This is a genomic window from Micromonospora sp. NPDC049060, assembly GCF_040649055.1.
GTDB lineage: Bacteria > Actinomycetota > Actinomycetes > Mycobacteriales > Micromonosporaceae > Micromonospora > Micromonospora reichwaldensis.
Genome location: NZ_JBEZEV010000006.1, coordinates 1 through 113,232 on the forward strand (window position 1 = coordinate 1; position 113,232 = coordinate 113,232).

At 73.4% G+C, this 113,232-nt stretch carries 103 protein-coding genes, 2 tRNA genes, 2 pseudogenes and 1 riboswitch (1 of these 108 only partly in view); of the genes and pseudogenes, 47 read left to right on the plus strand and 60 right to left on the minus strand.

Annotation, left to right across the window (positions count from 1 at the left end; all coding sequences use genetic code 11):
• A partial coding sequence (locus tag AB0B83_RS04560; RefSeq protein WP_357576973.1) for a hypothetical protein occupies positions 1–2,408 on the plus strand: 2,408 nt, incomplete at its 5' end.
• A gap of 63 nt (positions 2,409–2,471) precedes the next feature.
• Here the strand turns inward: AB0B83_RS04560 and AB0B83_RS04565 are convergent.
• Complete coding sequence (locus AB0B83_RS04565; RefSeq protein ID WP_357576974.1) at positions 2,472–3,590, minus strand: VCBS repeat-containing protein; 1,119 nt, start codon at positions 3,588–3,590, stop codon at positions 2,472–2,474.
• Positions 3,591–4,013: 423 nt separating this feature from the next.
• On the opposite strand from AB0B83_RS04565, the gene AB0B83_RS04570 reads away from it, so the two are divergent.
• Both AB0B83_RS04570 and AB0B83_RS04575 read left to right on the plus strand, forming a co-directional pair.
• Positions 4,014–6,662, plus strand: a complete 2,649-nt coding sequence (locus AB0B83_RS04570; protein WP_357576975.1) for a LuxR C-terminal-related transcriptional regulator — start codon at positions 4,014–4,016, stop codon at positions 6,660–6,662.
• A 628-nt stretch (positions 6,663–7,290) separates the two neighbouring features.
• Positions 7,291–9,132, plus strand: coding sequence for an NHL domain-containing thioredoxin family protein (locus AB0B83_RS04575; RefSeq protein WP_357576976.1), 1,842 nt, complete (start codon positions 7,291–7,293; stop codon positions 9,130–9,132).
• 2 nt (positions 9,133–9,134) lie between these two features.
• Here AB0B83_RS04575 and AB0B83_RS04580 read toward each other — a convergent pair whose 3' ends face one another.
• The 3 genes from AB0B83_RS04580 to AB0B83_RS04590 are packed head-to-tail and all read right to left on the minus strand — an operon-like array spanning position 9,135 to position 11,339.
• On the minus strand, positions 9,135–9,884 hold the full coding sequence (locus AB0B83_RS04580) for a 5-oxoprolinase subunit PxpA (RefSeq protein ID WP_357576977.1): 750 nt from the start codon (positions 9,882–9,884) through the stop codon (positions 9,135–9,137).
• Positions 9,868–10,725 (minus strand): biotin-dependent carboxyltransferase family protein, encoded by an 858-nt coding sequence (locus AB0B83_RS04585; RefSeq protein ID WP_357576978.1) that lies wholly within the window; start codon positions 10,723–10,725, stop codon positions 9,868–9,870. The genes AB0B83_RS04580 and AB0B83_RS04585 overlap by 17 nt, the downstream gene beginning before the upstream one ends.
• Entirely contained in the window at positions 10,722–11,339 is a 618-nt protein-coding gene (locus tag AB0B83_RS04590; protein ID WP_357576979.1) for an allophanate hydrolase subunit 1, read from the minus strand. Before AB0B83_RS04590 ends, AB0B83_RS04585 begins: the two co-directional genes overlap by 4 nt.
• A 107-nt stretch (positions 11,340–11,446) precedes the next feature.
• Between AB0B83_RS04590 and AB0B83_RS04595 the strand changes: the two genes are divergently transcribed.
• A complete protein-coding gene (locus AB0B83_RS04595) occupies positions 11,447–12,124 on the plus strand; it encodes a hemolysin III family protein (RefSeq protein WP_151456780.1) in 678 nt (225 codons plus the stop codon).
• A gap of 68 nt (positions 12,125–12,192) precedes the next feature.
• Here the strand turns inward: AB0B83_RS04595 and AB0B83_RS04600 are convergent, their stop codons facing one another.
• Positions 12,193–12,474, minus strand: coding sequence for a DUF6458 family protein (locus AB0B83_RS04600; RefSeq protein ID WP_357576980.1), 282 nt, complete (start codon positions 12,472–12,474; stop codon positions 12,193–12,195).
• A 115-nt stretch (positions 12,475–12,589) separates the two neighbouring features.
• Between AB0B83_RS04600 and AB0B83_RS04605 the strand changes: the two genes are divergently transcribed.
• Complete coding sequence (locus tag AB0B83_RS04605; RefSeq protein ID WP_357576981.1) at positions 12,590–13,129, plus strand: histidine phosphatase family protein; 540 nt, start codon at positions 12,590–12,592, stop codon at positions 13,127–13,129.
• Positions 13,130–13,287: 158 nt separating this feature from the next.
• On the opposite strand, the gene AB0B83_RS04610 is transcribed toward AB0B83_RS04605, so the two are convergent.
• From AB0B83_RS04610 to AB0B83_RS04625, 4 genes are all read right to left on the minus strand, one after another.
• Positions 13,288–13,557 carry a DUF6458 family protein gene (locus AB0B83_RS04610; RefSeq protein ID WP_013730795.1) on the minus strand — a complete coding sequence of 90 codons (270 nt, stop codon included), beginning with the start codon at positions 13,555–13,557 and terminating at the stop codon, positions 13,288–13,290.
• Positions 13,558–14,394: 837 nt separating this feature from the next.
• On the minus strand, positions 14,395–16,251 hold the full coding sequence (locus tag AB0B83_RS04615; protein ID WP_357576982.1) for an acyl-CoA dehydrogenase: 1,857 nt from the start codon (positions 16,249–16,251) through the stop codon (positions 14,395–14,397).
• Between the two features lie 151 nt (positions 16,252–16,402).
• Positions 16,403–17,530: a PP2C family protein-serine/threonine phosphatase gene (locus AB0B83_RS04620; RefSeq protein WP_357576983.1), complete on the minus strand. Its 1,128-nt coding sequence runs from the start codon at positions 17,528–17,530 to the stop codon at positions 16,403–16,405.
• Between the two features lie 100 nt (positions 17,531–17,630).
• Entirely contained in the window at positions 17,631–18,272 is a 642-nt protein-coding gene (locus AB0B83_RS04625) for a septal ring lytic transglycosylase RlpA family protein (RefSeq protein ID WP_357576984.1), read from the minus strand.
• Between the two features lie 231 nt (positions 18,273–18,503).
• On the opposite strand from AB0B83_RS04625, the gene AB0B83_RS04630 reads away from it, so the two are divergent.
• Entirely contained in the window at positions 18,504–19,055 is a 552-nt protein-coding gene (locus AB0B83_RS04630; RefSeq protein WP_357576985.1) for a phosphoribosyltransferase family protein, read from the plus strand.
• Between the two features lie 33 nt (positions 19,056–19,088).
• Positions 19,089–20,285, plus strand: a complete 1,197-nt coding sequence (locus AB0B83_RS04635; RefSeq protein ID WP_357576986.1) for a hypothetical protein — start codon at positions 19,089–19,091, stop codon at positions 20,283–20,285.
• Here the strand turns inward: AB0B83_RS04635 and AB0B83_RS04640 are convergent.
• Positions 20,273–20,809, minus strand: a complete 537-nt coding sequence (locus AB0B83_RS04640; RefSeq protein ID WP_357576987.1) for an alpha/beta hydrolase — start codon at positions 20,807–20,809, stop codon at positions 20,273–20,275. The two genes, AB0B83_RS04635 and AB0B83_RS04640, sit on opposite strands and share 13 nt — an antisense overlap.
• Before the next feature lie 104 nt (positions 20,810–20,913).
• Here AB0B83_RS04640 and AB0B83_RS04645 point away from each other — a divergent pair, with 104 nt between their 5' ends.
• Positions 20,914–21,345, plus strand: coding sequence for an ASCH domain-containing protein (locus tag AB0B83_RS04645; RefSeq protein WP_357576988.1), 432 nt, complete (start codon positions 20,914–20,916; stop codon positions 21,343–21,345).
• Between the two features lie 61 nt (positions 21,346–21,406).
• Here the strand turns inward: AB0B83_RS04645 and AB0B83_RS04650 are convergent, their stop codons facing one another.
• Complete coding sequence (locus tag AB0B83_RS04650) at positions 21,407–22,288, minus strand: LLM class flavin-dependent oxidoreductase (protein WP_357576989.1); 882 nt, start codon at positions 22,286–22,288, stop codon at positions 21,407–21,409.
• 106 nt (positions 22,289–22,394) lie between these two features.
• Between AB0B83_RS04650 and AB0B83_RS04655 the strand changes: the two genes are divergently transcribed.
• Both AB0B83_RS04655 and AB0B83_RS04660 read left to right on the plus strand, forming a co-directional pair.
• Complete coding sequence (locus AB0B83_RS04655) at positions 22,395–22,715, plus strand: helix-turn-helix transcriptional regulator (RefSeq protein ID WP_357577070.1); 321 nt, start codon at positions 22,395–22,397, stop codon at positions 22,713–22,715.
• A 70-nt stretch (positions 22,716–22,785) separates the two neighbouring features.
• Positions 22,786–23,883, plus strand: coding sequence for a hypothetical protein (locus AB0B83_RS04660; RefSeq protein WP_357576990.1), 1,098 nt, complete (start codon positions 22,786–22,788; stop codon positions 23,881–23,883).
• Between the two features lie 210 nt (positions 23,884–24,093).
• On the opposite strand, the gene AB0B83_RS04665 is transcribed toward AB0B83_RS04660, so the two are convergent.
• Entirely contained in the window at positions 24,094–24,873 is a 780-nt protein-coding gene (locus AB0B83_RS04665; RefSeq protein WP_357576991.1) for a DUF4253 domain-containing protein, read from the minus strand.
• Positions 24,874–25,128: 255 nt separating this feature from the next.
• Here AB0B83_RS04665 and AB0B83_RS04670 point away from each other — a divergent pair, with 255 nt between their 5' ends.
• A complete protein-coding gene (locus AB0B83_RS04670; protein WP_357576992.1) occupies positions 25,129–25,644 on the plus strand; it encodes an aminoglycoside adenylyltransferase in 516 nt (171 codons plus the stop codon).
• A 146-nt stretch (positions 25,645–25,790) separates the two neighbouring features.
• Here the strand turns inward: AB0B83_RS04670 and AB0B83_RS04675 are convergent, their stop codons facing one another.
• The 4 genes from AB0B83_RS04675 to AB0B83_RS04690 all read right to left on the minus strand — a co-directional run bounded on the left by AB0B83_RS04675 (position 25,791) and on the right by AB0B83_RS04690 (position 28,363).
• Positions 25,791–26,525, minus strand: coding sequence for a methyltransferase domain-containing protein (locus AB0B83_RS04675; RefSeq protein ID WP_357576993.1), 735 nt, complete (start codon positions 26,523–26,525; stop codon positions 25,791–25,793).
• A gap of 471 nt (positions 26,526–26,996) precedes the next feature.
• The gene (locus AB0B83_RS04680; RefSeq protein ID WP_357576994.1) at positions 26,997–27,152 is read right to left on the minus strand and encodes a hypothetical protein; all 156 of its coding nucleotides are present in this window, start codon (positions 27,150–27,152) and stop codon (positions 26,997–26,999) included.
• 179 nt (positions 27,153–27,331) lie between these two features.
• Positions 27,332–27,628, minus strand: coding sequence for a hypothetical protein (locus tag AB0B83_RS04685; protein ID WP_357576995.1), 297 nt, complete (start codon positions 27,626–27,628; stop codon positions 27,332–27,334).
• A 661-nt stretch (positions 27,629–28,289) separates the two neighbouring features.
• Positions 28,290–28,363, minus strand: a tRNA-Gly gene (locus AB0B83_RS04690).
• 337 nt (positions 28,364–28,700) lie between these two features.
• Between AB0B83_RS04690 and AB0B83_RS04695 the strand changes: the two genes are divergently transcribed.
• Positions 28,701–29,687 (plus strand): zinc metalloprotease, encoded by a 987-nt coding sequence (locus AB0B83_RS04695; RefSeq protein WP_357576996.1) that lies wholly within the window; start codon positions 28,701–28,703, stop codon positions 29,685–29,687.
• 140 nt (positions 29,688–29,827) lie between these two features.
• Here the strand turns inward: AB0B83_RS04695 and AB0B83_RS04700 are convergent, their stop codons facing one another.
• The gene (locus AB0B83_RS04700; protein ID WP_132235313.1) at positions 29,828–30,379 is read right to left on the minus strand and encodes a pyridoxamine 5'-phosphate oxidase family protein; all 552 of its coding nucleotides are present in this window, start codon (positions 30,377–30,379) and stop codon (positions 29,828–29,830) included.
• Positions 30,380–30,457: 78 nt separating this feature from the next.
• On the opposite strand from AB0B83_RS04700, the gene dcd reads away from it, so the two are divergent.
• On the plus strand, positions 30,458–31,036 hold the full coding sequence (gene dcd / locus AB0B83_RS04705; RefSeq protein WP_357576997.1) for a dCTP deaminase: 579 nt from the start codon (positions 30,458–30,460) through the stop codon (positions 31,034–31,036).
• A gap of 54 nt (positions 31,037–31,090) precedes the next feature.
• Here dcd and AB0B83_RS04710 read toward each other — a convergent pair whose 3' ends face one another.
• Complete coding sequence (locus AB0B83_RS04710) at positions 31,091–32,131, minus strand: NlpC/P60 family protein (protein ID WP_357576998.1); 1,041 nt, start codon at positions 32,129–32,131, stop codon at positions 31,091–31,093.
• A gap of 12 nt (positions 32,132–32,143) precedes the next feature.
• A riboswitch (cyclic di-AMP (ydaO/yuaA leader) is annotated at positions 32,144–32,277 on the minus strand.
• Between the two features lie 238 nt (positions 32,278–32,515).
• Here AB0B83_RS04710 and AB0B83_RS04715 point away from each other — a divergent pair.
• A complete protein-coding gene (locus tag AB0B83_RS04715) occupies positions 32,516–34,540 on the plus strand; it encodes a peptidoglycan recognition family protein (protein ID WP_357576999.1) in 2,025 nt (674 codons plus the stop codon).
• A 64-nt stretch (positions 34,541–34,604) separates the two neighbouring features.
• Here the strand turns inward: AB0B83_RS04715 and AB0B83_RS04720 are convergent, their stop codons facing one another.
• From AB0B83_RS04720 to AB0B83_RS04730, 3 genes are all read right to left on the minus strand, one after another.
• Positions 34,605–35,603 (minus strand): NlpC/P60 family protein, encoded by a 999-nt coding sequence (locus tag AB0B83_RS04720; RefSeq protein ID WP_357577000.1) that lies wholly within the window; start codon positions 35,601–35,603, stop codon positions 34,605–34,607.
• Between the two features lie 144 nt (positions 35,604–35,747).
• Positions 35,748–36,791, minus strand: coding sequence for a hemolysin family protein (locus AB0B83_RS04725; protein WP_357577001.1), 1,044 nt, complete (start codon positions 36,789–36,791; stop codon positions 35,748–35,750).
• Positions 36,784–38,097, minus strand: a complete 1,314-nt coding sequence (locus AB0B83_RS04730; protein WP_357577071.1) for a hemolysin family protein — start codon at positions 38,095–38,097, stop codon at positions 36,784–36,786. Before AB0B83_RS04730 ends, AB0B83_RS04725 begins: the two co-directional genes overlap by 8 nt.
• A 122-nt stretch (positions 38,098–38,219) precedes the next feature.
• On the opposite strand from AB0B83_RS04730, the gene AB0B83_RS04735 reads away from it, so the two are divergent.
• Positions 38,220–38,897: a GPP34 family phosphoprotein gene (locus AB0B83_RS04735; protein WP_357577002.1), complete on the plus strand. Its 678-nt coding sequence runs from the start codon at positions 38,220–38,222 to the stop codon at positions 38,895–38,897.
• Positions 38,898–38,956: 59 nt separating this feature from the next.
• On the opposite strand, the gene AB0B83_RS04740 is transcribed toward AB0B83_RS04735, so the two are convergent.
• Together AB0B83_RS04740 and AB0B83_RS04745 are read right to left on the minus strand one after the other, a co-directional pair.
• A complete protein-coding gene (locus tag AB0B83_RS04740; RefSeq protein WP_357577003.1) occupies positions 38,957–41,176 on the minus strand; it encodes a (Fe-S)-binding protein in 2,220 nt (739 codons plus the stop codon).
• A gap of 407 nt (positions 41,177–41,583) precedes the next feature.
• On the minus strand, positions 41,584–41,847 hold the full coding sequence (locus AB0B83_RS04745) for a cell division protein CrgA (protein WP_151454344.1): 264 nt from the start codon (positions 41,845–41,847) through the stop codon (positions 41,584–41,586).
• A 227-nt stretch (positions 41,848–42,074) separates the two neighbouring features.
• On the opposite strand from AB0B83_RS04745, the gene AB0B83_RS04750 reads away from it, so the two are divergent.
• The 4 genes from AB0B83_RS04750 to AB0B83_RS04765 all read left to right on the plus strand — a co-directional run bounded on the left by AB0B83_RS04750 (position 42,075) and on the right by AB0B83_RS04765 (position 46,072).
• Complete coding sequence (locus AB0B83_RS04750; RefSeq protein WP_151454343.1) at positions 42,075–42,881, plus strand: DUF881 domain-containing protein; 807 nt, start codon at positions 42,075–42,077, stop codon at positions 42,879–42,881.
• Between the two features lie 680 nt (positions 42,882–43,561).
• Entirely contained in the window at positions 43,562–45,124 is a 1,563-nt protein-coding gene (locus AB0B83_RS04755) for a class E sortase (RefSeq protein WP_357577004.1), read from the plus strand.
• A gap of 2 nt (positions 45,125–45,126) precedes the next feature.
• The gene (locus AB0B83_RS04760; protein WP_151455324.1) at positions 45,127–45,414 is read left to right on the plus strand and encodes a hypothetical protein; all 288 of its coding nucleotides are present in this window, start codon (positions 45,127–45,129) and stop codon (positions 45,412–45,414) included.
• A gap of 7 nt (positions 45,415–45,421) precedes the next feature.
• Positions 45,422–46,072 (plus strand): aminodeoxychorismate/anthranilate synthase component II, encoded by a 651-nt coding sequence (locus AB0B83_RS04765; RefSeq protein WP_357577005.1) that lies wholly within the window; start codon positions 45,422–45,424, stop codon positions 46,070–46,072.
• A gap of 21 nt (positions 46,073–46,093) precedes the next feature.
• On the opposite strand, the gene AB0B83_RS04770 is transcribed toward AB0B83_RS04765, so the two are convergent.
• The 9 genes from AB0B83_RS04770 to AB0B83_RS04810 form a co-directional block, all read right to left on the minus strand.
• Entirely contained in the window at positions 46,094–46,438 is a 345-nt protein-coding gene (locus AB0B83_RS04770; RefSeq protein WP_357577006.1) for a hypothetical protein, read from the minus strand.
• 91 nt (positions 46,439–46,529) lie between these two features.
• The gene (locus AB0B83_RS04775) at positions 46,530–47,393 is read right to left on the minus strand and encodes an ElyC/SanA/YdcF family protein (RefSeq protein ID WP_357577007.1); all 864 of its coding nucleotides are present in this window, start codon (positions 47,391–47,393) and stop codon (positions 46,530–46,532) included.
• A gap of 8 nt (positions 47,394–47,401) precedes the next feature.
• Complete coding sequence (gene pknB / locus AB0B83_RS04780; protein WP_357577008.1) at positions 47,402–49,210, minus strand: Stk1 family PASTA domain-containing Ser/Thr kinase; 1,809 nt, start codon at positions 49,208–49,210, stop codon at positions 47,402–47,404.
• Positions 49,207–50,625, minus strand: a complete 1,419-nt coding sequence (locus tag AB0B83_RS04785; RefSeq protein ID WP_357577009.1) for a protein kinase — start codon at positions 50,623–50,625, stop codon at positions 49,207–49,209. Before AB0B83_RS04785 ends, pknB begins: the two co-directional genes overlap by 4 nt.
• 1 nt (position 50,626) lies before the next feature.
• Entirely contained in the window at positions 50,627–52,132 is a 1,506-nt protein-coding gene (locus AB0B83_RS04790; RefSeq protein WP_357577010.1) for a penicillin-binding transpeptidase domain-containing protein, read from the minus strand.
• A complete protein-coding gene (locus AB0B83_RS04795; RefSeq protein ID WP_357577072.1) occupies positions 52,129–53,511 on the minus strand; it encodes an FtsW/RodA/SpoVE family cell cycle protein in 1,383 nt (460 codons plus the stop codon). Before AB0B83_RS04795 ends, AB0B83_RS04790 begins: the two co-directional genes overlap by 4 nt.
• Before the next feature lie 136 nt (positions 53,512–53,647).
• Positions 53,648–55,090, minus strand: coding sequence for a PP2C family serine/threonine-protein phosphatase (locus AB0B83_RS04800; protein WP_357577011.1), 1,443 nt, complete (start codon positions 55,088–55,090; stop codon positions 53,648–53,650).
• Positions 55,087–55,572, minus strand: a complete 486-nt coding sequence (locus AB0B83_RS04805) for an FHA domain-containing protein (RefSeq protein ID WP_121397334.1) — start codon at positions 55,570–55,572, stop codon at positions 55,087–55,089. The genes AB0B83_RS04800 and AB0B83_RS04805 overlap by 4 nt, the downstream gene beginning before the upstream one ends.
• Before the next feature lie 6 nt (positions 55,573–55,578).
• Positions 55,579–56,367, minus strand: coding sequence for a DUF3662 and FHA domain-containing protein (locus tag AB0B83_RS04810; RefSeq protein ID WP_088996759.1), 789 nt, complete (start codon positions 56,365–56,367; stop codon positions 55,579–55,581).
• 226 nt (positions 56,368–56,593) lie between these two features.
• Between AB0B83_RS04810 and AB0B83_RS04815 the strand changes: the two genes are divergently transcribed.
• The 3 genes from AB0B83_RS04815 (at position 56,594) to AB0B83_RS04825 (ending at position 58,664) form a co-directional block, all read left to right on the plus strand.
• Positions 56,594–56,679 (plus strand) — tRNA-Leu (locus AB0B83_RS04815).
• A gap of 66 nt (positions 56,680–56,745) precedes the next feature.
• The gene (locus AB0B83_RS04820) at positions 56,746–57,861 is read left to right on the plus strand and encodes an NAD-dependent epimerase/dehydratase family protein (protein WP_207914176.1); all 1,116 of its coding nucleotides are present in this window, start codon (positions 56,746–56,748) and stop codon (positions 57,859–57,861) included.
• Positions 57,858–58,664 (plus strand): WecB/TagA/CpsF family glycosyltransferase, encoded by an 807-nt coding sequence (locus AB0B83_RS04825; protein WP_357577012.1) that lies wholly within the window; start codon positions 57,858–57,860, stop codon positions 58,662–58,664. Before AB0B83_RS04820 ends, AB0B83_RS04825 begins: the two co-directional genes overlap by 4 nt.
• A 136-nt stretch (positions 58,665–58,800) precedes the next feature.
• On the opposite strand, the gene AB0B83_RS04830 is transcribed toward AB0B83_RS04825, so the two are convergent.
• Positions 58,801–60,483, minus strand: coding sequence for a peptidase (locus tag AB0B83_RS04830; protein WP_357577013.1), 1,683 nt, complete (start codon positions 60,481–60,483; stop codon positions 58,801–58,803).
• A gap of 121 nt (positions 60,484–60,604) precedes the next feature.
• Positions 60,605–62,464, minus strand: coding sequence for a S8 family serine peptidase (locus tag AB0B83_RS04835; RefSeq protein ID WP_357577014.1), 1,860 nt, complete (start codon positions 62,462–62,464; stop codon positions 60,605–60,607).
• A 217-nt stretch (positions 62,465–62,681) separates the two neighbouring features.
• On the opposite strand from AB0B83_RS04835, the gene AB0B83_RS04840 reads away from it, so the two are divergent.
• Positions 62,682–63,281, plus strand: a complete 600-nt coding sequence (locus tag AB0B83_RS04840) for a hypothetical protein (protein ID WP_357577015.1) — start codon at positions 62,682–62,684, stop codon at positions 63,279–63,281.
• Here AB0B83_RS04840 and AB0B83_RS04845 read toward each other — a convergent pair.
• From AB0B83_RS04845 to AB0B83_RS04855, 3 genes are all read right to left on the minus strand, one after another.
• Complete coding sequence (locus tag AB0B83_RS04845; RefSeq protein ID WP_357577016.1) at positions 63,249–63,656, minus strand: hypothetical protein; 408 nt, start codon at positions 63,654–63,656, stop codon at positions 63,249–63,251. The genes AB0B83_RS04840 and AB0B83_RS04845 overlap by 33 nt on opposite strands.
• A 200-nt stretch (positions 63,657–63,856) precedes the next feature.
• Entirely contained in the window at positions 63,857–64,078 is a 222-nt protein-coding gene (locus AB0B83_RS04850; protein WP_132235357.1) for a DUF397 domain-containing protein, read from the minus strand.
• Complete coding sequence (locus tag AB0B83_RS04855; RefSeq protein WP_357577017.1) at positions 64,048–64,929, minus strand: helix-turn-helix transcriptional regulator; 882 nt, start codon at positions 64,927–64,929, stop codon at positions 64,048–64,050. The genes AB0B83_RS04850 and AB0B83_RS04855 overlap by 31 nt, the downstream gene beginning before the upstream one ends.
• A gap of 626 nt (positions 64,930–65,555) precedes the next feature.
• Between AB0B83_RS04855 and AB0B83_RS04860 the strand changes: the two genes are divergently transcribed.
• Both AB0B83_RS04860 and AB0B83_RS04865 read left to right on the plus strand, forming a co-directional pair.
• On the plus strand, positions 65,556–65,843 hold the full coding sequence (locus tag AB0B83_RS04860; RefSeq protein ID WP_132235361.1) for a hypothetical protein: 288 nt from the start codon (positions 65,556–65,558) through the stop codon (positions 65,841–65,843).
• Positions 65,844–65,943: 100 nt separating this feature from the next.
• Positions 65,944–66,396: a hypothetical protein gene (locus AB0B83_RS04865; protein ID WP_357577018.1), complete on the plus strand. Its 453-nt coding sequence runs from the start codon at positions 65,944–65,946 to the stop codon at positions 66,394–66,396.
• 83 nt (positions 66,397–66,479) lie between these two features.
• On the opposite strand, the gene AB0B83_RS04870 is transcribed toward AB0B83_RS04865, so the two are convergent.
• Both AB0B83_RS04870 and AB0B83_RS04875 read right to left on the minus strand, forming a co-directional pair.
• Complete coding sequence (locus AB0B83_RS04870) at positions 66,480–67,271, minus strand: PASTA domain-containing protein (protein ID WP_357577019.1); 792 nt, start codon at positions 67,269–67,271, stop codon at positions 66,480–66,482.
• 179 nt (positions 67,272–67,450) lie between these two features.
• Positions 67,451–68,125, minus strand: coding sequence for a PASTA domain-containing protein (locus tag AB0B83_RS04875; protein ID WP_357577020.1), 675 nt, complete (start codon positions 68,123–68,125; stop codon positions 67,451–67,453).
• A gap of 124 nt (positions 68,126–68,249) precedes the next feature.
• On the opposite strand from AB0B83_RS04875, the pseudogene AB0B83_RS04880 reads away from it, so the two are divergent.
• A pseudogene (locus AB0B83_RS04880) lies at positions 68,250–69,167 on the plus strand (hypothetical protein); the annotation flags it as partial.
• Between the two features lie 693 nt (positions 69,168–69,860).
• Here the strand turns inward: AB0B83_RS04880 and AB0B83_RS04885 are convergent.
• Together AB0B83_RS04885 and AB0B83_RS04890 are read right to left on the minus strand one after the other, a co-directional pair.
• Positions 69,861–71,339, minus strand: coding sequence for a glutamate--cysteine ligase (locus tag AB0B83_RS04885; protein ID WP_357577021.1), 1,479 nt, complete (start codon positions 71,337–71,339; stop codon positions 69,861–69,863).
• Positions 71,340–71,646: 307 nt separating this feature from the next.
• Positions 71,647–72,228 (minus strand): YceI family protein, encoded by a 582-nt coding sequence (locus AB0B83_RS04890; protein ID WP_311410011.1) that lies wholly within the window; start codon positions 72,226–72,228, stop codon positions 71,647–71,649.
• 103 nt (positions 72,229–72,331) lie between these two features.
• Between AB0B83_RS04890 and AB0B83_RS04895 the strand changes: the two genes are divergently transcribed.
• Positions 72,332–72,841 (plus strand): MarR family transcriptional regulator, encoded by a 510-nt coding sequence (locus AB0B83_RS04895; RefSeq protein WP_357577022.1) that lies wholly within the window; start codon positions 72,332–72,334, stop codon positions 72,839–72,841.
• Between the two features lie 302 nt (positions 72,842–73,143).
• On the opposite strand, the pseudogene AB0B83_RS04900 reads toward AB0B83_RS04895, so the two are convergent.
• The 3 genes and pseudogenes from AB0B83_RS04900 to AB0B83_RS04910 form a co-directional block, all read right to left on the minus strand.
• Positions 73,144–75,726: pseudogene (locus tag AB0B83_RS04900) on the minus strand (helix-turn-helix domain-containing protein); the annotation flags it as partial.
• 151 nt (positions 75,727–75,877) lie between these two features.
• Positions 75,878–77,032, minus strand: coding sequence for an acyl-CoA dehydrogenase family protein (locus AB0B83_RS04905; protein ID WP_132235377.1), 1,155 nt, complete (start codon positions 77,030–77,032; stop codon positions 75,878–75,880).
• Positions 77,033–77,192: 160 nt separating this feature from the next.
• A complete protein-coding gene (locus AB0B83_RS04910; protein ID WP_357577023.1) occupies positions 77,193–78,725 on the minus strand; it encodes an acyl-CoA carboxylase subunit beta in 1,533 nt (510 codons plus the stop codon).
• A gap of 207 nt (positions 78,726–78,932) precedes the next feature.
• On the opposite strand from AB0B83_RS04910, the gene AB0B83_RS04915 reads away from it, so the two are divergent.
• Positions 78,933–79,493, plus strand: coding sequence for a snapalysin family zinc-dependent metalloprotease (locus AB0B83_RS04915; RefSeq protein ID WP_357577024.1), 561 nt, complete (start codon positions 78,933–78,935; stop codon positions 79,491–79,493).
• Between the two features lie 75 nt (positions 79,494–79,568).
• Here the strand turns inward: AB0B83_RS04915 and AB0B83_RS04920 are convergent, their stop codons facing one another.
• The 3 genes from AB0B83_RS04920 to AB0B83_RS04930 form a co-directional block, all read right to left on the minus strand.
• Positions 79,569–80,480 (minus strand): hydroxymethylglutaryl-CoA lyase, encoded by a 912-nt coding sequence (locus AB0B83_RS04920; RefSeq protein WP_357577073.1) that lies wholly within the window; start codon positions 80,478–80,480, stop codon positions 79,569–79,571.
• Positions 80,481–80,656: 176 nt separating this feature from the next.
• The gene (locus AB0B83_RS04925; RefSeq protein WP_357577025.1) at positions 80,657–81,994 is read right to left on the minus strand and encodes a biotin carboxylase N-terminal domain-containing protein; all 1,338 of its coding nucleotides are present in this window, start codon (positions 81,992–81,994) and stop codon (positions 80,657–80,659) included.
• A 78-nt stretch (positions 81,995–82,072) separates the two neighbouring features.
• On the minus strand, positions 82,073–82,696 hold the full coding sequence (locus AB0B83_RS04930; protein WP_357577026.1) for a TetR/AcrR family transcriptional regulator: 624 nt from the start codon (positions 82,694–82,696) through the stop codon (positions 82,073–82,075).
• A gap of 133 nt (positions 82,697–82,829) precedes the next feature.
• Here AB0B83_RS04930 and AB0B83_RS04935 point away from each other — a divergent pair, with 133 nt between their 5' ends.
• Positions 82,830–84,092 carry an MFS transporter gene (locus tag AB0B83_RS04935; protein ID WP_357577027.1) on the plus strand — a complete coding sequence of 421 codons (1,263 nt, stop codon included), beginning with the start codon at positions 82,830–82,832 and terminating at the stop codon, positions 84,090–84,092.
• Here the strand turns inward: AB0B83_RS04935 and AB0B83_RS04940 are convergent.
• Positions 83,986–84,552 carry a VanZ family protein gene (locus tag AB0B83_RS04940; RefSeq protein WP_357577028.1) on the minus strand — a complete coding sequence of 189 codons (567 nt, stop codon included), beginning with the start codon at positions 84,550–84,552 and terminating at the stop codon, positions 83,986–83,988. The two genes, AB0B83_RS04935 and AB0B83_RS04940, sit on opposite strands and share 107 nt — an antisense overlap.
• Before the next feature lie 9 nt (positions 84,553–84,561).
• A complete protein-coding gene (locus AB0B83_RS04945) occupies positions 84,562–85,764 on the minus strand; it encodes an FAD-dependent oxidoreductase (RefSeq protein WP_357577029.1) in 1,203 nt (400 codons plus the stop codon).
• A 101-nt stretch (positions 85,765–85,865) separates the two neighbouring features.
• Here AB0B83_RS04945 and AB0B83_RS04950 point away from each other — a divergent pair, with 101 nt between their 5' ends.
• From AB0B83_RS04950 to AB0B83_RS04960, 3 genes are all read left to right on the plus strand, one after another.
• On the plus strand, positions 85,866–86,450 hold the full coding sequence (locus AB0B83_RS04950; protein WP_357577030.1) for a TetR family transcriptional regulator: 585 nt from the start codon (positions 85,866–85,868) through the stop codon (positions 86,448–86,450).
• Positions 86,451–86,530: 80 nt separating this feature from the next.
• Positions 86,531–87,076, plus strand: a complete 546-nt coding sequence (locus tag AB0B83_RS04955) for a SigE family RNA polymerase sigma factor (RefSeq protein ID WP_357577031.1) — start codon at positions 86,531–86,533, stop codon at positions 87,074–87,076.
• Positions 87,073–88,254 carry a hypothetical protein gene (locus AB0B83_RS04960; RefSeq protein ID WP_357577032.1) on the plus strand — a complete coding sequence of 394 codons (1,182 nt, stop codon included), beginning with the start codon at positions 87,073–87,075 and terminating at the stop codon, positions 88,252–88,254. Before AB0B83_RS04955 ends, AB0B83_RS04960 begins: the two co-directional genes overlap by 4 nt.
• 69 nt (positions 88,255–88,323) lie before the next feature.
• On the opposite strand, the gene AB0B83_RS04965 is transcribed toward AB0B83_RS04960, so the two are convergent.
• Positions 88,324–89,226: a sulfurtransferase gene (locus tag AB0B83_RS04965; RefSeq protein WP_357577033.1), complete on the minus strand. Its 903-nt coding sequence runs from the start codon at positions 89,224–89,226 to the stop codon at positions 88,324–88,326.
• 114 nt (positions 89,227–89,340) lie between these two features.
• On the opposite strand from AB0B83_RS04965, the gene AB0B83_RS04970 reads away from it, so the two are divergent.
• Together AB0B83_RS04970 and AB0B83_RS04975 are read left to right on the plus strand one after the other, a co-directional pair.
• Positions 89,341–89,868, plus strand: coding sequence for a SigE family RNA polymerase sigma factor (locus tag AB0B83_RS04970; protein WP_357577034.1), 528 nt, complete (start codon positions 89,341–89,343; stop codon positions 89,866–89,868).
• Positions 89,861–91,108 (plus strand): hypothetical protein, encoded by a 1,248-nt coding sequence (locus AB0B83_RS04975; RefSeq protein ID WP_357577035.1) that lies wholly within the window; start codon positions 89,861–89,863, stop codon positions 91,106–91,108. Before AB0B83_RS04970 ends, AB0B83_RS04975 begins: the two co-directional genes overlap by 8 nt.
• 97 nt (positions 91,109–91,205) lie before the next feature.
• Here AB0B83_RS04975 and AB0B83_RS04980 read toward each other — a convergent pair whose 3' ends face one another.
• Positions 91,206–91,652, minus strand: a complete 447-nt coding sequence (locus tag AB0B83_RS04980) for a hypothetical protein (RefSeq protein ID WP_357577036.1) — start codon at positions 91,650–91,652, stop codon at positions 91,206–91,208.
• 3 nt (positions 91,653–91,655) lie between these two features.
• Positions 91,656–92,423 (minus strand): SGNH/GDSL hydrolase family protein, encoded by a 768-nt coding sequence (locus tag AB0B83_RS04985; protein ID WP_357577037.1) that lies wholly within the window; start codon positions 92,421–92,423, stop codon positions 91,656–91,658.
• Between the two features lie 437 nt (positions 92,424–92,860).
• Here AB0B83_RS04985 and AB0B83_RS04990 point away from each other — a divergent pair, with 437 nt between their 5' ends.
• From AB0B83_RS04990 to AB0B83_RS05020, 7 genes are all read left to right on the plus strand, one after another.
• Positions 92,861–93,232, plus strand: coding sequence for a hypothetical protein (locus AB0B83_RS04990; RefSeq protein WP_357577038.1), 372 nt, complete (start codon positions 92,861–92,863; stop codon positions 93,230–93,232).
• Complete coding sequence (locus AB0B83_RS04995; RefSeq protein WP_357577039.1) at positions 93,229–93,732, plus strand: roadblock/LC7 domain-containing protein; 504 nt, start codon at positions 93,229–93,231, stop codon at positions 93,730–93,732. Before AB0B83_RS04990 ends, AB0B83_RS04995 begins: the two co-directional genes overlap by 4 nt.
• Before the next feature lie 225 nt (positions 93,733–93,957).
• Positions 93,958–95,727 (plus strand): proline--tRNA ligase, encoded by a 1,770-nt coding sequence (locus AB0B83_RS05000; RefSeq protein WP_357577040.1) that lies wholly within the window; start codon positions 93,958–93,960, stop codon positions 95,725–95,727.
• A gap of 56 nt (positions 95,728–95,783) precedes the next feature.
• Complete coding sequence (locus AB0B83_RS05005; protein WP_132235410.1) at positions 95,784–96,209, plus strand: CBS domain-containing protein; 426 nt, start codon at positions 95,784–95,786, stop codon at positions 96,207–96,209.
• A gap of 73 nt (positions 96,210–96,282) precedes the next feature.
• Positions 96,283–96,711 carry a SufE family protein gene (locus AB0B83_RS05010; RefSeq protein WP_357577041.1) on the plus strand — a complete coding sequence of 143 codons (429 nt, stop codon included), beginning with the start codon at positions 96,283–96,285 and terminating at the stop codon, positions 96,709–96,711.
• A gap of 105 nt (positions 96,712–96,816) precedes the next feature.
• Positions 96,817–98,202 (plus strand): transposase, encoded by a 1,386-nt coding sequence (locus AB0B83_RS05015; RefSeq protein ID WP_357577042.1) that lies wholly within the window; start codon positions 96,817–96,819, stop codon positions 98,200–98,202.
• 35 nt (positions 98,203–98,237) lie between these two features.
• Complete coding sequence (locus AB0B83_RS05020; protein WP_357577043.1) at positions 98,238–98,873, plus strand: DsbA family oxidoreductase; 636 nt, start codon at positions 98,238–98,240, stop codon at positions 98,871–98,873.
• 138 nt (positions 98,874–99,011) lie between these two features.
• Here the strand turns inward: AB0B83_RS05020 and AB0B83_RS05025 are convergent, their stop codons facing one another.
• A complete protein-coding gene (locus AB0B83_RS05025; RefSeq protein ID WP_357577074.1) occupies positions 99,012–99,560 on the minus strand; it encodes a YbaK/EbsC family protein in 549 nt (182 codons plus the stop codon).
• 151 nt (positions 99,561–99,711) lie between these two features.
• Between AB0B83_RS05025 and AB0B83_RS05030 the strand changes: the two genes are divergently transcribed.
• Positions 99,712–99,912, plus strand: a complete 201-nt coding sequence (locus tag AB0B83_RS05030; protein ID WP_357577044.1) for a hypothetical protein — start codon at positions 99,712–99,714, stop codon at positions 99,910–99,912.
• Between the two features lie 87 nt (positions 99,913–99,999).
• Here the strand turns inward: AB0B83_RS05030 and AB0B83_RS05035 are convergent, their stop codons facing one another.
• The 4 genes from AB0B83_RS05035 to AB0B83_RS05050 form a co-directional block, all read right to left on the minus strand.
• The gene (locus tag AB0B83_RS05035; RefSeq protein WP_132235413.1) at positions 100,000–100,194 is read right to left on the minus strand and encodes a hypothetical protein; all 195 of its coding nucleotides are present in this window, start codon (positions 100,192–100,194) and stop codon (positions 100,000–100,002) included.
• A gap of 37 nt (positions 100,195–100,231) precedes the next feature.
• A complete protein-coding gene (locus tag AB0B83_RS05040) occupies positions 100,232–101,008 on the minus strand; it encodes an NAD(P)H-binding protein (protein WP_357577045.1) in 777 nt (258 codons plus the stop codon).
• Positions 101,009–101,135: 127 nt separating this feature from the next.
• Positions 101,136–101,774, minus strand: coding sequence for a GAP family protein (locus tag AB0B83_RS05045; RefSeq protein ID WP_357577046.1), 639 nt, complete (start codon positions 101,772–101,774; stop codon positions 101,136–101,138).
• A 91-nt stretch (positions 101,775–101,865) separates the two neighbouring features.
• Positions 101,866–103,260, minus strand: coding sequence for an MFS transporter (locus AB0B83_RS05050; RefSeq protein ID WP_357577047.1), 1,395 nt, complete (start codon positions 103,258–103,260; stop codon positions 101,866–101,868).
• Positions 103,261–103,570: 310 nt separating this feature from the next.
• On the opposite strand from AB0B83_RS05050, the gene AB0B83_RS05055 reads away from it, so the two are divergent.
• Positions 103,571–108,001, plus strand: coding sequence for a cation-translocating P-type ATPase (locus AB0B83_RS05055; RefSeq protein WP_357577048.1), 4,431 nt, complete (start codon positions 103,571–103,573; stop codon positions 107,999–108,001).
• Positions 108,002–108,092: 91 nt separating this feature from the next.
• Complete coding sequence (locus AB0B83_RS05060; protein ID WP_357577049.1) at positions 108,093–108,896, plus strand: MBL fold metallo-hydrolase; 804 nt, start codon at positions 108,093–108,095, stop codon at positions 108,894–108,896.
• A 131-nt stretch (positions 108,897–109,027) separates the two neighbouring features.
• On the opposite strand, the gene AB0B83_RS05065 is transcribed toward AB0B83_RS05060, so the two are convergent.
• The gene (locus AB0B83_RS05065) at positions 109,028–109,447 is read right to left on the minus strand and encodes a CBS domain-containing protein (RefSeq protein WP_357577050.1); all 420 of its coding nucleotides are present in this window, start codon (positions 109,445–109,447) and stop codon (positions 109,028–109,030) included.
• A 147-nt stretch (positions 109,448–109,594) separates the two neighbouring features.
• Complete coding sequence (locus AB0B83_RS05070; protein ID WP_357577051.1) at positions 109,595–110,581, minus strand: L-threonylcarbamoyladenylate synthase; 987 nt, start codon at positions 110,579–110,581, stop codon at positions 109,595–109,597.
• Between the two features lie 108 nt (positions 110,582–110,689).
• On the opposite strand from AB0B83_RS05070, the gene AB0B83_RS05075 reads away from it, so the two are divergent.
• The 3 genes from AB0B83_RS05075 to AB0B83_RS05085 are packed head-to-tail and all read left to right on the plus strand — an operon-like array spanning position 110,690 to position 112,654.
• Positions 110,690–111,232, plus strand: coding sequence for a DapH/DapD/GlmU-related protein (locus AB0B83_RS05075; protein ID WP_357577052.1), 543 nt, complete (start codon positions 110,690–110,692; stop codon positions 111,230–111,232).
• A 31-nt stretch (positions 111,233–111,263) separates the two neighbouring features.
• Positions 111,264–112,019, plus strand: a complete 756-nt coding sequence (locus AB0B83_RS05080; RefSeq protein WP_357577053.1) for an HAD family hydrolase — start codon at positions 111,264–111,266, stop codon at positions 112,017–112,019.
• The gene (locus AB0B83_RS05085; protein ID WP_357577054.1) at positions 112,016–112,654 is read left to right on the plus strand and encodes an SAM-dependent methyltransferase; all 639 of its coding nucleotides are present in this window, start codon (positions 112,016–112,018) and stop codon (positions 112,652–112,654) included. The genes AB0B83_RS05080 and AB0B83_RS05085 overlap by 4 nt, the downstream gene beginning before the upstream one ends.
• 78 nt (positions 112,655–112,732) lie before the next feature.
• Here AB0B83_RS05085 and AB0B83_RS05090 read toward each other — a convergent pair whose 3' ends face one another.
• Positions 112,733–113,232, minus strand: the 3' portion of a protein-coding gene (locus AB0B83_RS05090) for an AraC family transcriptional regulator (protein WP_357577055.1). The gene runs 370 nt beyond the window's last position; 500 of the gene's 870 nt are visible here — the last part of the coding sequence; its start codon lies off the right edge, out of view; its stop codon occupies positions 112,733–112,735.

Here is a 113,232-nt window from a genome sequence, read left to right on the forward strand (position 1 = left end):
GGGCGCAGCCCGAGCCCGCCGCCCGCGGCGCCGCCCGGGTCCCGCAGCCCGCACCGGCGGCCGCACCCACCCCCCAGCCCTGGCCCGCCCAGGACGACCCCAACCGCTCCGGCGGCTGGGCCGGCGACCAGCAGCAGGACGAGCAGCCCCGGCCCGGCGGCTGGGCCGGTGGCGCCGCCCCGGACGACCGGCCCGCGCAGGGCGACTGGGCCGCGCAGCAGAACGACGCCGACCGCCCCGGCGACGGCCAGCAGCAGGACGACCCGAACCGCTCCGGCGGCTGGCAGCAGGACGACCCGAACCGCTCCGGCGCCTGGCCCGGCGGCCAGCAGCAGGCCGAGCAGCCCGCCTGGGGATCCGGCGAGCAGGCGTCCCCCGCCTGGGCGCAGCCCGAGCCCGCCGCCCGCGGCGCCGCCCGGGTCCCGCAGCCCGCACCCACCCCCCAGCCCTGGCCCGCCCAGGACGACCCCAACCGCTCCGGTGGCTGGAACTCCGAGTCCCCTCAGGACCCCGCCAACGGCTGGAACCCCGGACAGCAGCAGGACGACCCCAACCGCTCCGGCGGCTGGGCCGGCACCGAGCAGCAGCAGGGCGAGCAGCCTCCGGGTGGCGCCTGGGCCGCCTCCCGCGACGACGCGCCCCGGGACGACCAGCCCCAGGGCGGCGAGTGGCCGGCCCGGGACGAGCGCTCCGCACGGGGTGCCGCGTCCGTGCCCTCGCAGTCCGACGACCGGGACGCGAACGGCTGGGGCGCCCCGCAGCCCACCTCCACCCCGCCCGGCCGCGCCTCCGTCCCGGCACCCGGCGACGGCGGGCCGAAGCCGTGGGCTCCCGCTGCCGAGAACCCGCCGCAGTGGGCCGGCAACGCCGCCGAGCGCCCGGCCGTACCGGACGTCGAGCCGTGGTCGGCGGACGAGGTGTGGGGCCGCGCGGAGGCGGGCGAGCCCGCCCCGGGCCGGGCCGGCAACGGCTGGGAGCCGGAGCGGGCCGAGGAACCCCCGATCTACCAGCCCGCACCAGGGCCCGGCATCTCGCCGGCCAACGCCGTGCCGCTGCCGCCGCAGGAGCAGCGGGTGCCCGGCGCCAGCCTGGCCTCCGCCCCGCCCGTCGACTACGCGCCGCCGGCCCAGTTCGCCCCCGAGCAGCCCGGCCGGGACGGCGGCCTGCCGGCGTACGAGCAGGAGCAGCCGGGTTGGGCCCAGGCCGGCTCCCGGCACGACGAGCCGCAGTCGCCCGCCGGTCCGGTGGTCCCCGCGCCGCGCACCTCGCCGGAGGTGGGCGGGCGGGCGGCCGTACCCTCGTCGGAGGGCGCCGAACCGGCCGCCGGCAGCGTGTCGGCGAGCGCCTCGGTGCCGCTGGCCAGCCGGGTGCTGCCGCCGACCGACCAGGCCCTGCGACCGGGCGGTGCGCCCGCGCCGCAGCCCCGGGTGTACGGCCGACCGGCCCGCCCTGAGCCGGCGGACGAGCCGGAGCAGGAGGACCCGCGCGGACACCGGCCGGACCACGCGCCGGCGCCCAGCTTCGACCAGGGGCCGGATCCGCGCTTCGAGCAGGGACCGGACCCGCGCTTCGAGCAGGGACCGGACCCGCGCTTCGAGCAGGGACCGGACCCGCGCTTCGGCCAGGGTCAGGACAACCGGTTCGACCAGGGCACCGAGAACCGGTTCGACCAGGGCCACGAGGGCCGCTTCGACGACCGGGACCGGGCACCGAGCGGAACCGCCGTCTTCGGCGCGGTCGCCCCGATGGCGCCCGCCTCGCCGGCCGCGCCTCCGGCCTTCCCGCCGGGCGTACCGTCCTTCGTCGACCCGCCGGCCAGCGACCGGCCGGTCAACGGGGTCCGGCCGCACGACAGCGCCGACCGGCCCGCCGACCCCTTCGGTACGCCGAACGCCGCCGGCGCGGCACCCGGCTACGGGCCCGCCCCGACCGCCGCGCCCACGTCGGGCGGCGCGTTCCCGTCGGCGTTCCCGCCGCCCCCGCAGCAGCCCGGCCCGTGGGACCAGGGCGGCCCGGAGCAGGAGCCGAACCGCTTCGACTCGTTCAAGCCGATCGCGGAGCCGAAGGCCGAGCCGGCCCCCACGCCCAAGGTCCGCAACGGCCGGGTGCTCGCCGCGGTGCTCGTCGCGGCGGTGCTCATCCTGGCGGTGCCGCTGGGGCTGCTCATGCTGCTCGGCAAGGTCGGCGGCGACGACCCGGCCCCGGCGTTCGACCCGGCGGTCGGCAGCTGCGTCAAGAAGTCGGGCGAGGCCGGGGCAGCGGCGGCGGAGTGCGGCGAGGCGGGCGCCTTCACCGTGGTCTCCAAGGTGGACGCCAAGGACAAGTGCGCCGACCCGACCCAGCCGCACGTGGAGCTCAAGGGCGGCGGGACGAACCGCGTGCTCTGCCTCAAGCCGGCGGGCCAGTAGCAGACGAAACGACGGCGGGGCCACGGTCTCCCGTGGCCCCGCCGTCGTTTGCACCGCCGAGGATCAGTCGTACGGGAGCGGACTGGTCAAGGGGCCACCCCAACCCGTCCCGGTGGAGAGGTAGAAGGTGGTCTGCTCCTCAAGGGCCGCGTGGTCGGCTCGCCCGTCTCCGTTGAGGTCCGCCCACCCGTTCGCGCCGACGTAGCTGTAGTTCGTGGACGGGTGCGAATAGGTGGCACCGAAACTGCTGCCGTTCGACACCGTGCAGACGCCGCGATCGTTGTTGATGCGGCAGAAGTCGAGGCGACCGTCACCGTTGAAGTCGGCCCATCCTCGGGTGACCCAGTACCCGACATCCATGGCAGGCGAAGTGATGGTCGACCCGAAGTTGGTGCCCGTCGAGAGCGTGCACTGGACCGAATTCGAGAGATTTCCGACGACCCGGCAGTAGTCGACGCGCCCGTCGCCGTTGAAGTCGACCCAGTCGCGGCTGTCGTCCCATCCACCGTCCAGCGTGGTGGATGTGAAGGTGGTGCCGAACCCGGCGCCCGTGGAAAGCGTGCACTGAAGTTTGCTGGTACCGACGACGCGGCAGTAGTCAGCGCGGCCGTCCCCGTTGACATCCACCCAGTCCCGACCGGCGTCCCAGCCCGCGTCGAGGTTGCCCGAGGTGTAGGTGGCACCGAACCCGTTACCCGTGGAGACCGTGCACTGCACCTTCTGGCTCCAGGTCCCAATCACCCGACAGAAGTCGGCACGCCCGTCCGCGTTGAAGTCGACCCAGGCCTGACCTGCGGTCCAGCCCGGGTCGAGCCCGCCCGACGTATGCGTCGACCCGACAGACGTTCCGTTCGACAGGGTGCAGGACAGGGACTTGCTTCCGGACCCGACCACACGGCAGTAGTCGGTACGACCATCGCCGTTGAAGTCGACCCAGGCCCGCCCCTCCTTGTAACCGGGGTCCTCGTTGAACCCCGTGATCCGCTGGCCGAGGCCGGTGCCCGTGGAGAGCACACACCTCAGACCCGGACCTCCTAGATCGCAGTAATCGGTCTTCCCGTCGGCGTTGAAGTCGACCCAGGCCTTGCCGTATTGAACGTTGGTGGCTGGCGACTTGGCGTGCACGACGGCTGGCGGCGTAACGGTAATTGAACCGATGAGGAGAGCGGCGGCAAGCAGCACACGAGCCCCCCATCTTCTGAGGTTTCGGTCGTACAGCATTTGTGAACAACCCACTTTCTGGCGCTGCGGAGATTGCGGCTACAAATGATTCTTTTCGCCAATCAGCGGAATTCACACGCTCCGACTGGCGTCAGCACTGATGATGTCCCGACCTCTCGCCCGCACGCCTGAGTAGTGAATACTCAGATAAATGTGCCCCAGGTCACACAAGGCCCGCAGGGCAGGGCTGTGGACGGGCAGCGGTGTCCGGCAGCCGGGGGCATCGCGAATGGGCGGGACGGCTACCCGTCTGGGCAGGGCGAGTCGACTGGACGTGCCGGCACCCGGGCCTGGCGCTCGATCTAGGAGGCCTGCCAGCCGGATATCCTGGCAGACCGGCCTCGTGACCCCGGTGCTGCGAACACCCGCCCAACAGGAGTTCCCGTGCCCGACGCGATGATCAGCTCGACCGCTCAGATCGGACGGCGGTGGCCACTGGTGGGCCGCGACCCCGACATCGACCGGACGATCGATCGGCTGTTGGCGCCCGAGGGGCGCGCAGTGCTGGTCACGGGGCCTACCGGAGTGGGCAAGAGCCGGGTCCTGGAGGCCGTCCTGCACCGTTGCGTGGCCAAGGGCCACCATGTGCTGCCAGCCAACGGAACCATGACGGACCAGGGTGCTCCGCTCGGCGTGGCCCGTCACCTGGCTCCGCAGGTGGAGCCGCTTGACACCGCGCCGGCAGGAGCCCTGCACCGGCTCATCGAGAGCCTTCCTCGGCCGACCGGCCAGCACCTGGTGGTTCTCGCCGTCGACAACGTGAGCGGCCTGGACGAGGCTGCCGCACGACTCGTGGGAAAACTGGCCTCGGAGCAAAGGGTGCGGGTGCTGCTCGCGGCAGCGGAGACCGCGATTGGCACGGGCCCGGTCGATGTGCTGCGCCGGACCGTACGGCTCGACCGGGTGGATCTCGCACCACTGGATTGGCAACACACCAGGCAGCTGATCTCCGCCGCGTTCGGTACCGACGTCGACGGGCTCACCGCGGACGGATTGTGGCGGCTCACCGGCGGCAATCCGCTCCTCCTGCGCGAACTGCTGCGGAACGCGGTAGAGAACGACGCGCTGACCCTCCACGATCACGTGGTGGGCTGGCGACAGGGCACGGTCGTCCGGGCCTGGGCCGGTGACGCGTTGACGGGACCGTTGGAGTCGCTGTCGACGGAGGAGTCCGCGGCACTGCGATACATCGCCTATGGGGACGGGGCTCCGGTCGACGTGATCGAACACCTGGCCCCGATGTCGGTGATCGAACGTCTGGAGGAGCTCGGCCTCATCCGGCTCGACCCGTCCGACCCGTCCACACCGGTCACCGTGGCCCACCCACTCACCGCCCGCACCGTCCGTACGCGGACCGGGCTGTTGCGGGCCCGGCGCGTGCACGCCGAGTTGGTCGCGGCGCTGGAGGCGACCGGGTCCCCCGACCGGGTCCGCGACGTCCTGTGGCGGTTGGCCGCCCGGTTCGAGGTTCCCGATGACGAGGTGCTGCGAGCCTCCGCGGAGGCGCTACTCGGCCACGACGCGGCCACCGCGGAGCAACTCGCACGACAGGTGCACGGGCCCGCAGCCGCCTGGCACCTCGGCCGCGCACTGCTTGCCCGAGGCAGTCATCGCTCGGCAGAGCGCTGGTTGGCCGAGGCGTACCGGAACCTGACCGATCCGGCGGCACGCGCGAACGCCGCCGCCCTGCGCGCCGTCAACCGGTGTTGGGGAATCGACGAGCCGGACAGCGCGCTCCGGATGATCGCCGAGGCGCGGGCCGCGCTGCCCGCCGACGTCCACGCCGACCTGCTGGCGGCCGACGCGTTCGTCATGGCCTTCGGCGGCCCGGCCGCCGAGGCGGCCGACGCGGTGGACCAGCTCTCGCAGCACCCGCCGCGCGACCCGCTCCTGGCGGGCGTGGTCCCGCCGCTCCGCCCGCGACTCCTGCTGCTGGGCGGAAGACCCGAGCGGGCCGTCGCGGAGTTCCCCACGGACCTGAGCGGAAAGCCCTCGATCTGGCCGGCGATGCGCGCGCTCCTCCAGGCCACTCACGTGCAGGCCCTCATCATGGCCGGTGCCGTCCGCCAAGCGGCGGACCTGGTGGGACGCCACTACCGGGACGCCGTGGAGCACGGCACGCCGGACGGGGTCGCTACCATCGCCCTCGCGGGCGGGATCTGCGCCTACTACCAGGGGAACGCCGGGCAGGCGGCACGGTGGTTGCGTGAGGCCCGTGCGCTCACCGCCGAGCGGGTCGGCTTCAGGTTCCGGGAAACCCTGCTGGCTATCGGCGTCGGTGTCGAGGCACAACTCGGGCAGGTCGAGAAGGCACAGGAGCTGCTTTCCCGACTCCGTCGGGGCGCGACGGCACGCACCGCTTCCGACTATGGCGCCTTCGGCGAGGTGTGGGCACTGGTCATCTCGGGCAACCGGACCGGAGCCGCCACCCTCCTACGCCGCCTGGCGGCCGAGGCGGCCAGGGCCGGGGATCTGCTGATGGCCACGGAGTTCCTGCATGTGGAGGTGCGGCTCGCCCCGTCCGCCGCCGCGGCCAGCCGGGTCCGCGAACTCGCCGCCAAGACGGACGGCAGACTCTTCGCCCTCCTCGCCGAGCACGCGGAGGCGTTGGCCCGCCGGGACGCGCGGGTACTCAACCGGGTCAGCGCCACGTTCGAGGAGCTCGGATACCGCGGTTTCGCATTGGAAGCTGCGGCCAACGGGGCGATGTTCGGTGGCGGCCGGGTCACGAACGCACTGGCCAGAAGGACCCAGCGGTTACTCGGCGAGCACCAGGGCACCTGGCCGGAGTGGCTGCCCGAGCCCAGGACCGCTCCGGCTCTGACCGACCGGGAACGGCAGGTCAGCGAACTCGCCGCGACGGGTATGGACACCCCCGCGATCGCCAGGGCGCTGACCATCTCGGCGCGCACCGCCGAGAACCACCTCCATCGCGCCTACAGCAAGCTCGGCATCCATCGCCGTCACGAACTCGCCAGGGCGCTCGCCGAGGACGGTTTCGTCCTCCCCACGATCGCCCGCCAGGTCGTGTAGGGGCCCCGGTCGACCTGTCGCGGCCCGTCGGCCTGCCAGCCAACCATCCCCGTGGGACGACCGGTGCCGAAATGGCCTCCGCAGCGTCGGCCCCGGCTAGCGCCGGTTCGCCCGCGTGGCCAGGAACCAGACCAGACCGCCAATGAGCGCGGCGGACGAGACGACACAACACAGCGTGGCGATGTGCCACGGCTTGAGAGCACCCATGCCGTGCACCGTAACGATTCGCCACCGTCCCGAGGAGCCCCGGTGCCCTACCGCGAACAGCCCATGTCCGCCGCCTGGCTGCCACCCGGTCCGGTCCCGCGCAGGGTGCCCGATGGCGCGATCCTGGTCCGGCGGATGAGCCTCACGCCCAACGGCCCGTTGAGCCTCGGGGCCGGCGAACTCGCCCGTCGTGAAGCGAACGTCTGCCGGCGTCGTCCGTTGCCGAGGCTCATGGGCGCGGTTGGCGACCGGGGGCGCGGGGTGAGGCCGCCCTGCGGGCGCTGCCGGACGAAAGCCCGGACGCCGACCGCCTCATGCCGCTGAGCAAGCGCGACGTGGCTCCCCGGCGCAGCCGAGGATCCTTGTCTTCCGGGTCACGGAGCCCGGCTCGGCTCCAGCGAGACATGGCAGGCTGGCTGGCATGGGAACGACAGCGCGCGTACGTGCCCCCGAACTGCGGGGCCGGCAGTGGCTCAACACGGGTGGACGGAACCTGACATTGCAGGACCTCCGAGGTCGTATCACTGTCCTGGACTTCTGGACCTTCTGCTGCATCAACTGCCTGCACGTGCTCGACGAGCTGCGCCCGCTGGAGGAGAAGTACGGCGACGTGCTCGTCGTGATCGGCGTGCACTCGCCGAAGTTCGAGCACGAGAAGGACCCGGACGCGCTGGCCGCCGCCGTGGAGCGGTACGGCGTCCACCACCCCGTGCTCGACGACCCCGAACTGGACATGTGGCAGCAGTACGCGGCCCGCGCCTGGCCCACCCTGTCGGTGATCGACCCCGAGGGCTACGTGGTGGCGACGATGGCGGGTGAAGGTCACGCCGAAGGGCTCGCCCGCCTCGTCGACGACCTGATCGCCACCCACGAGGCGAAGGGCACCCTGCACCGGGGCGACGGCCCGTACGTCCCGCCCGCCGAGCCGCAGACCACGCTGCGCTTCCCGGGCAAGGCGGTGCTGCTGGAGAACGGCAACCTGCTGGTGTCCGACTCGGCCCGGCACTCGCTGGCGGAACTGGCCCCCGACGGCGAGACGCTGGTACGGCGGATCGGCACGGGCAGCCGGGGCCGGGTCGACGGTCCCGCCGGGGCGGCCACCTTCTCCGAGCCGCAGGGGCTGTGCCTGCTGCCGGCGCACACCGCCGAGGTGGCCGGCTACGACCTCGTGGTCGCCGACACCGTCAACCACCTGCTGCGCGGCGTACGGCTGGCCGACGGCGAGGTGGTGACGGTCGCCGGCACCGGCCGGCAGTGGCGTTCCACGGTCGACGACCACTCGCACGACGCGCTCTCGGTCGACCTCTCCTCCCCCTGGGACCTGGCCTGGTACGACGACAAGGTCGTCATCGCGATGGCCGGCATCCACCAGCTCTGGTGGTTCGACCCGGTGAAGCGCACCGCCGGCATGTACGCGGGCACCACCGTCGAGGCCCTGCGCGACGGCCCGCTGGCCGAGGCGTGGATGGCGCAGCCGTCCGGCCTCTCCGTCTCCGCCGACGGCGCGCGGCTCTGGGTGGCCGACAGCGAGACCAGCGCGATCCGGTACGTCGAGAACGACGTCATGGGCACCGCCGTCGGGCAGGGGCTCTTCGACTTCGGGCACGTCGACGGGCCGGCGGCGGAGGCGCTGCTCCAGCACCCGCTGGGGGTGTGCGCGCTGCCGGACGGCTCGGTGCTGATCGCCGACACGTACAACGGGGCGGTCCGCCGCTTCGACCCGGAGAACAACCGGGTCTCGACGGTCGCCGAGGGCCTCGCCGAGCCGAGCGACCTGGTGCTCACCCCGGCCGGCGAGGTGCTCGTGGTGGAGTCCGCCGCGCACCGGCTGACCCGGCTGGCGCCCGGCGCGCTATCGGCGGCCGGCGCGAGCACCGTCGACGGTCCCCGGCACCGTACCGAGCGCAAGCCCACCGACGTGGCGGCCGGCGAGGTGACCCTGGACGTGATCTTCACGCCCGCGCCGGGGCAGAAGCTCGACGAGACGTACGGCCCGTCGACGCGACTGGTGGTGTCGGCGTCGCCGCCGGAGCTGCTGCTGGAGGGGGCGGGGACCGGCACCGAACTGTCCCGCCGGCTGGTGGTCGACGGCACGGTGGCCGGGGGTGTGCTCCAGGTGACCGCGCAGGCGGCGACCTGCGACGCGGACGTCGAGCACGCGGCCTGCCACCTGACCCGGCAGGACTGGGGCGTCCCGGTCCGGGTGGTCGAGGGCGCCGCCGCCCGGCTCCCGCTGGTGCTCAGGGGCCTGGACGACGCCTGACGTCACGCGAACGGAGTGAGCGCGACCCCCGCGTCGATCAGGGCGGCGCGCACCAGTTCGGCGCAGCGGACCGCGCCGGGTGTGTCGCCGTGCAGGCAGATCGACTCGACCGGGCACGGGACGACGCTGCCGTCGACCGCGACCACGGTCCGCTCGGTGGCCATCCGCACGGCCCGGGCGGCCACCTCCTCCGGGTCGGTGACCAGCGCCCCGGGTGCGGGGCGCGGCACCAGCGAGCCGTTGGGCAGGTAGCCCCGGTCGGCGAAGCCCTCGGCGACCACCCGCAGTCCGGCGCCGGCGGCGAGCTGGGCGAGGACCGAGCCGGGCAGGCAGAGCAGCGGCAGCTGGTCGTCGTAGTCGCCGACCGCCGCGACCAGCGCCGCCGCCTGGGTCTCGTCGCGGGCGGCGGCGTGGTAGAGCGCCCCGTGCGGCTTCAGGTAGCGGACCCGGGTGCGGAACAGCCGGCAGAACGCGTCCAGGGCGCCGAGCTGGTAGGTGACCTCGTCGCGCAGCTCCGCGAAGGCGTACGCGATGTGCCGCCGGCCGAAGCCGGCGAGGTCCCGGTAGCCGACCTGCGCGCCGACGGCCACCCCGCGCTCGGCGGCGCCCTCGCAGACCCGGCGCATGGTGGACGCGTCGCCGGCGTGGAAGCCGCAGGCGACGTTGGCGGAGGTGACGAGGTCCAGCAGCGCGGCGTCGTCGCCGAGTCGCCAGATGCCGAATCCCTCGCCGAGGTCAGCGTTGAGGTCCATGGAACCTGACCGTAGTCCCTGGCCGGGCCTGTGCGAGGGGGGTCACGTCGTCCACCACCCCGACGACGGGGTACCCGCCGGTGGTCGGATGGTCGGCGAGGAAGATCAACGGTTGGCCGTCCGCCGGCACCTGCACCGCCCCGAGCACGATGCCCTCGCTGGGCAGTTCCCCGGCCACCGCGCGGGGCAGCGCCGCGCCGGTGAGTCGCGCGCCGACCCGGTTGCTGACCGGGCTCACCGTGTACGCGCTGCCGAACAGCCGGTCCAGCGCGGTGGCGGTGAACCAGTCCTCGCGTGGGCCGAGGCGCAGGGTCAGCCGCAGCTCGGTCGGGGTGGGCGCCGGGACGGTGACGTCCACCGGGGCGGGCGGTCCGGCCGGTGCGCCCAGGGGCAGCCGGTCGCCGTCGCGCAGCGGCGGCGAGCCGAGCCCGGAGAGGGTGTCGGTGGCGCGGCTGCCGAGCACGGGTTCGACGGCGAACCCGCCGCCGACCGCGAGCCAGTTGCGCAGGCCGTCGCGCGGCGGGCCGATGCGCAGCACGGCGCCCGCCGGCACCGACAGCGGCCGACCCACGTCACCGGGGCGGTCGCCGACCCGCACGGCGGCACCGGCACCGGTCACCGCGACCGCAGTCGCGCGGAGGAACCGCAGCTCGCAGCCGGTCATCGTGATCTCCAGGCCGGCGGCGGACTCCGGGTTGCCGACGAGTCGGTTGGCCAGCCGCAGCGCCGCCGGGTCGAGCGCGCCCGACCGGGGTACGCCGAGGTGCGCCCAGCCGGCCCGACCCAGGTCCTGGACGGTGGTCAGCGCCCCGGCGCGGAGCACCTCGACCACCGGGTTCACGCGGCCACCAGGCGTACCCGGGTGCCCGGGGTGAGCCGGGCGGGCGGGTCGGCGTGCACGTCGAAGAGGCCCATCGCAGTACGCCCGACCAGCAGCCAGCCGCCGGGCGAGGCCGCCGGATAGATTCCCGCGTACGGGCCGGCCAGGGCGACCGAGCCCGCCGGCACCCGGGAGCGCGGGGTGGACAGCCGGGGCACCGCCAGTTCGGCGGGCAGCCCGGTGAGGTAGGCGAACCCGGGGGCGAAGCCGCAGAAGGCCACCCGGAACGGGGTACGCAGCAACCGGTCCACCACCGCCGGCACGTCCACGCCCCAGTGCTCGGCGACGAGTGGCAGGTCCTCCCCGTCGTACGTCACCGGAACCTCGACCAGTCCGGCGACGGCCTCGGGTCTCGGTGCGCCTGGTCGGGGCGGCCAGGCGGCGATCCGCGCGGCTGCTGCGGGCGGATCCGGCACCCCGTCGAGCAGGACGGTGGTGGCGGCCGGCACGATCTCGACGGCGGTCAGCTCGCCGCGTTCGCGCTGCCGCCACAGCTCGGCCCGCCACGCCTCCACCTGGTCGGCGTCGGCACAGTCGATCAGCAGGGCGTGGGCGCCGACGGATCGGATCCGCATGCCGCCATACTCCCCGACCGGCGCACGACACCAGGGGCGGTCGGCCGCCGTCCCACGTGACCGGACGCACTACTTGAAAGTAACCTACGGTGTCGTAACCTAATGGCGTGACCACCCCCGCCCCGCTTCGACTGAAGCCGGTCGACATCGGTAAGCCCCGGATGCGCGGCTGGCTGCACACGTACGCATTCTTCGTCGCCGGACTCTGCGGCATCGTGCTCAGCGCGGTCGCCGCCACCCGACCCGGCTGGGCCCCGCTTGTCAGTTGCCTCATCTACAGCCTCACGGTCTGCGGGCTCTTCGGCACGAGCGCGCTCTACCACCGGCGGGTGTGGTCCGAGCGCGGCTACCAGATCATGCGCCGGATGGACCATTCGATGATCTTCGTGTTCATCGCCGGCACCTACACGCCGTTCTGCGTACTGCTGCTGGAACCGCGGCCGGCCACGATCATGCTGGCGCTGGTCTGGGGCGGCGCGCTCGCCGGCGTGGCGGTCAAGCTGGTCTGGCCGCACGCCCCGCGCTGGGTCTCCGCGCCGCTCTACCTGGCGCTCGGCTGGGTCTCGGTCGCGATGCTGCCCGACATCCTGCACCAGGGGGGCGTCACCGCCCTGGTGCTGCTCATCGTGGGCGGCGCGATCTACAGCGTCGGCGCGGTCTTCTACGCGCTCCGCCGGCCCAACCCCTGGCCCACCGTCTTCGGCCACCACGAGTTCTTCCACGCCTGCACGCTCGTGGCCGCGCTCTGCCACCACATCGCCATCTACTTCGCCCTCTTCGCCTGACGGACACGCGTCCGGGGGCCCCGCCGCGTGGCAGGAGCCCCCGGAAAAGAAGCTGTCCCGTCCTGACGTCAGACGGTGCGGCGCGGCTGACGCACCTCGCGGTACTCCTCCACGACCCGGTCCCGCACCGGCACGACCTGCTCGGCGACCACGCGCTCACCGCGCACCGGGGCGACCACGGCCCGACGGCGCGAGTTCCAGAAGTGGAGGGTGAGCAGCAGACCGGCCACGCCGGCGAGCATCAGCACCCAGCCGACCACGGCCAGGTTGAGCCAGCCCAGATCCGCCTCCACGGCGAACGCGAAGATCGCACCCAACGCGATCAGGAAGATACTGCCACCAAAACCCATCTCGTCGCCTCCTCGGCTGTCCCCTGGCGTTTCCTTCCGCCGCGGCCATCGGAGAGGTTGCGGCACCCATCGACTTACCCAAGCGCTCTGATCGCCAATCGGGCAAGCTGAGGACATGACCGACGCTTCCGCCCGGGAACGCACGCTGGTGCTGCTCCGGCACGCCAAGGCCGAGCCACCCGGCGAGGTGGTGCCGGACGTGCAGCGCCCCTTGGCCGTACGGGGTCAGGCCGACGCGGCTGCGGCCGGCGCCTGGCTGGCCAAGCACGACCTGCTGCCGGACGTGGTCATCTGCTCCGCCGCCCGGCGCACCCGGGAGACGTGGCACGGCGTGGCGATGGGCATGACCGGCTCCCCACCGGAGGGCGGCTCGGCCGGCCCCGCTCCCGTCGTGCGCTACGAGACCGACGCGTACGAGGCGCACCCGGAGGACCTGCTGACACTGGTCCGGGACGTGGACCCGACCGCCCGTACGGTGCTGCTGATCGCGCACAACCCGGGCATCTCGCTCCTCTCGGCGCTGCTCGACCCGGAGCGTGCGGACCAGGACGGGATGCGCACCAGCGACGTGGCGGTGCACCGGCCCGACGTCGACTGGCCGGAACTGGGCCCGAGCAGGGCACCGATCACCGACCGGCACACCGCACGCGGCTGAGCCACCCGCCGGTACGTGGCGGGTGGCTCAAGACGGTGGTGGTGACTCAGGCCGGTGACGCCGCCGGTGGCTCGGTGGCGATGGCGCCGCCGGTGTTCAGGCCTGTGATGCCGCCGGACGCGGCGGCTCAGAACAGTGGCGCAGTCGGACGCGGCGGCTCAGGACGGTGGCGCCGTCGGCGGCGGCGGATCGGGCGGCGGTGGCATCATCGCGGTCGGGTGCGAGAGCCGGTTCTCCTCGACGATCAGGGTCCGCGCCCGCTTGCGCCGGTCCTGCCAGAACCAGAGCGTGGTGAGCAGGACGCCCAGCCCGGCCAGGATGAACACCCAGCCGACCGCGCGCAGGTCGACCCACCAGACGTTGGCTCTGATGGCGAAGGTCAGGATCGCACCGATGGCGATCAGGAAGATTCCGCTACCAATGCCCATGTGCGCTGCACTCCCCCGTGCGGTGGCTCTGGGCGTTCTCTGACGTGGCCTCGCGACGGTTACCCGCCACACCGCCCGGCTACCCGGATGGCGTCCCCGAATAGCCAGCGGAACCCGCATCGGCGGGCCAGCCACCGCTCTTCCCAACCGACCCGATTGCCGCGCCACAGCTACACACGGTAACCGCAACCCCCAAATCTGTGCCGCTACTCCCCGTAACTGCGCCCACCAGGCAGCACCGCCCGCAAAACGGGCATCATGCCTAATTGCTAACCACTGGACGCGACCTGCCGCCCCCACCGGCACCCCTCTCCAGACGCTTTGCTCTGCATCCATGGATGCAACAGGCACCCAGAGTTGCTGGTGCCTCCGTGGATGCAGAGCAAAGGGCGGCGAGGGGCAAGTCGGAGAGGCGGCCAATTGATGACGCTGCGTGATCGGCTTTGACCCCAGACCCACTCCACCCAGCCCCGCCCAGACCCGGCCTGGGCCCAGCCCCGCCCACGCCCCTGCCCGCGCTTCCGCACCCTTTTCGGTGTTGATCATGAGGCTATTGCCTTGGAATGCGCTTTCCGTAGGCAATAACTTCATGGTCAACATGTGCGGCGCGGCGCGGCACGGCCCGGCACGGCGCGGCCCGGCACGGCGCGGCACGGCACGGCACGGCGCGGCACGGCGCGGCACGGCACGGCGCGGCGCGGGGTGGGTGGACAGCGCGGGGCGGCGGCCTGACGTGGACGACGACGGCCGGCGAGCTGTTGCCCGCCGGCCGTCGTGTCGATCATCTCCGGGTCGTTCCCGGCCCCGCCGCCGCGCCGTGGGGCGCTACGGCGTACCTCAGAAGGCTTCCTCCGGGAGGTCCATGACGTCCAGGTCGGTGCTTTCGACGATCCGCCGGTCGGCGCCGATGCGGGGCAGCACCTCGCGGGCGAAGAACCGGGCGGCGGCCACCTTGCCGGTGTAGAACGCCTTGTTGGCGGCGGAGACCTCGCCGGCCAGGGCCTTCAGGGCCACGTCGGCCTGCTTCTGGAGCAGCCAACCGACGACCAGGTCGCCGATCGCCAGCAGGAAGCGGCGGCTGCTCAGGCCGACCTTGTAGAGCGCCCGGGTGTCGCCGCCCTGCGCCTCGCCCAGCCAGCCGGTCATGACGCCCAGCATGGTCTGGATCTCGGCGAGCGCCTTGCCCAGCGCCAGCCGCTCCTCCTTGAGCTGACCGTTGCCGGCCTCGGTGGCGATGAACTCCTGGATCTCGCCGGCGACCGCCATCAGGGCCTTGCCGTTGTCCCGGACGATCTTCCGGAAGATCAGGTCGAGGCTCTGGATCGCCGTCGTGCCCTCGTAGAGGGTGTCGATCTTCGCGTCCCGGACGTACTGCTCCAGGGGGTAGTCCTGGAGGAAACCGGAGCCACCGAAGGTCTGCAGCGACTCGTGCCCGAGCAGCTCGTACGCCCGCTCCGAGCCGACGCCCTTGACCAGCGGGAGGAGCAGGTCGTTGACCCGCTTGGCGAGCTTGGTCGCCTTCTCGTCGCCCGCCGCCTCGGCGATGGCGACCTTGTCCTGCCAGGTGGCGGTGTAGCAGACCAGGGCGCGCAGGCCCTCGGCGTACGCCTTCTGCAGCAGCAGCGAGCGGCGGACGTCCGGGTGGTGGGTGATCGTGACGCGCGGCGCGGTCTTGTCCGCCATCTGGGTCAGGTCGGCGCCCTGCACCCGGCTCTTGGCGTACTCCAGGGCGTTCAGGTAGCCGGTCGAGAGGGTGGCGATGGCCTTGGTGCCGACCATCATCCGGGCGCTCTCGATGATCATGAACATCTGCCGGATGCCCTCGTGCTTCTCGCCCAGCAGCCAGCCCTTGGCCGGTACGCCGTGCTCGCCGAAGGTCAGCTCGCAGGTGTTGGAGACCTTGAGGCCCATCTTGTGCTCGACGTTGGTGGCGAAGACGCCGTTGCGCTCGCCCAGCTCGCCGGTGTTCTCGTCGAAGTGGTACTTCGGCACCACGAAGAGGGAGAGGCCCTTGGTGCCGGGGCCGCCGACACCCTCGACGCCGACCGGACGGGCCAGCACGTAGTGGATGATGTTGTCGCTCAGGTCGTGCTCGGCGGACGTGATGAAGCGCTTCACGCCCTCGATGTGCCACGAGCCGTCGGGCTGCTGGATGGCGCGGGCCCGGCCGGCGCCGACGTCCGAGCCGGCGTCCGGCTCGGTGAGCACCATCGTGGAGCCCCACTGCTTGTCGACGAAGAGCTTGGCCCACTTCTGCTGCTGCTCGGTGCCCTCGACCTGCAGCACGTGCGCGAAGGACGGGCCGGAGGAGTACATCCAGATGGCGGCGTTGGAGCCGACGATCAGCTCGGCGAGGGACCACACGAGCGCCCGGGGCGCGTTGCTGCCGCCCAGCTCGGTCGGGAGCTCCAGCCGCCAGAACTCGGAGTTCATGTACGCCCGGTACGACTTCTTGAACGACTCCGGCAGCGGCGCGGTGTGCGTGGCCGGGTCGAAGACCGGCGGGTTGCGGTCGCTGTCCGTGTAGCTGGCGGCCAGGTCCTCGCGGGCGAGGCGGTCGACCTCGGCGAGAATGTCGCGTGCGGTGTCGACGTCCAGGTCCGTGTACGGCGCCTGGTTGAACGCCTGGTCCGCCCCGAAGACCTCGAAGAGGTTGAACTCGAGGTCCCGAAGGTTGCTCTTGTAGTGGGTCATGCTCGCTGGCCCCGCTTCCGGACAGGTGTTACCGATCAGTAACTCCAGACTGTATTACCGATGGGTAGGCAGCGACAAGCCGATCACCGAAGTGACGGCGATTACACACTTGTCGTTCGGGTTGCGGAAGCGGGCGCCGAGCGGCCCCGGCTCAGCTCTCGGCCGTGCCGACTTCCCAGCTGGGGACGGCCACCGTGGCGGCGCCGCGCGAGCCCGTGTACTCCATCAGGACCAGGGCGATGTCGTCGTCGAGCCGGCCGTGCACCCACTCGACCAGGGCGGTCTCCAGCGAGGCGAGCCCGTCGCCGACGGTGCCGTGGCCGAGCAGCCGCCAGGCCCGGTCGGCGGTCGGGAAGAACTCCCCGTCCCGGCGGGCCTCGCCGAGCCCGTCGGTGAAGAGCAGCAGCCGGTCGCCGGGCTCCAGCCGCTCGACCCGGGGGCGTACCACCGGCATGAAGCCCAGCGGCGGGGCGGGGGCCGGCGGTTCGAGCGGAATGACGGCGCCCCGGCGCAGCAGCAGCGGCGGCGGGTGACCGCAGTTGACGATGGTGAGCGTCCCGCCCCGCTCCTCGACCAGCGCGGCGGTGACGAAGTCCTCGTCGCCCACGCTCCGGGCCACCGCCCGGTCCAGGTCGGTCACGACGGCCCGCAGGTCCGCCCGCTCGTACGCCACGTGCCGGTACGAACCCAACACGATGCTGGCGAGCCGCACCGCGTCGAGGCCCTTGCCCCGCACGTCGCCGATGATCATCCGCACCCCGTACGGCGTGTCGACCGCCTCGTACAGGTCGCCGCCGATCTCGGCGGTGGCGGTGGACGAGATGTACCTGGCGGCCACCGAGAGCGTGCCGACCTGCGGCCCGAGCGGGCGCAGCACTGCCTGCTGGGCGACCGAGGCCAACCGGGACAGCTCGGCGATCCGTTCGGCCTGCCGCTGCCGTACGGCCGCCGTGGCGACCGCGATGGCGGTGCCCAGCGCGATGCCCGCGACGGCGACCGTGGTGGGCAGCGCCACGGTCTCCTCCCAGAGCGCGAAGCCGGCCCCGAGGGCGGTGGCAGCCAGGCCCACGCCGAGCACGATCCGCCACGACGCCAGCGCGGCGGTCAGGAACGGCGCGGCCACCATGAGCGCGATGTAGTTCGCCGGACGGCCGTCGGCCAGTTCCACGGCCGAGACGATCGCGAGCAGGACGAAGGCCGCGCCGAGGCCGGCGCGGGATCCGGGGCTCAGTGGGCCGGGGCCCGACTGGAAGGGTCGCGTGCGTACGAGGGACAGCATGCCTGATGGACGTGAGCGGGTGAATGAACCTGGCCCGTCGTCCGAGCATGTTCTGCCCACCCGGACCGTGTCGCCGGACCGATCGCCACCCGGCCGGCGCTCAGCCCAGCACCTCGTAGCGGACCTCCACGTGGCCGGCGTCGAGCGAGGCGATCTGGGCGAACGCGGCCCGGGACAGGTCCAGGCAACGCCCCTCGATGAACGGGCCACGATCGTTGATGCGCACCGTCACGGACTTGCCGTTCGCCGGGTTGGTGACCCGGACCTTCGTGTTGAACGGCAGGGTCTTGTGGGCGGCGGTCAGCGCGGACGGATCGAAGTTCTCGCCGTTGGCGGTGAGCTGCCCCTCGGCGTAGAACGACGCGCCGCACGAGCCGCTGTCGACGACCGGGCGGGCGGTGCTGCTCTTCTTCGTCGCGGTGGGCTTCGGCGCGGCGGTGCGTGGCTTGCTCCGGGAGGGGGCCTGGGCGGACCGGCTGGCCTTGGGGGCGACCGTCGCGCTCGGCGACGCGCTGGCGCTCGGCGAGGCGGCCGGCGGGGCGGCCGGGGTGCCGGGGGCCACGCTGGTCGGCAGGCCGGTGGGCGCGAGGTCGACCGCGGTCGGCCGGGCGGGCTCCGCGTCCGAGGCCAGCTGGACGGCGCCGACGGTGCCGCCGACGGCGAGGGCGACCCCGACCGCTGCGGTGGCCGCGATGCCGGCCGGCGAGGAGAACATGCGGGTACGGGAGTGCCTGCCAGCCACCGGCCCGGTCCTTTCGTCATCTGAACAAACCGGGTCGGACCGTAACGAGAGAAGCACATCCGAAGTCAACGTGATCATGGTGGTATGACCGCAATTGCAGTGATACGTGTACCCGATCATCCGATCCGACGTGGGCCGGGCGGCCGGGGTGCGGGGCGGACCGCCCGGCCCGGCCCCCATCGGGCTCACCCACCCGGCGACCGGCCAGACCGCGTGGCGCAGGATGGGTCCATGCCCTCCGAGCTGAGCGGACGCCTCGCCGCGCTGGTCAGGTGGATCGATCCCGGCCCCGGCGCCACCCACCTGGTCAGCGACGTCTCCGGCTGGTGGCGGGACCCGGAGGTCCTCGCCCGGCTGGGACCGGCCCTCGTGGAGCCGTTCCGGGCCGCCCGGCCGACGGTGGTCGTCTCGCCGGCGGTCACCGGATACCTGCTCGGTCCGCTCGCCGCGACGGCGCTCGGCGTCGGCTTCGTGCCGGCCCACAAGCCGGGCGACGGCCGGCTGCCCGCCGGGGCGCTCACCTGGGCGCAGAGCCCCCCGGACTTCCGGGGCCGACGGGTCGACCTGGCCGTGCGGGACCACGGCCTGCGAAGGGGTGACCGGGTGCTGGTGGTGGACGACTGGGTGGCCACCGGGGCACAGGTGCGCGCGCTCTACGAGATCTGCGCCGCGCGGGGCGCGGAACCGGTCGGCACCGCCACGGTCGTACTGGACTGCCCTCCGGCGATCGCCACCGAGCTGCGCGTACGGGGGCTCGTGGACGGGGCGGACCTCACGGCTTGACCTGAACCTCGGTTGAGGTCGGAGGATCGCCGCATGGTTGAGGAGATCCTGGACGAGGCGTACCGACGGCTGCACCGCACCGGCCCCGAGTACGAGGGCTGGCTCTCGAACCACGGGCCGATGGCCGTGGAGGCGCTGGTCCGGCACGGCCACGACGGGGTGGTGCACCGCTGGCTGGACGCGTACCTGGGGCGGTTGGACGAGCTGCCGCGCGGCCTGCGGCCGATCGAGGACTGGCGCGAGGCGCTCGGCGACCCGAAGCGGGCCGGGGACTGGCTGGCCCACTTCGACCGGGAGCTGCGGGACCGGCCCTGGCGGGAGGTGCTCGGCACCTGGTGGCCCCGGCTGCTGCCGGGCATCGCCGCCGGCGCCACCCACGGCGTGATCCGGGTCGGCCACGCCGTCCGCGCCCTGGGGGCACCCGTGCGGTCCGCAGGCGAGGCGGCGGAGAGCCCGGAGCGGCTCGCCGAGCTGGGCCAGGCCCTCGCCTACTGGGCCGCCCGGTGGCAGCCGGTCCCCGGCGCCGCCCGCCCCAGCGGTGCGGGATCGGTCGACCCGGGTCACGCCGCGTCGGCCGGGGAAGGCGCTGTCCCCGGCGACGGCCACGCCCGGCCGGACGCATGGCACCCGTCGACCGCGCGCGGCCCGGCCGGACGAGACCGGCCGACCCCGGGCACCCCGGTCGCCGGCGATGTGGAGCCGCACGTCGCCGCCGCGCTGGCCGGGTTGCCCCGCATCGCCGACCGGACCGGGGGCATCCGGGAACGACTGGGCCGGCTGCCGGCCGTACCGCGGTGGCCGGCTGCGGTGGCGGCGCTGCGGCCGGCGGGGACACCGGCCGGGGCCGAGCGGGACCTGGTCGCGCTGGTGCACGGCGCCAGCCTCGACTACCTGCGCTTCGGGCACGCCGAGCCCGTGATGCTGGTGCACGCGGTGACCGCCCCGACCGCGGTGCTGCGTACGCTGCCTGCTCTCGATCCGGCGCTGTGGGCGGCGAGCGTCGCCGCGGCCTGGTCCGCGACGGCGGCCGTGACCTCGGTGTACGCCCCGGAGCGCCCGGCCACGCCGTCGGCGGTGGCTGCCGGTACCCCGGCGGAGGTCTTCGCCCGGGCCGCCCGGCACGGCGACGCGCACGTGGTGAAGCTGGCCGACGCGGTGCTGGACGCGCACGCGGCGAGCGGCGACGAGCGGGTGCTCGTCGCCGCCGGCTATGCCGGTCACCTGATCTGAACGAAGTCCTCGACGGCCGTGCAGACCCGGCCGAGCGCCTCCGCCGAGCGGGCCAACGGGCCCGGCACCATCAGCGCGTGGTCGGCCTGCTCGATCTCCACCACGTGCGGGGTGAGCCGGCGGGCGAGCGAACCGTCCCAGGACGGGTCCGCCGTGCCGCCCACCAGCAGGAACGGCGCGGTGGCGCGGCGCAGGCCGTCGACCACGGCGGGCACGTGCAGCAGCGGGGTGAGCCAGACGGCCGGCAGCCCGCGGTCGGCCGCGAGCGGCGTGGCCATCGAGCCGAGCGACTTGCCGACCAGCAGGTGCGTCGGCTCGGCGAGGGTCGGGGCGACCTGCCCGATCACCCATTCGATGGCCGGCCCCGGCCCGTCCCGGTCGGGGGCGAACTGCTCCGGCACCTCCCACGAGAGGGCGTGCAGGGCGTAGCCGACGCGGCGCAGCGCCTCGCCGGCGTAGACGAAGAGCGGGAACCGGGTGTCGTAGCCCCGGCCGGGGATGAGCACCGCGCGCCTGTCCGCCATGCCGCCTCCCGATCGTCGCCCCACCCACCGTAGCGCCCGCCGCACCGACGGTGGGGGCGGAAATGCCACGACGGGTGATCGACGGCGACGGTACGGTCGGCAGGATGTGGCCTCGGATCGGTGGACTGCGCACCCTCGCCCTCGGCACCCCCGGTGAGCTGCGTACGCGGCTCAACGCCCTGGTGCTCGCCGGGGTGAAGACGGCGACCGCCGGCCTGACCACCGAGTACGCCGAGGAGGGCGAGGAACCTGAGCACGCCGGCGAGCGGCTGGCCCTCGTCGACGACGGGGACGCGCTGGTCGGCGTCGTGGAGGTCACCGGCGTCGAGGTGGTCCGCTTCGCGGACGTGCCGTGGGACTTCGCCCGCTCTGAAGGGGAGGGGGACCGTTCCATCGAGGAGTGGCGCGCCGGGCACGCCGCCTACTGGGCGCGCGTGGGCACCCCCGTCACCGACGACAGCGAGGTCGTCTGCATCCGGTTCCGGTTGGTCTCCGGCGGCGACGGCGGCATCACCACCGGAGACCTCGGCACCTGAGGGCGCCGCCCCGACGCGCCCACCGGCCGGCCGGGCTGACGCCCTCGGCGGAGGCGCCCGGTCAGGCGCGACGTAGCTCGGGCAGCAGGCGGGTGGCGACGTCCGCCAGGACGGCCTCGTCGCCGGCGTACCAGCTGCTGGCCCGGGGCCAGTGGGTGACCACGTCGGTGAAGCCGAGGGCGGCGGCCCGGCCGACCTGGTCGGCGAAGAACTCGGCGCTGCGCAGCGAGAAGACCGGCGCGGAGTCGAGCGAGAGGTAGCGGTCCAGGGTGCCCGGGTCGCGGCCGGCGGCGGCGAGCGTCGCGTCCATCCGGGCGGCGGCCTCGGCCACCCCGCCCCACCAGCCCTCCAGGTCGTCCACGTCGGGGCCGGTGGTGACCCAGCCCTGACCGAACCGCGCCACCAGCCGCATCGACCGGGGCCCGTTGGCGGCCATCACGAACGGCACCCGGGGCGTCTGTACGCAGCCCGGGTTGTTCCGCGCGTCCACGGCGGTGAACCACTCCCCGCGCCAGGTCGTGCCGTCCTCGCGGAGGATGAGGTCGAGCAGCTCGGTGAACTCGGCGAGCCGGTCCACCCGCTGGCGCGGCGGCAGCGTCTCCCCGCCCAGCACGGCCGAGTCGAAGCCGATGCCGCCGGCGCCGAGGCCGAGCAGCAGCCGCCCGCCGGAGACGTCGTCGAGTGCGGTGACCTGCCGGGCGAACGCCGCCGGGTGACGGAAGTTCGGCGAGGCGACCAGCGTGCCGAGCCGGATCCGGGAGGTCACCGTCGCGGCGGCGGTCAGCGTGGTCACGGAGTCGAACCACGGGCCGTCGACCAGGTCCCGCCAGCCCAGGTGGTCGTACGTCCAGGCGTGGTCGAAGCCCCACTCGTCCGCCTGCGACCAGCGGCGACGCGAGTCGGACCAACGCTGGTCGGGAAGGATCACGATGCCAATCCGCATGATCGCCAGCCTAGGCCTCGTGGCGGAGGGCGGGCCAGGCCGTCGCGGCCGGGGCGGGCCTTGACCATATATCGATGATCTGAATATGGTGTCGCCCGTGACCGCGATGCGAGAGCCGACCTTCCTGATCCTCACCGCGCTCGCCGGTGGCCCCCGGCACGGCTACGGCCTCATCCGCGAGGTCACCGCCCTGTCCGCGCAGCGCGTCACCCTGCTGCCGGGCACCCTCTACGCCGCGCTCGACCGGCTGCACGCCCAGGGGCTCGTCGCGCCCGACCGCGAGGAGACCGTCGACGGCCGGCTCCGCCGCTACTACCGCCTCACCCCCGACGGGATCCGCGCCCTGGACGTCGAGACCGCCCGGCTGCGGCAGCTCGCCACCGCCGCCGAGAGCCGGCTGCGCGCGCTCCGCCCCGGCACGGCCTGACCGCCGCACCCGCACCCCGTCTGCCGCACCCGCACCGACCCGCCGGTGCGTACCGATCGGAAGGACAGTCATGCCGACGACCGGCGACCCGCTCGCCCGCCGCTACCGGCGGCTGCTCTTCTGCCACCCCCGCGCCTACCGGCGGGCCCGGGCCGACGAGATGGTCGGGGTCCTGCTGGACGCGGCACCGCCGGACCGCACCCGGCCAACGCCGCGCGAGGCCGCCAACCTGATCCGGCACGGCCTGCGCTGCCGGCTGGGACGACCGGCCAGCCGCACGGTCGGCGTCTGGGCCACCCTCACCGCCGTCATCTGCGGCCTGTTCACCGCCGCCCTCGCCACCCGGGCCGCCTGGGAGACCTCCGCGCCGCAACCCGGCCGGGCCGAGACCGCCGCCGTCTTCGCCGCCGTGCTGCCCGGTCACGACCTCGGCGACGTCGACCTGGCGCCGGCGTTCTTCACCTTCTACAGCCAGCCGCTCACCGTCCGCGCGCTGGACAACCTGCTGCTCGGGGACGGCGGCGAATACCAGCAGAGCGCCGTCGTGGCCGGCGCGGCCGGCACACCCCCGATGCCCGCCGACGAGACGCTCGCCCTGGCGCAGCGGCGCCTGCGCGAGACCGGCTGGCAGGTGTACGAGCCGGAGGTCCGCAGCAACCCGGGCTGTGTCGACAAGACGTGCGTCCAGGTCCTCACGATCACCGACACCACCGTGCTCGCCCGGCGCGGCGACACGGTCCTCCAGCTCCAGGTGGCCGCCCCGCCCTCGCCCGACGGCAGCAACCTGTCGCTGGCGCTGAGCCGGACGGCCCCGCCTGCCGTGCTGCCGGCCGGCGTCGCCGGTGGCCTGCTGGGAGCGGCCCTCGGCTGGCTGGTCTTCGGCTGGGCCAGCCGGCGCACCGAGGCGGGACATCCGGCCCGGGGAGCGGTAAGCGTCCTGCTCGCGATCACCCTGTTCCTCTGGTGGACGCCCGTACTGCTGACCGTCCCGAGCCTGCTGCGGCATCACCGCGCCGAGCCGCACCCGACGTGGCACCCGCTGTGGGAGTGGCTGGGTCAGCCGGCGGGCTCCCTGCTGTTCGTGGTGGGCGCGGCGAGCGCGCTGCTGGGGCTGGCGCTGGCCGCCGTACCCCGGCGCAGCCCGCAGCCGACGGCCGCCGTCGGCTGACCGCCGGGTCATCGGGCGGCGGGGCGACGTCGGACGTGGCGGCGTCGGGCGGCGGCCTTATCCGACGGCGGACGTGATGGCGTGGGCGGCCGTGTCCGGCATCGGACGTGGCGGCGTCGGGCTGCGGCCGTGTCCGGCGTCGGACGTGGTGGCGTGGGCGGCGGCCGTGTCCGACTCTTCGGTGCCGGTCCTACCGGCTCCGCGCCGTCGTCAGTCCCACCAGAACGACCAGGCGTGCATGCCGAGGAGCTGCTCGGCGTAGGCGGTCAGGGATCCGGCGCCCTGCCAGACGTTGTCCGGGCAGAAGGCGAAGTGCTCGGCCGCGACCGCCAGGGCGTGCCCGGTCGACGTCGGTGGCGCGGCGACGCTGAGGTTCAGGGTGGCGAACCCGACGCCGACCACCCGTACGCCGAACCGGTCCTCCCAGCTGCGCAGCACCGCCGAGATCTCCCCGGCGTCGCCGGTGTGGTTCGTCGGGCCGGACCAACCCACCACGGCGAGCGTGTCCGCGCTGCGGGCTGCCGGCACGAGCCCGAGACGCGTCCGCCCGTCCACGAGGAACTCCACGCACTCGTCGGCGAGGACATCGGGCACCTCCGCCAGGTCGCCGGGCCTGGCGAGACCGGGCCAGTTGCGGCCGAACGGGGCCCTGGCGGCCGACGTCTCGTCTTCGTCGACCGTCGTGCAGCTGGCCCACCATCGGGCCAGCAGCTCCGTCACGTCGTGCTGTTCTGGCGACGACATGTCGGCCGGACGGACCTCGCCGTCGGCCCACGGGCGGCTCTCGTCGCTCGACAACCCGCTCAGCAGCAGCGGCCACAGCCCGGACTCCGGATGCCGCGACCGCATCCGCGCCCACAGTCCCGGATCGGCCGAAGCGTCGCTCAGCCAGTACGGCGGCGGTCCACCGTCCTCCGGCTCGACGGTGCGGCCGGGCGGCAGCGTCGCGGGCGGTAGCGAACTCAGCAACCGGTTCAGGTCTGTAATCACGGCGGGAGCGTAGGCGGCCCGTACGACCAATCCCGGTCCGCCCGCGACGGCCCCGGGCCTACGGGGCCTCGAACCGCCCGTCGTGCCGCGGCAGCGCGCCTGGTCGCCGTCGATGCTCGGCGTGGACGCCTGGTACGTCCACCGGGTTGTGCCGCCGCTTCGCGCCGCTGGGCCCTCGGTAGCGATCTCGCCGCGTCCGGCCGGGCGGTGGATTTCGGTGGCCGAGCCCTGCCCGCAGGGGCTAGAACGGTGGTCGTGACCGCCGACATGGACGCCGACGAGGTCCACGCCGTCCTGGCCGCTCTCACCGCCGCCGGCTGCCGGGCCTGGATCAGCGGCGGCTGGGGCGTCGACGCGCTCGTCGGACATCAGACCCGTGCGCACCGCGACCTGGACCTGGCCATCGCCGCCGAGCAGGAGGCCGCGGCGTTGAGGGCTCTCGGCCGGCTCGGCTACGTCGTCGAGACCGACTGGCGGCCGGTCCGCGTCGAGGTCGTCGCCGACGGGCGGGGGCGGGTCGACCTGCATCCGCTGACGTTCGACGAGGCCGGCGACGGCCACCAGGCCGGCCTCGACGGCGGCACCTTCCGCTGGCCGAAGGGCTGCTTCACCACCGGCACCATCGCCGGTCGCCGGGTCGACTGCATCTCGGTCACCCAGCAGCTGCTGTTCCACAGCGGCTACGAACCGCGCGACGTGGACCGCGCCGACCTCGCCTGGCTGCACCGCCTCGCCACGCACCCGGCGCCCGGCGACGAGCGGAGACCCTGAGCTGGCGGTCCCTGCGGACCTGGGCTTCGCCGGAACCGTCCGGACTGGTCCACCGGCGGCTCTACCTGCCGGGCCCCGTCGTCGGGCTGGCCGGCTTCAGCCCGGACGCCGCCTCACGCCCGGGGAACATCCACACTGCGCAGCGGTCAGGCGGTCCGGCGGTCAGGCGGTCCGGCCGGGGTCAGGATCAGCCAGCCGAAGCCGACGACGTCGCGGTAGCCGGTGAGGTATTCGACCCGCCGCTCGTCGGCGAACGCGCGCGCCTCCGGCGTGCCGAGGCGCTCGATGCCCGCACGCCAGTCGGACTCGAAGTCGTCCCACTCGGCGAGGGTGGACACGGCGACATGCAGCGGTCGGAACCCGGCGTCCACGGCGAGCTGGGCCAGGCCAGCCAGGTCGGGCATGTCGCCGAAGGTCTCGCGGACCTGCGCGCCGGGGCTGGCCTGGTAGAAGCCGTCAGCGAACAGCAGCCTGCCCCCGGGCAGGGTGAGCCGGTGCAGCGCGGCGAGGGCTCGCGCGGCGTCGCCCCAGATCTGGCCGGCCCCGACGTTGACGACGAGGTGGGCGGGCCGGTCCCAGGTGGCCGCATCCGCGCCGTGGAACGTGACCCGCTCGGCGGCTCCCCGTTCCGTCGCGCGTCGCCGGGCCCGTTCACAGTCGACGGCGTGGCGTTCCACGCCGTCGCCAGCGATGCCGTGAGCCTCGCACAGCCGCAGGAGCAGCTCACCGTTGCCGCAGCCCAGGTCCAGGGCCCGCCAGCCCGGCCCGGTGGGGGTCAACCGCCGGACCAGGTCCGCCACCCGATCCTCGCCGAGCGGCGAGTTGAAGGTCAGGTTGGCCGCGGCGGCGGCCAGGTACGTACTGCGATCCTGGCTGTTCACCGGCACACGGTACGACAGTGGGCCCGTGCCCGAGGGGCGTCGAAATCGATGGTCGGGGCTCCCGTCCTGGTCGGCAAACGCCCACCGGGGACGCCGAAGGGCCCGGAACCGCGGTGGTTCGAGGCCCTCTGCGCGGCGACCGGGTTCACCTGGCCGTGATGGTGAACGAGGTGGTGTCGTCGTCTTGTTGAGTCCGGCGTCGTGGCCGTCCGCTGGTGCGGGGCTCGGCTGTCTCAGCGCATACGATCGTGCCCGTGGAGGGTCCGGGAGCCCTCGGCGCGGTGCTCTGCGGCGCGCTGAGTTGCCTGTTCGTCTGTCTGATGCTCTGTGCCGTCGCTGCGGCCTGGGCAGCCTGGCCCACGCGCCGGTAGTGGCCACTGCCGCCTCGGCCCGCCACGCACGTGGGAGCGGAACTGATGCCGCAATGGCCGCAAGGCGGCAACCAGACGCCCTGCTGCTGCCGGATTTCGGTCAGTTGTACAGCCAGAAGGCAGCACAGCCGTAACAGAGCGCCAGTAGCACGACCGAGGTGAGCAGCAGCACGAGCAGTGTGGACAGTTCGGTGCGCGCCGCTGGCGGAGACGGCTCAAGCGGGCGAACTGACCTCGGCGGCTCGGAGTCGGGCACGGCGTGATCATGTCAGACCCGAGGAGGGCCGAGGAGCATCCGCGCGTTCGCGCCGGAAGGGAGCATCTGACCGAAGCTGTGGCTGGGAGCCCGTTCCTCGGCGGAGTGCTGTGGCAGCACCGTCGTACCCGGCGGGCCTCCCCCTTTCCGGCCGGCGGCAAGCCCGCTGAGCCCTCTGGCTACCGATCCGCGGATGGCCCATCGGAATCAGCCTGGCGCTCGGCTTGCCAGTTGGCGTGTCCCTTCAGCAGGTATCCGGTCCAGTAGATCGCGAACAGGATCAGGAAGCACGTGAAGAACACCCCCGAGACGATGCTCGCAATGATGAGACCTTCCCTGCCGTCGGACAGCCCATGTACGGCAAATCCGGCCAGGCCCAGGAAGAAGAAGATGACCATGTAGATCGGCAGCGTCGGGCTGTCAGCCGGGTGGGGAACGCGAGGCAGCCATGGGGCCTGAGGGTCTTTGTCGATCACGCCGTGAGTATCGAGGACGCTGGCGGTGAGAGCTAGCGGATCTCCTCGCCGGGCAGTCGTGGGCTGTCCGATGCCGACCGGAGGTCGCCGGCGCACCGGCAATGCCCGAGGCTGAGGGCACGCGGTCGCCACAGCCTGGTCCCGATCGCCGGTCTCTGGCCAATACGGGCGCGGCAGCACGCGCGAATACCCTCCGCCGACTGATATACGACAGACGTCCGCAAACCGGGCGCGGCTGTTCGCCCTGTCCCACGAGGCCCGCAGCCGGCTCAACACGGCGCTGGCCACCGGCAACTTCATCGGTGCTGCTATCGGCTCCGCCGCCGCGACCACGCTCTGGTCCGCGGGCGGCTGGACAGCGGTCACGATCGCGGGAGCGGTGCTCTGCTGCTTCGCGCTCACCGTGTGGGCGCTGGGACGTCGGGGCCCACTCGTGATCGCTTCGCCGTGGCGGAAAGGCGGGCCGGAAGCAGCCCGATGACCCGGACGACGGCATGGCCGCAGGAGTGGCCCGGCGCCGATAGCGGCCCGTGGCATGATCACGGGCTGCGTCGCACCAGCTTCAGCAGGTGGGTCGCCGCGTCCTCGGCGGTGAGGTCGTGCACTCGGGGAACGCCGAAGGCCCCGGTCGGGATCTGCGTCCTGACCAGGGCCGTTCGCGTGGAGCGGGTGACGGGAATCGAACCCGCACTGTCAGCTTGGGAAGCTGATGTTCTGCCATTGAACTACACCCGCAGGCGGCACCACTGTACCTGAGTCGTCACGACGCTGCACCCAGGTACCCCTCCGACACCACCCGGCGCCGCGATCTTGGCAGCTAACGGCCCCCGGAGGGGCCTGAACCTACCAAGATTGCTCCGCGCCACCGCCCGCCACGCCGCCACCCCAGTCGGGCCATCCTCAGCCCCATCACCACCCGCCCGCGCCACCGCTTCCCGGCCGCTGCCAGGAAAATTTCCACCGCGGCAACATATGGCCATTCTCAAATCCTTCGATGGGTTGTAACGTCTGCCCAACGTTCCAGTCACGGCGTGACATACCCCCTGTCGCGCCGCCAGAAAGAGGTGGGCCCATGGGACTCCGTCCCAACCTGCTGACCCGGCGTACGGCCGGCGTCGCGTCGACGACCCTCGCGCTGCTGCTCAGCACCGCCGCCGTGGGTGTCGTACCGGCCGCTTCGGCCTTCTCCGCCGCCCCGACCGAGGTCTGCGTCGAGCCGGCCGACGTCCACTCGGACGCCCGCGTCAAGCCGGGCAGCGGCGCCAAGCACGAGCCGAACGAGCTGACCCTCGCGGAGACCCGGGAGCGCGAGGCCGACATGGCCGCCGCGCTGCGCGAGCGGGCCCGGTTCCGTACCGGCGCCGGCGCCTCCACGATGGCCGCCACCGTCACCATCCCGGTGGTGGTGCATGTGATCCAGGAGAACAGCACCCGGGCCGGGGGCAACATCCCCGACTCGATGGTCAACTCGCAGATCAACGTGCTGAACCAGTCGTTCAGCGGGGCGACCGGCGGCGCGTCCACCGCGTTCAGCTTCCAGCTTCAGAAGATCAACCGGGTGACGAACCCGTCCTGGTACCCGATCGTGTCGGGCTCCTCGGCGGAGCGGTCGATGAAGACCTCGCTGCGTACGGGCGGCAAGAACACCCTCAACATCTACCTGGGCGAGCTGAGCAACGGCCTGCTCGGCTGGGCGACCTTCCCGACCCGCAACCTCAGCAGCATGGACGGCGTCGTCGTGCTGAGCGAGTCGCTGCCGGGCGGCACCGCCACGAACTACAACCAGGGCGACACGGGCACCCACGAGGTCGGCCACTGGCTGAACCTCTACCACACCTTCCAGGGCGGCTGCTCCGGCTCGGGCGACAGCGTCAGCGACACCGCTGCCGAGGCGTCGCCGGCCTCCGGCTGCCCGACCGGGCGGAACACCTGCACCGCCCCCGGCGTCGACCCGATCACCAACTTCATGGACTACAGCTACGACTCCTGCATGTACCAGTTCACCGCCGGACAGGCCAGCCGCATGCTGACCGCCTGGAACGCGTACCGCGCGGCGTAGTTCCGCCGTACGACTGCACCGGTGCCGGCCTCGCTCGACGGGGCCGGCACCGGCGTCTGTGTGGGCCGACACGCGGGGGTCGGACGGTGGTCACGGTGCGGCGCCCCGGAGGGGGACGGCCCGGGGCGCCGCACCGCGTCTCAGGCGGCGGGGCGGGCGGCGTGGTCGCCGACGCGCCCCGACCGGGTTTCGGGCACCAGCGCGGTGCCGGCGGCGGCCGCGCGGGGGTCGAGCCACACCTGGACGGCGGGCCGGCCGTGCCACTCGCTGGCGCCGCCCGCGACGCCGGACTCGCGGCGGGCCAGCATCGCCACGTCGACGGTGAACTCGAAGACCCGCCAGTCGACCTGCGGCGCGGCCCGATGGCTGCGGGCCAGCCGGGCGACCCGGGCCGGGTCGGTCACCGGCCGGGCGTGGCCGGCGACGTAGGCTTCGTCGTCGCTCTCCTCCGGCGGGAACGAATGCAGCGCGTAGCGGCCGTCGCGCTCCAGGTCGCGCCGCTTGGGCGAGTCGACGACGAAGCAGAAGAGCCCCTCGTCGGTGATCACCGGGGAGACCGGGTGCACCCGGGGACCGCCGTCGGCGCGGACGGTGGCCAGGTAGCCGAAGCCCGGCCCGTACTGCTGCATGAGGAGGCGGATCCCGTCGGCGAGGCGGGGCTCGTCGGCGGCGAATTCGGACCAGGAAGCCATGCCGGCATTCTATCGAACAATTGTACGAAGATGCACTCCGACACGCAGGTCACGCGTGTCGGTCGCTAAGGTGTGCGGATGCTGCTCTCCGATCGCGACCTGGCCTCCGAGATCGAGGCGGGAACGCTCGCGCTGGAGCCGTTCGAGCCCGCGCTGGTGCAACCGTCCAGCATCGACGTACGCCTGGACAAGCTCTTCCGGGTCTTCAACAACCACCTCTACACCCACATCGACCCCGCGCAGCAGCAGGACGACCTCACGTCGATGGTCGAGGTGCCGGAGGGCGAGCCGTACGTGCTGCATCCGGGCGAGTTCGTGCTCGCCTCGACGCTGGAGGTGATCACGCTCGGCGACCAGCTCGCCGGACGACTGGAGGGGAAGAGCTCACTGGGCCGGCTGGGCCTGCTCACCCACTCCACGGCGGGCTTCATCGACCCCGGCTTCTCCGGTCACGTGACCCTCGAACTGTCCAACGTCGCCAACCTGCCGATCACCCTCTGGCCGGGCATGAAGATCGGCCAGCTCTGCATCTTCCGGCTCTCGTCGCCGGCGAAGCACCCGTACGGCTCGGCCGTCTACGGCTCGCGCTACCAGGGGCAGCGCGGCCCGACGCCAAGCCGCTCCTGGCAGCACTGGCGCACCTGGCCGACGCGCTGACCCGACCCCGTGGGCACGCGGAGGGCCCCGCCGGGCAGGGGCCCTCCGCGCGACTCAGCCGGGGCGGCCGTAGCTGTGGATCGGGCCGTCGTCGACCTTCTTCATCTTGATCGGCACCCCGGCGCGGGAGGCGTGCACCACCCAGCCCCCGCCGACGTACATGCCGACGTGGTGCAGGTCGCTGTAGTAAAAGACGAGGTCGCCCGGGCGCAGCTCGCCCCGGCTGACGGACGCGGTGGCCCGGCGCTGCTGTGCGGCGTTGTGCGGCAGCGACACCCCCGCCTTCGCCCAGGCGGCGAGCATCAGGCCGGAGCAGTCGTACGAGTTCGGCCCCTCGGCACCCCAGACGTAGGGCTTGCCGATCTGCGCGCAGGCGAACTTCACGGCGGTGCCGGCCGGGCCGCCGGGATAGCCGGCCGGGCAGGGGGCGGGACGCAGCGGCCCGCCGCCGCCGTTGCCGTAGACCCGCAGCCGCAGCTTCTGCAACCGGTCGATCTCGGCGTTGATCTGCTTCTTCTTCGCCGCGAGCTGGGCCTCGGTGCGGCCGAGCTGGACGACCATCTCGTCCAGCGGCGCCTTCTTGGCGGCCAGCCGGTCGCGCAGCTCGGCCACCTGCCGCACGTCCTGCTGCTGGTGCTGGGCGAACTGGTCGAGCAGTTCGAGCTGCCCGATCATCTCGCTCGGTGAGCGGCTGCCCAGTAGGGCGTTGACGGCGGAGACGTTCTCGCCCTTGTAGGCGCGGGCCGCCAACGCGCCGACCTTCTCCATCGCCTGGTCGACCTGCTTCTCCAGCGGCCCGATCTGCGCGGCGAGCGCGTCGGCCTGCTTCCGCCTGGCGGCCAGGTCCTGTCGGGTGGCGTTGTGCCGTTCGATGATCGGTTCGAGCTTGTTCCAGTCCTCGTCGATCTGCCGCTCGATCTCGGCGACAGTCGGTTCGGCGTGGGCCGCCGTGGCGCCGCCGGTCAGGACGACGGCGAACGCGGCCAGGGCGGCGAGGGCGGTGGTGCAGCGGTACCAGCGTGGGCGCGGCGCAGCCGTCACCGGGTCGGCGAGGGCCGACCGGGCCGACGGTGGCCGCGGGGCATGGTGTGCCACCGGGCTTCGTACTCCTTCTTCCGTACCGCCTACCGGGTTAGCTGACGGGTTCGGGCGGGAAGGGGCGCCCTACCGCAGGACTGCGGATTCACCCCGGGGAACCTGGGTCCCCGGCTCGCTCGGGAGCGACTCGGCGGTGTCGGACCGTCACCGCCCTGGTTGGACGGAATGTCACCGGCCGACGAAGGACCAGAGTAGAGACGACCGTTATCGATCCGCAACCCTACGGGCGGTGACACTCCGTACCCACCCGGGTCGGGCGGATCCGCAACCCGGGCGACGAAGATTTCCTTCCTTCTGAAGTGTCTGGCGGAAAGGTATTGACCAGAGGCGGCGGGCGGGGCGAAGGTGACCCCACCTTTGCCCGTCCGAACTGGGGGTCTGATGCACCTGTCAGCGACATCGAGGAGCAGACGCGTCCTGCTGGCCGCCGCCGTGGCCGCCGCCATGGCGACGACGCCGCTCACCGCCGCCGGGTCCGCCGCCGCGGCAGCGCCGGTGAACGACCGGCAGCAGCAGTACGCCGCCGCGGCCGCCGAGTACGGCGTACCGGAGAGCGTCCTGCTCGGGGTCTCCTACCTGCAGTCCCGCTGGGACACCAACGCCGGCACGCCGAGCACCAGCGGCGGCTACGGACCGATGCACCTCACCGACGCCGAGCACGTCGCCGCCCTCGCCGGCGGCACGCACCACGACGAGGGCACCGAGGACCCGCGCGGCGACGAGTCCCGCCCGTCCCTGGCCGAGGCCGGCGAGCCGCCAGCCGCCACGCCTCCCGCCGAGGCCGCGCTGCGGACCGTCGACGCCGCCGCCGGGCTGACCGGCGCCAGCGAGGAGTCGCTGCGGACGGACGTCACGGCGAACATCCGGGGCGGCGCGGCGCTGCTGGCCGCGTACCAGAAGGAGATCGGCGCCCCGGTCGGCGCCGGCACCGACCCGGCGGCCTGGTACGGCGCGGTGGCCCGGTACTCCGGCGCGGACAGCGCCGACGCCGCGGCGGCCTTCGCCAACGAGGTGTACGCCACCATCGCCACGGGCGACAGCCGGGTGACCGACGACGGGCAGCGGGTCACGCTTGCCGGCCGGGCGGTCCAGCCGAACCGCTCCTGGCTGGACCGGCTGAACCTGCGCAAGCTCGCCCGGCCGGACGGGCTGGAGTGCCCGGACGACATCTCCTGCGAGTGGATCCCGGCGCCGTACGAGAACTACGGCCCCACCCTGGGCGACTACGGCAACCACGACCTGGGGAACCGTCCCACCCAGCAGAAGATCGAGTACATCGTCATCCACGACACCGAGGGCTACTTCGGTCCCAGCGTCAACCTGGTCAAGGACCCGAAGCGGGTGGGTTGGCACTACACCCTGCGCTCGGTGGACGGGCACATCGCCCAGCACATCAAGACCAAGAACGTCGGCTGGCACGCCGGCAACTGGTACGTGAACGCCAAGTCCATCGGCCTCGAACACGAGGGCTTCGCCGGGCACGGCACCTGGTACACCGAGGCGATGTACCGCACCTCCGCCAAGCTGGTCCGCCACCTGGCGCGGCAGTACAACATCCCGCTGGACCGCAACCACATCATCGGGCACGACAACGTCCCCGGCACCGTCGCCGCGAACGTGCGCGGCATGCACTGGGACCCGGGACCGTACTGGAACTGGTCGCACTACTTCGACCTGCTCAAGGCGCCGTTCAAGTCGACCGGCACGCACCGGACCGGTCTGGTCACCATCGACCCGGACTTCGCCACCAACCAGCCGCCGTTCACCGGCTGCAACCGGCAGCCTCCGGGCGTGCCGAACCCGCCCCCGGCGACGGCCCCCTGCCCGCTGCGCGGCTCGTCCGCGCTGTTCCTGCACAACGCGCCGAGCCACGACGCGCCGCTTGTCAACGACATCGCGCTGCGGCCCGACGGCACGCCGAACACCACGTACGTCTCCGACCACGGCGCCCGCGTCTCCGCCGGCCAGACGTACGCGCTTGCCGAGGTGCAGGGCGACTGGACCGCCATCTGGTACCTCGGCCAGAAGGGGTGGTTCCACAACCCCGCCGCCAAGCCGACGGCGAAGTGGACCGTCGGGTTCGTGGTGACCCCGAAGGCCGGTAAGGCCACCATCCCGGTGTACGGCCGGGCCTACCCGGAGCAGGCCGCGTACCCGGAGGGCGTGCCGTACCAGGCGATCTCGCCGCTGCAGTACACGCTCTCGGCCGGCCAGCGGTACGCCGTCGGCAACCTGCTCGCTGGCGAGTACTACCGGGCCACCACGTTCGACGGCTCCGCCCCCCACGACCAGACGGTCGTCCGGGGCGACAACAGGTACGTGCAGGTCCAGTTCGGTCACCGGATCATGTACGTCAACCTGGACGACGTGAACCTGGTGCCGTCCCCGCTGGGCGCGCCCCGCTGATCCCACCGCACGACGAGGGCCCCCGGTCGATCCGACCGGGGGCCCTCTCGTTGCGCGATGCGGATCAGCCGGGCCTGCGGAATCCTGCCACCGGCATCGTGTTGATGCTGGAGACGTTTACCGGCTTGCCGGCCCGGGGCGCGTGCACCATCTTGTCGTTGCCGAGGTAGAGGCCGACGTGACTCAGGTCGGCCTTGAAGAAGACCAGGTCACCCGGGCGCGCCTCGGAGCGCGGGATGGCCTTGCCCTCGTTCCACTGCGCACCCGTGAAGTGCGTCAGGTGGATCCCCGCCGCCTTGTAGGCGTACTGGGTGAGACCGGAGCAGTCGAACGAGTTCGGGCCGGTGGCGCCCCAGACGTACGGGTCGCCGACCTGCGCGCAGGCGGTGCGGATCGCGGTGCGGGCCGCCTCGCTGACCACGCCGTTGATGGTCGGGCACTTCTCCGTCTTGACGGTCGTCACCGGCATCGACGCTTCGAGCTTCTTGATGTCGGCGTCGATCTGCTTCTTCTTCGCCGCCAGGTCGTTCTGCTGCTTCGTCTGCGAGACGATCAGCGTGTCGAGCTTCTGCTTCTCCGCGTCGTACTTCTGGCGGACCTTGGTAACGCCCTCGAGCTGCTTGCGCTCCTGGGCGGCCAGCCGGTCCAGCAGCGTCAGCTGCTCGGTCAGCGTGTCGGGCTTGGCGCTGACCAGCAGCGCGCCGATGTCGTGGGACGGGCCGGAGATGTAGTAACGGGAGGCGAGGTCGCCGACCCGGTCCATCGCCAGCTCGCTCTCCAGCGCCAACGGCTGGATCTTCTTCTGCAGGTCCTCCGACTTCTTGCGGTTGACCTTCAGCTGCGCCCGCACCTTGTTGTACTGCTCGATGGTGGGCTCGAGCTGCTCCCACTTCTGGTCGATCGCGGCCTCGATCTCGTCGACCGAGGGCTCGGCGTGAGCGGGCGCGGCCAGCATGCCGGCGCCGACCGCCGCCGCGGCGATCAGGGTGAGCAGACGGTGGGCGGCCCTACGCAGGCCACCCGGACGAGCAGACCGTCCCGGCGCGTGACGATGAGGGGGCATGGTTGCCACCGGCACCGACTCCTTTTGCAACCCGGCCGCTTGGCGCCTCGCGCGAGGGAAGAGGGGCGAGACAGACGACCCACAGCGGCCGGTGCCCAACATTAGGGAAGGCCGGCAGCGGAATCAAGGCGACCGAGGGCCACTTCACGCCTGCGCAACCGCTTGCGTACCAAGGGTATCGGCCCGCCTGCCGACGATCGCGGTCAATACGTCGTCGAGCGTGACCACCCCGAGTGGGCGGCGGCCGTCGCTGACCAGCACCATGTGCCGCCGCTCCCGGCGCATCGACAGCAACAGGTCGGCGAGCGTACGGTCCGGCGGCACCACCGCCAACGGCCGGTAGACGTCCGCCGGCACGGGGGCCCGCCGGCTCGCGCCCGCGTACCCGAGCACGTCCTTGACGTGCACGAAGCCGAGCACCCGGCGGGTGTGTCGCTGCACCACCGGGAAGCGGGACCGCCCCGTCAGGGTGGCCAGCACCTCCAGCGAGGCGGGCGAGACGTCCTCGGCCACGGTGGTCACCGTGGACCACGGTTGCAGGGCGTCGGCGGCCGTCCGGCTGTGCAGCGCGAGCGCACCCGTGATCCGGGCGTGCTCCTCCGCGTCGAGCAGCCCCTCCGTACGCGCCTGCGACACCAGCCCGGCCAGCTCCTCGGCGGTGAAGACCGTCTTCACGGCCTCGGTCGCCTCGACCCGCCACAGTCCCAGCACCCGGCGCGACGCCCACTTCATCGCCACCAGCAGCGGCTTGGTGGCCAGGCAGAACGCCAGCATCGCCGGCCCCAGCCAGAGTGCCGACGGCTCCGGCCCGGCCAGGGTGATGTTCTTCGGCACCATCTCGCCCACCACGGTGTGCAGGAAGACCACCACCCCGAGGGCGAGCACGAAGGCCACCGGGTGGACCACCCCCTCCGGCAGCCGCGCCGCGCGGAACGCCGGCTCCAGCAGGTGCGCGAGGGCGGGCTCGGCGATCGCGCCCAACCCCAGCGAACAGACGGTGATGCCGAGCTGCGCCCCGGCGATCATCAGCGGGATCTGGTTCATCGCCGACAACGCCCAGCGGGCCCGCTTCGAGCCGGCCGCCAACGGCTCGACCACCGTGCGCCGGGACGCGATCAGCGCGAACTCGCTGCCCACGAAGAACGCGTTGCCGAGCAGCAGCGCGACGGTGACCAGCAGCTCAGGCATCGCCGTCCGGCTCCTCGGGACGGAGCACCCGGACCTGCTCGATCCGGTGCCGCTCGACCTCCACGACGGTGAACTCGAAGCCCGACTCGTCGACCGTCTCGCCCGCGAGCGGGATGTGCCCCAGCCGGGCCATCAGGAACCCGGCGAGCGTCTCGTACGGCCCCTCGGGCAGCCGGAAGCCGGTCTGCTCCGCCAGCTCGTCGGAGCGCAGCACCCCGTCGACGAGGACCGTCCGCTCCCCGCCCGGCACCCTCAGCCCGACCGCGCCGACGTCGTCCACCGCGGCCGGGTCGAACTCGTCGGCGATCTCCCCGACCAACTCCTCCACGAGGTCCTCCGTGGTGACCACGCCGTCGGTGCCGCCGTACTCGTCGACGACGATGGCGAGGTCGGCACCCGCGCTGCCGAGCGCGGCCAGTACGCCGTCGAGGTCCAGGCTCTCCGGCACGTACACCGGTTCGCGGGCCACCGACCCGACAGTGGTCGAGCCGCGCAGGGCCAGCGGCACGCCCAGCGCGTCCGGCACCCCGGCGACACCGGTCACCAGGTCGAGGGTCTCCTCGTACACCGGGAACCGGGTCCGCCCGGTCCGGCGGGACAGCGCCAGCAGCTCCGCCACGGTGGCGGTGGCCCGCAGCGCGACGACGTCGACCCGCGGGGTCATCGCCTCGGCGGCCCGCTTGTCGCCGAACCGGATGGTCCGGCGCAGCAGCATGGCGGTGTCGGGCGGCAGCGCCCCGGCGCGCGCCGAGATGGCCGCCAGCAGCCCCAGCTCCTCCGGCGAGCGGGCGCTGGCCAGCTCCTCCTGCGGCTCCACGCCCAGCAGCCGGACCAGGCGGTTCGCCGAGTCGTTCAGCGCCCGGATCAGCCAGCCGAAGGCGCGGGAGAAGGCGCGCATCGGGCCGGCGGTCGCGAGGGCGGTGGGCATCGGCCGGGCCAGCGCGAGGTTCTTCGGCACCAGTTCGCCGAAGAGCATGGAGAGCAGGGTGGCCAGGGCCAGGGCCAGGAACGGGGTGAACCGGCCGGCCGCGTCCCCGGCGACCGGCCGCAGCAGCGGGGTGAAGAGGCGGGCCAGGGCGGGCTCGGCCAGGTAGCCCGTGAGCAGCGCGGTGAGGGTGATGCCGAGCTGCGCCCCGGAGAGCTGGAAGGAGAGCTCCCGCAGCGCCCAGCGTACGGTCGCGGCCCGGCCGTCACCCGCGGTCGCCCGCCGCTCGATCTCGGGGCGATCCACCGTGACCAGGGCGAACTCGGCCGCGACGAAGAACGCGTTGCCGCCGGTCAGCAGCACGAAGCCGACCAGGGGCAGCAGCGTGGTCAGCAGCAGGCCATCGATGGTCGTCTCACCTCGGCGAAATTCTCGCACGGGCGGCGGCCCCGGTCACGGGCGAAGATCTGCCGGGCTCGCCGGCCCCGGCTACCGTCGGGTGCATGGCCCCGCTCACGCTCGCCCACGAACTCGCCCTGCTCGGCTACGACGACGCGGGCGTCAACCAGCTCGGCCGACCCACGCTCGACTACGGCCTGGCCGGCGCCCTGCTGCTGGAGCTGACGCTCGCCGGTCGGGTCGAGATCGCCGACGACCGGCTCGTGGTGACCGACCCGACCCCCGTCGGGCAACGGCAGCTCGACGACGCGCTGACCCGGATCGCCACCGAGCCGAAGCGGCGCAAGCCGAAGGACTGGGTCGGCCGGCTCGCCAAGGACCTGCCCGAGCAGGTGCTGGACGGGCTGGTCACCGCCGGCGTGCTGCGCCGCGACTCGGACAAGGTGCTGTGGGTCTTTCCGCGTACCCGCTATCCGTCCACCACCGGCGCGGAGCCGGCGGTGGAGACGCAGGCCCGGCAGCGGATGGTCGCCGCCGTGGCCGCGGACGGCCCGGTGGACGGGCGGACGGCCGCGCTCATCGGCCTCGCCCGGGCCGTCGGCCTGGACCGCAAGCTCTTCGCGGAGCTGCCGAAGGAGCACGTCAAGCGCCGGCTGACCGAGATCGCCGCCGGGGACTGGGCGTCCGCCGCCACGAGGAAGGCGATCGAGGAGATCCAGGCGGTCATCCTGATCGCGACCACCACGGCCGTCACCACCACGATCATCACCACGGCCTCCTGAACGACGACGGCGGCGGCACCCGGGGGTGCCGCCGCCTTAAGGCGTCGCAGGGGTACGCGTCAGCCGGCCACCGGCGTCCGCTCGGTGTCGCCCGGCGCCTGCTCGGGCTTGACGGAGCGGAGCAGCACGCTGGCCACGTCGACGACCTCGACCTGCTCGCCGGCGCCCTTGCCGTTCACCCCGTCGTTGAGCATCGTCGAGCAGAACGGGCAGCCGACGGCGACCGTCTTCGCCCCGGTGGACATGGCCTCCTCGACCCGGTCCACGTTGATCCGCTTGCCGATCTTCTCCTCCATCCACATCCGGGCGCCGCCGGCGCCGCAGCAGAAGGAGCGCTCGCTGTTGCGCGGCATCTCGATGAGGCCGCCGTCGCCGCTCGCGCCGTCCCCGCCGGCGATGGCGCTGCCGAGCACCTCACGCGGCGGGGCGAAGACCCGGTTGTGCCGGCCCAGGTAGCAGGGGTCGTGGTAGGTCACGCCGCCGTCGACCGGCTGCACCGGGGTGAGCTTGCCGGTGGCGACCAGGTGCGCCAGGAGCTGGGTGTGGTGGACCACCTCGAACTCGCCGCCGAGCTGGCCGTACTCGTTGCCGAGGGTGTTGAAGCAGTGCGGGCAGGTCGCGACGATCTTCCGCTTGCTCTTCTCCCGGCCCTCGAACGCCTCGTTGAGGGTCTCGACGTTCTGCTGGGCGAGCATCTGGAAGACGAACTCGTTGCCGATGCGGCGGGCCGGGTCGCCGGAGCAGGTCTCGCCCTCGCCGAGGATCGCGAACTTCACGCCCGCCTCGTTGAGCAGCGTGGCGACCGCCCGGGTGGTCTTCTTGGCCCGGTCCTCGAACGCGCCGGCGCAGCCGACCCAGAAGAGGTACTCGAAGTCGTCGACCTCGCCGACCCGCGGCACCTCGAAGTCCAGGCCCTTGGTCCAGTCCTCGCGGGTGTTCTGCGGGGCGCCCCACGGGTTGCCCTTGTTCTCCAGGTTGCGCAGCATCACGCCGGCCTCCGACGGGAAGCTCGACTCGATGAGCACCTGGTAGCGGCGCATGTCGACGATGTGGTCGACGTGCTCGATGTCGACCGGGCACTGCTCGACGCAGGCGCCGCAGGTGGTGCAGGACCAGAGCACGTCCGGGTCGATGATGCCGCCTTCCTCGGCGGTGCCGATCAGCGGCTTCTCGGCCTCGGCCAGGGCCAGCACGTCCATGTGGGCGAGCTGGGCGGCGGTGGCCTTCTCCTCGCCGGTCAGGTCCTTGCCGCCGCCGGCCAGCAGGTACGGCGCCTTCGCGTACGCGTGGTCGCGCAGGCTGAGCACCAGCAGCTTCGGCGACAGCGGCTTGCCGGTGTTCCAGGCCGGGCACTGCGACTGGCAGCGGCCGCACTCGGTGCAGGTGCTGAAGTCCAGCAGGCCCTTCCAGGTGAACTGCTCGACCTGGGCGACCCCGAACTGGTCCTTCTCGGGGTCGGCCTCCTCGAAGTCCAGCGGCTTGCCCTGGCTGGTCATGGGGCGCAGGGCGCCGAGGCCGGAGACGTTGGCGCCCGGGTCACGCTTGAAGAAGATGTTGAAGAAGGCCAGGAAGCGGTGCCAGGCGACGCCCATGGTGACGTTCAGCGAGATCACGATGAGCCAGGTCATCGAGATGACGATCTTGACAAGCGCGGCGACGCTGACGCCGGCCGCCCAGTTCGGCAGCACCCCGCCGACGGCGTGGCTGAGCGGGGCGGCCCAGACCGGGTACTCGAAGTGGTCGGTCGCGACCTTGAAGCCCCGGATGACGAAGCCCATGATCAGGACGGCGAGGATGATGCCCTCGACGAAGTAGCCCTGCCACATGGTCGAGCCGGTGAACCGGGACCTGCCGCCCGGCCGGGTGGGCCGGTTGCGGAGCCGGATCGCGATCAGCACCAGGATGCTGACGATGCCCAGGATCGCGAGCCACTCGGTGACCAGCCCGTAGATCGCCCAGTTGCCGACCAGCGGCAGCCCGCCGGTCGGGGAGACGACCTCGAAGTACGCCTCCAGCACCAGCAGCGACAGCACGATGAAGCCGACCATCACGAACCAGTGCGCCGCACCCACCACGCTCCAGCGGAGCATGCGGGTGTGGCCGGCGGTCTCGGCCAGCATCGTCTTCGCGCGGGTGCCCGTGTCGCCGAAGCGGGTCGGGTCCGGCTGACCCAGCCGGATGACGGCCACCATCTTCATGACCGCGCGTACCGCAAGCCACACCGCCACGGCGGTGATGGCGAACGCGAGGATCGTGGTGCCGATCTGGACGCTGCCCATCGAGTTGGCCTCCCGGTCTGCTGCCTGTCGAGCGGCTCGGCGACCGGGGCCCGGGTCAGGGCACGACCGGCGAGCAACAGCTGCCGCACCCTCGACCGGACCGGTCGATGACCTCGCTCCGCTCGGTCATGCAGTGCAGCCTACGCGCAAGGTTACCCAGGAGTAACGTGAGTCATCTCGCACCGGGCCGCGCCGCCCTGCGCACACCTTAGGGCGAAGACACCCCCACCGCCGGGTAGGGGCTCCACCGAGTGACATGGATTGCCACGCCACCGGCCCGGAGCCGGCGGCGCCGACGGCAGGGCTGACCGCGCCCGGACGACCCCGCCGCCGGTCCGGCGACGGGGTGCGGCGCTCAGCGCCGGCGGGTGGGCAGGACGCTCAGCGCCGGCAGGTGAGCGGGACGCTCAGCGCCAGCGGGAGAGCAGGATCAGGGAGGCGACCATCGCGCCGAAGCCCACCGCGAGGTTCCAGTAACCCCACGACATGACCGGGTACTCCTGCTCGGAGAGGTAGTAGATCACCAGCCAGCCGATGCCGAAGACGATGAGGGCGACCGCCGAGACCGGGAGCCACACCGGGCTAGGCTTGCGCGTCGCCGCCGTCGCCGTCGGACGGACGTCCGTCGGCGGGGTGTACACCTTCTTCTTGCGAACCTGAGACTTGGGCACGACGCTCTCCAGAGGGGTTACGACCTCGTCCGGCCTGACAACCGGGCGCGGGGGCGACGGTCCATGGCCAATAATGTTCGACAGCTAGCGTAGTCCCGAAGGCCCGTCCAATCCACGAATGGGGCGAGGCCAGTGCACGGAGTGACCGAAATAGGCGGGACTGTTCGGGTCGCCGCGGCGGCTCGCGCCTCCGCGGGCTGAACCAGACGACGGGGAAGGAACGCTCGGTGGAGTACACATCCGGCGCGGCCTCCTGGCAGAAGGTGCTCCGGCGGGCGGTCGCCGGGCTGCTGCCTCGACGCCCACGGCAGCGACGACCGGGCTGGTCGATCGGGGTGCCGCTGATCGCCGCCGCGGCCGGGCTGCTCTTCACCACCACGGCGACCACTGCGGGCGGCACCGCCCTGCGCGAGGACCGCCGGCCCCAGCTCAACCAGTTGATCGAGGACCGGCGCGCGGAGGTGGCGGCCAGCGAGCGGCGGGCGTCCGACCTGCGCGCCGAGGTCGAGGGCCGCACCAGCGCCCTGGCCAGCTCCGACGGACCGATCAGGGAACAGCAGGACCGGGCCGCTGCCAGCCGGGCGGACGCCGGCTTCACCGCGCTCGCCGGCTCCGGGGTGACGGTGGAACTCGACGACGCACCCCGGCGCAACGACGGGACGCTGCCCGCCGGGGCCACCAACGACGACCTGGTCGTCCACCAGGGAGACGTGCAGGCGGTGGTGAACGCCCTCTGGGCGGGTGGCGCCGAGGCCATGTCCATCATGAACGTCCGCGTGCTGTCGACCAGCGCGGTACGCTGCGTGGGTAACACCCTGCTGTTGCACGGCCGGGTGTACTCCCCACCATTCAAGATCGTAGCAATCGGCGATCCCGCTGCCCTGCAGCAGGCCCTCGCCGACTCACAGGGAGTCCGGTTGTTCAGGGACCTGGTCGACGACTACAAGCTCGGTTACAAGGAGACCGTCTCCTCGGTGACCGTGCCGGCGTTCGAGGACTCGACCACGCTGCGCTCGGCGACGGTGCCCAGGTGAACCGCGTACCGGACGACCGGCCCGAGGACCGCGACGGCCGTCACCGCGACCAGGACGACGGGCCGACCGCCTTCCTACCCAAGGTCGACCGGCCCGGGCCCGCCCCGGCCCGCCCGGCCCCGGCCGGCGCCTGGCCGGAGCCCACGCTCCCGCCCCGCTCCCCGGCTCCCCGTCCGCCCCACGGGCCCGACCCGGCCGCCGGTGACGCTCGCACGTCTGCCGGCCCCTCAGCCGGATGGTCGCGCGCCGCGCCCGACCCGACCCGCCCGGCACCCGAACCCGGCCGTCCCGCGAACCTCGGCCACTTCCCGCCGAGCGCCGATCAGAGCCGCTCCGCCGGCAGCCCCGCCCGGCCCACCGAGCCCGGCCGTCCCGGTCCGGCGGACCACGGCCGCCCCTGGCCCGCCAACTTCGGGCGGCCCGGCTCCGCCGACTCCGATCAACGAGGCCCTGCCGGACCCGGTCGCTCTGGTCCTGTCGAACCCGGTCGCTCTGGCTCTGCCGAGCCCGGTCGCTCCGGTCCTGCCGACCCTGGCCGCCCCGGTCCTGCCGACTTCGGCCGCGAGGAGACCAGGGACTTCGGCCGCCCTTGGCCCGCCGAATCCGACCGGCGCGGGTCCGGCTTCGACCAGCAGGGGTCCGGCTTCGACCGGCGCGGGTCCGGCGATCTCGGCCGCCCAGTGCCTTCGCGCTACGACCGGCTCGCCGACCTCGACCACTCCCGGTCCGCTGACTTCGACCACTCCCGGCCCGCCGAAGCCGATCGTTCCCGGCCCGCCGACCTCGACCACTCCCGGCCCGCCGACTTCGACCGGCGTGGAGGCGGCGACTTCGACCGACCCGGCCCTGCCGGCTTCGGCAGGCCCCGGCCGACCGAAGCCGATCGCTTCCGGCCCGCCGACCTCGACCACTCCCGGCCCGCCGACTTTGACCGGCGCGGTGGCGGCGACTTCGACCGGCCCGGCCCGGCCGGCTTCGGTCGGCCGGAGCCCGCCGACCTCCGCCATGCCAGCCCGACCGAATCCGGCCCGTCCGCCCGGGCCGGTGCCGGCGGGTCGCCACCGTGGCCCGGTGCCGGCCCGGTCCGGCCGGCCGCCCCGCCGCACCCCGCGTCGCCGTCCGACGATCTCCGGCTGCCGGGCGCCACCGGGGCCTCCGGTCCCGGCGGCGAGCGGTCCGTCCGGCCGCCGGTCGATCGGGCCGCCGCCAGGGATGGCCGGCCGGCCGGCGACGCGCCGACCGCCTTCATCCCGAAGGTGGGCGCGTCGGCCAACGGCCCGTCGACCCCGGTCTCCCCGGCCGGCCCGGGCCGCGACGTCGATCCCGGGGCCACCGCCCTGATCCCGGCCGTCTCCGGGCGTACGCCGACCGCCCCGGCCGCGCTCGTCGAGTCGACCGCCCTGATGGGCGCGGTGCCGCGTCCTCCGAAGACGGACGAGCCGGAGGGCTCCGACACTCCCGCCGAGCAGCCTCGGCCACGCCGGGGCGAGCGGGTGGTCCAGCTCCGCCCGGAGCAGACCGGTGAGGGCTACAAGAGCGTCTACTCGGAGCTCACCCGGCCGTCGCTGGGCTCCCGGTTGCGTACCGGCATCCGGATCAGCGGCGAACTGCTGATCACCTTCGGCCTGGTGGTGCTGCTCTTCGCCGGCTACGAGGTGTGGGGCAAGTCGGCGATCGTCGACGCCCACCAGAACGACCTCAGCCAGCAACTGGCGCAGGCGTGGGGCCCCGAGGGCGACCCGACGGTGGCGCCGTCGGCCAGCGCGTCCACCAAGCCGAAGCCGCCCGTGCAGGGCAAGCCCATCGCCGGGCTCTACATCCCCAAGCTCGACAAGAACTGGGTCGTCGTCGAGGGCGTCACCCAGAAGGACATCCGGTACGCGCCGGGCCACTACCCCTCCAGCGCCCTGCCGGGCCAGGTCGGCAACTTCTCCGTCGCCGGGCACCGCAACCGGGCCACCTTCTGGCGGCTCGACGAGCTGAACGACGGGGACGCCATCGTGGTGGAGGGCAAGACCGACTGGCACGTCTACAAGGTGACCCAGAGCCGGATCGTCAAGCCCACCCAGGTCGAGGTCGTGGCGCCCGTACCGGGCAAGCCCGGGCAGAAGCCGACCAGGTCGATGCTCACCCTGACCACCTGCAACCCGAAGTTCGACAACTACCAACGCCTGATCATCCACGCCGAGCTGGCGCGCAGCCAGCCGAAGTCGGCGGGGCGCCCGGCGGAACTGGGGGCCTGACGGTGTACGGCTGGATCTGGCGCAAGCTGCCCTTCGGGCTGCCCGGCAAGCTCGTCGGTAGCCTGCTGATCACCAGCGCGATGGTGGCCCTGCTCTGGTACGTGGTGTTCCCGTGGGCCGAGCCTCTGCTGCCCTTCGACGACGTGCAGGTCACCCAGGACGCCGGCGATCCCGGCGGCGACTCGGTGCCGGGCGGCGGGGAGAGCGGCGACGCCCCGCCCGGCGACGAGCACGAGTTGCCGTACGACACCGACCAGAACAACACCCCGCCTGCCTCTCCAGACGAGTGAGCCCCTGATGCGTGTCCTGGTGATCGACAACTACGACTCGTTCGTCTTCAACATCGTGCAGTACCTGGGCCAGCTCGGCGTGGACTGCGACGTCCGGCGCAACGACGAGATCGAGGTCGCCGAGGTGGGCAGGGTCGGCGCGGCCGGCGTCCTGCTCTCGCCCGGTCCCGGCAGCCCCGACCGCGCCGGCATCTGCCTCGACGTCATCCGCGCGTACGCGGGCGAGCTGCCGATCTTCGGCGTCTGCCTGGGCCACCAGGCGATCGGTGAGGCCTTCGGCGCCACGGTGACCCGCGCCCCCGAGCTGCTGCACGGCAAGACCTCCGAGGTGCGCCACCACGGCGTCGGGGTGCTCGCCGGCCTTCCGGACCCGTTCACCGCCACCCGCTACCACTCGCTCGCCGTGCTGCCCGAGACGCTGCCCGAGGAGCTGGAGGTCACCGGCTGGACGGGTTCCGGGGTGGTGATGGCGATGCGCCACCGTACGCTGCCGATCGAGGGCGTCCAGTTCCACCCGGAGTCGGTGCTGACCGAGGGCGGTCACCTGATGCTGGCGAACTGGCTCGCCGCCTGCGGTCACCCGGAGGCGCTGGAGCAGGCCCCGGCGCTGGCCGCCGAGGTGGACGCGCGCCGCCGCGCCGCCTTCGCCACCGCCTGACAGGCGGCCTCTGACTGATCGTCAGTACTCGTCGTCATCCTGTCGACGGGCGCGCGCGGTCAGGAGTGTGACGGCCAGGACCGTCACCGAGACGGCGCCGACGGCCTGACCGATCCGGCCGATGCGCTTCGCGTTGCAGGTCCGGTGCGCCTTCTCCCAGTAGTTCCCGTCCGAGGGGCCTGCCCAGAAGTCCAGGTCGAGCCTCAACGCGTTGCCGCAGCTCTTCTGCTCGTGGTCTCCCGGCCCGAGGATGTGGACCGGTAGGGCCAGCAGGAGCACCACCACGGCGCTCCCGAGCCAGGCGACCCGGGTCGGCGTCACCCAGGTGTCGAATCTCGATCCGCCCCGCTCGGTCCCGGCTTTCATCCGGCGATGGTAGAACATCCGATCGCCGCCCCCGGCAAGTCACCCAGCTCGATGCCAGAGCATCATCCTGTTACGCCCGCCCACCGCACGGTCAGCCCGTCAGCGCATCCGTCACGCCGGAGTTGACGGGTGAGCTGACCGCAGGCGGCCTGCCCCGGACCGCGTCCCAGGCCGCCTTGCCGCTGGCGAAGTAGTCGCGGACGGCCTTGCCGACGAGCAGGACGGGTCCGCAGCCGGCACAGCGGGCGGTCACCCCGTCGACGTCGAGGCCGAGGTGCCGGCACAGCGTCACCGCGCGGGACAGGTGGTAGGACTGGGTCACGATCAGGGCGCGCTCGACGCCGTACACGTCGCGTGCCCGGGCGCAGGTGTCGTAGGTGTCCAGGCCGAACGGGTCGGCCACGACGCGACGAGGATCGACGCCGAGCCGCTCGGTCAGGTGGGCGGTCATCGCCGCCGGCTCGTCGCCGGACGTGCCGCCGCCGTCGCCCGACACGAGGACCACCCGGGCCCGCCCGCTCTTCACGAGAGCGGCGGCGGTTTCCAGGCGGCCGGCGAGGCGGTCACCCGGCTGACGGCGGTCCGCCGCCACCGCCGTACCCAGGACGATCACGACGTCGGCGGCGGGCGCGTCGGCCTCGCCGTACAGGTGGCCGCGGGCGGCGGTCGTCGTCCAGAGCCAGGGAATGCTGGCCAGGAGCAGCGCCGCCAGGCCCAGGATCGCCGCGCGGATCAGGCGTCGCCGCCACCGGCTCGCCCGGTCCGCCGCACCGGTCGCCAGCTGCCCGTCGTCTACCGGCGGAGGCCGCTGCCCGGCGGCATCGGAAGGCCGCTGTGCGGCGGCGTCGGAAGGCCGCTGTGCGGCGGCGTCGGAAGGCCGCTGTGCGGCGGCGTCGACAGGGCCCTGACCGGCGGCGTCCGCAGGGCGCCGCCCAGCAGGGTCCCCCGCGCTCACGAGCGGGGTCAGCGCTCGGGCAGGCGGATCGGCGGGGTGGTCGGCAGCGGGAAGCCCCCGCCGCCGCCGTCACCGGGGGTGGTCGGCGTGACGCTGGGCGTCGGGCTCGGCGTTTCGGTGGGCGTCGGCTCGGCCTGCGGCACGGTGACCACGATCGTCACGGTCTTGCCCCTGGCGAGGTTGCTCCCGGCCGGCGGGTCCTGCTTGGTGACCTGGCCGGCTTCCTCCGGCGGCACCTCGCGGCCCTGCTTGACGTTGACGTCGTAGCCGGCCTCGTCCAGCTCCTCCTTGGCGTCGTCCTCGCTGTCGCCGACCACGTTGGGCACCTTGCCGACGTTGCCCCTGGAAACGGTGAGGGTGACCGTGCTCTCCGCGGCGACCTGCTTGCCCGGCGCGGGCGACACCTCGAGAACGATGCCCGCCTTCTCGGCGTCGTCCTTCTCCTTCTTGTCCACCTTGAAGCCGGCCGCCTCCAGCCGGTTCTTCGCGCTCTCATAGGTGGAGCCGACGAGGTCCGACGGGATGGCCTTCATCTCCACGCCGCCGCAGACCCGGACGACGACATCGCGGTTCGCCTCCAGGAGTGAGTTGGCGGGCGGGTCCTGGTTGACGACCTGGCCCTTCTGGCAATCCTTGTTGAAGACCTGGTCGCCCTCCTTGGGCACCAGGTTGGCCTGCTCGATCCGGGCGAACGCCTCCTGCTGGGTCAGGCCGGTCACCGTGGGGACCGTGGCACGGTCGTCGCCGTCTCGCTGGCTCAGCAGGGCGGCGGCGAGGGCGATCACCGCGAGGACGCCCACCGCCGCGAACGTCGCGATCAGCCAGGAGGACGCCTTGCGACGGCGCGGGTCGCCGACCCGGGCCGGCATCTGCCGGGTCTGCGGGGCGCCGGGGGCGCCCGCGTAGCCGGCGGCGGCCGGAGCGAGCTGCGTCGTCTCCTCCTGCGGCAGCACCGGGGTCGCCATCACCGGGCGGCCGGCGGCCGCGCGGAGCAGGTCGGCCCGCATCTCGCCGGCGCTCTGGTAGCGGTTGAGCGGGTTCTTCGACAGCGCCTTGAGCACGATCGCGTCGACGGCGGGGTTCACGTCCGGGTTGATGTCGCTCGGCGTCGGGGGCGTCTCCCGCACGTGCTGGTACGCCACGCTGACCGGGCTGTCGCCGACGAACGGGGGATGCCCGCAGACCAACTCGAAGAGGACGCAGCCGCCGGCGTAGACGTCGGAGCGGGCGTCGACCGCCTCGCCGCGCGCCTGCTCCGGCGAGAGGTACTGCGCCGTACCGATGACCGCGCTCGTCTGGGTCATTGTGGTGGCGCCGCTGGCCAGCGCCCGCGCGATGCCGAAGTCCATCACCTTGACCTGGCCGGTCTGGGTGAGCATCACGTTGCCGGGCTTGATGTCGCGGTGGATGATGCCGTGCCGGTGGCTGAACTCCAGGGCCGCGCACATGTCGGCGCAGATCTCCAGCGCCCGGCGCGGCTGGAGCCGCCCCTCGACGCCCAGCACCTCCTTGAGGGTCCGCCCGTTGACGAACTCCATCACGATGAACGGCAGCGTCTCGCCGGTCGGCGCGGTCTCCTCGCCGGTGTCGTAGACGGCGACGATCGCCGGGTGGTTGAGGGACGCCGCGTTCTGCGCCTCCCGGCGGAACCGCATCTGGAAGGTGGCGTCCCGGGCGAGGTCGGTCCGGAGCATCTTGATCGCGACGTCCCGACCGAGCCGGAGATCGCGACCGCGGTGCACCTCGGCCATGCCGCCGTAGCCGAGCAGCTCGCCGACCTGGTACCTGCCACCGAGCAGGCGGGCCTGCGCTGTCATCGCGTCTGTCGTCCTTCGCTCGTCGTCTCGTCGCTGCCCGACCGGGGCAGTTCCTGTCGACGGTACGACGTTCCGGTCGGATCGTCGCGTCCGTCGGGCCACAGCGCGCCGGACGTCACCGTCGGCGGAGTGCCCGCGCTCGACTTCGTGCCTTCCCGCAGGTTGTAGGAAATCACGCCGGAGCAGACGAGGACCAGCACGGCCACGATGATGGCGAGGAACACCATCCCGGGCCGGGACCGCTGCCCACCCGGCTGGTGCGCCGGCGGGACGGCGTGTCCCGCGTACGGCATCGGCCGGGCCTGCGGCACTGGCGCCGCGCCGCGCGGGTAGCCCGTCGGCGCCATCTGCGGATGCTGGACGGGCGCGGCGGGCGCGACCGAGGTGGGACGGTGCGGCGCGGCGGGCGGCCGGCTGTTCGCCACGGGGGGCCGGTGCGCCGCCATGGGCGGACGCGGCGGCTGCGCGGCGACGTTCGGCTGCCGGTGCGGCGGCGACACCGGCGGGCGCGGCGGCGGCACCTGGGCGCGGCCGGGCGGGCCCGCCGGCGACGCCGGGGCGGCGGAGATGGGCTGACCTGCCGCCCGGGCCTGCTGGGAGAGCTGGGCCTTGAGCTGACGGGCGACCCCGGCCAGCGTGGCGGCGCTCGGCCAGCGTGCCGCCGGGTCCTTCGCCAGGGCCCGCTCGACCACCGCCCGGACCTGCGGCGGAATGTCCGCCGGCAGCGGACGGGGCGTCTCCCGCACGTGCCGCATGGCAATGTCGAGGGGATTGTCGCCCTCGAAGGGGCGTCGGCCGGCGAGGCACTGGTAGGCCACCACGCCGAGCGCGTAGACGTCGGACGCGGGCGTGGCGACCCCGCCGGTGGCCTGCTCCGGGGAGATGTACGAGGCGGTGCCGAGCACCGAGCCGGCCGCGGTGAGCTGGGCGACCAGCTCCGACCGGGCGATGCCGAAGTCGGTGAGCACCAGGGTGCCGTTGGGCCGGACCAGCAGGTTTCCGGGCTTCACGTCCCGGTGCACGATGCCCTTCACGTGCGCCGCGTGCAGCGCGTCGGCGGCCTGGGCGACGAGCGCCATCGTGCGGGCCGGGGTGAGCCGGCCGACCCGGGCCAGGGTGGCCGACAGGGCGTCGCCCTCGACGTACTCCATGACCAGGAAGGCGATCTGCTGGTCGTTGCCGAAGTCGTAGACGTCGACCACGCCGGGGTGGTTGATCGTGGCCATGGTGCGGGCCTCGCCCCGGAAGCGCTCGGCGAAGTCGGGGTCGTCGAGCAGCGCGGGGAGCAGGCTCTTGACCGCGACCGTACGGCCGAGCACCTGGTCGGTGCCACGCCAGACGTCACCCATGCCACCGCTGGCGATCCGCTCGTCCAGGCGGTAACGGTTGCCGAGCTGCACCCCGGGGCTCAGCATGTCAGCGGCCCCCCGGGTCGGCGATGGCGGCGCGCATGATCTGCCCGGCGATCCGGGCCGCCTCGGCGCTGCCGCCAGGGCCGGCCTGCTCCAGCATCACGCAGACCGCCGAGACCGGCGTGCCGTTCTTGTCCAGGGCGAAGCCGATGAACCAGCCGTGGTCGGGCCGATCGGGCGCCGACTGGGCGGTGCCGGTCTTGCCGCCGACCGTGTAGCCCCTGAGCTGCGCGTTCGTGCCGGAGCCGTTCTCGACCACGCTGACCATCATGTCCCGCAGGTCCTTGGCGACCTGACCGCTTACCGGCTGCCGCAACTCCCTGGGCTTCGCGGTGTAGTAGCTGGTGGTGCGGTCCGGGGCGAGCAGCTGGCGGACCAGGTACGGCCGCATCTGGCTGCCGCCGTTGGCGACGGACGCGGCGATCAGGGCGCCCTGGAGGGGGGTCATCCGCACGTCGCGCTGCCCGATGGAGGACTGGGCCAGCGCAGCCGGGTCGGCCCCGCCGTCGGCGTTCTCCATGCTGCCGGTCCGGCTCGCCGCCACCGGGTGGCCGGCCTCGTTGAGCTGGCCGACGGTGAGGTCCTCCTGCTCGAAGCCGAACTGCCGGGCCTTCTCCTTGATCTTGTCGGCGCCGAGCCGGACGCCCATCTGCGCGAAGCCCGTGTTGCACGACTCGGTCACCGCGTTGATCAGGGTGACCTCGTCCTCGGGGCAGATCGACGGGGCCGCGTTGCGGATCGGCGTGCCCGAGGTCGGCGGGGTCCAGCTGGCCCCGGCCGGGATCCTCGTCTGCTGACCCACGCCGCTCTCCAGCGCCGCCGCGGCCACCACGATCTTGAAGGTGGAGCCCGGGGGCAGCACCTCGCCGAGGGCGCGGTTCTTCAGCGGACCCGCCGGGTCCTGCTCCAGCTTGTTGTACGCGGCCGTGGCCTCGTTGGTGCTGTGGCTGACCAGCGGGTTCGGGTCGAAGCTGGGCATCGAGACCAGCGCCTGCACCGCCCCCGTACGCGGGTCGACGGCTATCGCCGCGCCCTTGGCGGCGTCGACCCGGTTGTTCCGCAACTGCTCGAACGCGGTGTTCTGGGCGCCCTTGGAAACCGTCAGCAGGACGTTGCCGCCGCCGGACTGGTCACCGGTGAACATGTCCTTGACCCGGTTGGCGATCAGCGCGTCGCTGGTGCCGGCCAGGAAGTCGTTCTCGAACTTCTCGATGCCGGTCTCGGCGAGATTGACCGGCTTGTAGCCGAGGATGTGGGCGTACCTCGCCCCGCCGGGGTAGCTGCGCTGGAACTTCAGCTCGCCGTCGGTCTCCTTGCTGAGCGCGAAGGCGGTGCCGCCGGCCTCGATGTTGCCGCGCTTGCGCTCGTACTCGGCGACCTGGACCCGACCGTTGTAGTCGCTGGTGCGGTACTCGTCGGCCTTGTAGGCCTGGATCCAGTTCAGGTTCGCGAAGAGCAGGCCGAAGAGGACCATGACGACGACGCCGACGCGGCGCAGGGGTGCGTTCACGGCCTGATCACCTCCGTGGGGGCACCGTGCAGCTGCTCCGGCGGGCCGCCGGACGGTCGGGCCGCCTTGCCGCCAGCGCCGGCGACGGGGCGGCGGGCACCGTCGGAGATCCGGAGCAGGGCCGCGATGAGCAGCCAGTTCGCCATCAGCGAGGAACCGCCGGCGGAGAGGAACGGGGTGGTCTGACCGGTCAACGGGATGAGCTTGCTGATCCCGCCGACGATCACGAAGACCTGGAGCCCGAGGGTGAAGGCCAGGCCGCCGGCCAGCAGCTTGCCGAACGAGTCCCGGACCGCCAGCGCCGCGCGCAGCCCCCGCTCGACGATCAGCAGGTAGACCACGAGCAGGGCGGAGAGCCCGAAGAGGCCGATCTCCTCGCCGATGCCCGCGAAGATGAAGTCGTTCTGCACCTCGGGCAGCAGGCCGGGCTGGCCACCACCGGGACCCGCGCCGAACAGGCCGCCCGTGCCGAGCGCGAGCAGGCCCTGCACGAGCTGGTAGCCGTCGTTGTACGGGTCGGCGAACGGGTCCAGCCAGATCTGGGCGCGCAGGTAGAAGTTGGCGAACGGCCCGCCGACCACGTCGCCGAGCACGTACGCCAGGTAGACGCCGCCGAAGAACAGCACCAGACCGATGAGCAGCCAACTGACCCGCTCCGTGGCGATGTAGAGCGTCACCACGAACATGCCGAAGTAGAGCAGCGAGGTGCCCAGGTCCTTCTCGAAGACGAGGACCAGGACGCTGACCAGCCAGACCGCGACCACCGGGCCGAGGTCCCGCCCGCGCGGGAAGTCGATGCCGAGGAACCGGCGGCTCGCCAGCGACAGCACCTCGCGCTTGCGCACCAGGTAGTAGGCGAAGAAGACCAGCAGGGCCAGCTTCGCGAACTCGCCCGGCTGGATGGAGAAGCTGTCGCCGAACTTGATCCACAGCTTCGCGCCGTTGATCTCGGAGAACCGGCTGGGCAGCACCGCCGGGATCATCACCAGCACGATGCCGGCCAGCCCCAGCGTGTACGCGTAGCGCGACACCGAGCGGTGGTCCCGCATGATGGTGAGCAACCCGGCGGCGAGAATGACCGAAACGAGCGTCCAGGCGAGCTGCCGGCCGCCCGTGCCGGCGAAGATGGCCAGGTCCTCCCGCTCGGCCGGCGTCGCCTTACCCAGGTCGATCCGGCGCAGGAAGCCCACCCCGATCCCGTTGAGCAGGGCGACCGCCGGCAGCAGGGCCGGGTCGGCGAAGGGCGCCAGGAACCGGATCACCAGGTGCAGGCCGAGGAACACGGCGGTGAGCGCGGCGGCCGGCATCCAGAAGTCGGCCGTGACCGTGTCGAGCACCTTCGCCTCGACCATCGCCCCGTACGCGGCCACCAGCACCATGGCGACCAGCAGCAACGACAGCTCGGCGTTGCGCCGGGACCGGGCCAGGCGTACGCCGGGCTGCTCGCCCGTGGTGGCGGGCGAGGATGCCGGAATGGCCGCTGCGGTCACGGAACGTCCTCGGATCGAGCCGCGCCTACTCCGGCGACCGGCACGCGGCGGGGTCGAGCGCCGGCGAGTCGGTGTCGGAGGGCGGGGCGTCGGGCGTGGTGGTCGGCGCGGCCGGCATGCTCGGCCGGCCGCTGACCGGGGCGCTCGCACTCGCGCTGACGGTCGGAGCGGGCGACACCGGAACGGAGGTCGGCGTCGGGACGGTGGTGACGGCCGCGGCGCTCGGACTCGGGCTCGGCGGGCAGATGGGCTTCAGGTTCGGGTTCATCGGGTCGTCGCTGGTCAGCTCGGCCAGTCGACGCTCGGCGTCGGGCTCGCTCTTGGCCGGGATGCCCTGCTTGACCTGCTCCTGGGCGGCCAGCGTCAGGTCCTCCAGGTCCGCTGGACTCTTGGAGTGCACGGTCGACAGGTTCATCCCGGCGATCTCGCCCTGGATGCCCCGGAACACCGCGACCTGGCCGTTCTCGGTCGCGCCGACGTAGTACTGCCGCTGGGTGTAGCTCCAGCCGCCGAAGACCGCGCCGCCGACGAGGACCAGCAGCGCCACCGAGATCGCGGCGGCCCGCACCGGCCGACGCCTCGGGCGCTCCGACTCGTCGTCGGCACCGGCCGTCGGTTCCTCGGGAACGGGCGGGCGCGGCGCGGAGAGGGCGGATGCGCGGGCGGCCGGCGTGGACACGTCGGCGGAGGTCGCCATGCCCCGGTCCCGGGCGGCGGCGCCACCCACGATCGGGCTCGCCTCGACGATGTCCTGGTCGGTGGCGTCGGCGATGATCACCGTGATGTTGTCCGGGCCGCCGCCGCGCAGGGCGAGCTGCACCAGCCGCTCGACGCACTGCTGCGGGTCGGTGTACTCGCGCATCGTCTCGCCGATGGTGTCGGCGCTGACCACACCCGAGAGGCCGTCGCTGCAGATCAGGTAGCGGTCGCCGGGGAGCACCTGACGGACGCTGTATTCCGGGTCGATGTCGCGGCCGTCGAGCGCCCGGGTGAGCAGCGAACGCTGGGGGTGGCTGCTCGCCTCCTCGGCGCTGATCCGGCCCTCGTCGACGAGCATCTGGACGTACGTGTCGTCCTTGGTGATCTGCGCGAACTCACCGTTGCGCAGGAGATAGGCCCGCGAGTCACCGATGTGGACCATGCCCAGCTTGCTGCCGGAGAAGAGGGTCGCGGTGAGCGTGGTGCCCATCCCCTCCAGCTGGGGGTTGGCGTCCACGGTGTCGCGGAGCTGCTGGTTGGCGGTGCCCACGGCCGAACGCAACGCGTCGACGAGGGCGTCACCTGGGACGTCCTCGTCGAGCGGCGCCATGGCACCGATGACGATGTTGCTGGCGACGTCACCGGCGGCCATGCCGCCCATGCCGTCGGCGACGGCGAGAAGCCGCGGCCCGGCGTAGACGGAATCCTGGTTACCGTCTCGGATCAGACCGCGGTCGCTGTGGGCCGCATAGCGCAGGGTCAGAGTCATGGCCGTAATTCGAGAGAAGTGCGGCCGATCCGGATCGGCACGCCGAGGGGGACGGGGGTTGGTCCGGTGACCTTAGCGCGATCCAGGTACGTGCCGTTAGTCGAGCCGAGGTCCTCGACGAACCACTGGCCGTCGCGTGGCACCAGACGGGCGTGCCGCGCCGAGGCGTAGTCGTCGGTGATGACGAGGGTGGAATCCTCCGCCCGGCCGATGGTGATCTGCGCTTCGCCGAGGGTGATCCGGGTCCCGGCAAGTTGACCGGCGGTTACCACGAGCTGGTGGGCCGCCCTGCCCCGCTTCGCCTTCGTCGGTTTCGCCGCCTGCCCGAGCGAGGCGCCGACGGCCCGGGGGGCGGCCACCAGCCGGCCCGACCTGGCGCCCGCGAACAGGTCCCGGCGGATCACGCCGACCACCGTGAACACGAAGATCCACAGCAGGATGAGGAACCCGAACCGGGCGACGGTGATGACGAGCTCCGGCAAGGCGGGTCAGCCGTCCACGCGGAAGGTCAGCGTCGTGGTGCCGAGCTGGATCATGTCGCCGGGATTGAGCGCGACGGCGGACACCCGCTGGCCGTTGACCATGGTGCCGTTGGTCGACCCCAGGTCGGTCAGCACGACCTGACCACCGTCGAAGTCCAGCCGGGCGTGTCGCCGCGAGATCCCGACGTCGGGCAGGCGCAGGTTGGCCTGGTCGCCGCGGCCGATCACGGTCGAGCCCATCTGGAGGGGGTAGGTGCGCCCGTCGCCGGAGACCAGCCGCACGTTGCGGCCGCCGCCGTGGCCGGGCGGAGGACCGTAGCCGCCGCCCTGGTCGTAGGCCGGGTAGGCGGGCGGGCCCGCGTCGTAGCCGGGCGCCGAGACCGGGGCGACCTCGCCGCCGGTGTAGACCTCGGCGGTGACCCGGAACATCCCGGTGTCCAGCCCCTCGCCGCGTTCGATCTCGACGATCACGTCGCCGTAGACCGTCCAGGCCTGCTCGCCGATGAACTCCGCCTGCGACTGGGCCAGCTCCTGGGCCAGCGCGGCGGCGTACGGCGCCAGACGACTGTGGTCGTAGGGCGAGAGATCGATCACGTAGCGGTTGGGCACCAACGTGCGCCCACCGGCCAGGATCGCCTTGTGCGCCTCGGCCTCCCGCTGCATGGCGTTGAGGATCTCCACGGGGTGGACCACCCCTTTGAAGACCTTGGCGAAGGCCCCCTCGACCAGGCCTTCCAGACGCTTCTCGAAGCGTTGCAGCACGCTCACCGGCTCCTCCTCGGGTCCCGAGGACATGATGGTATCCGGCCGGCGCGCGCGCAGCTCACACGCCGCTCGGCCGTCTGACGGCGGCCCGTTCGGACGGGCCGATAATGCCGTGCTACTCTTTCGTCCGCCACGAACGGTAACCGCTCCTCGGACGGTAACCGATCGTCGCAACGACCACGGACCGGCTAGGATGTCCGGGGCCCGCTGGGGACAGCAGGTCCGGCACAGACTACAGTGTTCGAGGTCAAGCCACGGGGAAGTGGCGGAATGGCAGACGCGCACGGTTCAGGTCCGTGTGCCCGAAAGGGCGTGGGGGTTCAACTCCCCCCTTCCCCACCAATACGCGAGGGCTCCGCAGCGATGCGGGGCCCTCGCGCTGTATCGGGGCGTGCCGTACGTCACGCTATGCTCCGATGGTTTCTGCCTCCGATGGACCAGGAGTGGCGTGTGAGTGTCGCGTTCGTGACCGGGTCGGGCGGTCTTATCGGCTCCGAGGCGGTCCGGCACTTCGCCGGCCTCGGTCTCGAGGTCGTCGGCATCGACAACGACATGCGGCAGGAGTTCTTCGGCGCGGAGGCGTCCACCGCGTGGAACGTCCGCCGGCTGACCGACGAGCTGGGGTCCGCGTACTCGCACCACAGCATCGACATCCGCGACCGGGCCGCGCTGGCCAAGCTGTTCAAGCGGTACGGCACCGACGTCGCCGTGGTGATCCACACCGCCGCCCAGCCGTCGCACGACTGGGCGGTGCGCGACCCGTTCACCGACTTCGACGTGAACGCCGCCGGCACGCTCAACGTCCTGCAGAACGTGCGGGAGCACTGCGTCGAGGCGCCGCTCATCCACTGCTCCACGAACAAGGTCTACGGGGACCGGCCGAACAGCCTGCCCCTGGTCGAGCTGGAGACCCGCTGGGAGATCGAGCCCGGGCACCCGTACGAGCAGGGCATCCGCGAGGACATGTCCATCGACGCCTGCCTGCACTCGATCTTCGGCGCCTCCAAGGTGGCGGCCGACGTCATGGTGCAGGAGTACGGCCGCTACTTCGACATGCGGACGGCCTGCTTCCGGGGCGGGACGCTGACCGGCCCGGCGCACTCCGCGACGGAGCTGCACGGCTTCCTCGGCTACGTGATGCGCGCCAACATGGAGCGCCGCACCTACAAGATCTTCGGCTACCAGGGCAAGCAGGTCCGCGACGCCATCCACAGCTCGGACGTGGTCAGCGCCTTCGAGGCGTTCTTCCGCAACCCGCGCTCGGCTGCGGTCTACAACCTCGGCGGCGGCCGGCACTCGAACACCTCCAACCGCGAGGCGTTCGCGCTCGCCGAGCAGATCACCGGCCAGGAGATGGTCACCGAGTACGTCGAGGCCAACCGGATCGGCGACCACAAGTGGTGGATCGGCTCGAACGAGGCCTTCCAGGCCGACTACCCCGAGTGGAAGCAGGTCTACGACGTGCCCATGATCATGCGCGAGATCTACGAGGCCAACGTGGACAAGTGGGTGCCGGGCGCATGACCGGCAGGGGCAAGCGGAACGTCCTCGGGGTCCTGGTCGACGCCACCGACTACGCCGAGGCGACCGAGCAGGTGGTGGCGGCGGCGCAGGAGCGCCGACCGCTGGCGCTGACGGCGCTGGCCGTGCACGGCGTGATGACCGGGGTGCTCGACCCGGCACACAACGCCAGGCTGAACTCCTTCGACGTGGTCACCCCCGACGGCCAGCCGGTGCGCTGGGCGCTCAACCTGCTGCACGGCGCGGGGCTGACCGACCGGGTCTACGGCCCGAACCTGACCCTGCACGTGCTCGCCCGCTTCGCCGACGAGGGGCTGCCGGTCTACCTCTACGGGTCGACCGAGGAGACCCTGGCCAGGCTGATCCCGGCGTTGGAGCGGATGTTCCCGGCGCTCAAGATCGCCGGGGTGGAGCCGTCCAAGTTCCGGGCGGTGCAGCCGGGCGAGGACGTGGAGATCGCCGACCGGATCCGGTCCAGTGGGGCCCGGCTCGTGCTGGTCGGGCTGGGCTGCCCGCGCCAGGAGGTCTTCACGTACGCCATGCGGCCGCTGCTGGACATGCCGCTGATGGCGGTCGGGGCGGCCTTCGACTACCACGCCGGCCTGCTGCGCCAGCCCCCGCCGTGGATGCAGCGGGCGGGCCTGGAGTGGTTCTGGCGTCTCGGCCTGGAGCCCAAGCGGCTCTGGAAGCGCTACGTGATCCTCAACCCGGCCTACCTGACCCGGCTCGCCGGGCAGAAGACGGGGCTGTGGAAGGCGAAGCCGCCGGCCCCGGCCACCGAACGACCGGCAACCTTCGCCGTCTGAGAACGCCGGTGGCCGTGGAAGCGAGATCCGATCCGGCTCCGCCTGTCCCTTCGCGCGGGCGTAGCTGAGGACGCACCACGAGGCAGGTGGTGGGCTTGAGCTTGAGGCCCACCACCTGCCCTTGTACGGATGCGGGTCAGTCCCGCGGCAGCTGCAACACCAGGCGGCGACGACGGAACAGCACGATCAGCACCGCCCCGAGCGCGAGCACCGCAGCACCCGCGCCCGCGAGGAGCCCGGCCGGTGCGCCGGTGACCGGCAGGCCGCCACCGGAACCGCCGCTTTCCGTGGTGATGACGATCCGGGCGGTGTTGTTCGGCGGATAGGACTCGTTGGACCCGACGACGACACTGCGGGCGTGGATCGTGCCGTCGGTGCCCGGCTCCGACTTGATCTTCAGTTGAACGGTTGCCGTGATCCTGCCGTAGCCGGAGGCGACAGCCGGGAACTCGCTTTCGAAGTTGCAGCGCAGCTTCGCCGACTCCGGCAGCGACTCGTGTTCGGTGCCGTCGGTGTAGCACCACTCGGCCGGCAGCAGCACCGTACCGGTCGGCGCGGTGATAACCACTGACGGGCCGCCACCATCGGACGGGCCGTTGTTGACGACCTCGTAGGTGAGGTCGACGGTCTGCCCGACGGCGCCCTTGACGGCCGGGGCCGTGACCGCGAGGTCAAGGGTGTTTCCCTTGCTCCAGAACGCGAAGTCCGCAGTGTTGTCCGATTCGTCGAGTTCCCGTCGCGTGCCGACGTCGCCCTTCGCGGCCTTCGCCTGCTGCTTGCGTACGGCCTCCGCGAACGACGGGCCGGTTCCTTCGGTACGGGCGGCCCTCTTCGCCCCTCGCGCCTCTTCGGCAAGGGCCACCTCGACGAGACCGTGGTGCTCCAGCGGCCCCGGCAGGTTTCGGCCGAAGGTGATGTTGAACAGCGACTTTCCTGTCGCGTAGTCGAACAGCAGCAGGTCGTGCCCGGGTTCGAGGGTCAGTGGCACGGTGCAGCTGACCTCACCCGGACCGTAGACGTAGGGCTGCCCGGTGTCCTTCGGATAGAAGTCCGTGTAGGTGCAGTCGCTGTACCGCTCGACGAACGTGGCGCCGGTGGGGACGACGACCCTGAGCGTGAAGTCGCTCGCGGCCGTGTCGCCCTCGTTCGCGACGCGTCCGTGCAGCGGGACGACATCACCGGGGCCGACCGGATCGTCCTTGCCGTTCAGATTCCGCGCGGCGGCGACCAGGTCGGGACCGGACGGGCTCACCGTAACCGGAAACGACGTGGTGTTGTCGCCCGGGGACACGTCGTCCTCCGCGCCGGCGATGGTGACGGTGACCGATCCGGCGTCGCCGGGGGAGGCACCCTGGCGGCTCGCCAGCGACAGCGGGCTCAGGTGCGTGACCTGGCCGGCCTGAAGAACCCCGATGGCACAAGTCACCTTGGCACCGGCGAGCTTGCAGGAGTCGGTCCAGTCCGGCACCGAGACGGTGACCGAGTCCGCGACCTTGCTCAGGTCCAGCGTCACGGTCACCGCGGTGGCGGTCGCACCGCCGTAGTTGTAGACGTACATGCCGACGAAGGTGCCGCTGTTGTCGATCTCGGCAACCGGGTCACGGTCGAACGAGACAGACAGGTCAGGCAGCGGATCTGCGGCATGGGCGGCGGTCGGGGCACCAATTGTCGCGACGGTTGCCAGCACGGCCGCACCTGCCGCCATGCGAGACCAGACCCCGGGCTTATGTGTCATTTTCTCTCCGGTCAATTGACATCGGTGCCGCACTCTAGCCTGCGGTCCCATGCGGAAAACCTTGGCCGATCGTTCAGAGATCATGACGAGTGGGTATCGCGCGCCAGCGCGGTCCCCGGCCGAACGTCGGCTGGGGCCGCAAGTGTCAGGAAGGGCCCCTTCCTATCGCGTAGGCGATAGGAAGGGGCCCTTCCTGACTCTCAAATCAGAGGGTGAGGGTCCAGGTGTTCAGGTAGCCGGTGTCGCCCGAGTAGACGTCGCGCACCCGCAGCTGCCAGGTGCCGTTCGCCGCCTCGCTCGACAGGTTCGCCGTGTACGTGGTGTTGATGTTGTCCGCGCCGTCCCACCAGCTGCTGTTCTTCAGCCGGTAGGACGAGCCGTCCGGCGCGACCAGGTCGATGACGACGTCACCGCGGTAGGTGTGCACGATGTTCACCGCGACGGTGGAGGCCGACGAGGCGTTGCGGGCGCAGCCGGCGATCACGATCGAGCTGCTCACCGCGACGTTCGTGTCCGGGATCGCGAGGTCGGTGCCGTTGGTGCCGGAGCAGCCGCCGCCGGTGCCGGTGACCGTCAGCGAGTAGGTGGCGGTCCTGCTGCCCGAGGCCGCGGTGCCCGTCACGGTCACGGAGTAGGTGCCGGCCGGCGTGCTCGCCGAGGTGCTGATGGTCAGCGCCGACGAGCCACCCGAGGTGACGGTGGCCGGGCTGAACGAGGCGGTCGCCCCGGACGGCAGCCCGCTCGCCGAGAGGCTCACCGACTGGGCGGAGCCGTTGGTCGTGGCGGTGGCGACCGTGGCGGTCACCGAGCCACCCGGCGCGGTCGAGCCGGCCGTCGGCGAGACCGAGACGGAGAAGTCGTTGGTCGGCGGCGGGGTGTCGCCGTTGACGACGTAGAGCAGCTTGTTCGGCGAACCGGTGCCCGGGTTGGTCACCACGTTGCTGGTGGCGTTGTTCACCAGGTAGTCGCGGACCTGCTGCGGCGTCCAGGTCGGGTTGGCGCTGGCCACCAGGGCCGCGACGCCGACCACGTGCGGGGTCGCCATCGAGGTGCCGCTGATCGTGTTGGTGGCGGTGTCACCGGTGTGCCACGCCGAGGTGATCGACGAGCCGGGCGCGAAGATGTCCAGGCAGGTGCCGATGTTGGAGAACGACGACCGGGCGTCCGTGTTGGTCGTCGAGCCGACGGTGATGCCCTCGGCGGTACGGGCGGGCGAGGTGTTGCAGGCGTTGCCGCCGGAGTCGTTGCCGGCCGCCAGGCCGTAGCTCACGCCGGAGTTGATGGAGTTGCGCACGGCGGTGTCGAGCGTGGTGTTCGCGCCGCCGCCGAGGCTCATGTTGGCCACGGCCGGCTTGACCGCGTTGGCGGTCACCCAGTCGACGCCGCCGATGACGCCGGCGTTCGTGCCGCTGCCCTGGCAGTTCAGCACGCGTACGCCGACCAGCTGGACGCCCTTGGCCACGCCGTACGCCGAACCGCCGACGGTGCCGGCGACGTGCGTGCCGTGCCCGTTGCAGTCGTCGGCCGAGCCGCCGTCGACGGCGTCGTAGCCGGAGACCGCCCGGCCGCCGAAGTCGCTGTGGCTGAACCGGATGCCGGTGTCGATGATGTAGGCGTGCACGTTGCTCGCCGTGTTCGGGTACGTGTAGGAGCTGTTCAGCGGCAGTGCGCGCTGGTCGATCCGGTCCAGGCCCCACGTCGGGTTGGTCTGGGTGCCGGCGATGGAGACCGTGTGGTTCTGCTCGACGTACGCCACGGCGGGGTCTGCGGCGATGCGGGCGGCGGCCCTGGCGTCGACCCGGACCTCGAAGCCGCGCAGGGCGGCGCCGTAGGTGCGGGCGACCGCGCCGCCGTGCCGGCCGACCAGCCGCTGCGCGGTGTCACCGACGCTGCTGCGGGCGACCGAGCTGTCCTTGAAGACGACGATGTAGCTGTCGGCCACGGCGGTGGCGCCGCCAGCGGCGCGGATCGTGCCCACCGGTTCGGCGGCCATGGCGGGCGTGGCGGTGGCCACCATGGCCAGCGCGGCCACCCCGACGAGTACGGACCTGCGTGGAAGACCCATCTTCTACTCCCTCCGACCGGCACCGACCGTCAACTGTTCGAGACGAGTGAATCGATGAATGCCGATCAAGCTGAGGGTAGGGGGGCGCAAACGGGAATTCAAACATGTCGACTTCCCCATACCACCGGAGGGATGACCCCCTAGGGGCGGCGGCTGCGGGACGAACCGGGGACCTGCCCGGATTCACGATCGTCGAAAACGGGCAAGGCTGTCGGTCATGGAGATTCACCTGACCGTGCTGCTGTCGCTGGCCGCCGTCTGGCTCGTCGCCGGCTGGCTCGCGGACGGGCTGCCCCGGCTGGACCACGCCCGGGCCCTGCGCCGGCGTACCGGATGGGCGCTCGCCCTGACGCTGACCGGCCTGGGCCTGACGGCCGCCGTGCTGGGCGCGGGGCTCTCCAGCGCCGGCGCGACCCCCGCGGACCGGGCGGCCGCCGGCCTCACCCTCACCGTTGCCCCCGCGCTCGTGGTCGCGGCCTGCACGGTGCGCCGGGTACGCCGGCTGCGGGCGGGCGCGGGCGCGCTCTCGTCGGCCCCGGGCACCCCGGCGCCGCACGGCCTGCGGGCCTCCGCCGCGCACCCGCTAATCGGGCTCCCGGTCCAGGTCACCGGGCTGGCGATCCTGCCCGCGGTGGCTGCGGCGAGCGCCCCGGACCTGCTCTCCGGACCCGGTGTGGCCGGGCCGGCGGTCACCCTGGGCGTGCTGGGCGTCGCCGCCATCGGCGTACGCCACGCCCTGCGGCACAGCCGGCTCGTGGAGCGGGCCGTGCCGGTGCGGCCCGCGTCACCGCGAGCGGCCAGGGCCCTGCACGTATAGCAGTTCCAGGATCGCCCGGGTCGCCTCGAACCAGCGGTCGAGCCAGCCGGGCGGCGGGACGCTGCCCTTCGGGGGCAGCTCCATCAGCAGCCCGCGCAGCAGCGGATGGTCGACAAGCGACTCGGGCGGCTCCACCGACCAGTTGCCGGACGGGAACGACGGCTCGGTCAGCGGGTTGGGGTCCAGCGAGGGCAGGGAGAGCGGCGGACCGGGCTGCTCCGGCGGCGCGGCCGGGCTCTCCCGGCCACCCATCTCGGTGTCGGTCGACACCACCTCGGTGAGGACGGTGTCCCGCCGTGCCCCCCGGTACTTGCCCCCGAACCGTTCCGGCTTGCCCGGCCCGTTGGTGAGGTTGTCCGAACCGATCGTCGTCATCCGTCTCGCCTGCCTCGCTCGGTTGCCGATCCCGGCGGCGGCTCGTCGACCACCGCCGTGCCGAGGGGTACAACGACACGGGACCCGATGTGGCGACGCTGACGGCGGGACGACTTCGCGGCCGGTCCGGACGCGGGCACGACGATGCCCCCGCCCGGCTCCACTGCCGGGCGGAGGCATCCCGTCACGTTCCGGTCCCGTCAGCCCTTGTCGAACACACCGCCCCTGGCGCCGGCGACGAAGGCGTGCCAGCCACCCGGGGAGAAGACCAGGGCCGGGCCCGTCTTGTCCTTCGAGTCCCGCACACCGACCGCCCCCGTCACGTACGCCACCTCCACGCAGTTGTCGCAGTTCGGCCCGCTCTTCGAGCTCTTGAACCACGTCGCCTGCGTCAGGTCCACGGGGAACCCGTTGGTCGCCATTTCCACATCGGCTCCTCTGCCAGTTTCGCGATGTGTGCGATGGACTCCTCAGGACGAATGGCCGCCGCTCGGATGTGATCGAAGATGAAGCTGTACTTCTGCAGTTCGTCACTCTTCTCCAGGAAGAGCCCACCCGTGGCATTCTCCGCGTACACGACATCCGGATCACCGGGCTCAGGGAAGCTGAGGATCGTGAAGGTGCCGTCCATGCCGGCGTGCGCCCCCACCGTGAAAGGCAGGATCTGGAGCGTCACGTTCGGCAGTTCCGCCACCTCGACCAGGTGTTTCAGCTGGTCACGCATTACCTCGTCCCCGCCCACCGGACGACTCACCACCGCTTCATCGAGCACCACCCACAGATCGACCGGATCATCCTGCGTCAACAACGACTGACGGCCCAGACGGACACGCACCCGTTGCCGCACCTGTTCGGGAGTGAAGTCGGGCCGGGCGGCCCGGATCATCGCGCCCGCGTAGTCCTCGGTCTCCAGCAGCCCGGGCACCACCTGCTGCTCGTACGCCCGGATCGAACCGGCCGCCGCCTCCAGCCCGACGTACGCGCCGACCAGCACCGTGCTGTAGGGGTGCCACCAGCCCTTCTGCCGCGCCTCGCGGGCGATCTGCACCAGCTCGTCGCTCTCGGCACCCACCACGCCGTAGATCCGCAGCATGTCCCGCACGTCGCGTGGCGTCGCCGTGGTGTGGCCGGTCTCGATCCGCGAGACCTTCGACGCCGAGCACTCCAGCTGCTCGGCGACCGCCTCGATGGTGATGCCGGCCCCCTCCCGCTGCCGGCGCAGTTCGGCGCCGAGGCGACGCCGCCGGATGGTGGGGCTGCGCCGCTCGCTCACGACACGACCCCGCCCGCTGGTCGGAACCACCGCCTGTCAGGCCTCACCCGGTCCACCTCCGCCTCGCCGTGCGCCACTGTCGTCACCCGCCAGGGGCGCGACCGTCGTACGGCGGGCGTCGTTCGCGGCGTGGGGTGGTGCCGGTCATCGGCCGGCCGCGACGGGCGAAACCGCTCCCAGTGTGCCGGGCATACGTGAATGGCTTCAAGCGCAGCTTTGCACGAGCCGCTCACGTATCGGCAAAAGTCGACGTGCAACTTGCATGAAGCACGTCGCTGATGCACTCTGTCCGTATGGCACGGGTTACTCACCGTCTCCGTCCGCTTCCTCGCCGTGGTGACCCCACGGACCGCGGGACGCGCGGCGGTGGGAGCGCCCGGCAGTCGACAACCAGACCTGCCCCGGGTTGATGACCTCGCCGCTGCACGCCAGTTGGCTGCGGCGGCGGGAGCGGTACCCGGAGTAGCCGAGTGTTGGTCGGGTGGCGGTTCGCCACCAGCGGATACGGCCCGACCACCACCGCCCGCAAGACCGGTCCACGAGGCACGACCCCGCCACCGGGCCATCGACGTCCCCCGACCCCCACCGCCGGCCCGTCGGCCGGCCGACCCTTCCCAGGAGCCCATGTGCTTCCCCGCTCCGGTGACGTAGTGCACGTGACTCGCGCGGCGAGTGTCCAGTTCCTCAGGCCCATCATGTTCCGGGTCATCCGGGTGCTGGACTGGCCGACCTACGACGGCTGGATCTGGCTCGAAGGCTACGAGTTGAACGCATCGGGGGACGCGGTCAGCCGGCGGTCGATCTTCGTCCAGCGGGAGGGGCTGCGCCACCTGCGCTCGGCCCCCGAGCCGCGTCCGCACACCGTGCGCGCGCCGCGCCGGCCCGCCGCCCGCACCCCGGTCCGGGTGGGCTGACCTGCGCGATCGGCAGCCGAGAGGCGTGCCGTCGCCATAGGATGAGGTACGCCCACCCCGGCACGTTTCCACCCCGCGCGTCCAGGACCCCGAACCTGGGATGGCCATGGTCAATCAGCCCGCCGCGCGGCGGCACCACCGCTCCCGTATCGCCTACGCCTTCGGACTACTGGCGCTGATCGGCGCCGCCACCACACTGGTGGTCGTGGTCCGCGATCCCGCCCTCTCGTCCACCACGCGGCTGACCACCCCGGTCCCGGCACCGGAGATCACCGTGGTGGACGAGGACCCGCCCTACGACGACGTGCCGGACGCCCTCGACCCCCCGTACGCGCTGACCGGGCCGGACGAACCGGACGCGCTCGGCGCCGCGGGCGACTCCGGACCCGCCGCCGCGGCCGGGGTTCCCACGGGCTCCCCGGACGGTGCGGCACACGCCGCCCGCCCCGCGCCCGACGACGTCCGCCGTTCCCTCTTCTGGTCCGGCATCTTCGGACTGGCCATCTCGCTGGCCGGGCTCGGCATGGTCGGAACGAGACGACGCATGTGGTGACGCGGCGGCGCGGGCCGTAGGCGTGACGACGCAGGTCGTGGCGTTACGGCGCACGTGGTGACGCGGCGGCGCGGGCCGGCGGCTCACCGGGTGGCGGTCGGTTCGACCGACGGTGTGACCTCGCCGGTCGGCGAGGCGGCCTCGCGGGCCACCACCAGCGTGACCTCCTCGTCCGCCGGCACCAGTTCCCCCGCCGCCGGTTCGGTGCGGATCACCGTGCCGGCCGGACGGTCCGACGTCTCGTACTCGACCCGGTGGTCCAGCCCGACGTCGTCCAGGATGGCCTGCGCCGTCTCCAGCGGCAGGTTCACCACCGGCGGCATCGGCAGTTCGGCCGGCTCCGAGGGCGTCGGGGACGCCGAGGGCGACGAGCTGGTGGGGGCCGCCGAGGTCGGCGCGGCGGTGGTCGGCGACGCGCGGGTCACCGACGGCGACGGCGACGGCTCCGGCCCGCTCGGATCGTCGTCCGTCGACTGGAGGGCCAGCCACAGCCCGGCGCCGAGCAGGCCGAGCAGCAGCAGCACGATCACGCCCCACAGGATCGGCAGCCACCAGCGCCGAGAGTCCTGCTCCTCGGCGTACCACTCGGCCTCCGGCTGGTCGGCCGGGCCGCCGGGCCGCACCTCCGCCCGGCCGGACCACGCCGCCGGCCCGGACCGCTCCGGCGGCACGGCGGCCGTACGGTCCAGCGGGGCGGTGCCGTCGCCGGGCACCGGTCGGGTGGCGTCGCCGGCCCCCGGGGCGCTCCGGTCGGGGCGGGGCAGCGGCTGCGTACGGTCGGGTTCCGGCCCGGCCGAGGGATCACCCGGCGGAGGCAGCGGGCGGGTCCGGTCGTCGTGTTCCCCGGCGGGCGGCTCCCGGCGGTCGTCGCTCATGCCGGCACTCCGCTCCGCTGCGTGCCGACATGAGGCACCACCGCACCGTGCCGATGACTCGCTCGCTGACGCTCACTCATGGCGCGTCCTCTCCCGGCCCGGGCGGGCGTCGCGGGCCCTGACCGCCAACCTAGCGGTCCCGGAGGCCGTCGGCCGGGATCAGCGTGTCGGACGCTCCGTCACGGCGTCGGGGAGGGCGAACCGCCGTCCTCCGGCGCGTCGCCGCACCAGATCGACACCTGGTCGTTCCACCGGCCCGCACCGTCGCCGGGCGGATCCTGGCGGCTGACCTTGCCGGTCCTGCCCGTCCGGTACTGCGGGTAGAAGCCCTCGTCGACGAGCTCGTCCGCCGCGTCGTCGCAGTCGTCGCCCACCACGTCCGGCACGGTGGCGGCCGGCGCCGGACCGCTCACGTAGAGCGTCACGGTGCGCCCGGGCTGCACCTCGGCGCCTACCTCCGGCGAGGTGCGCTCCACGGTCGTCCCGGTGCCACGGCCGAAGACGAGCCGCCAGCCCAGCCGCTTGTCGCGGAGCTCCTCGCGGGCGTCCGTGAAGTCCTCGCCGACGAGCGGCGGGACCGTCAGCCCGGCGGAGCGGCTAGGTGCGGTCGTCCGGGGAGCCGCCGCCGGCGCGGACCGGCCCGGGGTCGATCGGGTCGCGGCGGGCACGCTGGTGGCGGGCAGGCCCTCCGACGCCGCCGGCGGCGGGGCCGACGGGTCGTCCTCGCCGGCCAGGAGCCAGCCGCCGGTCGCGCCGACGGCAGCGAGCAGCACGACGGCCAGCCCGCCCCTGAGCAGCAACGCCGACCGGTCCGGCCCGGCGCCGTCCCGCGCGCCCGTGTCCCCGTCCGTCATACGCCCACCCCGCCTCGATCACCGGCGACCGTACCCGCTCCCGTCAACGCCGGCGTCATCGCGGTTGCCCGGGCCGGACCGCCACGACTCGCCGCGCCGACCACGGGACGTTACGCTCCCCGGCATGGCCAGACGAGGCTGGGGAGGATCGATCGCGATCGCGGTCGGCGTCGCTGCCGGCGCGGGCGCGGCCCAACTGGGCTTCGGCTACGGGCTGGGCATCATCAACTGGGCGCCGGCGGACGCGACCGCCGGCGCGACCGCCTGGGTGGCGGGCCTGATCTGGGCCACCTGGATCGCGGCCACCTCGACGGTCTTCGGCGCGGTCTGCGCGCAGCGGCTGCGCGACCGCGCCCCGGAACCGGACACCGGTCCCGCCGACGCGACTCCGGCCGGACCGGGTGGCGGCGTCCTCGGCTCCGCCGCGCTCGCCGTGGCCGCCGGGGTGGGCGCGCTGATCACCGTGCTGCTGGTGGCCGTACCGGCGCGGCAGGCGGTGGCGGTGGCCGACACCGGTTCGCCCCGGAACGTCGCGGCCGCCTACGCGGCGGTCGGCGTGCTGGTCGGCGTGCTGACGGCGGCCTGGGCGCTGCGCTCGCGGGCCGCCGCGAACAACGTGCTCGCCACCGTCGGCTGGCTCTGGCTGCTTGCCGTGATCGCCGTCGTGGACGGCGTGCTGGCCGGGCGCGGCCTGACCAGCGCCCAGCTCGGCATCTGGCAGCTCGGCCCCGACGACGGGCGGTACTGGATCCGCGACTACTTCTACTGGCCTGGCGCGCTGCTGTCCCTCGGTTCCGCGCTGGTGATCGGTGCCCTCGCGGCCCGCCGGGACGCCCGGGACCCCGACCACCGGGTCGGGGCGGCCGCCTCGGGTGCGGCCGGGCCGCTGCTCGTCGCGACCGCGTACTTCCTGGCGGTGCCGAGGCTGACCGCGATCAGCCCGGAGCAGGTGTCGGCGCACCTGATCGCGCCGTACGCGGTGATCGTCGGGGTCGGCGGCGCCGTCCTGGTCACCGTCCTCGCCCAGCGGGCCGCCCGACGGGCCGCGGCCCGGGGGCCCGTGCGGGTCCCCCGCCAACGCACCGGCGAACCCGCCGACCAACCGGGCGACCCGGGGCGGCAGACCCCTCCGGTCGGCGGCACCGACGGCGACGCCCAGGCGACGCCCGACGGCAGCGACACCCGCACGACGCCGGGCGGCAGCGACGCCTCCACCATGTCGGGCGGCAGCGACACCTCCACCGGGCCGGGCGACAGCGATGCCTTCAGCAGGCCGGACGGCAGCCACGCCTCCACCATGTCGGGCGGCAGCGGCGCCTTCACCGGTTCCGGCGGCAGCGCGCCGGGCGGGGGGCCTGTCGCGGCGGGCGGAGGGGCGTTCCCCGCCGACCGTGAACCGACGCCGGTCCCCGCCGCCGCGAGGCCCGCAGCCGCGTCCGGCACGCCGGGCGGAGAGCCGGCCGCGTCCGGCACGCCGGCAGGGGAGCCGGCCGCTTCGGCCCCCGGGGACGGCATGCCGGCGTCGGCGCCGACCGGGCAGCCGGCCGTGCCGGCCGCCGACGATCCGGCGGAACCGCAGGCCACCGGCCGCCGATCCCGATCCGGCCGCCGCACCCGCTGACCGGCAGCCGGGCAGCGTTGGCCACTGCCGCCCCGGCCCACTGAAGGGCCTCACCGCCGCGCTCCCACCCCGGCCCGCTGAGGGGCGTCACCGCCGCGGAGCGCCCCGGCCGGGTCAGTCGACGGGCCAGGTGTGCACTGGCTCGTTGCTGCGTTGCAGCTCGGCGTAGCGCTGCACCATGTGGTGCAGGGCGGTGCCCCGGTCCATGCCGCGGTGCCGCTCCGCCGCCCAGACCGCCTCGGTCTGCCAGACCGCGCCGTTGCGACCCGTACGGCAGCGCTGCTCGATGATGCCGAGCAGCCGGTCGCGTTCAGCTGGTGACACCCCGAACCGGTCGAGCCCGGCGGCCGCCTTGGGCAGCAGGACGTCCAGGACCAGCTTGGTCACCGGCACCTCGCCGAGGCGGGGCCAGTGCAGGACGGCGTCCATGCCGCGCCGGGCGGCGGCGTGGAAGTTCTCCTCGGCGGAGCTGAAGGTGAGCTGGCTCCAGATGGGCCGGTCGGACTCCGCCAGCCCGCGCGCCAGCCCGAAGTAGAAGGCGGCGTTGGCCAGCATGTCGACCACGGTCGGGCCGGCCGGCAGCACCCGGTTCTCCACCCGCAGGTGCGGGCGGCCGTTCATGATGTCGTAGACCGGCCGGTTCCACCGGTAGACGGTGCCGTTGTGCAGGCGCAGCTCGCCCAGCTCCGGTACGCCGCCGCCGTGCAGGACCTCGACCGGGTCCTCGTCCTCGCAGATCGGCAGCAGCGGCGGGAAGTAGCGGACGTTCTCCTCGAAGAGGTCGAAGATCGAGGTGATCCAGCGTTCGCCGAACCAGACCCGGGGTCGTACGCCCTGCGCCTTCAGCTCGTCCGGCCGGGTGTCGGTAGCCTGCTCGAACAGGGCGATGCGGGTCTCCGCCCAGAGCTGCCGCCCGTAGAGGAAGGGCGAGTTGGCCCCGACGGCCACCTGCACCCCGGCGATGGCCTGGGAGGCGTTCCAGTAGTCGGCGAAGCTGTCCGGGGCGACCTGGAGGTGGAACTGGAGGCTGGTGCAGGCGGCCTCGGGGGCGATCGAGTCGGTGTGGGTCTGGAGGCGTTCGACGCCTCGGATGTCGAGCTCGATGTCCTCGCCCCGGGCGCCGACGATCTGGTCGTTGAGCACCCGGTACCGCTCGTTGGTGGAGAGGTTGTCCTCGACCAGGTGACGCTCGGTGAGGGTGGGCAGGATGCCGACCAGGACGATCTTCGCGTCCGACTTGGCGGCCCGCTCGTCGGCGCGGGAGAGGCTGCCGCGCAGGTCCTGCTCGTAGTCGGCGAAGCCGTCGCCCTCGATCAGCCGGGGCGGCGCGTTCAGCTCCAGGTTGAACTGGCCCAGCTCGGTCTGGAAGAGCGGATCGGCGATGTCGGCGAGGATCTGCTCGTTGCGCATCGCCGGCTCGGCCGCCGAGTCGACCAGGTTCAGCTCGATCTCCAGCCCGGTCATCGGCCGGTCGGCGTCGAAGCCGAAGTCGTCAAGCATCAGGGCGAAGACGTCCAGGCACCGCCGGACCTTCTGTCGGTAGCGGACCCGGTCCTCCCGGGAGAAGGCGCCTTGCTCGACGTCCCTGCCCATGTTTCCTCCCGGCGCGAGGCGCAGTCGGACCGTGCCGGCCCGGTAAGCGCGTGGTTAACCCCTCCACGTTAGGAGTGTCGGCATCGCCGGGACCAGAGGAGGTCGCGGCGGTCCCACGGCCGGGACGACCGTACTCCGGTCGGCGGACGCGCTCCCGGCGGCATCTCTACCCAGCGGCGGCGCCCGGCACCCGATCGAACCGCGAATGAGTCGTGACAAATCGCACCCGGTCGGCGGCTCTGACCGTACGTACACGCGTCGGGGCCCGCGCCGTGACGCGGCGCGGGCCCGGAAGCGGTACGGCGGATCAGGCCTGGCGGACGGCCTCGCCCTCGATCTCGATCTTGATCTTCTTGCCGACCAGCACGCCCCCGGTCTCCAGGGCGACGTTCCAGGTCAGGCCGAAGTCCTCGCGGTCGATCTCGGTGGAGGCGGAGAAGCCGAAGATGTCCTGCCCGAACGGGCTGCGGCCGACGCCCTCGAACTCGACCTCCAGGTCGACCGGGCGGGTGACGCCCTTGATGGTCAGCTCGCCGGAGAGGACGAACTCGTTGCCGTCGCGGGACTTCACGGCCGTGCTGCGGAACTCCAGGGTCGGGAAGGCCTCGGCGTCGAGGAACTCGGGGCTGCGCAGGTGCGCGTCCCGGTCGGCCTGGTTGGTGTTGATGGTGGCCGCCTGGATGGTGGCGCTGACCGAGGACTGCATCGGGTCCTCGGCGACGGTGATGGTGGCGCTGGCGTCGGCGAACTCACCGCGTACCTTGCTGACCATCATGTGCCGGGCGACGAAGCCCACGCGCTTGTGCGCGGCGTCCAGCAGGTAGGTGCCGGCGGTCGGGATCGTGAGGCCGTCCCAGTCGCGGGTAACCGGTGCGGTGCTGCTGGTCATGAAGCTGCCCTCCGTGGGGAAAGTTGTTTAGTAGCCCAACGACTGTCGCAGCAACTATAGGCACAGCAATATTCCTCGTGTCAAGTACTGCTACGATGGGCGCGTGGACCAGAACGTGTTCGACGACCCCCGGATCACCGCTGTCGGCCTGCTCGTCGAGGCGCACGCCGGGCTCTCGGCCCGGTTCGCCGCCCAGTTCGAGGAGCACGGCCTCTCACCGGTCGAGTTCGAGGTGCTGACCAGACTCGCCCGCTCACCCGGCAACCAGTTGCGGATGACCGACCTCGCCGCCCAGACCTCGCTCTCGACGAGCGGCGTCACCCGCGTGGTGGACCGGATGGAACGCGACGGGCTGCTCACCCGCCGCGCCTGCCCCTCCGACCGGCGCAGCTCGTTCGCCGTGGTCACCGCCACCGGCCTGCAACGCCTCGACGAGACCCTGCCCGGGCACCTACGGATCATCGAGCAGTGGTTCACCGGCCAGCTCGACCCGGCGGCCCTGGACGCCCTGCTCGACGGGCTGCGCCGGGTCCGGGACGCGGTGCACCCCGGCGCCACCGCCGGAAGCACCGGATCCGCCGCCGACTGCGACGAGACGGCCACGCCCTCCTGACCCGTTCCCGGGGCCCGCTCGGCACCGGCAGAAAGAGCGGCAGAACTGCCGCGCCCACGGGACGATAGACGTTCAAACCGGACGGGACCGCGTGCGGGCGGTGGCTAGTCTTCGGGCAGTGGGGACGCACCGGGGGGTGATGGCGCGGGCGACGAGCGAGGGGTAGCAAGAGGGGCTTCGTCGCCCGCGTCACCCCCGGTCGCTCTGCGCGACGCCCTCCGCTCGCTCTGCGCAACGCCGTCCAGGTGACGACCGACGCCGTCGCCGACGGGCCACCCACTGCGGCCCGCCCTCCACAGGCGCAGTTGCTCCTCCTCGTGCGGCAGCAGCCGGACACCGCTCTGCCGGCAGGCCCGGTCGAGACGGTCCAGCACGCCGGGGTCGCCCGAGCTGGCGGCCAGCCCCACCAACGCCTCCACCACGTCACGCCGGTCCTGGCCGTCGACGCCCGCCTCCGCCGCGGCGGCGAACCACTCCGCCGCCAGCTCACGGTCGCCCCTGCACAGGGCCAGGTTCCCCTCGATCAGCGCGCAGATCCCGTCCTCCGGGCGCGCCCCGGGCGTCGGCGCACCCGGCGACCAGACCTCCTCGGCGCGGGGCACCGGGGGTGGGCGCAGCTCGGCCAGCACCTCGGCCGCCTCGGCGGACCGGCCGTCGCGGGCCAGCGCCAGTCCCACCGTGCCGAGCACCCGGCGACGGTGGCCCGGATCGCCGAGGTCCGCCAGCGCCGCCACCACCCGCCGGCCCTGGTCGACGGCGTCGGCGTAGCGGCCCTCCAGGCGGGACACCTCGGCGAGGTTGGCCCGCGCGAGCACCCGCAGCCGCGGCTCCCCGCCCTGCGCGGCGAGCCGGTCGACCGCGGCCAGCCGGCGCCGGGCGGCCGCCAGGTCACCGACCCGGATGTCGTGCCAGGCGAGGTTGTTCTGCGCCACCGTCATGTCGCGGGTCCGCCCGCGCCGGACGGCCAGCGCGAGCACCGCCTCGGCCTGCGTACGCGCCTCGTCGTGCTCGCCGAGGGCGATCAGCAGCGCGCAGAGCACCGAGCGCGCCTCCAACTCCCCGGTGACGTCGCCCTCGTCCCGGAACGCGGCCAACGCCCGCCGCGCGGCCGGCAGCTCCTCGGCCCCGGCGCCGTGCTCGGCGGCGAGCCGGGCCACCCCGAGGAACGCCCACGCCCGCAGCACCGGGTCGACATCGGCGGTACGCGGATCCGCCAGCAGGCGCCGGAGCCACTGCCTGCCGGGGACGTCGCGCCCCCGGAACCGCCACCACCGCGACAGCGCCGCCGCCAACCGCAGCGCGGTCAGCGGGTCGTCGACGGCGGCGTGCGCCAGGGCGGAGCTGATGTCGCCGGACACCTCGTCCAGGCGGTGCACCGCCGCCGGCAGGTTGGCCCCGGCCAGCTCCGGTGCGGTCCGCGCCACCAGCCGGGCGACGACCTGCGCGTGCCGGCGCCGGATCGCGGTCAGCTCGCCGGCGCCGGTCGCCTGCTCCGCGGCGAAGTCCCGTACGGCGTCGAGCAGGCGGAACCGGAACGGCCCGGCGCCCCGCACGCTGAGCAGACCGAGCTCGACGAGCCGGTCGAGCAGCGGCACCGGGTCCACGACCACCGTCCCGTCCCGGTCGGCGGGGTCGGCGAGCATCTCCTCGGCCAGCTCGACCGACCAGCGGTTGCCGAACGCGGCGAGCCGGCGCAACGCGGCCCGCTCGTCGGGGGCGAGGAGGCGGTAGCTGACGGCCACCGCGTCGCGCAGGGTCTCCGCCACCGCCGCCCGTGGGCTCTCCGGACGGCCCGGCTCCGTGCTGTCCCAGCCCGGCCGCCCGGCCGCCCCCGACGAGGTGGTCAGGTCGAGGACGCGGTCGCCGTAGCGGTCGAGCAGCTCGTTGAGGTCGAGGATCCGGCCCCGGGCCGCCATCAGCTCGATGGCGAGCGGGAGCCCGCCCAGGCGGCGTACCAGGGCGGCGAGGGCGGGCAGTTCGGCGGGGCCGGGCGGCTCCCGGCGGACCTGGGCGAGCCGGGCGGTGAAGAGAGCCACGGCGGGATAGTCGGCCAGCGCCGCCGGGCCCTCCCGCTCGCTACCCGGCGGCGGCACGTCGAGCGGGGCGACCGGCCACACCCGCTCCCCGGGCAGGCCGACCGGGTGCCGGCCGGTGACCAGCACCCGCAGCGACGGCACCGCCCCGGCGAGCCGGTGCACCGTCTCGGCGACCGCGTCGGGGGCCCGCTCGGCCGCGTCCACGAGCAGCAGCGCCGGCCGGCCGGCGAGGCGGGCGCTCAGCTCGGGCAGCCGGGCGACGCCGAAGACGGCGACCGAGGCGGAGAGCACGTCGGCCGCGTCCGAGCCCTCGCCGATGAGCACTCCGACCGCCCCGCCGGGATGGTCGTCGGCGACCGCGTGGACCACCGAGAGGGCCAGCGCGGTCTTGCCCACGCCGGCCAGCCCGACCAGGCTGGCCAGCCGGGGTCCGCGCCCGTCGGTGAACAACCCGACCAGCTCGGTCAGGTCACGGTCGCGGCCGACCAGCGCGACCGGGGGCGGAAGCGCGGTCGGCGTACCGGCGTGGTGGTCGAGGTCGACGCGGGCCGGCGGGGCGCCGCGGGGGGTGGCCGGCGCGGCGGCCGGGACCGGCCCCCGGGCGGCGGCCAGGAACGTCGACCGGACGGCTCCGGCCAGCTCCAGCGCGCCGGCGAGCAGCTCGACCGTGGTGCGCTGCGGCCGGGACGAGCGGCCCCGCTCCAGGTCGCGAACGGTCCGGATGCCCACGCCGGCCCGGCCCGCCAGCTCGGCCTGGGTCAGGCCGGCGGCGAGCCGGTGCCCGCGCAACAGCTCCGGCAGCCCGGTACGACCGCCCGGATGCGGCGAACGATCATGAACCGGCGTCATGGGCAGGAAGGGTACGGACGGGGTACGACCGACGGCAGCCGAGCGTCGCCCTGCCGACGCCCCGGCGCGGATATCCGACAGCGGGCCGGTCACACCGGGCGGGCCCGGTGGCGCGGAGGCGGCTGCCTCGACGCCATCGGACCCGTCGCCGTCACATGCCCAGATCGCGCGCGATGATCATGCGCTGCACCTCGGACGTGCCCTCGCCGATCTCCAGGATCTTGGAGTCGCGCCAGAAGCGGGCCACCGGGTACTCGTTCATGAAGCCGTAGCCGCCGTGGATCTGGGTGGCCTCGCGGGCGTTGTCCACGGCGATGGTGCTGGCGTGCAGCTTGGCGATGGCGGCCTGCCGCTTGAACGGCTCGCCGGCGAGCATCCGCGCGGCGGCGTCGTAGTAGGCCAGCCGGGCGGTGTGCGCCTTCATCTCCATGTCGGCGATCTTGAACTGGATCGCCTGGTAGTTGCCGATCGGCTGGCCGAACGCCTGGCGTTCCTTCGCGTACCGGATCGACTCGTCGACGCAGCCCTGGGCGAGGCCGACGGCCAGGGCGGCGATGGCGATCCGCCCCTCGTCGAGGATGCGCAGGAACTGGGCGAAGCCCCGGCCGCGCTCGCCGAGCAGGTTCGCCGCCGGCACCCGGCAGTCGTCGAAGGTCAGCTCGTGCGTGTCCGAGGCGTTCCAGCCGACCTTCGAGTAGCCCGGCGCGACGGTGAAGCCCGGCGTACCCGAGGGGACGATGATCGTGGACAGCTCCTTGGCGCCGTCCGGGCGGGTGCCGGTGACCGCGGTGACGGTGACCAGCGCCGTGATGTCGGTGCCCGAGTTGGTGATGAACGCCTTGGAGCCGTTGATCACCCACTCGTTGGTCGACTCGTCGAGCACCGCGCGGGTCTGGGTGCCCCCGGCGTCCGAGCCGGTGCCCGGCTCGGTCAGCCCGAAGCCGGCCAGCGCCTCGCCGCTGAGCAGCTTCGGCAGCCACGTCGCCTTCTGCTCGTCGGTGCCGAAGCGGTAGATCGGCATCGCGCCCAGCGAGACCGCCGCCTCCAGGGTGATGGCGACGCTGGAGTCGACCCGGGCCAGCTCCTCCAGGGCGAGGCAGAGCGCGAAGTAGTCGCCGCCCATGCCGCCGTGCTCCTCGGCGAAGGGCAGGCCGAACAAGCCCATCTTGCCCATCTGCCGGATCACCTCGTACGGGAAGGTGTGCTTCTCGTAGTGCTCCGCGATGACCGGGGCGACCACCTCGCGCGCGAATTCCCGCACGCTCTCCCGCAGCGCCTCTTGCTCCTCGGTGAGCCGGAAGTCCATGGAATCCTCCTGTGTGGATGGGCCGCCGGGCGCTCGTGACGCCGGGAACGGACGGGTCGCTGGTGCGGTGCGGGCCCAAGGCCGGGAACGGACGGGTCGCTGGTGCGGTGCGGGGCGGGGGCGCTCGGATCGGGCCGGCCGGGTGGGGCCGGCGGCGGGATCAGACCGGGGTGACGCCGTGCCGGCGCCGGGAGAAGTGCCGCTCCTTCGTGCGGGCGGCGGCGAACCGGCGGACCAGCTCGGCGCGCAGCTCGTGCGGCTCGACGATCGCGTCGACGACCAGCTCGCTGGCGAGCCGGACCACGTCGATGTCGCGCTCGTACTCCTCGCGCTTCGCGGCGACGAACGCGGCCCGCTCCGCCTCGTCCTCGATCGCCGCGATCTTGTTGGCGTAGACCGCGTTGACCGCCGCCTCCGCGCCCATCACGGCGATCTTGGCGGTGGGCAGCGCGATCGTGGCGTCCGGCTCGAAGCCGGGACCGGCCATCGCGTAGAGGCCGGCGCCGTACGCCTTGCGGACCACCACGCAGATCTTGGGTACGGTCGCCTCCGAGATCGCGGTGATCATCTTGGCGCCGTGCCGGATGATGCCCTGCTTCTCCACCGCGCTGCCGACCATGAACCCGGGCACGTCGGAGAGGAACAGCAGCGGCACGTTGAAGGCGTCGCAGAGCTGCACGAAGCGGGTCGCCTTGTCGGCCGAGTCGACGAAGAGGACGCCGCCCTTGAACATCGAGTTGTTGCCGACCACGCCGACGACCTCGCCGTTCAGCCGGCCGAAGCCGATCGTCAGCTCCTTGGCCCAGAGCGCCTGGATCTCGAAGAAGGAGCCGTCGTCGAGCAGGCCCTTGACGTACCGCCGCATGTCGAACGCCTGCCGCTCGCTCGCCGGCACCAGCGCGGCCAGGTCGGCCTTCTCCGGCGCCGCGACGGCGGGCGCGGCCGGCGGGGCCTGCGTCCAGTTGGCGGGGAGGTAGGACAGGTAGCGCCGCACCATGTCGAGGGCGTCGGCCTCGGTCTTGCAGAGGAAGTGCCCGACGCCGGACTCGGCGCAGTGCACCTTGGCCCCGCCCATGGCCTCCAGGGTGGTCTTCTCGCCGGTGACCATCTCGACCATCCGGTCGGAGCCGAGGTACATGCTGGCGTTGCCGTCGACCATGGCGACGACGTCGCAGAACGCCGGAATGTACGCCCCGCCGGCCGCGCTCGGCCCGAAGAGCGCGCAGACCTGCGGGATGGAGCCGGAGGCGCGGACCTGGTTCCAGAAGATCTTGCCGGCGCCGCGGCGGCCGGGGAAGAGGTCGACCTGGTCGGTGATCCGGGCGCCGGCCGAGTCGACCAGGTAGACCATCGGCACGCTCGTCGAGTAGGCCCGCTCGATGATCCGGATGATCTTCTCGACGGTACGGGCGCCCCAGCTGCCGGCCTTGACCGTGGAGTCGTTCGCCATCAGGCAGACCGGGCGGCCGTCGATGGTGGCGGTGCCGGTCACCACGCCGTCGGCCGGGAGTCCCTCGGCCATCGCGTTGGCGTAGAGGCCGTCCTCGACGAAGGAGCCCTCGTCCACCAGGAGCGCGACCCGTTCCCGGGCGAAGAGCTTGCCCTTGGCGGCGTTCGCCGCGTGGTACTTGTCCGCACCGCCGGCCCGGGCCCGCTTGCGCAGCTGCTCCAGTGCCTCACCGTCGAGCGTCACGCCGACTCCCTCGCCACCTGAGCCGGTCACCTCGCGGGCGGACCGACTGACCTGAACGATCGTTAGGCTAGCGCATCCCCCCGCCCCCCGGCGAGCCACGGCCGGCGGGGACGACGCCACCCGGTCGCGCCCTATCGGAAGGCATTGAAAATCATGAATTTATGGGGCTACGCTCCTGACACCCCTCCTCCCGGATTGGAGTCAGCGATGACCTCACGGCTCAACCGGCTCGCGGTCGCGTTCGTCGCGACGGCACTGGCCACCCTCGGCGTCACGGTCGCGAACCCGTCACCCGCCTCGGCCGCCATGACCATCTGCTACAACACCAGCCAGGCGGGGAGCTTCGCCGGTACGGCCAACCAGGCCGCCTCGATCTGGAACAACGCCACGTCGAACCTGACGCTCACGGCGAACTGCGGCTCCAACCTGCGGATCTACCAGATCACCGGCGGCGGCTCGTACGCCGTCCGGACCAGCCTCGGCAACGGGCGGGTCTACATCGACACCCAGCAGGCCCAGCAGTACAGCCCGCTGCGGATCATGACCCACGAGATCGGGCACATCCTCGGCCTGCCCGACAACTACAACGGCAACTGCGCGATCCTGATGTCCGGCGGCAGCGCCGGCACCAGCTGCACCAACCCGTACCCGAGCAGCACCGAGGCCAGCCGGGTGTCCAGCCTCTTCGCCGGCACCTTCAGCACGAACCGCGCCGGGTCGCAGATCTTCCAGGACAGCTGGCCGGCCACGCTCACCACGGTGGGCTGACCGACCGCGCACGTCGGAGGGGCCGGCACGACGCCGGCCCCTCCCCGCGTGCGGTCGGCCCTCCCCCGCGTGCGGTCAGCTCGGCAGCGGCGTCAGCCGGGTACGCGGGCCGGCGCGGAGCACCCCCGACGGGAGCCGCTTGCCGACCAGTTCCTCGGCCAGCTCGGCCACCTCGACCAGGGCGTCCAGGTCGATGCCGGTGTCGACGCCCATGTCGTGCAGCATGTGCACCGCCTCCTCGGTGGCCAGGTTGCCGCTGGCCCCCGGCGCGTACGGGCAGCCGCCGAGGCCCCCGACGCTGGCGTCGAACTCGGTCACGCCCAACTCCAGCGCGGTGAGCATGTTGGCCAGCGCGGTGCCCCGGGTGTTGTGGAAGTGCAGCAGCACGGGGACGTGTGCGTTGCGGTCGCGTACCGCCGTCAGCAGCTCGCGGACCCGTCGGGGCGTACCCATGCCGGTGGTGTCGCCGAAGGCCACCCGGTCGGCGCCGTCGCGGACCACCCGGTCCACGATGGCCGCCACCCGGGCCGGGTCGGTGTCCCCCTCGTACGGGCAGCCGAAGCTGGTCGCCACGATCACCTCGGCCTGCGCGCCGGCGCCGTGCAGCAGGTCGATCAGCTCGGCGATGTCGTCCAGCGACTCGTCGGTGGAGCGGTTGACGTTGCGCCGGTTGTGCGTGTCGCTGGCCGAGACCACCACCTCGATCTCGGTGAAGCCGGCGGCCAGGGCCCGCTGCGCGCCCCGGGTGTTCGGCACCAGCGCCGAGTAGCGCACGCCGTCGGCCTTCGCGGCCCGCTGCCACACCTCGTCGGCGTCGGCCATCTGCGGGATCGCCTTCGGGTGCACGAACGAGACGGCCTCGATGCGCTGCACGCCGGTGCCGGAGAGGGCGTCGAGCAGCCGCACCTTGGCCTCGGTCGGAATCGGCTCCTCGTTCTGGAGCCCGTCGCGCGGCCCGACCTCCCGGATCGACACGGAGTTCGGCATTTCCGCCATAAGGGGTCACCTCACTGTGACGCAGAGCTGTTCTGTCCCCTCCAGCCTCCCACCCCCTCCACCGCCCCATCCCGGTTGATCATGAAGTTGTCGCCACGACACGCCGCAGCCGAGGGCAACAACTTCATGATCAACGGGGCGGAGACCGGGGTGGGGAGCCCGGGGGGTCAGCGCATTCGGGGGACGATTCCGGTGTCGTAGTCGCCGGAGAGGAATTCCTCGTTCTCCAGGAGTTCGGCGAAGAAGGGGAGGTTGTTCTTCGGGCCGGCCAGCTCGAAGGCGGCCACCGCCGTCTTCGCGCGCTCGATCGCCTCGGCGCGGGTGGCGCCGTTGACGATGAGCTTGGCCATCAGGCTGTCGTAGAACGGGGTGACGGTGTTGCCCTCGACGTAGCCCGAGTCCACCCGGACGCCCTCGCCGGTCGGCTCCACCCACGTCCTGATCACGCCGGGGCCGGGCAGGAAGCGCTTCGGGTCCTCGGCGTTGATCCGCAGCTCGATGGCGTGCCCGCGCGGGGCGAGCGCGTCCGGGTCGAAGGTCGGCGCCAGGCCGGCGGCCACCCGCAGCTGCTCCTCGACCAGGTCGACGCCGTAGACCAGCTCGGTGACCGGGTGCTCGACCTGGAGCCGCGTGTTCATCTCCAGGAAGAAGAACTCCTGTGTCGCAGAATCGAGCAGGCACTCGACCGTGCCCGCGTTGCGGTATTCCACCGCCTCGCCGGCGCGCACGGCGGCGGCCAGGATGCGCTCACGCAGCTCCGGGGAGACCGCCGGCGACGGCGACTCCTCGACCAGCTTCTGGTTGCGCCGCTGCACCGAGCACTCCCGCTCGCCGAGGGCGACCACCCGGCCGTCGGCCAGGCCGAGGATCTGCACCTCGACGTGGCGCACCCGGGGGAAGTACCGCTCGATCAGCACCGAGCCGTCGCCGAACATCCGCTCGGCGAAGGAGCGCACCTTGTCGTACTCGGTGCGCAGCGCGGCCTCGTCGGTCGCCACGCCCATGCCCATGCCGCCGCCACCGGCCGCGGCCTTGACCATCACCGGGTAGCCGATCTCCGCCGCCGCGACGACCGCCGCGTCGAGGTCGGCCGCCGGGTCGGTGGTGCCGGGCGCGACCGGCACGCCGGCCGCCGCCATCAGGTTCCGAGCGTTGATCTTGTCGCCCATCGCGGTGATCGCGTCCGCGCCGGGCCCGACCCAGATCAGCCCGCTCGCCTCGACGGTACGGGCGAAGTCGGCGTTCTCCGACAGGAAGCCGTAGCCGGGGTGGATGGCCTGCGCGCCTGTCGACTTGGCGGCGGCGAGGATGGCCTCGACGTTGCGGTAGCTCTGGGCCGGGTTGGCCGGACCCACGCACACCGCCTCGTCGGCCTCCGTCACGAACGGCAGGTCGGCGTCGGCCTCCGAGTGCACCGCGATCGCGCGGATGCCGAGCCGCCTGGCGGTCCGGATGATCCGGCGGGCGATCTCGCCCCGGTTGGCGACCAGCAGCGACTCGATCATGTTTCCCTCCAGCGTCCAGGGGTGGGGACGGGTGCTAGGGAACCACGGCCGGAAGGTTACTGACGAGTTGCCCCCGGTTCAGGAACCGGGGTGGGCCAGCAGGGCGGCCAGGGTGGCGGCGCGGAGCAGCTCGGCCCGGCGGCGCCGGTCCACCTCGCCACCCAGGAACGGCGTCGAGTTCATCAGGCCGAACGCGGCGTGGGCCAGCACACGCGCCTCGCCGTCGGGCATGCCCGGGTGCAGCGCGGTCAGCACCGTCACCCACTCTTCGACGTAGAGCCGCTGGAGCCGGCGGATCCGGCGGCGCGGCTCGTCGGGGAGGCGGTCCAGCTCGTGCAGGTGCAGGGCGATCACCGCCGGGTTGGCCAGCGCGAAGTCGACGTGGAAGTCGATAAGCGACTCCAGCGCGCCGCGCGGGTCGTCGGGGTGGCCGGCGGACCGCTGCTGGCCGCCGGCCAGCAGTTCCTCGCTGACCGGGATCAGCGCGGCGACCAGCATCGCCTCCTTGCCCGCGAAGTGGTGGTAGAGCGCCGGGCCGGTGACCCCGGCGGCCGCGCCGATGTCGTCCATCGACACGCCGTGGTAGCCCCGGGACGCGAAGAGGCCGACCGCGATCTCCAGGATCTCGTCCTTGCGGGACCGGCGCCGGGCCGACCCCGCGGCACCGTTCGCCCTGCCCCGTGCCTGCTGCTCGACCGTCACCGGGCAAGCGTAGACCTCGACCGGCCCGGCGTGGAGCCTCCGCTACCCGTCGGTTGGCTCACGTCCGCCGCCGGTCACCGGCGCGTCCGGGCACCTTGACCCTCGACCCGGTCGAGCCCGGAGGGTCGCCGGCATGACCGCACCCCCGCTCGGCCGCGACTACCGACTGCTCTGGTCCGCCGCCGTGTCCTCGCGTCTCGGCGACGCCCTGCGTACGCCGGCACTGGCACTGCTGGCCGCGACGCTGACCCGCGATCCCCGGGTGATCGCGGCGGTGACCGTGGCCGGGCAGCTCCCGCCGCTGCTGTTCGGCCTGCTCGGCGGCGTGTACGCGGACCGCTGGGACCGCCGCCGGACGATGACGGTGGTGGACGGACTGCGGGCCGCCGTGATCGGCGCACTCGCCCTCGCGGTCACCCTCGACCGGGCCAACGTCGCCGCGCTGGTGACCGTGGCCTTCCTGCTCGCCGCGCTCGGCACCCTCTTCGACGCCGCCTCGTTCGCGATGCTCCCGTCCGTGGTGCCGCCGGCCGCACTGCCCCGGGCCAACGGCCGCCTCCAGGCCGGCTCGGCGGTGGCGGGCGGCTTCCTCGGCGCCCCGGCCGCCGGCGTGCTCTTCGCCCTGGCCGCCCCGCTGCCGTTCGCCGTGGACGCCCTCACCTTCCTCTGCGCCGCCCTGCTGACCCTCGCCCTTCGTCCCGTCCCATCCCGCCCCGGCGCGAGCCCCGGGCGGCGGTCGGTGTGGCGGGAGGGCGTCGAGGGGGTGCGGTGGGTACGCGGGGACGCGATGCTGTGGCGGCTGACCGTGGCGACCGCCGGGAGCAACCTGGCGATCAGCGGGCTGATGGCGGTGCTTGTGCTCTACGCGCTCGACGTGCTGCGGGTGCCGCCGGCCGGGTACGGGCTGTTCGCGGCGGGGGCGGTCCTCGGCGGGCTCGCCGGTGGGCTCGGGGCGGGTCGGTTGGCCGCCCGGCTCGGCACGGTGCCCGCGCTGCGCGTCGTGCTCGTCGGCCAGGCCGTCGCGCTGACCGGGCTGGCGCTGGCCCGGCATCCGGTGCCCGGCGGGCTGGCGCTGGCCGTGTTCGCGGCCGGCACCACGGTGTGGAACGGCCTGTGGGCCTCGTACGGGCAGCGCCACGTGCCGCCCGCCCTGCTCGGCCGGGTGGGCGCCGCCCAGCGGATGGTCGCCCTGCTCACCGCGCCGGTCGGGGCGGCCCTCGCGGGCATGGCCGGCGCGGCGTACGGGGTGGGTCCGGTGGTGGCGGCGGCGGCCGGGGTCTTCGTGCTGGTCACCCTCGCGGCATGGCGGACGCTGCGACCGGCCGCGCCGGCACCGGCCGCCGGGCCCACCAGGGTCGCGACAGCAGCCCGGCCAGGGCGGCGCCCGTCGCGTTGAGCAGCACGTCGTCGGCCGAGGAGACCCGGCCGAGGTCGAGCGCGTACTGGAGGGACTCGACCAGCACGGAACCGGCCGCCCCGAGCAGGAACAGCCGGCCGACGCCGGCCAGTGCGGCCAGGCGTACCGGGGCGAAGAAGCCCAGCGCGGCGAAGACCAGCAGGTTGCCGACGACCTGGACCACGGCGGTCGCCGGCGGCCCGGTCAGCAGGTCGGCCAGGTCGCGTAGCGGCACCAGGTCGACCTGCCGGGGCGCGGGCCGGGGGGTGAGGATCATCCACACCCACGGCAGGGTGCCGGCCACCGCGCCCACCTCGGCGACGCTGCGCCGCCACGACTCCCCGACCGTCGCGGCGTCGCGGCGGTAACGCGCCAGCACGGCGGTGAGGAGGGCCAGCAGGGGCAGCCCGGCGGCCACGGCGAGCAGCACGCCACCCCAGTCACGCCACACCTGACCCACCGGGGCAGCCTAGCCGCGCGCCCCGTCGCGCCTGATCCACCGGGCGGCCTGGCCGCGCGTCCCGTCGCGGTGGTGCAGGCCGGAGAGGCGCATCGCGATCCGGTGCCGGGCCGGCGGTACGGCGCCGAGCAGGCGGAACAGCAGGTTCCGGGCCGGCCGGGCGGCCGGCGGCAGGGTGGCGAGCCGGGTCAGCCGGACGGCGAGGGCCACCACCTCCCCGGCCATCGGGTGGCGCCGGGCCGCGTACGCGTCGAGCAGCGCGTCGGGCGCGCCGGCCAGCACGTCGGCGAGCGTGTCACCGAGGTCGACCGCGTCCACGATGCCGAGGTTCATTCCCTGCCCGCCGGCGGGGCTGTGCACGTGCCCGGCGTCGCCGGCCAGCAGCACCGGCCCCTTGCGGAAGGTGTCGGCGATCCGGTGGTGGATCCGGAACCGGGAGCCCCAGAGCACCTCCGTCACCCGGTCGGGGCGGCGGGCCGGGCCGCGCTCGTCGAGCAGCGCCTGGAGGTGGGCCCGGTCGGGCGCGGCCGGAGCCTCCGCCACGGCCGCGACCAGCCGGACCACCCCGTCGGGCAGCGGCGCCCAGACCAGCGGGCCGGAGCGGGCCAGGAAGAGGGACACCCGGTCGCGGGGCAGCGCGCTCTCCAGCCGGACGTCGGCGAGGACGAACGACTCCTCGCCGCCGGCCGGGCCGGAGAAGCCGATTCCGGCCCGCTCCCGCACTGTGCTGTGCATCCCGTCGGCGCCGACCAGGAAGCGGGCCCGGACCGTCGCGCCGCCCGCGAACGTGGCGACCACGCCGGCCGCGTCGGGGGCCAGCCCGGTCATCTCGTACGGGCGCAGCACCGGGACGCCGAGCGCGGCGAGCTGCCCGGCGAGCACCTCCTCCGTGACCGACTGGGACACCATCAGCGCGTAGGCGTGCCGGGAGGGCAGCGTGTCGAACGGCACGGCGAGCAGCGCCCGGTCGCGGTCGCGGACCGTGAACCCCGGCGACCGCAGCCCGCGCGCCACCAGCGGCGCGCCGGCGCCGATCCGGTCCAGCGTCTCCAGGGTGTACGCGTGCACGACCGCCGCCCGGGAGGTCCGCGCCGGCCGGTCCAGCCGGTCGACCACGGTCACGTCGACCCCGCGCCGGGCGAGGGTCAGCGCGGCGGTCAGCCCGGTCGGGCCGGCACCCACCACCAGGACGTCCGTGCTCGTGGGCAGCATCGTCGGCCTCCGTCAGTTAATGCCAACGGCTGTTGGCAAACGCTTGTTGGCAACGTTAGGACGGCCGACGGTGGAGTGTCAACAGGCGTTGGCATACGGTCGTGGGCATGACCGACGCCGCGCCGACCCGTACCCGCCGCTCCGACGCCACCCGGGCGGCGATCCTCCGCGCCGCCCGCGAACGCTTCGCCGCCGACGGCTACGACCGGGCGACCATCCGGGCCATCGCGGCGGACGCGCGGATCGACCCGTCGATGGTGATGCGCTACTACGGCAGCAAGGAGGGGCTCTTCGCGGCGGCGGCCGAGTTCGACCTGCGGCTGCCCGAGCTGGCCGACGCGCCACCCGAGCGGCTCGGCGAGCTGCTGGTCCGGCACTTCGTCGACCGGTGGGAGACCGACGGGACGATGGCCGCGCTGCTGCGTACGGCCGCCACCAACCACGCCGCCGCCGAGCGGATGCGGGGCATCTTCGCCGACCAGCTCACCACGGCGGTGGCCCGGGTCGTGCCGGAACCGGCGCAGGCCCCCCGGCGGGCGGGGCTGGTCGCCAGCCAGATGCTCGGCCTGGCGCTGACCCGGTACGTGCTCCGGCTGCCCCCGGTGGTCGACGCCGACCCGGCCGAGCTGGTCGCCTGGGTCGCGCCGACCGTCCAGCGCTACCTGTGCGGCGCGCCCGACGCCTGATCTCGCCGCCGCGCCCAACCTTTTCCGGCCCCGGTGCGTCTGTCTTGTGACGCGCAACGGCCGGCCGGAGGGGAGTGCGGATGGGACCGCCGACGACCGACGACGGGCGGGACGGCTACGTCACATTCGTCGAGTGCCACCAGCACCGGCTGCTGCGCGCGGCCTACCTGGTCTGCGGCAACCGGCACCAGGCCGAGGACCTGCTCCAGGACGCGCTGCTCAAGCTCGCCCTGCGCTGGCCTTCGGTGCGGCACGGTGACCCGGCCGCGTACGTGCGGACCATCCTCTACCGCGACGCCGTCTCCTGGTGGCGCCGACGCCGCCGGGAGTGGCTGAGCGAGTACCCGCCGGAGCGGGCCACGCCCGAGGGCGACGGGGCACTGCGGCTCGCGCTGCGCGACGCGCTCGGCCACCTGCCGCCCCGGCAGCGGGCCGTGCTGGTGCTGCGCTACTTCGAGGATCTCACCGAGGCCGCCACCGCCGAGGCGCTCGGCGTCACCGTCGGCACCGTCAAGAGCCAGTGCCACATGGCGCTGCGCCGGCTCCGGGAGATCGCGCCGGAGCTGGGACGCGACGAGGGACGGCCCGGCGACGACCTGATGACCGGATTGGAGGTGAACCCGTGAGGGAAGACGAACTGCACCGGCTGCTCACCGTCGCCACCGAGGACGTACAGCCGGCCCACCCGGCGGCGACCGGTTGGGAACGGGCCCGCCGGGTGCGGCGTGCCCGCCGCGCCGCCGGCGCCACCGTGCTCGCGGTCGCCCTGCTCACCGGCGGTACGGCACTGGCCCTGCGCCCCGCCGCGCCGCCAACACCGGCCACCACCGCGACACCGGACCGGAACCCGACCCCGCACCCCGTACCCGTGCAGACGCCCCCGGCCGACCTGGCCTATCCCGGGCACCCGCTGGGCCGCCTCGGCGACCCGGTCGGCGCGACGCTCTCCGACCGGCCTGTACGCCGGGCGCTGGCGCTATACCAGCCACGCGACCTGGAGACCGACGTCAACGGCCGGATCCGGGTGCTCGGCGACGACGGCGTCGTACGCGACCTCGACGTGGTCACCCCCGCCCCGACCCGCGACGCCGGGGGCAACGAGGCGGTGCCGCTGAAGAGCGGGAGCCTCTCCCCGGACGGGCGGACGGCCGCCTTCGCCCAGACCGACGAGGTGATCGTGGTCGACCTGACCACCGCCGCCGTACGCCGCCACCCGCTCAAGGGCTACCTGGAGCACGTCCTCTGGTCCGGCGACCGGCTGCTCGTCGGCGACGACGACACCACGTACGAGCTGGACCGGGCCACGGGCGCCGCCCGGAAGCTGCCCCTGTCTCCCTGGGACGCGGTCACGCCCGACCCGGCGGCCCCGCCGAACCTCCCTCTCGAACTGGGCGGCACGCCACCGAACCTGACGGAGATCCGGTGGACCGACGACGAGACGTCCCGCGGCTTCGGCGCGGTCGACTTCCGCGCGCTACCACCCGGTCACCGGGTCGACGAGTTCTACGGGCGGGGCTGGCAGCGCGGTGACCGGGTGGCTCGCGCCGGCTGGATCACCACGGACACGATGGGCGGGCTGGAGGGCGTCGCGCTGATGAACGCCCGGACGCGCGTGGTGACCCACCTGCTCGACCTTGGCCGGGACCGCTGGAAGGGCTGCTGCGAGGTGCTCGGCTGGGACTCCGACGGTGCGGTGCTGCTGCGCCACAACCCGGGCGGGCTGCTGCGCTGGCGGCCGGAGACCCGCGAGATCACGGGCGTGACGCGGAACCTGTTCGGGGCGGTGTCGCTCTCCGCCGGCTGACCTGTCCCGTACCACGGCAGGGCCGATCCCCGTGCGACCGTAGCGGGCGCGCGGGGACCGGCCGGCGCGTCAGCTTGCCAGGCCGCCGGGCTGGTCGCCCTTCACGACGGGGGCCCGGACCAGGTTTCCCCACTCGGTCCACGAGCCGTCGTAGTTGCGCACCTGCGGGTAGCCCAGCAGGTGCCGCAGCACGAACCAGGTGTGGCTCGACCGCTCGCCGATGCGGCAGTACGCCACGATGTCGTCGTCCGGGCTCAGCCCGAGCTGGTCGGCGTAGATCGCCCGCAGCTCGTCGGCCGACCTGAACGTGCCGTCGTCGTTGGCGGCGGACTTCCACGGCTTGCTGACCGCACCCGGGATGTGACCGCCGCGCAGCGCGCCCTCCTGCGGATAGTCCGGCATGTGCAGCATCTCGCCGGTGTACTCGCCCGGCGACCGGACGTCGACAAGCGGACGGCCCGCCGCCACGTGCGCCATCACCTGCTCGCGGTACGCCCGCACCGGCGCGTCGTTACGCTGCGGCACCGGGTAGTCGGCGCGGGATCGGGTCGGCTTGTCCCGCGTCGTCTCGCGGCCCTCGGCGACCCACTTCTGCCGGCCGCCGTCGAGCAGCCGCACGTCCGGGTGGCCGAAGAGGCTGAACACCCAGAGGGCGTACGCGGCCCACCAGTTGAAGTTGTCGCCGTAGAAGACGACCGTGTCGCCCCGGCCGATGCCCTTCGCGGCGCACAGCTCGGCGAAGCGCTCGGCGTCCAGGTAGTCCCGGGTGACCTGGTCGTTCAGCTCGGTGTGCCAGTCCACCTTCACGGCACCCGGGATGTGGCCGGTGTCGTAGAGCAGCACGTCCTCGTCGCACTCGACGACGACGAGCCCCTCGTCGCCCAGGTGCTCGGCCAACCATTCGGTGGTGACCAACCGCTGCGGGTCCGCGTACGACTGGAGTCGGGGATCGGGATCGCTCGGCACAGACATGATCCCCAAGGTACGCCGCATCCCGGGCCGGCGACCGGCCATCAGAAATCGGTGCAGCGGATTCGACGCGTCACACGTGACAGTGGCGAGACCCGCCAACCAACGAGGATCGCCATGACCGTACGGCACCGAACCGGGCCGCCCCGGGCCGCCGCGTCACCAGTGGACTTCACCGACTTCTACCAGGCCCACTTCCACCGCCTGGCGGTGCAGCTCTACGCGTATCTGGGGGACCACGCCGAGGCGCAGGACCTGACCCAGGAGGCGTTCTGCCGGGTGCTGGAGCGCTGGAACCGGATCAGCACGTACGACGACCCGTCCGCATGGGTCCGCCGGGTCGCCTGGAACCTGGCCACCAGCCGGCTGCGCCGGGTCCGCACCGCCGTCCGGCACCTGGCCAGGCAGCGGGAGGAACACGTCCCCGGCCCGGAACCGGACCGGGTGGCGCTGAGCCATGCCCTGGCTTGTCTGCCCACGAGCCAGCGCCGGGCCGTCGTGCTGCACCACCTGGCGCACCTGAGCATCGCGGAGATCGCCGACCAGATGGACGCCCCCGAGGGCACCGTCCGCTCCTGGTTGTCCCGGGGCCGGGCGACGCTCGCCACGTACTTCACCGAGCGGCAGGAGGCCCACGGTGCGTGAGAACGACCTGGACGGGATGTTCGCCGAGTTCGAGGCCGACGCGATGACCAGTTTTCGCCCGCCGGGCGTGCCGGTGGCCGAACGCCGGGTACGCGACCGGCGGCGGCGACGGTTGCTGACGGGTGTGGCTGCCCTCCTCCTGGCCGGACCGGCCGGCGCGTTCGTTGCCGCCGGCCGGGGCGCGGATCCCGACCCGCCGGCCCCGTCGCCCACCCCCTCCGTGTCGCCGACACCCACCGGGCAGCTCCCGGAACGGAAAGTCGCCCTGCCCGGCGAGCCCGGCGAGCTGGCCGACCTGCGCTTCGTCGACGCCCGGCACGGCTGGGCGCTCTTCGACACCTGCGGCCCGCGCGACCCGGACGCGACCGGCTGCCGGCGGGCCGTCGGGCGGACCACCGACGGCGGGGCGACCTGGCAGCCGACTGCCCCGCTCGCTGATGCGAAGGGGCCCGCGAGCATGTTGCCGATCGACGACCGGACGCTCACGTTGATGGACCGCGACGGATACCTCGTCACCACGGACGGCGGCGCTGCCTGGTCCCGCCACCCGTTCAGCGCCCCGCCGCCGGCCACGCAGCGGAGCACCGTGACCCGCAGCGGATTCCTCATCCGCTGTCCGGGCCAAGACAGCCTGGAAGGCAGACCGTGTCCCCGCCGGGAGCTGATCCGGGTCGGCTCCGGCCCCGTCCGCCCGCAGCCCCCGGTGGCCCTCACCGAGGAGACCGAACACCGGCTCGTCGAGAGCGGCGACGGGCGGCTCTGGCTGACCGTACGCGACGGAGACCGGCTCACCGTCCTGCTCAGCGCCGACGGGGCGGCGAGCTGGCGGAGGCTGCCGGCCGTGGCGGGGGCCGGACGGCTCCTGGTCTCCCCGGACGGTGCCGACGCCTGGCTGGTGGGCGTCCGGGAGGACGGATTCGACGTGGCGGCGACAAAGCAGGTGTGGCGGCTGGTCGGGAGCAGGTGGGAGCAGCGACCGGGCCTGCCCGACAACACCAGTGACGTCGCTGCCGCGAACGGCGGGGTCCTCGCCGTCACCAGTGCCTACGGCAGCGCCGGCTTCTGGACCGGCGGACACTACGTCGACGTGCCCGAGCTGCGCGCCGCGCTGCGCGACGACACCGACGCCAGCCTGTCGGTCGAGGTGCTGCGGGACGACACGGTCGTCGTGAGCACCGGATCGGCCCAGATCATGGGCGTCGACTCCGGCGTCACGCGTACGTGGACCCTGGTCTCCTGACGGCCCACGACGGCCGACCGACGAGCCTGCGTGTGTCGGTCGGGTTCGTCGGCGTCGCCCTGACGGGCTCCGGACGGCTGGCTCCCCGGCGTCGCGGTCAGGCGCGGCGGTGGGCGATCCGGCCGGCGACCACGGTCACCAGGCAGGCGCCGTCGGCGTCGAGGACGGCCAGATCCGCGCGCCCGCCGGGAGCCAGCACCGACGGTACGGCGGCGGGCAGCACCAGCAGGTCGCCGCGCTCCACGGCGGCCCGCAGCGCCGGATCGGTCAGGTGGCCGGCCAGGACGGCGGTCACCCCGAGGCGCAGCAGCGCGTGCACCCGCTCGCGGGGCGTGTCGGCGGCCGGCAGCGGCCCGTCGTGCACCCGCCCCGGCCCGAGCGTGCCGGGCCAGCGGCGGATCCGGGCTCCCGCGTACGCCTCGGTCAGCTCGCCCAGCGGCCCGACCGCGACGATCCGGTCGGCCCGGACCGCGACGGCGGCCCCCGGGGTGGGCGGGGCGTCGGGCGTGGTCCGCAGCAGCGGCGCGGTGTGCAGGGTGAGCACGACTCAGTCGACGATCGGGCCGAGCGACGGGCGCTTGGCGGTGACCGTGTCGCCGGAGGAGCGGCCGGTGAGCCGGCGCTTGATCCACGGCGCCAGGTGCCGCCCGGCCCAGCGCAGGTCGGCGGCGCGGGCGGCCAGCCAGGGCGTCGGCGCCGGGTGCGGCGGCACCATCAGCCACTCCTCGTCGCAGCCGACGCCGAGCGCGTTGAGCACCTGCGCGGCGACCCGTCGGTGCCCGGCCTCCGACAGGTGCAGCCGGTCGGTGCTCCAGAGCATCGGGTTGAGGTACGCGTCGTCGGCGTACAGGTCGACCAGGATGGCGCCGTGCCGCTCGGCGGTCTCGCCGACGGCCCGGTTGAGCAGTTGCACCCGGGGCGCGACGAGGCGCTGGCCGGGCAGCCGGGCCATCACGTCGGCGAATCGGAACAGGACCACGTCGGCGCCGCCGGAGCGCAGCCTGCGCACCACGTCGTCGAAGCGGGTGACCAGGGCGTCCGGGTCGAAGGTGCGGCGGAGCACGTCGTTGCCGCCGGCCGCGAAGCTGATCAGGTCGGGCTTCATGGCGAGCGCGGCGGGCACCTGCTCGGCCACCACGCCGGGGAAGAGCCGGCCCCGGATGGCCAGGTTCGCGTACCGGAAGTCGGGGCCGGCCCCGGCGGCCAGCCGGGTGGCCACCAGGTCCGCCCAGCCCCGGTAGCTGCCGTCCGGGTACGCGTCGTCCATGCCTTCGGTGAAGCTGTCCCCGACCGCCACGTAACTGCGCCAGCGCACCTGATCATCCCTCCGACGTGCGGTGGGAAAGAGCACCCCGGTGGAGGAAGGGGCCCTTCCCGACGCGGGACAGTCTTCACCAGGAGGGCCGGTGGCGGGGGGACCGAGGAACAAACGTGGCGGAGGTCATCGTTGGCGGCGGGACCGTGCCCAAAGGCGTGATCCGGGACCGGGGCCACGAGCCCGATCACCGCGCTGCGTCGATGCGAGGAGTTCCGTGGCGCCGTCGACAACCCTCGGAGCGTCCTATTTGCGGGGACTGCCGGCCGGCCGGCACGGTCCGGTCAGGTGGATGACGGCGCCAGCAGGTGCGCTGCGGCCTCCGGTGTGCGAGCCTCGTCCAAGCCTTTTTAACGAGGTTGTAACACTTGTCACCGCCGTGTCACCCTCTGCACCGCAGACGGCGACGCCGCCCGCACGTCCTGGGAGTAAGCAGCGTGTCGAACCTCGACCTGGCACTGAAGAACGCGATGAGCATCGACGGCGCGATCGGCGCCGCACTCGTCGACTACAACAGTGGGATGACCCTCGGCGTGGCGGGCGGAACCGGGGAGATCGACCTGACCGTCGCCGCCGCCGGCAACACCGATGTCGTCCGCGCCAAGCTGCGCACCATCGAGATGCTCAACCTGAACGACGAGATCGAGGACATCCTCATCACCCTCGGCACGCAGTACCACCTGATCCGCCCGGTGACCAGCCGCACCGGCAAGGGGCTCTTCCTCTACCTGATGGTGAGCAAGAGCCGCGCCAACCTGGCGATGGCGCGTCACCAGCTGCGCAGCATCGAGGAGAGCCTGGAGCTGTGAGCGGGATCGACGACACCGAGACCCCGCTTCCCCGCCGCACCGCACGCACGGGCACCCTTCCGCCACCCCGGTCGTTGCCCCCGTCGCTGGCCGGGAACACGTCGCTGCCGTACCCGGCGATCGGGCACGAGCTGTCGGAGCTGCGCCTCCAGATCCCCGGGGTGCACGGCTGCGTCCTCGGCGGCGTGGACGGCCTGCTCATCACCCACAACCTGCAGACCGACGTCGACCCGAACGACCTGGCGGCGCTCGCCGCCACCACGTACGGGCTGGGCCGGCAGGTCGGGCTGCGGCTGGGACAGGGCGACTTCCAGCAGTCCACCGTCCGCAACGCCAGCGGCTACCTGAGCGTCTACGCGGTCAGCCCACAGGCGCTGCTCGCGGTCGTCGGCGAGGACAGCATCAACGTGGCCCGGCTGCACCTGCACGCCCCGCCGGTGGCCAAACGGCTCGCCGGCCTGCTGGATCAGGTCACGCCCGCCGGTCACGGCGCCCGCTGAGCCGGCCGGGCGGAACGCGGCGTTCCGCCCGGCCGCCAATGGCGTGCTGCCTCTCCATCGACCGTTGCCTCCTGCGCAACACCGACGACCACCTCGGCGAGACCGGTCAGGGTCCGCGCCGCCTGCTCGGCCCCGTCCCGGCGACGCCACCCGCCCCGGAACCGGGCTGACCGCCGTAGCCGAAATGGATCGTCGTCCCGCCACCGGCCCCCGTACGCTGCGCCAATGCTGCTACGCATGTCGACCCTGCTGCTCCGGACCCTGCGCGAGGACCCGGCCGACGCGGAGGTGCCGAGCCACCGGCTCCTGCTGCGCGCCGGCTACATCCGTCGTGCCGCACCGGGCGGCTACACCTGGCTGCCGCTGGGCAAGCTGGTGCTGGACCGGGTCACCGAGGTGGTCCGGCAGGAGATGACGGCGATCGGCGACCAGGAGGTGCACTTCCCGGCGCTGCTGCCGGCCGAGCCCTACCGGACCAGTGGCCGGTGGACGGAGTACGGCGACGACATCTTCACCCTCGCCGACCGGCGCGGCGCGGAGCACCTGCTGGCGCCCACCCACGAGGAACTGGCCGCGCTGCTGGTGAAGGACCTGTTCACCTCGTACCGGGACTTCCCGGTGACGCTCTTCCAGATCCAGACGAAGTTCCGGGACGAGGCCCGGCCGCGCGCCGGACTGCTGCGCGGACGCGAGTTCCTGATGAAGGACGCCTACTCGTTCGACCTCGACGAGGCGGGCCTCGCGGCGGCGTACGAGCGGCACCGCGGCGCGTACCGGCGGATCTTCGACCGGCTCGGGCTGGAACACACGATCGTGCGCGCCACCTCCGGGGCGATGGGCGGGTCGGCGTCGGAGGAGTTCCTGGCGGCGACGCCCGTCGGCGAGGACACCTTCGTCGGCTGCACCGCCTGCGACTACGCGGCCAACACCGAGGCGGTGACCACGCCCGCCCCGCCGGCCGGCGACCCGGACGCCCAGCCGCCCGCCGAGGAGCACGACACCCCCGAGACCCCGACCATCGCCAGCCTGGTCGAGCTGGCCAACGCCCGACGCCTGGGCGGCCGGGACGACTGGACCGCCGCCGACACCCTGAAGAACGTGGTGCTCGCCTTACGCCGACCCGGCATGCAGGAGGCCGAGCTGCTGGTGGTCGGGCTGCCCGGCGACCGCGAGGTCGACCTGAAGCGGCTCGGCGCGGCGGTCGCCCCGGCCACCGTGGACGTCTTCGACGGCTGGGACGCCCACCCCGAGCTGGTCCGGGGCTACATCGGGCCGCAGGTCCTGGCGAAGCTGGGCATCCGCTACCTGGCCGATCCCCGGGTGGTGCCGGGCAGCGCGTGGCTGACCGGCGCGAACGAGCCGGGTCGCCACGCGACGGGGGTGGTCTGCGGCCGGGACTTCGTGCCGGACGGCACGGTCGAGGCCGCCGAGGTGCGCCCCGGCGATCCCTGCCCAGGGTGCGGCACCGGCGAGCTGACCATGCGGCGGGGCATCGAGATCGGGCACATATTCCAGCTCGGTCGCCGCTACACCGACGCCTTCGCGGTCGACGTGCTCGGTCCCGCCGGCAAGCCCGTACGGCCGACCATGGGCTGCTACGGGATCGGGGTGTCCCGTGCGGTCGCGGCGATCGCCGAACAGCACCACGACGAGCGGGGGCTCGTCTGGCCGACGGCGATCGCGCCGTGCGACGTACACCTGGTGGCCGCCGGCAAGGGGCCGCAGCTCGACGCGGCGCTGGAGCTCGGCGGGCGGCTCGCCGCCGCCGGCCTGCGGGTGCTCGTCGACGACCGGACGCACGTCTCCGCCGGGGTGAAGTTCACCGACGCCGAGCTGATCGGCATCCCGCGCGCCGTCGTGGTCGGCCGACGTCTCGCCGAGGGGTACGTGGAAATGCGCGACCGGGCGTCCGGCGAGCGCATCGAGCTGCCGGTCGACGGGGTGGCGGACCGGCTGGTCGACCAGGTACACCGGGAGCGCGGGAACGTGGTGTAGCGAACGTGTCACGGGGTACCGCAGTCCGATCGACTGAATGCGTTCTGGAGGCTCTCATGACCGGTTACCGGGTCAGCGACGTGATGACGAAGCAGGTCATCTACCTGCCGGCCGAGACCACCCTGGACGAGGCTGCCAGGGTGATGAAGGAGGCGGACATCGGCGACGTGGTGGTCACCGACGGCGCCACCCTCGCCGGCATGCTCACCGACCGGGACATCGTCGTACGGGCGGTGGCCGAGCGCAGCGACCCGGCCACCACCACGATCGGCTCGATCATCACCCGGGAGGTGGTGATGATCGAGCAGCACTCGACCGCGGCGGAGGCGGCGGCCCTGATGCGGGAGCGGGGCATCCGGCGGGTGCTGGTCTGCGACAGCGAGCGCAAGCTGGTCGGCATCGTCTCCCTCGGCGACCTCGCGATGCAGCTCGACCCCCACTCGGCGCTTAGCGACATCAGCGAGCAGGCACCGACCGTCTGAGGTGTGAGGAAGGGCCCCTGCCAACGCCTGCGGCATAGGAAGGGTCCCTTCCTTCGGCGGTAGCCTCGGAGGCATGTCATCCATGCCGGCCAGGCTTTCCGAGATCGTCGACGAGTTCGCCGCCGCGCCCCGCAACGTGGTGCTGGAGATGCTGCTGGAGTACGCCGACGTCATCCCGCCGCTGCCCGCCGGCGCCGCCGGCCGGGAGGGCATGGAGCAGGTGCCGGAGTGCCAGACGGCGTTCTTCCTGCGTGCCCGGGTGACGCCGGAGAAGACGGTGGAGACGCTGTTCGACTGCCCGCCGGAGGCACCCACCACGCGCGCGTTCGCCGGCATCCTCGCCGAAGGGCTGGCCGGGGCGAGCGCGGACGAAGTGCTCGCCGTGCCCGACGATCTCTACCAGCGGATGGGACTGGCACAGGCGATCAGCCCGCTGCGGGTGCGCGGCGGCACGGCCATCCTGGCCCGGCTCAAGCGGCAGGTCCGGGAACAGACCAGCTAGTGCGGTGTCCACGAACCTTTGCCGGGTTCGGCGGTGGTGAAATTGTCGTACCGGTGGTGTTGGCTTCGGTTTGTGCCTCGTCGTCGGGATCCTGCTGCGCCTGCGGTGGTGTATCGCACCGCTCGTGTCGCGCTGCGGGTAACGCCCGCGCAGCGGCGGCGGTGTTTCGGGCTGCTGCGTTCGGCCGGTGATGTGTGGGCGTGCGTGCTGGAGGTCAACGCGTGGCGGCGCCGCCGCCAGGACGCGCCGCTGACGGGCTACCAGGAGTTGTGTCGCGAGTTGGCGTCTTCCGGGTCGGGCACCTTCGCCGAGCTGGACTCGACCGGCGCGCGGTCGGTGTTGCGGCGGTTTTCCGATGCGTGGTTCGCGGCGGCGAAACGCCGCAAGGCCGGTGACCTGTCAGCGCGTTCTCCCAGGCGCAGGCGGGGATTGGTGCCGGTGCGCTGGTGTCACGGCACGTTCACCCTCGACGGCCACCGCGTGCGTATCCCGACGGCGAGGGGCACCCCGGCGTTGTGGGTGCGCCTGGCCCGTCAGGTGCCGTATCCGGTCGAGCAGGTCCGCTCGATCACGCTGCTGTGCGAGGGCGGCCGTCTGTTCCTCGACGTCACCGCCGAGGTTACGATCGCGGTGTACCCGTCGGGTGAGGGTCCGGATCCCGGCCGGGTGGCGGGCGTGGACGTGGGGATCATCCACCCGTACGCCGTCGCCGGCTGTGGCGGGGAGGCGTTGTTGGTGTCGGGGCGGGCGATCCGCGCCGAGCACCGCATGCACCTGGCCGACACCAAAGCCCGCAATCGTGCCGTGGCCCGCCGGGCACCGAAGCCGGGTCAGCGGGGGTCGCGGCGGTGGCGCCAGTATCGTGCCCGGACCCGCAGGGTAGAGGGTCGGCATCGGCGGCGGGTTCGGCAGGCCCAACACGAGGCCGCCCGCACCGTCGTCGACTGGGCCGTAGATCAGCGGGTCGGGATGTTGCACGTCGGCGACCCCCGCGGCGTCCTCAACCTGCCGGCTGGCCAGCGGCACAACCTGCGGCTACGACAGTGGCAGATCGGCCGACTCCTGCAGATCCTCACCGACAAGGCCGCCCTCGCCGGCATCACCGTCCACCTCGTCGACGAACGCGGCACGTCGTCGACCTGCCCCAGCTGCCGCAAACGCGTACCGAAGCCACGCGGGCGGACCCTGACCTGCCCGCACTGCCAGTTTTCAGGCCACCGCGATGTCGTCGCGGCGGCCAGCATCGCCACCCGCACCCCGGGCGGCGGACCCACCACCCCCACAGCGGTCACGCTGCCCGGGGTGGTCACGCACCGTCGAGCCGGCCGGCACCTCCCCGGAGCCGGCCAGTCCCGACGTGACCCCCGCCGCCCACCCGGCGGCGCGGAGGTCAAGATGGCCCGCGGTGGCCCGCCCCACCACCCGGTGGGGAGTCGCTCGCCCGCACGGCGAGGATCCACAACACTCCACCGGAAACCCGGTGAACGTTAGTGGACACCGCACTAGACGGAGGGTTGTCACCCGACATGGAGATCGAGATCTACGCCGACGTCGTGTGCCCCTGGTGCTACATCGGCAAGCGTCGGCTGGAGCAGTCCCTGGAGTCGTACGACGGCGAGGTGACCGTCCGCTACCGGCCGTTCCAGCTCGACCCGTCGCCGGTGCCGGAGCCGCGTCCACTTGTCGACGCGATGGCCGCGAAGTTCGGCGGGCCGGACCGCGTCCGGCAGATGTTCGGTCAGGTGACGGAGGTGGCGGCCCAGATCGGCCTGAAGCTCGACTTCGACCGCGCGGTCGCGGCCAACACCTTCGACGCGCACCGCCTGGTCGCCTGGGCCACCGACCGGGGACGCGCCGCCGAGACGGTCGACGCGCTCTACCGTGCCCACTTCACCGACGGCGTCGACGTCGGCTCCCGTGACGCGCTCGCCGCGCTCGCCGCCGAGGTGGGCCTGGACGCGGCCGAGGCGCGCCGCTTCCTCGACTCCGGCGAGCGGGTGGCGGAACTCTCCGACGAGCTGGCCACCGCCCGGCAGATCGGGGTGACCAGCGTGCCCACCTTCGTGCTGGCCGGCCGGTACGCGGTCACCGGCGCGCAGGAGCCGGAGACGCTGCTCGCCGCCCTGGTCGAGGTGGACCGCCGCGAGGCCGAAGCCGACTGAGCCGACCCCGGCTGAGCCGTCCACGGCGGCCGTGAGGCCGAGGCCGACTGAACCGTCCACGGCGGCGGGGTCGACCTCGGCGACGGACATCGACGTGTGTGATGTTTCACGTGCAACGGTATCGACGTCCGTCACCGGTCAGGCCGGCCTGGCCAGCCCTTCCACCACGTGCGCGCCGGGCAGCGCGCCGAGCGCCGGCCCGGGCAGCGCGATCTTGCTGTGCCGTACGCCCGACCCGATGATCACGTGCGGGGCGGCGATCACCCGCGCGTCGACCAGGATCGGCCACTGCTCCGGCAGGCCGATCGGGGTGATGCCGCCGTACTCCATGCCGGTCAGCTCCACCGCCTCGGCCATCGGCGCGAAGCTCGCCTTCCGCACGTCGAGTGCGCGGCGGGCCACCCCGTTGACGTCGACGCGGGTGGTGGCGAGCACGACGCAGGCCGCGTAGCGCACGACCCCCTCGCGCTTGCCGGCCACCACCACGCAGTTGGCCGACTCGTCCAGCCCCACCTCGTACGCGGCGCAGAAGGCGGCCGTGTCGGCCAGCTCGGCGTCGATCGGCGCCACCAGCACGTCGTCGACGTCCACCGGCGCCTCGGCAGGCCACTGCCCGATGGCGGCGGCGACCGGCGGAGCGAGCAGGTCGAGCCGGCTGCGGGCAGGTTCGGTCTTCAGCGTCCCCATCACGCCTGCGATCCTCGCACCCGCCCGGGCCCGGCGTCCCACCACCTGACCAGCGACCGGAACCGTCGTCGGCAGGGGGTCACCCCTATCGATCCGGAGACGGGTGCCGACGGCGTGTGGGAGCGGGTGATGCCGGGTACCGCCGATCGGCATGAGTGAACTTCCGCTGCACATCCTGACCGACGCAGGCTTCACGACCGACGAGGCGAACTCCATCGTCGACCACCTCCTCAAGGGTGTCGACACCCACGACGGGAGAGGCGAGGCCGACCGGATCGACGTCGAAGCGCTCCCGGAGGAGAAGAAGGCTGCCGTCGACAAGTTCAACCTGGCCGTGGCCGCCGACTTCTAATCACCCGGAGCACCGGCCCCGTCCCGGACCGCCGGGACGGGCCGGTCGGGACGGCCGGCCAGGGCCGGGCGGCCAGGACGGGGCCGGTCAGTTGCCGGTGAGGAAGCCGTTCTCGCGGAGCAGCGCGCGGTCCCGGACGGAGGCCAGTTCCTCCGCCCGCTCGGCCTGGACCCGGCGCACCTCCATCTCCTCCAGGGCGTGGCGGATGGCGAGCCGGATCACGCCGTAGAGGAAGACGAAACCGGCGACGTACAGGATGACGGTGGCGACCATGGCGAACATGGCGTCACGGTAGGCCGGACGTGAACGCGCAGGCCGTTCATCTTGCGCCCGTTCCCCCGTACGTGTCGGCGAGGTGGTCGACCCAGGTCCGGACGCCCTTCGGGGTCGCTTCGGTGACCAGGCCGCCCGAGCGCAGGGCGCGGCCGATCGCGCCGGGTATCCGGACCGGGAGCAGCGGACGGCGGGACCGCCGGGCGGCCGTCCACGCGCGGGCCGCGTCGTCGAAGCGGAGCACCTCCGGGCCGCCGTACTCCTCGATGCCGTGCAGCGGGCCGGCGGTGAGCCGCCGGACGAGGCGGTCCGCGACCTCGCCGGGATCCACCGGCTGGGCGAGTACGGCCGGGTCGCCGATCACGGGACCGAGGCGGCTCGCCCCGCGCAGCATCGCGTCGAGGAACTCCGGGAACTGGGTCGCCCGCAGCACCGTCCACGGCACCGTGCCGGCCACCACGACCTGCTCGGCGGCGAGCTTGTGCCGGTAGTAGGGGATCGGCACCCGGTCCACCCCGACGATCGAGACGTAGACCAGGTGCCGTACGCCCGCCTGCCCGGCGGCGACGACCAGCCGGCGGGTGCCGAGCACGTCGACCCGGTGGGTCTGCCGCCCCCGGTTCGGTGCCGAGGCCAGGTGCAGTACGGCGTCCACGCCGGCCACCGCCTCGACCACCCCCTCCCCGGTGGCCAGGTCGGCGACCACCCACGAGCCGGTACGCGCCCGCCGGCCCGTCGCCCGCACGTCCCACCCCTCGGCGCGCAGCCGGGGCAGCACCACCCGCCCGAGCCGACCGCCCGCCCCGGTGACCAGCACCCGCATGGTTCCCTCCCTCTCCGGCCGTCGCGCGCCCGCCGCGCGACAGTGGTGGTGACGGTGCCCGGCCCCCGCGTGTGACCGGCTGCGCGACGGCTCACCGCGGCAGGCCGGCTCACCCGAGCAGGCCGGCTCACCGCAACAACTCGGCAGCCGTCAGGACCACGAAGAACCCGATGACGATCTCGCTGACCACCCAGGAGTGCCGCCCGGCCCAGTCCCGGAGCCGGGGCAGCACCGTTTCGGCCCGGTGGCCGAGCAGCAGCAACGCCAGCAGCGGCAGGGCCAGCAGCGCCAGCGTGAGCAGGACGAACGGCAGCAGGTGCCACCAGGACAGGTCGTGCCGGGCGGCACTCGCCCCGACGGTGAGCATGGTGAGGTCGTCCTTCGGCATGGCCAGGAAGAGCAGCACGCCGAGCCGCAGCGCGTACGCCGGGCTCGCCCGCTGGAGGCCGCTCATCCACTTCGGCGGGCCGGCGGTGTGCCGGCGCAGGAAGACGACCACGGCCAGGACGACCAGCAACGCCAGCACGGCCACGTCGATCCGGCTCTCCACCGACCGTGGCCCGAGCCCGGCACCTACGTCGACCTTCACGGCCCGGGTGAGCAGCCAACTCGCCGTCACCCCGCCCGCCACCACGATCCCCGCCCCACCCAGGTAGCCCAGCGACGCGGCACGCGGCCGGTCCGCCGAGGCGAGGAAGACCGCCGCGACCAGCTGCGTCCCGGCGATCATCACCACGGCCATCGGCAGGATGGTCAGGAAGCTCATCGTCCGCCCATCCTCCCGGGCCGACGGCCGCCACCGGCCCGGATCGGCACATCGCCGCCGGCCGTGCCGGAGTCGGGCACCCGACGGGCGGTCAGCCGGCGCGGATCCCGGACGCGCCGGGCACCACCCGGCCGGCGAGCACGACACCCAGCAGGGCCAGCCCGGAGGCCACCGCGAGCGTGCCGGCGTAGCTGGCCGGTCCCGGGGCCGCACCGGCCGCGAGCACCGCGCCGGTGAGCGCCAGCACGGTCGCCGCGAAGAGCGAGTCGCCCAGTTGCAGCGAGGAGCTGTTGCGGCCCTGCTCACCGGGGGCGGACAGCTCCAGCGTGAGCACCGACAACGAGGGGTAGAGCAGCCCCATGCCGAGACCCGCGCCTGCCCAGCCCAGCACGCCGACCCAGACCGGCACCGCCGGCGCGACGGCGAGCGTGACCACGGCCGTACCGGCGGCAATGCAGGTCAGCCCCGCCCTCGGCAGGGTGGCCCGGGAGCGCGGCGGCGGCATCCGCCCCTGCAACCAGGAACCCGCCGACCAGGCGAGCGCGCCCGTCGTCAGGACCAGGCCGGCGGCGGTCGGCGACAGCCCGCGCTCCCGCGAGAGCATCAGCGGGATCACCACCTCCGCGCCCACGAACGCGGCCGAGGCGAGACCGCGCAGCCCGATCACCGTGGGCAGGCCCCGGCCGGCGCGCAGGAACCCGGCCGGCAGCAGCCGGGGCGCGCAGACCAGTAGCCCGAGCAGCGCCAGGGCCACCAGCCCGACGGCGGCAGCGCCGCGCTGCTGCCCCCCGATGTGCAACAGTGCGGCGCTCACCCCCGCCCCGCAGGCCCAGCCGATCCGGGCCGCCGCGCCCGACGGCAACCGGGTCACCGGGGGCGCGCCGATCGCCCGCAGGCCGGGGTGGATCAGCAGCACCGCCGGCACCGCCACCACCGGCACCGCCAGGAAGACCCAGCGCCAGCCGAGGTGTTCCACGATCAGGCCGGCCAGCGCCGGCCCGACCAGCGACGGTACGACCCACGCGGCCGCGAACGCCGCGAAGATCCGCCGGTGCAGCGCCTCCGGGTACGCCTGCCCGACGATCACGTAGAGCGCCACCGAGAGCAGGCCGGAGCCGAGGCCCTGCACGATCCGGCCGGCGACCAGCACGCCCATGGTGGTGGCGCCGCCGGCGAGCACCAGCCCCAGCACGAACCAGCCGAGCCCGTGCCACATCGGCCCCCGGGGGCCCCGCGAGTCGCACCAGATGCCGGAGGCGACCATGGCGAGCACGCCGGCGGCGAACGGACCCCCGAAGGCGAGCCCGTAGAGGGCCAGCCCGTCGAGACTGCGGGCGACGGTCGGCATGGCGGTGCCCACCGCCAGCGCCTCGAAGGCGAGCAGCGAGATCAGCGCGACGCTGCCCACCGTCATCGCGCGCAGCCGGGGTGCGAAGAGCCCGGCCTCGTCGGCGACCGGGGCGGCGTGCGTCGCCGTTGCGGTCACCTCCGGCCCGCCGCGCCCGGCAGCCACGACGGTCGGTGGCCGAGGCGGGCCCGTGGGTCCGACGGACCCGTCCCGCGGCGGAGCAGTTCGATCAGCATGCGACCAGCCTCGGACCTGAACCCGGCTTCAGGTCAAGGGTGACCCGACTCTCTCCGGCCCAGCCGGGGAACTTCCGCTGCTCGGAGCGCATAACGGACGATCAGCCGGGAAGCCAGGCCGCCGGAGCTTCGGGCGTGGGAGGCGAGATGGCGTACGGCGGGAGCAGCGGCAGCGAGGGGCCTGACCGGCGCCTGTCCGGTCGTACGCCTCGATGATCTCACTGGTCCGCACCGCCGGCCGGCTCCTTCCGCCGGTGACGGTGCCGCCGGTCGTCGGCGAGGCATCCCGGAACGTCGGTGCCGTCGCGGCCCGGCTGGCGCGGGCAGCCGGGCTGGGCCGGCGTCGGGTCTGGTCCCGCCCCGGGCGGCACCACATCGAGGTGCTCGGGGTCTGCCAGGACGGCGGCGACGTCCTCGCGCGTCAGGTCGAGGCGGCGCTGGAGCGGATGCCCGGCGTGGAGTGGGCGCGGGTCAACGCCCCGTCCGGCCGGGTGGTCGTCGCCGTCGGTACGCCGGAGCCCGCCCTGCGGGACCTCATCGCGACCGTCGCCCGCACCGAACGCACCTGCCCCCACGAGCCGGACCCGGAGATCCCGCCGCCGCACCCGCCCGAGGAGGGGCCGCGCACGCCGCGCACCCTCGGCGGGCTGGCCTCCGACGCCCTGGGCCTGACCCTCTCCGCCGCCACCCGGATCCTGCCGTTCACGCCGGTGCCCGGGGAGGTCGCCGGGCTGCTCGGCGCGGTCGACCTGCACCCGAGGCTGCACGCGCTGGCGGACCGGGGGCTACGCGCCGATCCCCGGGCCGAGCTGCTGTTCCCGCTCGCCGAGGCGGTGGTGCAGGGCCTCACGGGCAGCTGGACCGGGCTCGTGCTCGACAGCGCGCACCGGGTGGTGCAGTGGGGCGAGGCGCGCGCCCAGCTCCGCGCGTGGACACAGGCCGAGCCTCGGCTGACCGGGCATCCGGAGCGGGCCGCCGCCTCCGCGCCGAAGATCGAACGCCCCCGGCCGAAGCCGGACGGCCCCGTCGAGAGGTACGTGTCCCGGACGCTCGACGCGGGCGCCGTCGCGGCTGCCGCCGCGACGCCGGTCGTGGGTGGGAAGCGGGCCGCCGCGCTGGGCCTCTCCGCGCTGCCCAAGGCTCCGGGCAGCGGACGCGAGGGTTACGCCGCGCGGCTCGGCCTGATCCTCGCCCGGCGCGGCGTGATCGCGATGGACCGCAGCGTGCTGCGCGAACTCGACCGGATCGACACCCTGGTGCTGGACGCCGCCGTGCTCGGCTCCGACCGGGGCGTGCTGGCGGACCTGGCGCCACTGGCCGGTGCGGACACCGGGCGGGTGGCGGCGCGCGCGTTCGCCCTCTTCGACCCCGCCGCACCCCGGGAGCTGCGGCACGCCGACGGCTGGCGGCTCGGGCCGCTGGACGCGCTGGACGTCGAGGACCCGGGCGACACCGCGGACAGCCGGCGGCTGCGCGACGGGGGCGGGCTCCTGCTCGGCCTGGCCGACGGCGACACCCTCGCCGCCGTACTGCGGGTCGAGCCGGAGCCCGCGCCGGGCGTCGACGCCCTCCCGACCGCCGCCCGCCAGGCCGGCCTGCGGCTCGTCGTGGCCGGCGACGACGAGCGGCGGTACGACTTCGCCGACGCCCACCTGCCCGGCCACGACCGGCTGGTCGAGTCCGTACGGGAACTGCAACGCGACGGGGCGACGGTGATGGTGGTCTCCGGTGACCGGGCCGCGCTCGGCGCCGCCGACTGCGGCCTGGGGATCGCTGCCCCGGAGGACCTGCCGCCCTGGGGGGCGCACCTGCTGGTCGGCGCCGACCTGCGGGTGGCGGCGCTGGTGGTCGAGGCGGCCGGGGTGGCCCGCCGGATGGCCCGGCAGAGCATCGGCCTGGCCATGGCCGGCACCGGCCTCGGCGCGCTGAACGCGCTCACCGCCCCCCGCGAGCGGCTGCCCGGACGCGCCCTCGTGGCCGTGAACGGGGCGGCGGCGTTGGCCTTCGCCCACGGCGTCCTGCGGGCGCACCGGCTGTCCGGCCCGGCGGACTCCCCGGCGCCGGCCGTCACCGCGTGGCACCTGATGCCCTCCTCGACAGTGCTCGACCAGCTCGACACCGGCCCGGACGGGCTCGCCACCACCGAGGCCGAGCGCCGCCGGGGCGACCGGGACGCCCGGCCCTCGGGGCCGACGGGGCTGCTGCGCGCCTTCGTCGACGAGCTGGCCAACCCGCTCACCCCGGTGCTGGCCGCCGGGGCGGTGCTCTCGGCCACCTTCGGCTCGCCCGTCGACGCCGCCCTGGTCGGCGGCGTGGTCGGCGGGTCGGCGTTGCTCGGGGCGGTGCACCAGCACAACACCGAGCGGTCGCTGGCCGAACTGCTGTCCCGTTCGGCGGTGACCGCCCGGGTACGCCGCGACGGCGCGCAGCGGATCCTGCCGGCCGAGGACCTGGTGCCGGGGGACGTCGTCCTCCTCGAATCGGGGGACGCCGTCCCGGCCGACTGCCGGGTGCTGGAGTCGGCCGGGCTGGAGATGGACGAGTCCTCACTCACCGGCGAGTCGCTTCCGGTCGGCAAGACCGACCAGCCGGTGGTCGCCGCCGCCGTCGCCGACCGGCGGTCGATGCTCTACGAGGGCACCAGCGTCGCCGCCGGCCGGGGGACGGCGGTGGTGGTCGCGACAGGTGCGGGCACCGAGGCGGGGCGGAGCCTGGCGATGGCCCGGCAGGCCCCGCCGTCGAGCGGCGTGGAGGCACGGCTGGGCCGGTTGACCCGGGCGGCGATCCCGCTGGCTGCCGGCTCGGCGGTGGCGGTGGCCGGCGCGGGCCTGCTGCGGGGCGTACCCCTGGCCCAGACCGCCGCGACCGCCGCGAACCTGGCCGTCGCGTCCGTGCCGGAGGGTCTGCCTTTCCTGGTCAGCGCCGCACAGCTCGCCGCCGCCCGGCGGCTGGCGGAGCACGGCGCGCTGGTCCGCAACCCGCGCACGATCGAGACGCTCGGACGGGTGGACGTGCTCTGCTTCGACAAGACCGGCACCCTCACGGAGGGGCAGCTGATGCTCGCCGGGGTCGGCGACGACGGCCGGTACGCACCGGTCGACCGCCTCGACGACGGCCTGCTGCGCACCCTCTCGGCCGCGCTGCGCGCCACCCCGGGCGCCGACGACCCCCACGACCTGGCCCAGCAGACCGACCGGGCGGTCCGGTCCGGCGCGCAGGCCGCCGGGGTGACCGAGCAGACCGGCGCCCCGGGATGGGAGCCGGTGGGTGGGCTGCCGTTCGAGCCGTCCCGCGGCTACCACGCCACCGTCGGCCGGGCCGGGGACCGGCTGCTGCTCAGCGTGAAGGGGGCGCCGGAGTCGGTGCTGCCCCGGTGCTCGGCCTGGCGTACGCCGGGGGGACGCGACGAGCCCCTCGACGACGAGGGCCGCGGCGGGCTGCACGCCGTGCTCGCCGACCGGGCGGGGGCGGGACACCGCGTCCTCGCAGTGGCCGAGTGCCGGGTCTCCTCGCCCGGAGTCACCGACGAACAGGTGCACGACCTGACCTTCGTCGGCTTCCTGGCCCTCGCCGACGGGGTACGCGAGAGCGCCGCCCCCGCCGTGCGCCGGATCCGCCAGGCCGGCGTGCACACCATCATGATCACCGGTGACCATCCGGCGACCGCCGAGGCGATCGCGGCCACCATCAGCGACCACGAGGAGCAGCGGGTCGTCACCGCGACGGAACTCGACCAGCTAGACGACGAGGCCCTCGGCGCGCGGCTCGCCGCCACGGACGTGGTGGCCCGGTGCACCCCGGCGCACAAGGTCCGGATCATCCAGGCGTTGCAGAAGTGCGGACGTACGGTCGCGATGACCGGCGACGGCGCCAACGACGCGCCGGCGATCCGGCTGGCCGACGTGGGCATCGCTCTCGGTCAGCGGGGCACCCCTGCGGCCCGGGCGGCGGCCGACCTGGTGGTCACCGACGACCGGCTGGAGACCATCATCGCCACCCTGGTCGAAGGCCGGGCAATGTGGTCCTCGGTACGCCACGCGCTCAGCATCCTGGTCGGCGGGAACCTCGGCGAGATCGCGTTCAGCGTGCTGACCGCCGCCGCCACCGGCCGCTCGGCGCTCACCGGCCGGCAACTGCTCCTGGTCAACCTGCTCACCGACCTGGCACCGGCGTTGGCGATCGCGATCCGGCCACCCGACGCGGACCACGCCGACGGCCTGCTCCGGGAGGGCCCCGACACCTCGCTGGGCGAGACGATGACCCGGGAGATCGGGCTGCGCGCCGCCGCCACCACGCTGGGCGCCACCGCCGGCTGGACGTTGGCGCGATACACCGGGCGACGCAGGCGGGCGGGCACCGTCGCGCTGGTCTCGCTGGTCGGCACCCAGCTCGGGCAGACGGTGCTGGCCGGCGGCACCAGCCCGGCCGTACTGGCCTCCACCGCCGCGTCGCTCGGGGCGCTGGTGGTGGTCGTCCAGACGCCGGGGGTCAGCCACTTCTTCGGCTGCACGCCGCTCGGCCCGGTCGGCTGGACCATCGCGACGGGCTCCGCGCTCGGCGCCACCTTCGCCAACGGCGCGCTCACCCGCCTCGTGGAGCGCCTGCCCGGCTCCGGTTCCGGCGCGAACGACGAACCGGCGTGACCGGGCCCGCCGTCCGCAGTCGACCAGCACGCCGTGACCCCGGCCGGAATGGGCCCGCCGATCACGGGTAGGGCTACCGGTGGAGGTGCACATGTCGACGACGCAGCCCGAGGTCACGTTCATCGGCACCGCCACCACGGTGCTGCGGATCGGCGGGTTCACCCTGCTCACCGACCCGAACTTCCTGCACCGGGGCCAACGCGCGTACCTGGGCAAGGGGCTCTGGTCGCGGCGGCGCACCGACCCCGCGCTGCGGATCGCCCAACTGCCGTCGCTGGACGCGGTCGTCCTCTCCCACCTGCACGGCGACCACTTCGACCGCGTGGCCCGCCGGGAACTCGACCGGGAGCTGCCCATCGTCACCACTCCCGCCGCCGAACGGAAGCTGCGCCGCTGGGGCTTCCGGGCGGCCGAGGGGCTGCCCACCTGGAACTCCCGGGAGCTGCGCCGCGACGGCGAGACGCTGCGGCTGACCTCGATGCCGGGAAGGCACGGGCCGGGCGCGCTGGACCTGCTGATGCCCGACGTGATGGGCACGATGATCGACCTGGAACGCGACGGCAGCCGCCGGTTCCGCCTCTACGTCACCGGCGACACGCTCAACCGGCCGATGCTGGCCGACATCCCCGAGCGGTACCCGGACATCGACGCGATGCTGATCCACCTCGGCGGCACCCGGATCGCCGGCATCCTGCTCACCATGGACGCGCGGCAGGGCGCCGACCTGGTCGAGCTGGTCCGGCCGAAGCTCACCGTGCCGATCCACTACGACGACTATCCGGTGTTCCGCTCGCCGCTGGGCCACTTCGTGGCGGAGGCCCGGCGGCGCGGCCTCGCCGGAACCGTCCGCACCATCGCCCGCGGCGAGACCGTCCCGCTGACCCCGCCGGACTGAGCCGCCGGCCCCCGGCCCATCCAGTCCCGCCGGGGTCTCCTCCCGGGCGTCCGGCCCGCCGGTGCACCGCGTACGCCGACCGCCGCCTCCCGGCCGGGGCCGGAGGACGGCGATCGGTTCGTGACGCGCGGTCAGGCGCGCTCGGAGATGGCCTCGATGAGGTCGCCCACCGGGCGCTCGGGCAGGGAGCGGGCCACGTCGGCGACGGCCACGATGCCGACGAGCTCGTGCCCGTCGATCACCGGCAACCGGCGTACCTTGTGCTGGCTCATGGTCCGCAGGATCTCCGCCGCGTCGTCGTCGGCGCCGATCGTCACCGCCTCGCCCTGGGCGAGTTCACCGGCGGTGACGCGGCCCGGGTCGCGGCCCTCGGCGAGGACCTTCACCACGATGTCGCGGTCGGTCAGCATTCCCTTGAGCCGGTTGTCGTCCCCGCAGATCGGCAGCGAGCCGACGCCCAGCCGGGCCATCTGCTTGGCGGCCGTCTTGAGGTCGTCCTGCTCACGGATGCAGGTCACGTCGTTCGTCATGATCTCGCGTGCGGTCGGCATTGGCTGACACCTCACTTCCAGGGGGATCGTTGCCGTTTCTCCTACCCCCGACCTCCCGGCCCATGCACCCGGAAGGAACCGCCCGCGTCGACAGCGTTTCGCGCCCGCCGGGAGGCCGCGCCGCCCGACCCGGTCGCCCGCCCCGCCTCAGGCCGTCGGGTGCCAGGTGGCGGCGGCGCGGCGCAGCCGGTCGTTGACCGCGCGGCCGACGCCCACCTCGGGGACCGGCTCGACCAGGATCTCGCCGACCCCGGCGGCGTCCAACTCGTGCAGCGCGTCGAACAGCCGCGCGGCGGCCTCGGTCAGGTCGCCGGCGGCGGAGAGCACCTCCACCGCCGCCCAGTCGCCCGCCGGCCGGTCCCGGAAGGCCAGGAAGCCGCGCCGGACCCCGTCGGCCGCCGGTGGCTCGCCGCCCGAAGCCAACCGCAGCGGCGTACGCGGGGCGTAGTGCGCCGCCAGCGTGCCGGGCGCGACGGGCTGCCCGGAGCTGCCCGGGCGTACGGTCACCGGGCCGGCCGCCTCCTCCAGCGCCTCCAGGGGCAGCGCGCCGAGGCGCAGCACCACCGGGCGCCCGCCCCGGGCGTCCACGATCGTCGACTCGATGCCGCACCGCGTCGGCCCACCGTCGAGCACCACGTCCACGGCGGCGCCCAGCCCCCGCACCACGTGCTCCGCCCGCGTCGGGCTGAGCTGGCCGAACCGGTTCGCGCTCGGCGCCGCCACCGGCACCCCGGCCTCGGCGATGAGCGCCCGCGCGTACGCGTTGTCCGGCACGCGGACCGCCATCGTCGCCAGCCCGGAGGTGACGATCGGCGGGATCGCCGCCGGCCGGTCCACGATCAGCGTGAGCGGCCCGGGCCAGAAGCGTCCGGCCAACGCCGTCACCGCCGCCGGCACCGCCCCGACCAGCTTCTCCAGCTCGGCCGCGTCCGCCAGGTGCGTGATCAGCGGGTCGAAGCTGGGCCGCGCCTTCGCCTCGAAGATCCGGGCCGCTGCCCGGGCGTCCAGCGCGTTCGCGCCGAGCCCGTAGACGGTCTCGGTGGGAAAGGCCACCAACCCGCCGGTACGCAGGACGGAGGCCGCCTCGGCGATGCCGCTGTCGGCCGGGAGCACGCGTGGGGATCCGGTGGTCACGCCTCCGACGCTAACCTGCCGGGGCGGGCGGCTCGTGGGCGGCCGGGCGGAACCGCGGTGCCCCGCGCCGGCCGCGCCCGCGCGTGAGCCGACAGGAAGGATCGTGGCGTGTCCAGCGACCGTCTGATGCGCATCCACAGCCCCGAGTTCCAGGCCATGGCCGAGCGGGTCCTGCGGGTCACCGAGCTCACCTCCCGCCTGAACGTCCTGCCCTTCGAGGACGAGGCGGGCAAGGCGAAGCTGTTCGCACAGATCCTCGGCAGGCCGCTGCCGAAGAGAATCACGATCTATCCACCCTTCTACACCGACCACGGCCTCCGCCTGGACCTCGCGGAACGCGTGTTCGTCAACCAGAACTGCACGTTCCTGGACTACGCCGGCATCCGGCTAGGTGCGGGGGTGATGGTCGGACCGAAGGCCACCTTCATCACCGTCGGCCACCCGGTCGATCCGGAGGAGCGACGGGGCTGGCTGAGCGGAGGGCCCATCGACGTGGCGGAGAACGTGTGGATCGGCGCCGGTGCCACGATCCTCCCCGGCGTCAGCATCGGGCGGGACGCCGTGGTCGCCGCCGGCGCGGTCGTGGCCGAGGACGTACCGCCGGCCAGCCTGGTGACGGGCGGCAAGGCGACCGTGTATCGACAGTGGTGACGCCTGTCCCCGGTGCGCGAGGATGACGGGCATGCTTCGTACCCCCCGGGCCCTCCTGCTGGACTTCGGCGGCGTCCTGGCCGACGCGCCGCCCCAACCGCCGGCCCCGCCGGGTCTGGTGCGGCGCCTCGCCGAACTCGTCGACGGCGCCGTACCGGACGAGCAGATCGCCCGTGACCTGGGCGAGGGCGCGCGGGCATACGCCCTGTGGCGCGACGACGTGGGCAGGACGGACGACCCGGTCGAGCTGCCGCACGCCCAGGTGTGGGCCGACTTCGTGACCCGGTCCTGGCCGCGGGAGGCCCGCGCCGCCGTCGAGCGGGAGGCGACCCCGCTGGCGTACGCCTGGACCTGGCGCCGGGAGTGGGCGGTGCGTCCCGGCATCGGCGAGGCCCTGCGGCACGCCGCCGGCGCCGGCCTGCCGATGGCGGTCGTCAGCAACACGCTCTGCGGCGCCGCCCACCGGGACTTCCTGGCCGCCGCGGGGCTCTCCGGGCTGTTCAGTGCCGAGTTCTACAGCGACGAGGCCGGGCCCCGGAAGCCGAACCCGGAACTGGCGCTGCTGGCGGCCCGCGCCGTCGCCGTGCCGATCGGCGACTGCTGGTTCGTCGGCGACACCGTGCACCGCGACGTCGTCTGCGCCCGTCGCGCCGGCACGGGCGCCGCGATCCTCATGCGCTCGCCCCGCACCGACCGGGAACCGGCGCTCCCGGGGGTCGAACCGGACGCGCGGATCGAGGACGGCCACGGGCTCCTCGCGCTGCTGCGTGAGCACACCCGCCCGTGACCGGCGGTACCGACTGGCAGGCGTGGCACGAGTCGTACGCCGACGCGGACTCCCCACTGTCACGTCGGCTGCGGCTGGTGCAGCAGCACATCGCCTCGTGGCTCGACGAGCGCTCCGAGGAACGGCTCACGGTGGTCAGCGCCTGTGCCGGGCAGGGCCACGACCTCATCGGCGTACTCGCCGCACGGCTCGACTCCCCGCGTGTGCACGTGACCCTGCTCGAGTACGACGCCGGCAACGTGGCCGCCGCGCGGGCCGCCGCCGACCGGGCCGGACTCTCCCACCTCGTGATCAGGCAGACGGACGCGGGCCAGCTCTCCTCCTACGCCGGGACGGTTCCGGCCGACCTGGTGCTCATGGTCGGAGTCTTCGGCAACATCCCGGACGCCGACGTGCGGCGAACCGTCGCCGCCCTGCCCCAGTTCTGCGCGGCGGGTGCCACCGTGATCTGGACCCGGGCGCGGCGGACCCCGGACCTCACGCCGGCCGTACGGGGGTGGTTCCGCGACGCCGGCTTCGTGGAGGAGGCGTTCCACGCTCCGGCCGACGTGCGGTTCTCCGTCGGCGTCCACCGGTTCCAGGGCACACCGCGACCTCTGGACGCCGCGGGGACGCTCTTCACGTTCCTGCCCTGACCGCTGAAGCTGCCGCGAGCATCAGGGGGTGCTGCGGGGCCCGGGAGACCGACCGGACCGTGCCCGCAGCCAGGTCCGTCACGTCGGCTCGACGGGTAGCCACAGCTCGCAGGTAGCGGTGCTGAAGTCGTCCGCACGCTCGAGGATCGCCACCATCGAGGGACCCGGCCGCAGACGCCACGGGTTGGAGGGGAACCACTCGGTCGCGGTCGCGGCCCAGGTGTCCTGCAGGGCCTGCGGGTGGGGCCCGGTGGTGCGGAAGACCGCCCACCTGCCGGCCGGCACCTCGATGGCGTCGAGGTCGTCGGGGACCGGCGTGTCCCGGGACACAGCAACCCCGTGCAGGTAGGTCAGCTCGCTGCCCTCGGTGCCGTCGGGATCGAGGTCGTCGCAGACCTGTAGCAGCCCTCCCGGGTCGGTGTCGCTGAGGGCCTTCAGCCGGGGATGCTCCTGCGGCGGGAGCGCGGTGATGTGCTGCTGGATGTGCGGATTGACGCCCTGGTGGATGAGTGGGACCCGGGCCGCGTGTCCGACGAGCCGGAACGCGGGGCGGTCCACGATGCGGGTGTCCATGGGGA

Bases quoted from the DNA above. Each gene is read 5' to 3' on its own strand.
- AB0B83_RS04905 (WP_132235377.1), bottom strand. From the start codon at position 77,032: ATGGACTTCCGGCTCACCGAGGAGCAAGAGGCGCTGCGGGAGAGCGTG.
- AB0B83_RS04810 (WP_088996759.1), bottom strand. From the start codon at position 56,367: ATGTCCTCGGGACCCGAGGAGGAGCCGGTGAGCGTGCTGCAACGCTTC.
- AB0B83_RS04935 (WP_357577027.1), top strand. From the start codon at position 82,830: ATGACCGCACCCCCGCTCGGCCGCGACTACCGACTGCTCTGGTCCGCC.
- AB0B83_RS04965 (WP_357577033.1), bottom strand. From the start codon at position 89,226: ATGTCTGTGCCGAGCGATCCCGATCCCCGACTCCAGTCGTACGCGGAC.
- AB0B83_RS05025 (WP_357577074.1), bottom strand. From the start codon at position 99,560: ATGGGGACGCTGAAGACCGAACCTGCCCGCAGCCGGCTCGACCTGCTC.
- AB0B83_RS04875 (WP_357577020.1), bottom strand. From the start codon at position 68,125: ATGACGGACGGGGACACGGGCGCGCGGGACGGCGCCGGGCCGGACCGG.
- AB0B83_RS04785 (WP_357577009.1), bottom strand. From the start codon at position 50,625: ATGCTGAGCCCCGGGGTGCAGCTCGGCAACCGTTACCGCCTGGACGAG.
- AB0B83_RS04955 (WP_357577031.1), top strand. From the start codon at position 86,531: ATGGGACCGCCGACGACCGACGACGGGCGGGACGGCTACGTCACATTC.
- AB0B83_RS04740 (WP_357577003.1), bottom strand. From the start codon at position 41,176: ATGGGCAGCGTCCAGATCGGCACCACGATCCTCGCGTTCGCCATCACC.
- AB0B83_RS04845 (WP_357577016.1), bottom strand. From the start codon at position 63,656: ATGACGACGATCGGTTCGGACAACCTCACCAACGGGCCGGGCAAGCCG.
- AB0B83_RS04765 (WP_357577005.1), top strand. From the start codon at position 45,422: ATGCGTGTCCTGGTGATCGACAACTACGACTCGTTCGTCTTCAACATC.
- dcd (WP_357576997.1), top strand. From the start codon at position 30,458: ATGCTGCTCTCCGATCGCGACCTGGCCTCCGAGATCGAGGCGGGAACG.
- AB0B83_RS04830 (WP_357577013.1), bottom strand. From the start codon at position 60,483: ATGATCTCTGAACGATCGGCCAAGGTTTTCCGCATGGGACCGCAGGCT.
- AB0B83_RS04800 (WP_357577011.1), bottom strand. From the start codon at position 55,090: ATGACTCTGACCCTGCGCTATGCGGCCCACAGCGACCGCGGTCTGATC.
- AB0B83_RS04630 (WP_357576985.1), top strand. From the start codon at position 18,504: ATGCCCTCCGAGCTGAGCGGACGCCTCGCCGCGCTGGTCAGGTGGATC.
- AB0B83_RS04695 (WP_357576996.1), top strand. From the start codon at position 28,701: ATGGGACTCCGTCCCAACCTGCTGACCCGGCGTACGGCCGGCGTCGCG.
- AB0B83_RS04825 (WP_357577012.1), top strand. From the start codon at position 57,858: ATGACCGGCAGGGGCAAGCGGAACGTCCTCGGGGTCCTGGTCGACGCC.
- AB0B83_RS04870 (WP_357577019.1), bottom strand. From the start codon at position 67,271: ATGAGCGACGACCGCCGGGAGCCGCCCGCCGGGGAACACGACGACCGG.
- AB0B83_RS05060 (WP_357577049.1), top strand. From the start codon at position 108,093: ATGTCGACGACGCAGCCCGAGGTCACGTTCATCGGCACCGCCACCACG.
- AB0B83_RS04640 (WP_357576987.1), bottom strand. From the start codon at position 20,809: ATGGCGGACAGGCGCGCGGTGCTCATCCCCGGCCGGGGCTACGACACC.
- AB0B83_RS05055 (WP_357577048.1), top strand. From the start codon at position 103,571: ATGATCTCACTGGTCCGCACCGCCGGCCGGCTCCTTCCGCCGGTGACG.
- AB0B83_RS04580 (WP_357576977.1), bottom strand. From the start codon at position 9,884: ATGGACCTCAACGCTGACCTCGGCGAGGGATTCGGCATCTGGCGACTC.
- AB0B83_RS04660 (WP_357576990.1), top strand. From the start codon at position 22,786: ATGCCGACGACCGGCGACCCGCTCGCCCGCCGCTACCGGCGGCTGCTC.
- AB0B83_RS04645 (WP_357576988.1), top strand. From the start codon at position 20,914: ATGTGGCCTCGGATCGGTGGACTGCGCACCCTCGCCCTCGGCACCCCC.
- AB0B83_RS04920 (WP_357577073.1), bottom strand. From the start codon at position 80,480: ATGCCGAACTCCGTGTCGATCCGGGAGGTCGGGCCGCGCGACGGGCTC.
- AB0B83_RS04610 (WP_013730795.1), bottom strand. From the start codon at position 13,557: ATGGGCATTGGTAGCGGAATCTTCCTGATCGCCATCGGTGCGATCCTG.
- AB0B83_RS04715 (WP_357576999.1), top strand. From the start codon at position 32,516: ATGCACCTGTCAGCGACATCGAGGAGCAGACGCGTCCTGCTGGCCGCC.
- AB0B83_RS04820 (WP_207914176.1), top strand. From the start codon at position 56,746: ATGCTCCGATGGTTTCTGCCTCCGATGGACCAGGAGTGGCGTGTGAGT.
- AB0B83_RS05010 (WP_357577041.1), top strand. From the start codon at position 96,283: ATGTCATCCATGCCGGCCAGGCTTTCCGAGATCGTCGACGAGTTCGCC.
- AB0B83_RS04925 (WP_357577025.1), bottom strand. From the start codon at position 81,994: ATGATCGAGTCGCTGCTGGTCGCCAACCGGGGCGAGATCGCCCGCCGG.
- AB0B83_RS05035 (WP_132235413.1), bottom strand. From the start codon at position 100,194: ATGTTCGCCATGGTCGCCACCGTCATCCTGTACGTCGCCGGTTTCGTC.
- AB0B83_RS04575 (WP_357576976.1), top strand. From the start codon at position 7,291: ATGGGAACGACAGCGCGCGTACGTGCCCCCGAACTGCGGGGCCGGCAG.
- AB0B83_RS04600 (WP_357576980.1), bottom strand. From the start codon at position 12,474: ATGGGTTTTGGTGGCAGTATCTTCCTGATCGCGTTGGGTGCGATCTTC.
- AB0B83_RS04620 (WP_357576983.1), bottom strand. From the start codon at position 17,530: ATGCTGTCCCTCGTACGCACGCGACCCTTCCAGTCGGGCCCCGGCCCA.
- AB0B83_RS04635 (WP_357576986.1), top strand. From the start codon at position 19,089: ATGGTTGAGGAGATCCTGGACGAGGCGTACCGACGGCTGCACCGCACC.
- AB0B83_RS04605 (WP_357576981.1), top strand. From the start codon at position 12,590: ATGACCGACGCTTCCGCCCGGGAACGCACGCTGGTGCTGCTCCGGCAC.
- AB0B83_RS04770 (WP_357577006.1), bottom strand. From the start codon at position 46,438: ATGAAAGCCGGGACCGAGCGGGGCGGATCGAGATTCGACACCTGGGTG.
- AB0B83_RS04725 (WP_357577001.1), bottom strand. From the start codon at position 36,791: ATGCCTGAGCTGCTGGTCACCGTCGCGCTGCTGCTCGGCAACGCGTTC.
- AB0B83_RS04850 (WP_132235357.1), bottom strand. From the start codon at position 64,078: ATGGCGACCAACGGGTTCCCCGTGGACCTGACGCAGGCGACGTGGTTC.
- AB0B83_RS05065 (WP_357577050.1), bottom strand. From the start codon at position 109,447: ATGCCGACCGCACGCGAGATCATGACGAACGACGTGACCTGCATCCGT.
- AB0B83_RS04945 (WP_357577029.1), bottom strand. From the start codon at position 85,764: ATGCTGCCCACGAGCACGGACGTCCTGGTGGTGGGTGCCGGCCCGACC.
- AB0B83_RS04590 (WP_357576979.1), bottom strand. From the start codon at position 11,339: ATGCGGATCCGATCCGTCGGCGCCCACGCCCTGCTGATCGACTGTGCC.
- AB0B83_RS04970 (WP_357577034.1), top strand. From the start codon at position 89,341: ATGACCGTACGGCACCGAACCGGGCCGCCCCGGGCCGCCGCGTCACCA.
- AB0B83_RS04915 (WP_357577024.1), top strand. From the start codon at position 78,933: ATGACCTCACGGCTCAACCGGCTCGCGGTCGCGTTCGTCGCGACGGCA.
- AB0B83_RS04840 (WP_357577015.1), top strand. From the start codon at position 62,682: ATGGAGATTCACCTGACCGTGCTGCTGTCGCTGGCCGCCGTCTGGCTC.
- AB0B83_RS05080 (WP_357577053.1), top strand. From the start codon at position 111,264: ATGCTTCGTACCCCCCGGGCCCTCCTGCTGGACTTCGGCGGCGTCCTG.
- AB0B83_RS04885 (WP_357577021.1), bottom strand. From the start codon at position 71,339: ATGGGCAGGGACGTCGAGCAAGGCGCCTTCTCCCGGGAGGACCGGGTC.
- AB0B83_RS05045 (WP_357577046.1), bottom strand. From the start codon at position 101,774: ATGAGCTTCCTGACCATCCTGCCGATGGCCGTGGTGATGATCGCCGGG.
- AB0B83_RS04890 (WP_311410011.1), bottom strand. From the start codon at position 72,228: ATGACCAGCAGCACCGCACCGGTTACCCGCGACTGGGACGGCCTCACG.
- AB0B83_RS05000 (WP_357577040.1), top strand. From the start codon at position 93,958: ATGCTGCTACGCATGTCGACCCTGCTGCTCCGGACCCTGCGCGAGGAC.
- AB0B83_RS04835 (WP_357577014.1), bottom strand. From the start codon at position 62,464: ATGGGTCTTCCACGCAGGTCCGTACTCGTCGGGGTGGCCGCGCTGGCC.
- AB0B83_RS04795 (WP_357577072.1), bottom strand. From the start codon at position 53,511: ATGGTGCTGGTGGCCGCGTACGGGGCGATGGTCGAGGCGAAGGTGCTC.
- AB0B83_RS05040 (WP_357577045.1), bottom strand. From the start codon at position 101,008: ATGCGGGTGCTGGTCACCGGGGCGGGCGGTCGGCTCGGGCGGGTGGTG.
- AB0B83_RS04735 (WP_357577002.1), top strand. From the start codon at position 38,220: ATGGCCCCGCTCACGCTCGCCCACGAACTCGCCCTGCTCGGCTACGAC.
- AB0B83_RS05020 (WP_357577043.1), top strand. From the start codon at position 98,238: ATGGAGATCGAGATCTACGCCGACGTCGTGTGCCCCTGGTGCTACATC.
- AB0B83_RS05005 (WP_132235410.1), top strand. From the start codon at position 95,784: ATGACCGGTTACCGGGTCAGCGACGTGATGACGAAGCAGGTCATCTAC.
- AB0B83_RS04615 (WP_357576982.1), bottom strand. From the start codon at position 16,251: ATGACCCACTACAAGAGCAACCTTCGGGACCTCGAGTTCAACCTCTTC.
- AB0B83_RS04655 (WP_357577070.1), top strand. From the start codon at position 22,395: ATGCGAGAGCCGACCTTCCTGATCCTCACCGCGCTCGCCGGTGGCCCC.
- AB0B83_RS04700 (WP_132235313.1), bottom strand. From the start codon at position 30,379: ATGGCTTCCTGGTCCGAATTCGCCGCCGACGAGCCCCGCCTCGCCGAC.
- AB0B83_RS04720 (WP_357577000.1), bottom strand. From the start codon at position 35,603: ATGCCCCCTCATCGTCACGCGCCGGGACGGTCTGCTCGTCCGGGTGGC.
- AB0B83_RS04865 (WP_357577018.1), top strand. From the start codon at position 65,944: ATGGCCATGGTCAATCAGCCCGCCGCGCGGCGGCACCACCGCTCCCGT.
- pknB (WP_357577008.1), bottom strand. From the start codon at position 49,210: ATGACAGCGCAGGCCCGCCTGCTCGGTGGCAGGTACCAGGTCGGCGAG.
- AB0B83_RS04650 (WP_357576989.1), bottom strand. From the start codon at position 22,288: ATGCGGATTGGCATCGTGATCCTTCCCGACCAGCGTTGGTCCGACTCG.
- AB0B83_RS05030 (WP_357577044.1), top strand. From the start codon at position 99,712: ATGAGTGAACTTCCGCTGCACATCCTGACCGACGCAGGCTTCACGACC.